The sequence below is a fragment of the Streptomyces sp. NPDC030021 genome (assembly GCF_055574035.1).
On record NZ_JBVIAH010000030.1, the window covers coordinates 1 to 91,642 of the forward strand.

The 91,642-nt window shown below is 71.7% G+C and carries 95 protein-coding genes, 1 tRNA gene and 2 pseudogenes; 43 read left to right on the forward strand and 55 right to left on the reverse strand.

The features are described 5' to 3' along the window. The first annotated feature begins 150 nt into the window (after positions 1 to 150). The 4 genes from ACZ4YL_RS37500 to ACZ4YL_RS37515 all read left to right on the forward strand — a co-directional run bounded on the left by ACZ4YL_RS37500 (position 151) and on the right by ACZ4YL_RS37515 (position 2,914). Entirely contained in the window at positions 151 to 528 is a 378-nt protein-coding gene (locus ACZ4YL_RS37500) for a hypothetical protein (protein WP_468122688.1), read from the forward strand. Positions 529 to 1,052: 524 nt separating this feature from the next. Then, a complete protein-coding gene (locus ACZ4YL_RS37505) occupies positions 1,053 to 1,805 on the forward strand; it encodes a DUF6879 family protein (protein ID WP_468122690.1) in 753 nt (250 codons plus the stop codon). Further along, a complete protein-coding gene (locus ACZ4YL_RS37510) occupies positions 1,802 to 2,644 on the forward strand; it encodes a helix-turn-helix domain-containing protein (protein WP_468122692.1) in 843 nt (280 codons plus the stop codon). The genes ACZ4YL_RS37505 and ACZ4YL_RS37510 overlap by 4 nt, the downstream gene beginning before the upstream one ends. 87 nt (positions 2,645 to 2,731) lie before the next feature. Continuing rightward, a complete protein-coding gene (locus tag ACZ4YL_RS37515) occupies positions 2,732 to 2,914 on the forward strand; it encodes a hypothetical protein (RefSeq protein WP_468122694.1) in 183 nt (60 codons plus the stop codon). A gap of 286 nt (positions 2,915 to 3,200) precedes the next feature. On the opposite strand, the gene ACZ4YL_RS37520 is transcribed toward ACZ4YL_RS37515, so the two are convergent. Both ACZ4YL_RS37520 and ACZ4YL_RS37525 read right to left on the reverse strand, forming a co-directional pair. Further along, positions 3,201 to 3,677 carry a GNAT family N-acetyltransferase gene (locus tag ACZ4YL_RS37520; RefSeq protein WP_468122696.1) on the reverse strand — a complete coding sequence of 159 codons (477 nt, stop codon included), beginning with the start codon at positions 3,675 to 3,677 and terminating at the stop codon, positions 3,201 to 3,203. Positions 3,678 to 3,695: 18 nt separating this feature from the next. Next, a complete protein-coding gene (locus tag ACZ4YL_RS37525; RefSeq protein ID WP_468122697.1) occupies positions 3,696 to 4,586 on the reverse strand; it encodes an aminoglycoside phosphotransferase family protein in 891 nt (296 codons plus the stop codon). A 655-nt stretch (positions 4,587 to 5,241) separates the two neighbouring features. Here ACZ4YL_RS37525 and ACZ4YL_RS37530 point away from each other — a divergent pair. Then, entirely contained in the window at positions 5,242 to 6,627 is a 1,386-nt protein-coding gene (locus tag ACZ4YL_RS37530) for an NAD(P)/FAD-dependent oxidoreductase (RefSeq protein ID WP_468122698.1), read from the forward strand. On the opposite strand, the gene ACZ4YL_RS37535 is transcribed toward ACZ4YL_RS37530, so the two are convergent. From ACZ4YL_RS37535 to ACZ4YL_RS37545, 3 genes are all read right to left on the reverse strand, one after another. Further along, positions 6,628 to 7,044, reverse strand: coding sequence for a hypothetical protein (locus ACZ4YL_RS37535; protein WP_468122700.1), 417 nt, complete (start codon positions 7,042 to 7,044; stop codon positions 6,628 to 6,630). Beyond that, positions 7,041 to 8,750: a right-handed parallel beta-helix repeat-containing protein gene (locus tag ACZ4YL_RS37540; protein WP_468122701.1), complete on the reverse strand. Its 1,710-nt coding sequence runs from the start codon at positions 8,748 to 8,750 to the stop codon at positions 7,041 to 7,043. Before ACZ4YL_RS37540 ends, ACZ4YL_RS37535 begins: the two co-directional genes overlap by 4 nt. An 86-nt stretch (positions 8,751 to 8,836) precedes the next feature. After that, positions 8,837 to 8,910 (reverse strand) — tRNA-Thr (locus tag ACZ4YL_RS37545). Between the two features lie 184 nt (positions 8,911 to 9,094). Between ACZ4YL_RS37545 and ACZ4YL_RS37550 the strand changes: the two genes are divergently transcribed. From ACZ4YL_RS37550 to ACZ4YL_RS37560, 3 genes are all read left to right on the forward strand, one after another. Next, entirely contained in the window at positions 9,095 to 10,183 is a 1,089-nt protein-coding gene (locus ACZ4YL_RS37550; RefSeq protein ID WP_468122702.1) for an ABC transporter ATP-binding protein, read from the forward strand. Between the two features lie 210 nt (positions 10,184 to 10,393). Continuing rightward, positions 10,394 to 10,807 carry a hypothetical protein gene (locus tag ACZ4YL_RS37555; protein WP_468122703.1) on the forward strand — a complete coding sequence of 138 codons (414 nt, stop codon included), beginning with the start codon at positions 10,394 to 10,396 and terminating at the stop codon, positions 10,805 to 10,807. 26 nt (positions 10,808 to 10,833) lie between these two features. Next, positions 10,834 to 11,601, forward strand: coding sequence for a nucleotidyltransferase family protein (locus tag ACZ4YL_RS37560; protein WP_468122705.1), 768 nt, complete (start codon positions 10,834 to 10,836; stop codon positions 11,599 to 11,601). Between the two features lie 109 nt (positions 11,602 to 11,710). Here the strand turns inward: ACZ4YL_RS37560 and ACZ4YL_RS37565 are convergent, their stop codons facing one another. The 6 genes from ACZ4YL_RS37565 to ACZ4YL_RS37590 all read right to left on the reverse strand — a co-directional run bounded on the left by ACZ4YL_RS37565 (position 11,711) and on the right by ACZ4YL_RS37590 (position 17,991). Further along, complete coding sequence (locus tag ACZ4YL_RS37565; RefSeq protein ID WP_468122706.1) at positions 11,711 to 13,243, reverse strand: DoxX family protein; 1,533 nt, start codon at positions 13,241 to 13,243, stop codon at positions 11,711 to 11,713. Positions 13,244 to 13,422: 179 nt separating this feature from the next. Further along, positions 13,423 to 14,394, reverse strand: coding sequence for a 23S rRNA (guanosine(2251)-2'-O)-methyltransferase RlmB (gene rlmB, locus ACZ4YL_RS37570; protein WP_468122708.1), 972 nt, complete (start codon positions 14,392 to 14,394; stop codon positions 13,423 to 13,425). Between the two features lie 94 nt (positions 14,395 to 14,488). Continuing rightward, positions 14,489 to 15,895 (reverse strand): cysteine--tRNA ligase, encoded by a 1,407-nt coding sequence (gene cysS, locus ACZ4YL_RS37575; RefSeq protein ID WP_468122710.1) that lies wholly within the window; start codon positions 15,893 to 15,895, stop codon positions 14,489 to 14,491. Between the two features lie 94 nt (positions 15,896 to 15,989). Next, positions 15,990 to 16,502, reverse strand: coding sequence for a 2-C-methyl-D-erythritol 2,4-cyclodiphosphate synthase (ispF, locus tag ACZ4YL_RS37580; protein WP_390801274.1), 513 nt, complete (start codon positions 16,500 to 16,502; stop codon positions 15,990 to 15,992). Next, entirely contained in the window at positions 16,492 to 17,238 is a 747-nt protein-coding gene (gene ispD / locus ACZ4YL_RS37585; protein ID WP_468122712.1) for a 2-C-methyl-D-erythritol 4-phosphate cytidylyltransferase, read from the reverse strand. Before ispD ends, ispF begins: the two co-directional genes overlap by 11 nt. 270 nt (positions 17,239 to 17,508) lie before the next feature. Further along, positions 17,509 to 17,991, reverse strand: a complete 483-nt coding sequence (locus ACZ4YL_RS37590) for a CarD family transcriptional regulator (protein WP_003953493.1) — start codon at positions 17,989 to 17,991, stop codon at positions 17,509 to 17,511. A gap of 589 nt (positions 17,992 to 18,580) precedes the next feature. Between ACZ4YL_RS37590 and ACZ4YL_RS37595 the strand changes: the two genes are divergently transcribed. Continuing rightward, on the forward strand, positions 18,581 to 19,273 hold the full coding sequence (locus ACZ4YL_RS37595) for a DUF461 domain-containing protein (RefSeq protein WP_468122713.1): 693 nt from the start codon (positions 18,581 to 18,583) through the stop codon (positions 19,271 to 19,273). A 90-nt stretch (positions 19,274 to 19,363) separates the two neighbouring features. Here the strand turns inward: ACZ4YL_RS37595 and phoP are convergent, their stop codons facing one another. Further along, a complete protein-coding gene (gene phoP / locus ACZ4YL_RS37600) occupies positions 19,364 to 20,035 on the reverse strand; it encodes a two-component system response regulator PhoP (RefSeq protein ID WP_465270536.1) in 672 nt (223 codons plus the stop codon). Positions 20,036 to 20,085: 50 nt separating this feature from the next. Then, positions 20,086 to 21,285 (reverse strand): two-component system sensor histidine kinase PhoR, encoded by a 1,200-nt coding sequence (gene phoR / locus ACZ4YL_RS37605; RefSeq protein WP_314254193.1) that lies wholly within the window; start codon positions 21,283 to 21,285, stop codon positions 20,086 to 20,088. 217 nt (positions 21,286 to 21,502) lie between these two features. Here phoR and phoU point away from each other — a divergent pair, with 217 nt between their 5' ends. The 3 genes from phoU (at position 21,503) to ACZ4YL_RS37620 (ending at position 23,121) form a co-directional block, all read left to right on the forward strand. After that, on the forward strand, positions 21,503 to 22,180 hold the full coding sequence (phoU, locus tag ACZ4YL_RS37610; protein WP_030009600.1) for a phosphate signaling complex protein PhoU: 678 nt from the start codon (positions 21,503 to 21,505) through the stop codon (positions 22,178 to 22,180). Between the two features lie 170 nt (positions 22,181 to 22,350). Continuing rightward, positions 22,351 to 22,500, forward strand: coding sequence for a hypothetical protein (locus tag ACZ4YL_RS37615; protein ID WP_468122716.1), 150 nt, complete (start codon positions 22,351 to 22,353; stop codon positions 22,498 to 22,500). A 117-nt stretch (positions 22,501 to 22,617) separates the two neighbouring features. Further along, the gene (locus ACZ4YL_RS37620) at positions 22,618 to 23,121 is read left to right on the forward strand and encodes a hypothetical protein (protein ID WP_468122718.1); all 504 of its coding nucleotides are present in this window, start codon (positions 22,618 to 22,620) and stop codon (positions 23,119 to 23,121) included. Between the two features lie 217 nt (positions 23,122 to 23,338). On the opposite strand, the gene ACZ4YL_RS37625 is transcribed toward ACZ4YL_RS37620, so the two are convergent. Further along, on the reverse strand, positions 23,339 to 23,896 hold the full coding sequence (locus ACZ4YL_RS37625; protein ID WP_468122719.1) for a TetR/AcrR family transcriptional regulator: 558 nt from the start codon (positions 23,894 to 23,896) through the stop codon (positions 23,339 to 23,341). A 97-nt stretch (positions 23,897 to 23,993) separates the two neighbouring features. Here ACZ4YL_RS37625 and ACZ4YL_RS37630 point away from each other — a divergent pair, with 97 nt between their 5' ends. The 3 genes and pseudogenes from ACZ4YL_RS37630 to ACZ4YL_RS37640 form a co-directional block, all read left to right on the forward strand. Then, positions 23,994 to 24,584, forward strand: coding sequence for a DUF2867 domain-containing protein (locus ACZ4YL_RS37630; protein ID WP_468122721.1), 591 nt, complete (start codon positions 23,994 to 23,996; stop codon positions 24,582 to 24,584). Positions 24,585 to 24,896: 312 nt separating this feature from the next. Further along, positions 24,897 to 25,187: a hypothetical protein gene (locus ACZ4YL_RS37635; protein ID WP_468122722.1), complete on the forward strand. Its 291-nt coding sequence runs from the start codon at positions 24,897 to 24,899 to the stop codon at positions 25,185 to 25,187. Positions 25,188 to 25,370: 183 nt separating this feature from the next. Further along, positions 25,371 to 25,511: pseudogene (locus ACZ4YL_RS37640) on the forward strand (site-specific integrase); the annotation flags it as partial. A gap of 78 nt (positions 25,512 to 25,589) precedes the next feature. Here ACZ4YL_RS37640 and ACZ4YL_RS37645 read toward each other — a convergent pair. After that, positions 25,590 to 26,351, reverse strand: coding sequence for a phosphoglyceromutase (locus ACZ4YL_RS37645; protein WP_030728436.1), 762 nt, complete (start codon positions 26,349 to 26,351; stop codon positions 25,590 to 25,592). A gap of 153 nt (positions 26,352 to 26,504) precedes the next feature. Here ACZ4YL_RS37645 and ACZ4YL_RS37650 point away from each other — a divergent pair, with 153 nt between their 5' ends. Further along, positions 26,505 to 27,803, forward strand: a complete 1,299-nt coding sequence (locus ACZ4YL_RS37650; RefSeq protein ID WP_468122725.1) for an MDR family MFS transporter — start codon at positions 26,505 to 26,507, stop codon at positions 27,801 to 27,803. A 69-nt stretch (positions 27,804 to 27,872) separates the two neighbouring features. Here the strand turns inward: ACZ4YL_RS37650 and ACZ4YL_RS37655 are convergent, their stop codons facing one another. Together ACZ4YL_RS37655 and mshA are read right to left on the reverse strand one after the other, a co-directional pair. Next, positions 27,873 to 28,358: a type III secretion system chaperone family protein gene (locus ACZ4YL_RS37655; protein WP_468122727.1), complete on the reverse strand. Its 486-nt coding sequence runs from the start codon at positions 28,356 to 28,358 to the stop codon at positions 27,873 to 27,875. Next, the gene (mshA, locus tag ACZ4YL_RS37660; protein ID WP_468122729.1) at positions 28,351 to 29,721 is read right to left on the reverse strand and encodes a D-inositol-3-phosphate glycosyltransferase; all 1,371 of its coding nucleotides are present in this window, start codon (positions 29,719 to 29,721) and stop codon (positions 28,351 to 28,353) included. Before mshA ends, ACZ4YL_RS37655 begins: the two co-directional genes overlap by 8 nt. A gap of 230 nt (positions 29,722 to 29,951) precedes the next feature. Here mshA and ACZ4YL_RS37665 point away from each other — a divergent pair, with 230 nt between their 5' ends. The 3 genes from ACZ4YL_RS37665 to ACZ4YL_RS37675 all read left to right on the forward strand — a co-directional run bounded on the left by ACZ4YL_RS37665 (position 29,952) and on the right by ACZ4YL_RS37675 (position 33,926). Next, positions 29,952 to 30,773, forward strand: coding sequence for a class I SAM-dependent methyltransferase (locus tag ACZ4YL_RS37665; protein ID WP_468122731.1), 822 nt, complete (start codon positions 29,952 to 29,954; stop codon positions 30,771 to 30,773). Positions 30,774 to 31,035: 262 nt separating this feature from the next. Then, on the forward strand, positions 31,036 to 32,076 hold the full coding sequence (locus ACZ4YL_RS37670) for a C40 family peptidase (RefSeq protein ID WP_468122733.1): 1,041 nt from the start codon (positions 31,036 to 31,038) through the stop codon (positions 32,074 to 32,076). A 461-nt stretch (positions 32,077 to 32,537) separates the two neighbouring features. After that, the gene (locus tag ACZ4YL_RS37675) at positions 32,538 to 33,926 is read left to right on the forward strand and encodes a PP2C family protein-serine/threonine phosphatase (RefSeq protein ID WP_468122735.1); all 1,389 of its coding nucleotides are present in this window, start codon (positions 32,538 to 32,540) and stop codon (positions 33,924 to 33,926) included. A gap of 35 nt (positions 33,927 to 33,961) precedes the next feature. Here ACZ4YL_RS37675 and ACZ4YL_RS37680 read toward each other — a convergent pair whose 3' ends face one another. The 4 genes and pseudogenes from ACZ4YL_RS37680 to ACZ4YL_RS37695 form a co-directional block, all read right to left on the reverse strand. After that, positions 33,962 to 34,300, reverse strand: coding sequence for a DUF2516 family protein (locus ACZ4YL_RS37680; protein ID WP_468122737.1), 339 nt, complete (start codon positions 34,298 to 34,300; stop codon positions 33,962 to 33,964). A 141-nt stretch (positions 34,301 to 34,441) separates the two neighbouring features. Then, positions 34,442 to 34,984: a hypothetical protein gene (locus ACZ4YL_RS37685; RefSeq protein ID WP_468122739.1), complete on the reverse strand. Its 543-nt coding sequence runs from the start codon at positions 34,982 to 34,984 to the stop codon at positions 34,442 to 34,444. A gap of 23 nt (positions 34,985 to 35,007) precedes the next feature. Continuing rightward, a complete protein-coding gene (locus ACZ4YL_RS37690) occupies positions 35,008 to 35,391 on the reverse strand; it encodes a helix-turn-helix domain-containing protein (RefSeq protein ID WP_468122741.1) in 384 nt (127 codons plus the stop codon). Between the two features lie 62 nt (positions 35,392 to 35,453). Further along, a pseudogene (locus tag ACZ4YL_RS37695) lies at positions 35,454 to 35,795 on the reverse strand (hypothetical protein); the annotation flags it as partial. A gap of 116 nt (positions 35,796 to 35,911) precedes the next feature. Here ACZ4YL_RS37695 and ACZ4YL_RS37700 point away from each other — a divergent pair. Continuing rightward, positions 35,912 to 36,472 (forward strand): hypothetical protein, encoded by a 561-nt coding sequence (locus tag ACZ4YL_RS37700; RefSeq protein ID WP_468122743.1) that lies wholly within the window; start codon positions 35,912 to 35,914, stop codon positions 36,470 to 36,472. On the opposite strand, the gene ACZ4YL_RS37705 is transcribed toward ACZ4YL_RS37700, so the two are convergent. From ACZ4YL_RS37705 to ACZ4YL_RS37725, 5 genes are all read right to left on the reverse strand, one after another. Further along, complete coding sequence (locus ACZ4YL_RS37705) at positions 36,439 to 36,870, reverse strand: hypothetical protein (RefSeq protein WP_468122745.1); 432 nt, start codon at positions 36,868 to 36,870, stop codon at positions 36,439 to 36,441. The genes ACZ4YL_RS37700 and ACZ4YL_RS37705 overlap by 34 nt on opposite strands. A gap of 11 nt (positions 36,871 to 36,881) precedes the next feature. After that, positions 36,882 to 37,319: a HEAT repeat domain-containing protein gene (locus ACZ4YL_RS37710; protein ID WP_468122747.1), complete on the reverse strand. Its 438-nt coding sequence runs from the start codon at positions 37,317 to 37,319 to the stop codon at positions 36,882 to 36,884. A gap of 39 nt (positions 37,320 to 37,358) precedes the next feature. After that, entirely contained in the window at positions 37,359 to 38,120 is a 762-nt protein-coding gene (locus ACZ4YL_RS37715) for a putative protein N(5)-glutamine methyltransferase (protein ID WP_468122749.1), read from the reverse strand. 66 nt (positions 38,121 to 38,186) lie between these two features. Next, positions 38,187 to 39,431: a GNAT family N-acetyltransferase gene (locus ACZ4YL_RS37720; protein ID WP_468122751.1), complete on the reverse strand. Its 1,245-nt coding sequence runs from the start codon at positions 39,429 to 39,431 to the stop codon at positions 38,187 to 38,189. 72 nt (positions 39,432 to 39,503) lie between these two features. After that, a complete protein-coding gene (locus ACZ4YL_RS37725) occupies positions 39,504 to 40,079 on the reverse strand; it encodes an RsiG family protein (protein WP_468122753.1) in 576 nt (191 codons plus the stop codon). 136 nt (positions 40,080 to 40,215) lie between these two features. Between ACZ4YL_RS37725 and dtd the strand changes: the two genes are divergently transcribed. Further along, a complete protein-coding gene (gene dtd / locus ACZ4YL_RS37730; RefSeq protein ID WP_030011201.1) occupies positions 40,216 to 40,641 on the forward strand; it encodes a D-aminoacyl-tRNA deacylase in 426 nt (141 codons plus the stop codon). 27 nt (positions 40,642 to 40,668) lie between these two features. Here the strand turns inward: dtd and ygfZ are convergent, their stop codons facing one another. From ygfZ to ACZ4YL_RS37795, 13 genes are all read right to left on the reverse strand, one after another. Continuing rightward, positions 40,669 to 41,643, reverse strand: a complete 975-nt coding sequence (ygfZ, locus tag ACZ4YL_RS37735) for a CAF17-like 4Fe-4S cluster assembly/insertion protein YgfZ (RefSeq protein WP_468122756.1) — start codon at positions 41,641 to 41,643, stop codon at positions 40,669 to 40,671. Positions 41,644 to 41,664: 21 nt separating this feature from the next. Next, positions 41,665 to 42,120, reverse strand: a complete 456-nt coding sequence (locus ACZ4YL_RS37740) for a Fur family transcriptional regulator (protein ID WP_301369596.1) — start codon at positions 42,118 to 42,120, stop codon at positions 41,665 to 41,667. Between the two features lie 108 nt (positions 42,121 to 42,228). Then, complete coding sequence (locus ACZ4YL_RS37745; protein WP_468122758.1) at positions 42,229 to 42,801, reverse strand: heme-binding beta-barrel domain-containing protein; 573 nt, start codon at positions 42,799 to 42,801, stop codon at positions 42,229 to 42,231. 282 nt (positions 42,802 to 43,083) lie between these two features. Then, positions 43,084 to 44,049: a hypothetical protein gene (locus ACZ4YL_RS37750; RefSeq protein WP_468122760.1), complete on the reverse strand. Its 966-nt coding sequence runs from the start codon at positions 44,047 to 44,049 to the stop codon at positions 43,084 to 43,086. After that, positions 44,046 to 44,885 carry a hypothetical protein gene (locus tag ACZ4YL_RS37755; RefSeq protein ID WP_468122762.1) on the reverse strand — a complete coding sequence of 280 codons (840 nt, stop codon included), beginning with the start codon at positions 44,883 to 44,885 and terminating at the stop codon, positions 44,046 to 44,048. The genes ACZ4YL_RS37750 and ACZ4YL_RS37755 overlap by 4 nt, the downstream gene beginning before the upstream one ends. After that, positions 44,882 to 45,673, reverse strand: a complete 792-nt coding sequence (locus tag ACZ4YL_RS37760) for a hypothetical protein (protein WP_468122764.1) — start codon at positions 45,671 to 45,673, stop codon at positions 44,882 to 44,884. Before ACZ4YL_RS37760 ends, ACZ4YL_RS37755 begins: the two co-directional genes overlap by 4 nt. A gap of 113 nt (positions 45,674 to 45,786) precedes the next feature. Then, positions 45,787 to 46,050 carry a DUF3099 domain-containing protein gene (locus ACZ4YL_RS37765; RefSeq protein ID WP_052875676.1) on the reverse strand — a complete coding sequence of 88 codons (264 nt, stop codon included), beginning with the start codon at positions 46,048 to 46,050 and terminating at the stop codon, positions 45,787 to 45,789. Between the two features lie 175 nt (positions 46,051 to 46,225). Beyond that, a complete protein-coding gene (locus tag ACZ4YL_RS37770; protein ID WP_030011783.1) occupies positions 46,226 to 46,516 on the reverse strand; it encodes a DUF1416 domain-containing protein in 291 nt (96 codons plus the stop codon). Between the two features lie 64 nt (positions 46,517 to 46,580). After that, on the reverse strand, positions 46,581 to 47,426 hold the full coding sequence (locus tag ACZ4YL_RS37775) for a sulfurtransferase (RefSeq protein WP_030768131.1): 846 nt from the start codon (positions 47,424 to 47,426) through the stop codon (positions 46,581 to 46,583). A 176-nt stretch (positions 47,427 to 47,602) separates the two neighbouring features. After that, a complete protein-coding gene (locus ACZ4YL_RS37780) occupies positions 47,603 to 47,692 on the reverse strand; it encodes an Ms5788A family Cys-rich leader peptide (RefSeq protein ID WP_350875872.1) in 90 nt (29 codons plus the stop codon). Positions 47,693 to 47,847: 155 nt separating this feature from the next. Further along, complete coding sequence (locus ACZ4YL_RS37785) at positions 47,848 to 48,564, reverse strand: LmeA family phospholipid-binding protein (RefSeq protein WP_468122767.1); 717 nt, start codon at positions 48,562 to 48,564, stop codon at positions 47,848 to 47,850. Between the two features lie 63 nt (positions 48,565 to 48,627). Continuing rightward, on the reverse strand, positions 48,628 to 50,256 hold the full coding sequence (locus ACZ4YL_RS37790; protein WP_468122768.1) for a hypothetical protein: 1,629 nt from the start codon (positions 50,254 to 50,256) through the stop codon (positions 48,628 to 48,630). Between the two features lie 10 nt (positions 50,257 to 50,266). Beyond that, complete coding sequence (locus tag ACZ4YL_RS37795; protein ID WP_030387258.1) at positions 50,267 to 50,521, reverse strand: MoaD/ThiS family protein; 255 nt, start codon at positions 50,519 to 50,521, stop codon at positions 50,267 to 50,269. Between the two features lie 461 nt (positions 50,522 to 50,982). Between ACZ4YL_RS37795 and ACZ4YL_RS37800 the strand changes: the two genes are divergently transcribed. Together ACZ4YL_RS37800 and ACZ4YL_RS37805 are read left to right on the forward strand one after the other, a co-directional pair. Continuing rightward, positions 50,983 to 51,780: a response regulator transcription factor gene (locus ACZ4YL_RS37800; protein ID WP_468122769.1), complete on the forward strand. Its 798-nt coding sequence runs from the start codon at positions 50,983 to 50,985 to the stop codon at positions 51,778 to 51,780. 78 nt (positions 51,781 to 51,858) lie between these two features. Then, positions 51,859 to 52,881 (forward strand): LacI family DNA-binding transcriptional regulator, encoded by a 1,023-nt coding sequence (locus ACZ4YL_RS37805; protein ID WP_468122770.1) that lies wholly within the window; start codon positions 51,859 to 51,861, stop codon positions 52,879 to 52,881. Positions 52,882 to 52,888: 7 nt separating this feature from the next. Here ACZ4YL_RS37805 and ACZ4YL_RS37810 read toward each other — a convergent pair whose 3' ends face one another. Continuing rightward, on the reverse strand, positions 52,889 to 53,950 hold the full coding sequence (locus ACZ4YL_RS37810; RefSeq protein WP_468122771.1) for a DNA polymerase III subunit beta family protein: 1,062 nt from the start codon (positions 53,948 to 53,950) through the stop codon (positions 52,889 to 52,891). A 141-nt stretch (positions 53,951 to 54,091) separates the two neighbouring features. Here ACZ4YL_RS37810 and ACZ4YL_RS37815 point away from each other — a divergent pair, with 141 nt between their 5' ends. The 3 genes from ACZ4YL_RS37815 (at position 54,092) to ACZ4YL_RS37825 (ending at position 57,594) form a co-directional block, all read left to right on the forward strand. Further along, positions 54,092 to 55,345, forward strand: a complete 1,254-nt coding sequence (locus tag ACZ4YL_RS37815) for a S1C family serine protease (RefSeq protein ID WP_468122772.1) — start codon at positions 54,092 to 54,094, stop codon at positions 55,343 to 55,345. Between the two features lie 75 nt (positions 55,346 to 55,420). Continuing rightward, positions 55,421 to 56,152 (forward strand): response regulator transcription factor, encoded by a 732-nt coding sequence (locus ACZ4YL_RS37820; protein ID WP_468122774.1) that lies wholly within the window; start codon positions 55,421 to 55,423, stop codon positions 56,150 to 56,152. Continuing rightward, positions 56,149 to 57,594 (forward strand): HAMP domain-containing sensor histidine kinase, encoded by a 1,446-nt coding sequence (locus ACZ4YL_RS37825; RefSeq protein WP_468122775.1) that lies wholly within the window; start codon positions 56,149 to 56,151, stop codon positions 57,592 to 57,594. The genes ACZ4YL_RS37820 and ACZ4YL_RS37825 overlap by 4 nt, the downstream gene beginning before the upstream one ends. Here the strand turns inward: ACZ4YL_RS37825 and ACZ4YL_RS37830 are convergent. Together ACZ4YL_RS37830 and ACZ4YL_RS37835 are read right to left on the reverse strand one after the other, a co-directional pair. Continuing rightward, on the reverse strand, positions 57,574 to 58,488 hold the full coding sequence (locus ACZ4YL_RS37830) for a phosphatidylinositol-specific phospholipase C (protein WP_468122777.1): 915 nt from the start codon (positions 58,486 to 58,488) through the stop codon (positions 57,574 to 57,576). The two genes, ACZ4YL_RS37825 and ACZ4YL_RS37830, sit on opposite strands and share 21 nt — an antisense overlap. Before the next feature lie 75 nt (positions 58,489 to 58,563). Beyond that, positions 58,564 to 59,133 carry a TetR/AcrR family transcriptional regulator gene (locus ACZ4YL_RS37835; protein ID WP_468122779.1) on the reverse strand — a complete coding sequence of 190 codons (570 nt, stop codon included), beginning with the start codon at positions 59,131 to 59,133 and terminating at the stop codon, positions 58,564 to 58,566. Positions 59,134 to 59,250: 117 nt separating this feature from the next. Here ACZ4YL_RS37835 and ACZ4YL_RS37840 point away from each other — a divergent pair, with 117 nt between their 5' ends. Then, positions 59,251 to 60,039 carry an alpha/beta fold hydrolase gene (locus tag ACZ4YL_RS37840; RefSeq protein WP_468122780.1) on the forward strand — a complete coding sequence of 263 codons (789 nt, stop codon included), beginning with the start codon at positions 59,251 to 59,253 and terminating at the stop codon, positions 60,037 to 60,039. A gap of 95 nt (positions 60,040 to 60,134) precedes the next feature. Here the strand turns inward: ACZ4YL_RS37840 and ACZ4YL_RS37845 are convergent, their stop codons facing one another. Beyond that, the gene (locus ACZ4YL_RS37845; protein WP_468122782.1) at positions 60,135 to 61,952 is read right to left on the reverse strand and encodes a bifunctional metallophosphatase/5'-nucleotidase; all 1,818 of its coding nucleotides are present in this window, start codon (positions 61,950 to 61,952) and stop codon (positions 60,135 to 60,137) included. A gap of 169 nt (positions 61,953 to 62,121) precedes the next feature. Between ACZ4YL_RS37845 and mshD the strand changes: the two genes are divergently transcribed. The 7 genes from mshD (at position 62,122) to pstB (ending at position 71,058) form a co-directional block, all read left to right on the forward strand. Beyond that, positions 62,122 to 63,048 carry a mycothiol synthase gene (gene mshD, locus ACZ4YL_RS37850; protein ID WP_468122783.1) on the forward strand — a complete coding sequence of 309 codons (927 nt, stop codon included), beginning with the start codon at positions 62,122 to 62,124 and terminating at the stop codon, positions 63,046 to 63,048. 411 nt (positions 63,049 to 63,459) lie between these two features. Further along, entirely contained in the window at positions 63,460 to 65,727 is a 2,268-nt protein-coding gene (locus tag ACZ4YL_RS37855) for an RNA degradosome polyphosphate kinase (protein WP_328789826.1), read from the forward strand. Beyond that, on the forward strand, positions 65,708 to 66,667 hold the full coding sequence (locus ACZ4YL_RS37860; RefSeq protein ID WP_468122785.1) for a CHAD domain-containing protein: 960 nt from the start codon (positions 65,708 to 65,710) through the stop codon (positions 66,665 to 66,667). Before ACZ4YL_RS37855 ends, ACZ4YL_RS37860 begins: the two co-directional genes overlap by 20 nt. A 247-nt stretch (positions 66,668 to 66,914) precedes the next feature. After that, positions 66,915 to 68,051 (forward strand): phosphate ABC transporter substrate-binding protein PstS, encoded by a 1,137-nt coding sequence (gene pstS / locus ACZ4YL_RS37865; RefSeq protein WP_030768171.1) that lies wholly within the window; start codon positions 66,915 to 66,917, stop codon positions 68,049 to 68,051. Positions 68,052 to 68,180: 129 nt separating this feature from the next. Beyond that, on the forward strand, positions 68,181 to 69,170 hold the full coding sequence (gene pstC, locus ACZ4YL_RS37870; RefSeq protein WP_030009314.1) for a phosphate ABC transporter permease subunit PstC: 990 nt from the start codon (positions 68,181 to 68,183) through the stop codon (positions 69,168 to 69,170). Continuing rightward, complete coding sequence (gene pstA, locus ACZ4YL_RS37875; protein WP_468122787.1) at positions 69,170 to 70,252, forward strand: phosphate ABC transporter permease PstA; 1,083 nt, start codon at positions 69,170 to 69,172, stop codon at positions 70,250 to 70,252. Before pstC ends, pstA begins: the two co-directional genes overlap by 1 nt. A gap of 29 nt (positions 70,253 to 70,281) precedes the next feature. Further along, entirely contained in the window at positions 70,282 to 71,058 is a 777-nt protein-coding gene (gene pstB / locus ACZ4YL_RS37880) for a phosphate ABC transporter ATP-binding protein PstB (protein ID WP_468122789.1), read from the forward strand. A 127-nt stretch (positions 71,059 to 71,185) separates the two neighbouring features. On the opposite strand, the gene ACZ4YL_RS37885 is transcribed toward pstB, so the two are convergent. Together ACZ4YL_RS37885 and ACZ4YL_RS37890 are read right to left on the reverse strand one after the other, a co-directional pair. Then, positions 71,186 to 72,184 (reverse strand): inorganic phosphate transporter, encoded by a 999-nt coding sequence (locus tag ACZ4YL_RS37885; protein WP_468122791.1) that lies wholly within the window; start codon positions 72,182 to 72,184, stop codon positions 71,186 to 71,188. A 5-nt stretch (positions 72,185 to 72,189) separates the two neighbouring features. After that, on the reverse strand, positions 72,190 to 72,810 hold the full coding sequence (locus ACZ4YL_RS37890; protein ID WP_008742369.1) for a DUF47 domain-containing protein: 621 nt from the start codon (positions 72,808 to 72,810) through the stop codon (positions 72,190 to 72,192). Positions 72,811 to 72,982: 172 nt separating this feature from the next. Here ACZ4YL_RS37890 and ACZ4YL_RS37895 point away from each other — a divergent pair, with 172 nt between their 5' ends. Beyond that, a complete protein-coding gene (locus ACZ4YL_RS37895) occupies positions 72,983 to 73,330 on the forward strand; it encodes a metal-sensitive transcriptional regulator (protein ID WP_453125516.1) in 348 nt (115 codons plus the stop codon). 208 nt (positions 73,331 to 73,538) lie between these two features. Here ACZ4YL_RS37895 and ACZ4YL_RS37900 read toward each other — a convergent pair whose 3' ends face one another. After that, complete coding sequence (locus ACZ4YL_RS37900; protein WP_468122793.1) at positions 73,539 to 73,724, reverse strand: hypothetical protein; 186 nt, start codon at positions 73,722 to 73,724, stop codon at positions 73,539 to 73,541. Positions 73,725 to 73,862: 138 nt separating this feature from the next. Beyond that, the gene (locus ACZ4YL_RS37905) at positions 73,863 to 74,696 is read right to left on the reverse strand and encodes an SCO4651 family lipoprotein (protein WP_468122795.1); all 834 of its coding nucleotides are present in this window, start codon (positions 74,694 to 74,696) and stop codon (positions 73,863 to 73,865) included. Positions 74,697 to 75,110: 414 nt separating this feature from the next. On the opposite strand from ACZ4YL_RS37905, the gene ACZ4YL_RS37910 reads away from it, so the two are divergent. Then, positions 75,111 to 75,323 carry a hypothetical protein gene (locus ACZ4YL_RS37910; RefSeq protein WP_468122796.1) on the forward strand — a complete coding sequence of 71 codons (213 nt, stop codon included), beginning with the start codon at positions 75,111 to 75,113 and terminating at the stop codon, positions 75,321 to 75,323. A gap of 190 nt (positions 75,324 to 75,513) precedes the next feature. Here the strand turns inward: ACZ4YL_RS37910 and ACZ4YL_RS37915 are convergent, their stop codons facing one another. The 5 genes from ACZ4YL_RS37915 to ACZ4YL_RS37935 form a co-directional block, all read right to left on the reverse strand. Beyond that, positions 75,514 to 76,242 (reverse strand): phosphatase PAP2 family protein, encoded by a 729-nt coding sequence (locus ACZ4YL_RS37915; RefSeq protein WP_373045629.1) that lies wholly within the window; start codon positions 76,240 to 76,242, stop codon positions 75,514 to 75,516. A 205-nt stretch (positions 76,243 to 76,447) separates the two neighbouring features. Continuing rightward, on the reverse strand, positions 76,448 to 77,455 hold the full coding sequence (locus ACZ4YL_RS37920; RefSeq protein WP_468122812.1) for a C40 family peptidase: 1,008 nt from the start codon (positions 77,453 to 77,455) through the stop codon (positions 76,448 to 76,450). Between the two features lie 76 nt (positions 77,456 to 77,531). After that, positions 77,532 to 79,220 carry a serine/threonine-protein kinase gene (locus tag ACZ4YL_RS37925; RefSeq protein ID WP_468122797.1) on the reverse strand — a complete coding sequence of 563 codons (1,689 nt, stop codon included), beginning with the start codon at positions 79,218 to 79,220 and terminating at the stop codon, positions 77,532 to 77,534. Positions 79,221 to 79,281: 61 nt separating this feature from the next. Continuing rightward, on the reverse strand, positions 79,282 to 80,085 hold the full coding sequence (locus ACZ4YL_RS37930; RefSeq protein ID WP_468122799.1) for a thioesterase family protein: 804 nt from the start codon (positions 80,083 to 80,085) through the stop codon (positions 79,282 to 79,284). Between the two features lie 51 nt (positions 80,086 to 80,136). Next, a complete protein-coding gene (locus ACZ4YL_RS37935; RefSeq protein ID WP_189973185.1) occupies positions 80,137 to 80,745 on the reverse strand; it encodes a LysE family translocator in 609 nt (202 codons plus the stop codon). A 65-nt stretch (positions 80,746 to 80,810) separates the two neighbouring features. Between ACZ4YL_RS37935 and ACZ4YL_RS37940 the strand changes: the two genes are divergently transcribed. Beyond that, complete coding sequence (locus tag ACZ4YL_RS37940) at positions 80,811 to 81,653, forward strand: pentapeptide repeat-containing protein (protein WP_468122801.1); 843 nt, start codon at positions 80,811 to 80,813, stop codon at positions 81,651 to 81,653. Positions 81,654 to 81,901: 248 nt separating this feature from the next. Here the strand turns inward: ACZ4YL_RS37940 and ACZ4YL_RS37945 are convergent, their stop codons facing one another. Continuing rightward, complete coding sequence (locus ACZ4YL_RS37945) at positions 81,902 to 83,062, reverse strand: alpha/beta fold hydrolase (RefSeq protein WP_468122803.1); 1,161 nt, start codon at positions 83,060 to 83,062, stop codon at positions 81,902 to 81,904. A gap of 398 nt (positions 83,063 to 83,460) precedes the next feature. On the opposite strand from ACZ4YL_RS37945, the gene ACZ4YL_RS37950 reads away from it, so the two are divergent. From ACZ4YL_RS37950 to ACZ4YL_RS37975, 6 genes are all read left to right on the forward strand, one after another. Further along, positions 83,461 to 83,769 carry a hypothetical protein gene (locus tag ACZ4YL_RS37950; RefSeq protein WP_008742356.1) on the forward strand — a complete coding sequence of 103 codons (309 nt, stop codon included), beginning with the start codon at positions 83,461 to 83,463 and terminating at the stop codon, positions 83,767 to 83,769. A 102-nt stretch (positions 83,770 to 83,871) separates the two neighbouring features. Then, the gene (locus ACZ4YL_RS37955) at positions 83,872 to 84,705 is read left to right on the forward strand and encodes a DUF8175 domain-containg protein (RefSeq protein WP_468122804.1); all 834 of its coding nucleotides are present in this window, start codon (positions 83,872 to 83,874) and stop codon (positions 84,703 to 84,705) included. After that, the gene (locus ACZ4YL_RS37960) at positions 84,695 to 86,020 is read left to right on the forward strand and encodes a hypothetical protein (protein ID WP_468122805.1); all 1,326 of its coding nucleotides are present in this window, start codon (positions 84,695 to 84,697) and stop codon (positions 86,018 to 86,020) included. The genes ACZ4YL_RS37955 and ACZ4YL_RS37960 overlap by 11 nt, the downstream gene beginning before the upstream one ends. Beyond that, entirely contained in the window at positions 86,017 to 87,579 is a 1,563-nt protein-coding gene (locus ACZ4YL_RS37965) for an SCO6880 family protein (RefSeq protein ID WP_150258076.1), read from the forward strand. The genes ACZ4YL_RS37960 and ACZ4YL_RS37965 overlap by 4 nt, the downstream gene beginning before the upstream one ends. A 19-nt stretch (positions 87,580 to 87,598) precedes the next feature. Then, the gene (locus tag ACZ4YL_RS37970; RefSeq protein WP_468122807.1) at positions 87,599 to 89,014 is read left to right on the forward strand and encodes an ATP-binding protein; all 1,416 of its coding nucleotides are present in this window, start codon (positions 87,599 to 87,601) and stop codon (positions 89,012 to 89,014) included. Between the two features lie 2 nt (positions 89,015 to 89,016). Continuing rightward, positions 89,017 to 90,501 carry a P-loop NTPase family protein gene (locus ACZ4YL_RS37975; protein ID WP_468122808.1) on the forward strand — a complete coding sequence of 495 codons (1,485 nt, stop codon included), beginning with the start codon at positions 89,017 to 89,019 and terminating at the stop codon, positions 90,499 to 90,501. Here the strand turns inward: ACZ4YL_RS37975 and ACZ4YL_RS37980 are convergent. Together ACZ4YL_RS37980 and ACZ4YL_RS37985 are read right to left on the reverse strand one after the other, a co-directional pair. Next, positions 90,498 to 90,914 (reverse strand): hypothetical protein, encoded by a 417-nt coding sequence (locus ACZ4YL_RS37980; RefSeq protein ID WP_468122809.1) that lies wholly within the window; start codon positions 90,912 to 90,914, stop codon positions 90,498 to 90,500. The genes ACZ4YL_RS37975 and ACZ4YL_RS37980 overlap by 4 nt on opposite strands. After that, the gene (locus tag ACZ4YL_RS37985) at positions 90,911 to 91,483 is read right to left on the reverse strand and encodes a GNAT family N-acetyltransferase (protein WP_468122810.1); all 573 of its coding nucleotides are present in this window, start codon (positions 91,481 to 91,483) and stop codon (positions 90,911 to 90,913) included. The genes ACZ4YL_RS37980 and ACZ4YL_RS37985 overlap by 4 nt, the downstream gene beginning before the upstream one ends. Positions 91,484 to 91,642 lie beyond the last annotated feature (159 nt).

The window sequence follows — 91,642 nt, forward strand, 5'->3', positions numbered from 1 at the left end:
GGGACACGCAGGAGGGTCCCCGCAGGACGAGGCGCGACCGCGGCCGCCTGGCCGTGACAAGCCCGAACGCGCCGAGCCGAGGAGACCCTCGTGCGTGTCCCCGCCCCACACCACCCAGCCCCGCCGACGATTGAGGCGACCCACCTCGGCATGAGGAATCCACACCGCCGAGCCGACCGCAGGGCACCCCGCACGGGCACCGCCCAGGGCGTCCTCGGCCCCACCATGCTCCAGCGCGTCGGCGCCCCCGACCCGCTGCGCGTTCTGGAAACCCGCGCCCTCGCCGAGGGCGGAGGGTGGACGATTGCCGGCGCCATGGTCGAATCCGATCCGGAGCGCTACGGCGGGACATCGGACATGCGGGCCGCTCTGACGCTGGAACTGGTGCTCAGCGCGATCGTGCTGGGTGAGGGCGCTACCGAGCTACGAACTCGGCTGGTGAAACTGGCCACCCCCATGTCCTCCAGCAACGATGCACTTGCCGGAGTCGTACTGCACAGCGTCCTCGGCTTGCGCTCGGGAACCTGAACCGTTCGGATTCGCGGGGCCGCGGAATCACCTCGAAGCGACGCCTTCAACCACGTCGTCTGGACACGGCAGTGGCCGGTGTCCATCCGTCCACCGACCGGAACGTCCACACCCTTGAGACCTCTGATCTGCTGGCCGTTCGTCGCCGAATCGCGGTAACTCTGGGTGATCCGGACCTGGGGGGAGACCCCCAGATCAAGCCGAGACGGATCGAAGAGTGATAGCAGCTCGGTATCTGTACGGGTTCCAAGGTCTGCGCGACGACGCAATGCATAGCGGCTACGCCTCTGGCCTGCGGATACTCGCTCCCGCAGGGGTCGTAGCGCCTCTCCGAGCCAGCCTGAGCCGCCATTTCGGCTCACTGCTCGTCGTAGCCGGCCTGGCCCCCTACTCCCCGGCATGTCCCGGGGAGTAGGGGCCCTTTTCGCGTCGGTCCCGAGAATCATCGCGAATCACGCAGGCCAGGGAGGCTGCGCCCGTCCCATCCTGGTCGGGACTTGTCCGCTGGTGGGAGGGGAACGGCAATGGCACGGCGACTCAGGTTCATCGGTACCAACTCGGGCAACGACGGATGCCCGACCCTGTACGAGGACCTGGACACCGGGGAGGTCCTGGTCCAGGGCGACGCCGTGACCGACCCCCACGACGTGGCGCAGCTCCGGAACGTCAAGGATGGGGAGGGGTTCGTGGTCGTCCCGCGCGTACTCCTGGCCGACTTCGCGCCCAGGGACGCGGAAAGGACGCCCGTGCTGATCGACTTCGAGGAGTTCGCCGGGATGTTCCGGACCTTCGCGCACACGGCTTGGCGCCTGGAGAGCCGGCGTCGCTACCAGTCGGACGAGGAGACCGAGACGTACCAGCGGTTCGTTCGGGGCGAGGACGCCGGCTGGGACCTGGACGACCCCTGGTGCGTATCCCGGCGTGAACAGTCCGCCCTGGGCAAGCGCTTCGAGCGGGTACGGATCGCCGACAGCCCGCCCACCCCCGGTCAGTGCTATCTGCTCGACAACGCCCGCCGCAACAGCGCGGTCGGCGAGGACATCCGCAACCTGTGGCGCTCCGAGGCCGAAGCGCTGCAACTTCCCGACGAGGACTTCTGGCTCTTCGACTCCCGGGTCATCGCCCGGCTCCACTTCGATGACGACGACGTGATGACCGGCGTCGAACTCGTCACGGACCCCGTCGAGGTGGCCCGCGCGTGCCAGGTCCGGGACGCCGCGTGGCACCACGCCGTCCCGTACGAGACTTTCGCAGAACAGGTGCCGTCCGCCGAGTGAGCACCGACTTCCAACAAGCAAGAGTTGCCCTCGGTGCGCGGCTGCGCGAGCTGCGCACCGATCGGCGTCTCACCGGCCGCGAGTTGGCGGTCCTGCTCGGCTGGACCCAGTCCAAGATCAGCAAGTTGGAGACCGGCCGCCAGACCGCGACGGCGGACGACCTGCTGGCGTGGGCGGACGCCACCGGCCACCCGCAGGCGGCTGCGGAGCTGATCACCCGGCTCCGGAGCCTGGAGTCCCGGTCCCGCGCATGGCGCAGACAGCTCGCAGCGGGCCACAAGCCAGTACAGGACACGCTCACGGCCGAGTACGAACGCACGAGGACGTTCCACGTCTGGCAGGGCTCCACGGTCGTGGGCATGCTCCAGACCGCCGAGTACGCCCGCCACGTCTTCACCCGCTACGCCGACCTCCACCAGTCCGTCCGGGACACCGAGGAAGCCGTACGGGCCCGCGTGAAGCGCCAGGAGATGCTCTACGAGCCGGGGCGCACGTTCCACATCGTGATGTGGGAGGCCGCGCTCCGGGCGCTCGTGTGCCCCCCTCCCGTACTGGCCGCCCAGCTTGACCGCCTGACGGGCGTCCTCGGGCTGGACACCGTCTCCCTGGGCATCGTCCCGTTCGGCGCCTCCCTGAAGATCCCGCCGGCCAACGGCTTCTGGCTGTACGACGACCGCCTGGTGATCGCGGAGGACTGGCACGCGGAACTCTGGCTGGACGACGCGGACAGCGTGGGCGTGTACCGGAAGGTCTGGCAGGCACTCTCCGATTCCGCGGTCTACGGGGCGGACGCCCACCGCGTGATCGCCCGCGCCCGGCGGGCTCTCGACACCGCCTGAGAATCCACCGGAAGATCGCGGCCCAGCCCGAGAATCCCGGCGAATCAGCCCCGACAGGACCGGGCACCCGGCCCTAGCGTCCCCCTCATGGACAGCTCGCACGAACTGGAGACAGTGACCCTGAGCACGGTCGTGGAGTCGCTGCGCGAATCGCTGGTGGCCGCCGGAATCGTTCTCCCCTCGCTGGGCATCGACCCCGCACCGCCCGGCCCGGGGCTGGTGAGACTGGGCAGTGTCCGACGGCCTGGGCCCCGCGGACGCGTGCCGTGACGCCGCGCGTGACTTCGAAACTCCAGCAAGACGGAGGCCCGGAGTCACGCGCGCAAGCGTTCCGCCTCCGCGCGGGCGGCCACCGCCTCGGCACGTGCCATGGCCCGGTCCGCAGGCTGCTCCAGGTGCTCCGCCAGGTTGTCCAGAGCCTCGGCAATGTCATCCCGCCATGCCGCGTATGCGGCATCGGTGCAGGGCGCTCCGGGACGCTGGCCACGCACACTCCGCAGGTGGCGGAGGGCTGCCTTGAGCGCGGTAGCGATCGGTGGCAAGGGCTCCGGTGCGCTCACTCAGCCCCGCCCAGCTTGCGAAGCGCGTCATCCGTCAGACGGTTCACCGTCCACTCGTCCATTGACACGGCCCCAACTGATCGATAGAAGTCGATGGCAGACAAATTCCAGTCGAGGACCGACCACTCCAGCCGCTCGTAGCCGCGCTCGACGCACGTACGCGCCAACTCCGCCAGCAGTGCCTTGCCGTGGCCGCCACCGCGCACGCCCGGCCGCACGTACAGGTCCTCCAGGTAGATGCCGTGCGCCCCACGCCACGTCGAGAAGGAGAGGAACCACACCGAGAAGCCGACCGCCTCCCCCTCGTCCGTCTCCGCGATGTGCGCGAACACCGCCGGACGCTCCCCGAACAGCACCTCCCGCAACTGCTCTTCGGTGGCCCGCGCCTCGTGCGGCACCTTCTCGTACTCCGCGAGCTCGCGGATCATCGCGTGGATGACGGGGACATCGGTGACTTCGGCGTTACGGATCATGCCCGCAGCCTAGGGCGGTCACCGCCCCAGCAGCACCTCGGCGACCGTCAACTGGTCCTCGTCCAGCCGCACTTCCCCGTCCTCCACGTCCCACAGACAGTTCTGCAGCACCCGCCCCAGCGTCCAGGCCCGCGCCCGCTCCCGCTCCAGACCCGCCACCCGGGTCAGCAGGTCGAACCGCCACCGCACGTCCCCGGCCCGGAAGTTGTTGATGACGGCCGGCATGAGATCGAAACCCGGATCACCCGCCAAGGGCTTCGGGTCGATCGCCAGCCACGGCTCCCGGCCGCCCGCCAGCACGTTCTCGTAGTGCAGATCCCAGTGCAGCAGCCGGTCCCCCGGCTCCCCCACGACCTCCGCCACCGCCGCCGCGCAGTCCTTCAGCAACCGCCGGTCCCGCGCCTCCACCAGCCGCGCCAGCGCCCGCGGCACCTCCTCCAGCATCCCGGCGGCCATCTCACCGAGCCCGCGCAACCCCGCCGGAGCCGGCACCGCCGTCAGCCGCGCCACCAACTCCCCGACCACCACCACCGCCTGCCGCGCGTCCTCCCGCGCGAGCGCCGCCAGATCCCGCCCCTCGTCCAACCGCTCCAGTAGCAGGGTCCCGGTGTCCACATCGTGCTCCAGCAGCCGTACGCAGCCCTGCCCGTCCCACGCGCGCAGCGCGACCGGCTCCCCCACGCTCTCCTCGTCCACCGCCACCAGCTTCAGCACGGCCCCCCTCCCGTCGGCCCGCTCCACCGGCAACACCAACGCCGTCACCCCGTGCATCACCGGCCCGTTCCGCCGCAGCTCCCACCGCTCCAGGAAATGCGCCGCCCGCCCGGGCAGCGCGGCGATGAACTCCCGCCCCGCGTCCCCGTTGAACCCGACCTGCGCCTCGACCAGCCCGTCCGGAATCTCGACCATCCCCGGACGTTACCCCTGCGGTGCTCCTGCGGAGTTGCTCGGCGGTGTGGGGTGCGGGTCGGGCTGCCGGGCCCCTGCGGGGTGCTCGGCGGTGTGCTCGGCGGTGTGCGGTGCTGGTCGGGCTGCGCCCGGGGCGGCGCCTCAAACGCCGGCGGGGCTGGGTGGTGCGGGGCGGGGCCCCGCACGAGGGTCTCCTCGGCTCGGCGCGTGCGGGGATGTCCCGGCAAGGCGGCCCGGGTCGCGCCTCGTCCTGCGGGGACCCTCCTGCGTGTCCCCGCCCCACGGCAGGACTTCGACAGCGACGGCGTGAGGGGCGGGGGGACGTGGCGGGGTGTCCCCGCAGGACGAGCGCGCAACCCCGCCCGACAACCGAGACATGCCCGTAAGGCGCGAGCCGAGGAGACACCCCGCCACGGCCCCCCGCCCCGACCCCCTACCGACAAACCCGCCTCCTCCGACCCCGCCGCCCACCGATGCACGGGCCCGCACTTCCAGCCCCGCCGGCGATTGAGGCGCGGGCCCGGGCAGCGCCCGGGATACGCCGCACACCGCCGAGCACCCCCGCAGGGACACCGCACGCCGTCCAACCAACACCCCCGAACCACGACACACCGTCCCTGGACACCCCTGCGAAACGGGGTGTACCAAATCCCCCATGACGATCAACGGCGGCATTTCCTTCTGGTACGCGTCCGAGCGAAGCGGCACCCCGGCCACCCCACCCCGCGCACCCCTCACCACCGACACCACGGCCGACGTCGTCATCGTCGGCGGCGGCTACACCGGCCTGTGGACCGCCTACTACCTCAAGCGCGCCGCCCCCGACCTCCGCATCACCGTCCTGGAACAGAAGTTCTGCGGCTACGGCGCCTCCGGCCGCAACGGCGGCTGGCTCTACAACGGCATCGCCGGCCGCGACCGGTACGCCGCCCTCCACGGCCTGCCGGCCGCCCGCCGCCTCCAGCAGGCCATGAACGAGACCGTCACCGAGGTCATCGACGTCACCACCAAGGAAGGCATCGACGCCGACATCCACCGCGGCGGCGTCCTCGAAGTCGCCCGCACCCCCGCCCAGCTCGGCCGCCTGAAGGCCTTCCACGCCCGCGAGGCCGCCTTCGGCGAGACGGACCGCGAACTCCTCGACGCCCCCGCCACCCGCACCCGCATCGACATCGCCGACGCCGTCGGCTCCAGCTGGAGCCCCCACGGCGCCCGCATCCACCCCCTGAAGCTGGTCCGGGGCCTGGCCGCCGCCGTCGAAGCCCTCGGGGTGGTCATCCACGAGTCCACCCCCGTCACCGAGATCGCCCCGCGCCGGGCCGTCACCCCGTACGGCACCGTCCGCGCCCCCCACGTACTGCGCTGCACCGAGGGCTTCACCGCCGCCCTCAAGGGCCAGAAGCGCTCATGGCTCCCCATGAACTCCTCGATGATCGTGACGGCCCCGCTCCCCGCCGAGACCTGGTCCCGGCTGGGCTGGTCGGACAGCACGCTCCTCGGCGACATGGCCCACGCGTACATGTACGCCCAGCGCACCGCCGACGACCGCATCGCGATCGGCGGCCGCGGGGTCCCGTACCGCTTCGGCTCCCGCACCGACCACGACGGCCGCACCCAGCCGGCCACCGTATCCGCCCTGACCACCCTCCTGACCTCCTTCTTCCCGCAGCTCGCGGGTACGGAGATCACCCACGCCTGGTCGGGTGTGCTCGGCGTGCCCCGCGACTGGTGCGCCACCGTCACCCTGGACCGCGCCTCGGGCCTGGGCTGGGCGGGCGGCTACGTGGGCTCGGGCGTCGCCACCGCCAACCTCGCGGCCCGCACCCTGCGCGATCTGGTCCTCGGCGAATCCACCGAACTGACCACCCTGCCCTGGGTCGGTCACCGCGTCCGCCGCTGGGAGCCGGAACCCTTCCGCTGGCTCGGCGTCCAGGCCCTCTACGCCGCCTACCGCGAGGCGGACCGCCACGAGAGCACCACCCACCGCCCGACGACCACCCCCCTGGCCCGCCTGGCCGACCGCATCTCGGGCCGCCACTGATCAGACGGCCGAGGTCAGGCCCTCGATCGCCGTCCGGGCCCATTCCTGCGCCCCCACCGCCGACCCGGCCACCACCCCGGTCGCCACCGGGGCCAGGGCTCCCTTGAGCGCGGCCAGGGCGCGGCGCAGCCGCCCCTGATCGGGCTCGTCCGTCCCGGCGACCTCCGCGAGGACGTCCTGGGCGGCGGCCTCGGCGTCCTCGCGGTCCCGGTCGGGCAGACCCGCCCCGGGGAGCTGCTGCAGCAGGTCGGCGACGAGGGCGGCGAGGGCGGCGACGGCCTCGGAGCCGGGCGCGGGCGCGGTGTTGTTCTGCTGGTTCTGGGTGACGCTGTCGTTGCCCCAGGCGAACTGGGCTCCGGAGACTGCGCCGTGGAAGACCGGACCGGACCGGTCGGCGTTCTGCTGCTGATCGCTCATGTGCGGTTACCGTCCTCGTTCGTCGTCTGGTTCAGGACGGCGTGGACGTTGTTCCACGCCAGCTGGACATCGCGGACCGGGCCGTTGAAGACCGGTCCCTCGTAGTGGTTGTGGACGACCGTCGGGTCCGGTTCGGTCCGGACGGCCTTTTCGAGCACCGGCAGCGACGTGCGCAGTCCGGCCAGGTCGACGAGCCCGTTGTGCAGGACGCCCAGCTGTCCCGTACCCGTCACGGAACAGCCCTCAAGCCGGCCTCCGGCGCGGTCGACGAAACTCACGCCGCTCACCGCGCAGTCGGCGAGGGTGGCGTCGACGACCTCCAGCCGGGCGGAGTCCCTCGCGAAGACGCCCAGTCCGTCGCTGCCGGTCACGGTGAGGTTCCGCGCGACGACCCGTGCGCTGCCGAAGGCGGACGCCCCGCCGGTGGTCACCGCCTCGGCCCGGCAGTCGTGCAGGAGCAACTGGGCCTCCTCCCCGGCGCCGAAGGCCAGCGCCGCCCGCTCCACCGACACCCGGCGCAGCGTCACCCAGGACTGCCCGAGAGCGGTCACCGCGGCCATGTCGACGTCCCTCATCACCCCGTCGGTGACCTCGGCCTGCGTGCCGCCGTTGCCCCGGGTCTCCAGCCCGGACGGGCAGCGTTCCACCGTGACGTGCTCGAAGACGGCGGTGGCCTCGTCGTGGACCCGCAGGGCGGCACTGGTCAGGTCCCGGACCTCGATCCGGGTGAACCGGCCCCGGCCGCCGTCGGTGACGGCGACTCCGACCTTGCCGTCCGCGACACGGCAGCCGTGGACCTCCGGGGCGCCGCCCCGGGTCACGTGCACCGCGACGTTGCCCGCCCCGGAGATCTCGCAGTTCTCGAACCGGCCGCGGCCACCGTTGTTGACGTCGAGGCCGGTGTCACGGCAGCCGGTGAGCACGCAGTCGCGCACCACCGGGTCGGCGCCGCTCGCCACCGCGATCCCGAACTGCGCGTCGACGACACGGGTGCGCTCCACACGGCCCCGGGACTGCTCGATGTACGCGACGCCCTCCGCCTCCACGGACTCGACGAGGCAGTCGGTCACGGTCAGTTCCGCCCGCGCGCCCGCGAAGACCGCGGCCATCCCGGTGCGGGTCAGCACGCACCCCTCGATCCGGGCCTGCCCGCCGCTGACGCGGACCCCGTGGATCCGGCTGCCCTCGATCCGGCTGCCGACGAGCGAGAGCCGGCCGCCGTCGATCACGGCGAGCGCGTTGTCCGCGGCGTCGGTGAACCGGCACCGCTCGACGAGCCCGGCGGCCCCCGCGAGCAGGACCCGGCCGTGCAGGACCGTACTGTCCCGCAGCGTCACCAAGGTGCCCGGCCGGGCGTGCAGCGCGACACCGTCGTACGCCCGGATCTCGGTCCGCTCCAGCGTCAGCGTCCCCGCGTGGCAGCCCACCACGTCGGCGTCCCGGCCGACCAGTACGAGGCCCTGGACGACCGCCGGCGCGAAGGAGTTCAGGACGGCGCCCCGGGGCCGTGCCACGACGACCGAGCCGGGCCCCCCGACCGCGACCAGGCGGACCTCGCCGCGGACGGTGAGCGTCTCCTCGTAGTGGCCGGGCTCGATCTCGATCAGCGCCGCCCGCCCGCGCCGGGCCGCCTCGGTGAGGGCGGAGGTGATGTCCCGGTGGGCGCGCCGGCCCCCGTGCGGTGAGACGACGTACCGCGCGACCATTCCCGCCTCCCCTGTCGGACAGCCCCCGAACGGTCAGAGGCCCTGCCGTCCGCTCGGACGACAGGGCCTCTGGTGTACTTCCTCGGAGCCCCCTGTCGGATTCGAACCGACGACCTACGCTTTACAAGAGCGTTGCTCTGGCCAGCTGAGCTAAGGAGGCGCAACCGCCCTCACTCTACACAGCGGCCCACATCGCGTAATGCGAAATTCGACACCTTCCCGGTGCTGACAGGAGCCGTCCGGGCGGGTAGCGTCGAGCGGAAGTCCACCTAGTGGACTAGACCCATTCTTCCTTCCACTCGGATCGTCCGGCACGTTCCTGCCGGTAGAAGGGATTCATCACCATGGCTTCTGTCACTTTCGACAAGGCGACCCGGCTGTACCCCGGCGGCGACAAGCCCGCCGTCGACCAGCTCGAGCTGGAGATCCAGGACGGCGAGTTCCTCGTCCTCGTCGGCCCGTCCGGCTGCGGCAAGTCCACCTCGCTGCGCATGCTGGCCGGCCTGGAGGACGTCAACGGCGGCGCCATCCGCATCGGCGACCGCGACGTCACGCACCTGCCGCCCAAGGACCGGGACATCGCGATGGTGTTCCAGAACTACGCGCTCTACCCGCACATGTCCGTCGCCGACAACATGGGCTTCGCGCTCAAGATCGCCGGTGAGGACAAGGCCACCATCCGCAAGAAGGTGGAGGACGCGGCGAAGATGCTCGACCTCACCCAGTACCTCGACCGGAAGCCGAAGGCGCTCTCCGGCGGTCAGCGCCAGCGCGTCGCCATGGGCCGCGCCATCGTGCGCAAGCCGCAGGTCTTCCTCATGGACGAGCCGCTGTCGAACCTCGACGCCAAGCTCCGCGTCTCCACCCGTACGCAGATCGCGGCGCTCCAGCGCGACCTCGGCATCACCACCGTCTACGTCACCCACGACCAGGTCGAGGCCATGACGATGGGCGACCGCGTGGCGGTCCTGAAGGACGGGCTGCTCCAGCAGGTCGACACCCCGCGCAACATGTACGACCGCCCCGCGAACCTCTTCGTCGCCGGCTTCATCGGCTCGCCGGCCATGAACCTGGTCGAGGTCCCGATCACCGACGGCGGTGTGAAGTTCGGCGACAGCGTCGTCCCGGTGTCCCGCGAGGCGCTGTCCGCGGCGGCCGACGCGGGCGACCGCACCGTCACGGTCGGCGTCCGCCCGGAGCACTTCGACGTCGCCGAGACCGGCGGTCTGACCATCGTCGTGAACGTCGTCGAGGAACTCGGCGCCGACGGCTACGTCTACGGCTCCACGGCCTCCGCCGAGGGCTCGCAGGACCTCGTGGTCCGCGTGGGCGGCCGCCAGGTCCCGGAGAAGGGCTCCAGCCTCCACGTGGTGCCGCGCGCGGACGAGATCCACGTCTTCTCGACCTCCTCCGGCGAGCGGCTCTCGGCCTAGTTCCCGCAGGTTTCGCAGTCGTTGGAGGGGCGTCCCGTCAAGGGGCGCCCCTCCGGCGTCCGTTGACCGTCCGGGACCACGGCAGAATCCTGGCAGACCGGGCCATTCGGCCCCGACCGTCAACCCTTAATTCGAAAAACCACGTCGAACCATCCCCCGACAGGGTGACTAAATGTCGCCAAATCTTCACCGAGCGCTACTCTCGCCCTCGTGACCCACACTGCCCGCCGTATCGGCCGTTCCCTCGCCCTGGTCCTGCCCGTCGTCCTGGTCCTGTCCGGGACCCTCGCGGTCACCATGGTCCCCTGGGCGGACACTTCGTCCTCCCAGGTCCTGACCGCCTCCGCCGAGGACGTCTCCGTCCCCGCGAAGCCGCGTGCCGCGCACGAGGTGCTGCGCGATCAGCTCGTCGGTGAGCTGCAGCAGGGCGGCCGGCCGGACGACGTGCTCACCCACCTCCAGCAGGAGGTGAACCAGCGGCCGTCGCTCGCCGAGCACTGCGTGGGGATCGCGCGGGCGCTGGGGCGGGCCGCCGTGGACGCGTACGGCCCGACGAAGGCCCAGTCGTTCGCCCGGCCCGTCTGCGACACCTCGTACGCCTCCGGCGTCGCCTCCATGGACTGACGCGCCACCTCCCTACGCTGGCCGTCATGACCGACGACCACCGATCCGCTCCGCCCGCTCCCTCCGCAGCCGCGTTCCCCGCCGCCCCCACCCAGGCCGTCGTCCTGGCGGGCGGCCAGGGTTCGCGGCTGCGTCCGTACACGGACGACCGTCCGAAGCCGATGGTCGAGATCCCGGGGACGGGCGTGCCGATCATCGGGCACCAGCTGGCCTGGCTGGCCTCCGAGGGGGTCACGGACGCCGTGGTCTCCTGCGGGCACCTGGCCGGGGTGCTCCAGGAGTGGCTCGCCGGGGCCCGGTTGCCGCTGCGCGTGACCACGGTGGTCGAGGAGGAGCCGCTGGGCCGCGGCGGCGGTCTCAAGTACGCCGCCCGGCACCTCCCGCATCCCGACGGGCCCTGGTACGCGACCAACGGCGACATCTGGACCCGGTTCTCGCTCCGCGAGATGGCCGCCTTCCACGCGGAGCGTGACGCGGTGGCCACGCTCGCGCTGGCGCGGCCGCGGATCCCGTGGGGGGTCGTGGAGACCAACGAGTTCGGGCAGGTGCTGGACTTCATCGAGGCTCCGCCGTCGCCCTATCCGGTCAACGCCGGCGTGTACGTCTTCAGCCCCGAATTCGCCGCGCTGCTCCCGGACTTGGGGGACCACGAGCGCACGACGTTCCCGCGCCTGGCCCGTGAGCGGCGCCTCGCGGGCTTCCCGCTGCCGCAGGGGGCCTACTGGCGGGCGATCGACACGGCGAAGGACCTCACCGAGGCCGCACGGGAGTTGGCGGCGCAGAAGGGCGCCTGAGGCCCCGCACGGACCGGCCGGTGCCCGTACGTACGCGGCTTCGCGCGCCCGGCACACGCACGGGGGCCCGGCACGCGCGCGTGCCGGGCCCCGTTTCCCTGTGCCGGTGTCAGCCGATGAGCCCGCCGATCAGGCCCGGCTGCTTGGGGGCCGGAGCCCCGCCGCCCGTGCTGCTCCCCGCGGAGGAGGAAGGCTGCTTCGGCGAGGAGGACTGGCGGGGGGTGCTGCGCGGGGTCTGCTGCTGCTTGCCGGTGGTGCCGCGCGTCGCGGCGGGCGACTCGGAGCGTGTCCCCGAAGTCCCCTTGGAGGGGGTGCCGGACGCGGTCTTCCCGGACTTCGCGGCGGGCTCGGTCGCACTGGCCGAGGGCGAGGCGGCCTTGGTCGGCGGCTTCGTGGGCTGCTGCTGTCCGGGCTGCGGACCGGCCGGCGCCTGCTGCGGCAGCGGACGGCCGGGCAGGTAGTTGCTGGGGGCCTCGCCCGGCCCGGGGACGGTGACGACGGTGGAGGAACGGACGGCGCCGCCGAGGAGCGAGCCGATGAGCAGGGTGAGCCCGCACACGACGGTGGCCATGACGGCCCCGCGGCGCAGTACGCGCCGCCGCAGCCGCCAGATCTCGGAGCGCGGGCCGAGGGTGCGCCAGGCCTCGCCGGCGAGGCGTCCGTCGAGTGAGTAGACCGGGGCGCCGGCGATGATCAGCGGGCTCCAGGCGGCGAGGTAGATGATGTCGGGCGCGTCGTAGGCCGGGACGGTCTTCCAGCTCACCGTCATCAGCAGTGCGGCGGACAGCAGCGCCCCGAAGCAGGCGGCGAACCGCTGCCACAGGCCGAAGACCGTGAGCACGCCGACGATGACCTGGAGGAAGGCCACGCTCAGACCCGCGCCGACCGGGTGGGCGAGGGCGAAGTCGCGCAGCGGCTCGGCGAGTGCCCAGGGGTTCAGCGTGTGCAGCCAGGTGACCATGGAGCCGCGTTCGCCGCCGTCGAAGTAGACGGGGTCGCACAGCTTGCCCATGCCGGCGTAGATGGAGATGAAGCCGAGGAAGACGCGCAGCGGGAGCAGCACGACGCCGAGGTTCATCCGGCGGCCGGGGTAGTAGGAGGCCTGCCCGCGGGTGTCGGGTCCGGCCCGGCGGGAGTCGGCCCCGGGGCCGAAGCCGGGCGGCTCCTGCTGGTAGGGCAGGTCGCGTACGGCGGCCAGGGGACGGGTCTCGGCGGGGTCCCCGTAGCTGCGCTGGCCGATGACGGTCGGCGTGGCGAGGGTGTCCTCGGCGAGGTCGTGAGCCAGGTCGACGCGGGGGATGACCTGGGTGGTGCCGCCGTCGTACTCGTCGTGTCCGCGGCCGGCCTCACGGACGGCCTGGAGCAGTCCGCCCATGGCGGCGGCGTCGCCGGCGTCGGACTTGCCGCTCCAGACCACGGGGGCCCGGCGGCGGGTGGCCCCGGCGGCCGCCACCACGGCGCCACCCAGAACGGGTGCGCGGCCGGGGGCCTTCGCGGGCTTGGAACGCGCGCTCGGGCTCGGTGCGAGCCGCACGCGGAAGCTGGCGTGGTTGACGATGACCTGTGCGGGGTCGCACGGCACCTTGACCATGCTCAGCGCGGGCTGGTCGTCGAACCCTGACGTTCTGGTGTCCACACTCATCTAACCGAGTGATCAGTGTTTAGGACACTGCCTTGACGTCAGGGATGTGTCCGAGACCCGTCAAGATCAAGCCACCCCGCCCGAATCGGGCGGGGTGACACGCTCACGGGTCATATTCCGTGAGCCAAGTGGATCAGTCGCGCGAGGGATCCGCCGGGCGGGGATCCGTCGTGCGGGGATCAGACGCGGCCGCGGTCGGCACGGCGGCGGGCCGCCTCGTAGAGGACCACGCCGGCGGCGACACCGGCGTTGAGGGACTCGGCGCCACCCGGCATCGGGATGCGGACGAGGTAGTCGCAGTTCTCGCCGACGAGGCGGCCGAGGCCCTTGCCCTCGGAGCCGACGACGATGACGACCGGACCCGCCAGCTCGGCCAGGTCGTTGACCGTGTGCGTGCCCTCGGCCGCGAGGCCGACGATGGTGATGCCGGCCTTCTTGTAGTCCTGGAGGGCGCGGGTCAGGTTGGTGACGCGCGAGACCGGGGTGCGGGCGGCGGTGCCGGCCGAGGTCTTCCAGGCACCGGCGGTCATGCCGGCGGCGCGGCGCTCGGGGATGACCACGCCGTGGCCGCCGAAGGCGGAGACGGAACGGACGATCGCGCCGAGGTTGCGCGGGTCGGTGACCCCGTCGAGGGCGACGATCAGCGGGTCGTCACCGTTGTCGTACGCGGCGGCGGTGAGGTCCTCCGGGTGCGCGTACTCGTACGGCGGGACCTGGAGCACCATGCCCTGGTGGTTGAGCCCGTTGGTCATGCGGTCGAGCTCCGGGCGCGGGGCTTCCATCAGGTTGATGTTGCCGCGCTCGGCGGCGAGCTGGAGGGCCTCGCGGACGCGCTCGTCGTTGTCGATGAACTGCTGGACGTAGAGGGTGGTGGCCGGGACCCCGTCGCGCAGCGCCTCGAAGACCGGGTTGCGGCCGACGACCATCTCGCTGGTGCCCTTGGGGCCGCCGCGGCGCGGGGCGGGGCGGCGCTTGGCGGCCTGGCGGGCCATGGCGTTGCTGATGCGGTTCGCCTTGTGCTTCTTGCGGTCCTCGGCCTTGGGCGTGGGGCCCTTGCCTTCCAGGCCCTTGCGCCGCTGGCCACCGCTGCCGACCGTCGCGCCCTTCTTGTTGGACGTGCGGCGGTTCCTGCGCTGGCTGTTCCCGGCCATGACTTCTACCTGTTTCGTTGGTGCTGCGGTATGTACGTATGAAGAGTGTGCCGCCCGGAGCTCCGGGCAGCACACCAAGCTCAGCTGCCTGGGCTCAGCGGGGGCCGAGCGTCCAGCGCGGACCCGTGGGGCTGTCCTCGATGACCAGCCCGGACTGCTGGAGCTGGTCGCGGATCGCGTCGGCGGTCGCCCAGTCCTTACGGGCCCGGGCGGACTCGCGCTGCTCCAGGACGAGTCGCACGAGGGTGTCCACGGCGCCGTGGAGCTCCTCGCCGCGGTCGGAGCCGTTCCCGCCGTCCCAGTGGGGGTCGAGCGGGTCCAGGCCGAGGACGCCCAGCATGGCCCGCACCTCGGACAGGCGCGCGATGGCCGCGTCCTTGTCGTCGGCGGCGAGCGCGCTGTTCCCCTGGCGGACGGTGGTGTGGACGATCGCGAGCGCCTGCGGGACGCCCAGGTCGTCGTCCATGGCCTCGGCGAAGGCGGGCGGGACCTCGCCCGCCGGCTCGACGGGGCCGCCGGCCTTCTCGATGACGCGCTGGTAGAAGCCCTCGATCCGGGCGAAGGCCGACTCGGCCTCGCGCAGGGCCTCCTCGCTGTACTCGATCATCGACCGGTAGTGCGGGGTGCCGAGGTAGTAGCGCAGGACGATCGGGCGCCACTGCTTGACCATCTCGGAGACGAGGACGGAGTTGCCCAGCGACTTGGACATCTTCTCGCCGGACATGGTGACCCAGGCGTTGTGGACCCAGTACTTCGCGAACTCGTCGCCGAAGGCCTTGGCCTGGGCGATCTCGTTCTCGTGGTGCGGGAAGATCAGGTCGAGCCCGCCGCCGTGGATGTCGAAGGCCTCACCGAGGTACTTGTGCGCCATGGCGGAGCACTCCAGGTGCCAGCCGGGACGGCCGCGGCCCCAGGGGGTCTCCCAGGAGGGCTCGCCGGGCTTGACCGACTTCCACATGGCGAAGTCACGGGCGTCGCGCTTGCCCGTCTCGCCGGTGCTCTCCGGCTGGCGGATGTTGTCGAGCTCCTGGCGGGAAAGCGAGAGGTAGCCGGCGTACGACTTCACGTCGAAGTAGACGTTGCCCTCGGACTCGTAGGCGTGGCCGCGCTCGATGAGGCCGCGCATCATCTCGACCATCTCGGTGACGTGGCCGGTGGCGCGCGGCTCGTAGGTGGGTGGGAGGCAGCCGAGGGCGCTGTAGCCGTCGTTGAAGGCGCGCTCGTTCTCGTAGCCGATGGACCACCACGGGCGGCGCTGCTCGGCGGCCTTCGCGATGATCTTGTCGTCGATGTCCGTGACGTTGCGGATGAAGGTGACCTCGTAGCCCCGGTACTCGAACCAGCGGCGCATCATGTCGAAGTTGAGGCCCGACCGGATGTGCCCGATGTGCGGGGCGGCCTGCACCGTGGCGCCACACAGGTAGATCGAGACACAGCCCGCGGTGAGCGGGGTGAAGTCGCGGATCTGCCGGGCGCTGGTGTCGTACAGGCGAATAGTCACGGCATCCAGGGTAGTGGCCCTGTAGCAGTGCCCCGCGACCCTTTCGGGACCCGGGGCACCTTTGTTGCCGAAGATGTACGGCCGCTACGAGGGATCAGGCCCGGTTCGTCCGGTACACGAGGGCCGTGGCGATCGCCGCGAGCCCCTCGGCGCGGCCGGTGAGCCCCAGGCCGTCGGTGGTGGTGCCGGACACGGAGACGGGGGCGCCGGCGGCGGCCGCGAGCGCCTTCTGCGCTTCTTCGCGCCGCTTGCCGATCTTCGGGCGTACGCCGATCACCTGGATGGCGATGTTGCCGATCTCGAAGCCCTCGGCGCGGACGATACGGGCCGCCTCCGCCAGAAGGGTGACACCGGCGGCGCCGGACCACTCGGGGCGGGAGGTGCCGAAGTGCGCGCCGAGGTCACCGACACCGGCGGCGGAGAAGAGCGCGTCGCAGGCGGCGTGGGCGGCGACGTCCCCGTCGGAGTGCCCGGCGAGGCCGTCCTCGCCCTCCCAGAGCAGGCCGGCGCACCACAGCTCGCGGCCGGTCTCGAAGGCGTGCACGTCGGTGCCGATGCCGACGAGCGGGATCAGCGGGGCGGTGTGCGTGGTCGGCTCAGTAGCCATCGGTGGCCCTCCTGCGGGCGAGTACGGCCTCGGCGAGGACCAGGTCGAGCGGGCGGGTGACCTTGAAGGCCTCTTCGTGGCCCGGGATCACCATGACGGTGACACCGAGGCGTTCCACCATTCCGGCGTCGTCGGTGGCGCCCTCGCCGTCGACGGCGATCGCGGCGTGCGCCTGCCGGAGGGTGGCGAGGTCGAAGCCCTGCGGGGTCTGCACGGCGCGCAGCCGGGCCCGCTCGGGCGTGCCGAGGACGGGCTCGGGCTCGCCGGGCTTGCCGGGCTCGACCTCCTTGACGGTGTCGGCCAGGGGCAGCGCGGGCACCACGGCGGGCGCTCCGTCGCGTACGGCTTCGACGACCGAGTCCACGGTGTCCACGGGGACGAGCGGGCGGGCCGCGTCGTGGATGAGTACGGAGGTGATGTCCGGCGGCAGCGCGTCCAGGCCGGCGCGGACGGACTCCTGGCGGGTCTCCCCGCCGGGGACGACCAGCAGCTCGGTGCGCTCGGGCAGCGCGTGCTCGCCCAGCAGCAGGCGCACCTCGGCGGCCTCGGCGGGCGGGGCGACGACCACCACGAGGGAGACCGCGCGGGAGCGGGCCATCGCGCGTACGGCGTGGATGAGCATCGGGGTGCCGCCGAGGGCCCGCAGGGCCTTGGGGGCACCGGGACCGAGGCGTACCCCCCGGCCGGCGGCCGGGATCACCGCGGCGGTGCGGTGGGGACGCGTTACGTCAGACATCAGTAGCTCCGAGCCAGGTTTGTGACTTCGGCCGACATGGGTATGGCCTGAAGGGTGCCGGGTGCGACGCCCCTCGCCCCTTCCGTGACGACCGGTCGAGCAGGCTGCCCGGGCCCGGCACGCCATCGTGATGGTGGCAGTGAGGCAGTAAGGCACAAGGTACGGATACAGACATGCCGCAGCGCCCGGCAACAGGCCTCTCGTGGAGGAGAGACCTTGTCATCGGGCACCGCGGCAAGCTGCGCACCAAATGGTGCACGGGGACTCGCGTCAGGACGCGAGCACCTCGTCGAGGAGGGCCTCGGCCTTGTCCTCGTTCGTGTTCTCAGCGAGCGCGAGCTCGCTCACCAGGATCTGGCGTGCCTTCGCGAGCATGCGCTTCTCACCCGCGGAAAGCCCGCGCTCACGCTCACGACGCCACAGGTCACGCACCACTTCGGCGACCTTGATGACATCGCCAGAAGCGAGCTTCTCCAGATTTGCCTTGTAGCGCCGGGACCAGTTCGTCGGCTCTTCTGCATACGGTGCACGAAGCACCTCGAAGACCCGGTCCAGCCCGTCCTGGCCGACTACGTCGCGAACGCCGACGAACTCCGCATTGTCCGCAGGCACACGAACCGTCAGGTCGCCCTGGGCGACCTTGAGCACCAAGTAGGTCTTGTCCACGCCTTTGATCTGACGAGTCTCAATGGCCTCGATCAGCGCGGCCCCGTGATGGGGATAGACCACGGTGTCGCCAACCTTGAACGTCATGTGACAGGTACCCCTTCCGTGGCTATCCAGGGTAACACGAGAACTGACTGTTATGAATGGCGTTTTCGCAGGTCAGGGCACATCTCGGGGCTTGACAACAGCAACACGAACGTGCTGCGGAGAGCTTCCGGAAGGGGGTATTCGCAGGTCGGGGGCGCTGCGCGGACCAGGCGAAAGGGCCACGCTACACCTGCCCGGCACCCCCATCAGTGTGACGTACGTCCCGTTTTGCCGGGTTCGGAGTCGAGAAACCGAACTACTCCGTCCGACTGGCGGCCGCCCTCACCGGGCGGGTTCCGGCCCAATCCCGAATTGATCACGAAGTGCGTTCGAGGGAATCCGGAAATTGATCAACACGGGTGCGGCGCACGATATGCGAACGCCGCAAGATCGGCCCGGTGAACGGCACGGCGGAATGCAAGATCGCGGGACGCTCCCAGGGCGGCGGCTGCGCTGCGGAGGGTCGGGTGCGGGGGCGGGGCGGCGGCTCGGTAACCTAAGCGCGCTGACACACCCTTAGAGCGGCTTTACCTCGGCCGTTCCGAGCGTCCACCCGCCCCTTCCGTTCGTCCAAGGAGTTGCCGCCGCCGTGAGCCGCAGCCTTCGACGCGGCGCCCTCGCCGCCACTGCCGTCGTGTTCTCGATCGCCTCGCTGGCCGCATGCGGTGCGGGCCAGGAAGCGCAGACCCTCCAAATCAAGCCGGACAACGCCGCCGCCGCCAAGGGCGAGATCGAGGTCCAGAACGCACTGGTGATCACCCAGGGCCAGAAGGGCGAGAAGGGCCCCGCGGTCGTCTCCGCGACGGTCTTCAACAACGGCACCAAGGCGGAGACGCTTGACGGCATCACCCTCCCGGGTGGCAAGGGCAAGGTCGCGCTGAAGCCGGCCGAAGGCTCCGGCAAGGTCACCGTGCCGGCCCTCGGCTACGTCGTGATCGGCGGCAAGGGCAACGCCTCCGCCGTGATCGAGGACGGCGCGGCGACCGTCCGGGACGGCGAGGTCCAGAAGGTCCTCTTCCAGCTGAGCAGCACGGGCGGCATCGAGCTGGAGGCCTTCGTGGTCCCGGCCACCGGCGCGTTCGCACCGTTCGGCCCGACCGCGGCCCCGGCCGCGCCCGCCACTCCGTCCGGTTCCCCCTCGGGCACGCCGTCGGGCTCCCCGTCCGGCTCCCCCTCGGCCGGGGCCACCGGCGCGGCCGCGGGCGCCACCCCGTCCGGGTCCGCCTCGGGCAGCGCCACCGGTACGCCGTCGGGTTCCCCCTCGCACAGCGCCGGCCACTGACGCGGACCCCGCGTACGCATACGGGAAGGGCCCCCATCCGCATCAGCGGGTGGGGGCCCTTCCCGTACGGCCTTTCAGGGCCGGGTCGGCTTACGGCTCGAACTTGTAGCCGAGACCGCGCACCGTGACCAGGTAGCGCGGCGCGCCCGGGTCCGGCTCGATTTTCGCGCGCAGGCGCTTGACGTGGACGTCCAGCGTCTTGGTGTCACCGACGTAGTCGGCGCCCCAGACCCGGTCGATGAGCTGCATACGGGTCAGCACGCGGCCCGCGTTGCGCAGCAGCATCTCCAGCAGGTCGAACTCCTTCAGCGGGAGGTCCACCTTGCCGCCGGAGACGGTGACCACGTGGCGGTCGACGTCCATCCGTACGGGGCCGGCCTCCAGCGCCGCCGGGGTGACCTCCTCCGGTTCGCCGCGGCGGCGCAGGACCGCGCGGATGCGGGCGACCAGCTCGCGGGAGGAGAAGGGCTTGGTGACGTAGTCATCTGCTCCTATCTCCAGCCCGACGACCTTGTCGATCTCGCTGTCCTTGGCGGTCACCATGATCACGGGGACGTTGGAGCGGCCGCGCAGCTGCCGGCAGACCTCCGTGCCGGGCAGGCCGGGAAGCATCAGGTCGAGGAGGACGAGGTCGGCGCCGTTGCGCTCGAACTCGTCCAGCCCGTCGGGCCCGGTCGCGGCGATGGCGACCTCGAAGCCCTCCTTGCGGAGCATGTAGGACAGGGCGTCGCTGAAGGATTCCTCATCCTCGACGACGAGCACTCGGGTCACGGAAGGACCTCCGGGGCAGGAATGGCTGGAGCGGTTCTGGGTCAGGCAGGGGTCGGGTGGGTGCGGGGGGCCGCCGCCGGGGCCGGGGCGGCTGCTTCAGGGAGCCGCAGGGTGAACGTGGAACCCTGGCCCTCCGAGCTCCATACCGACACCTCCCCGCCGTGCGAGGCCGCCACGTGCTTCACGATCGCAAGGCCCAGGCCGGTTCCTCCCGTGGCTCGGGAGCGGGCCGGGTCCACGCGGTAGAAGCGCTCGAAGATGCGCTCGCGGTCCTTTTCCGGGATGCCGATGCCCTGGTCGGTCACGGCGATCTCGATCAAGTCTCCCCCAGGAGCCGTCACCCTGCGTCCGGCGATGCCGACGCGGGTGCGGGCGGGGCTGTAGTTGACGGCGTTCTCGACCAGATTTCCGAGGGCGGCCGCGAGCTGTCCGCGGTTGCCCCAGACACGCAGGTCGGCGGTGCCGCCCGCGGCCATGGTGATCTGTTTCGAGGACGCCGTGTGGCGGCAGCGGTCGATGGCCTCGGCGACCAGCGTGTCCACGCGTACGGGCTCGGCGTCCTCCAGCGGGTCGTCGTTCTGCACCCGGGAGAGGTCGATGAGCTCCTGCACGAGGTTGATCAGCCGGGTGGACTCGATCTGCATGCGGCCCGCGAAGCGGCTGACCGCCTCGGGGTCGTCCGCGGCGTCCATGACGGCCTCGGACAGCAGGGAGATCGCTCCGACCGGGGTCTTCAGCTCGTGGGACACGTTGGCCACGAAGTCGCGGCGTACGGCCTCGATGCGGCGGGCCTCGGTGAGGTCCTCGACCAGGAGGAGCACCAGCCGGGAGCCGAGCGGGGCGACGCGCGCCGAGACCGCGAGGGCCTCTCCCCGGCCGGTACCGCGCCGGGGCAGGTCCAGCTCGACCTGGCGTATCTCCCCGTCGCGGCGGGTGTCGCGGGCCATGTGGAGCATCGGCTCCACGGCGAGCTTGCCGCCGCGGACCAGGCCGAGTGCGTAGGCCGCCGAGCTGGCCTTGACCACCGCGTCGCCCTCGTCCAGTACGACCGCCGAGGAGCGCAGCACGGAGAGGACGGTGTCCACGCCGGGCGGCAGCACCGCGTTGAGGTCGGGGCGCATGGAGCTCCGGGTGGGGCGGGCCTGGTCGCGCTCGCTCCAGCGGAACGCCAGCATCGCGATCACACCGGTGCAAAGACCGGCGATCGCTGCAGCTGCGGCGACCGCCGCGTTCACGTCCATGGATCCAGGTTAAGCAGGCACGACGACACTTCCACAGCCGTTCGGGTGGCACCTCGAACAGTCGTCGCCCAGAGTTCACCCTGGCGACGGGGTTGATTCACTTGCGGTGCCGGAGTCGGACGCGTTTGCGGCTCACCGTGTCAACGTGGGGCCGCTGGCCGCCCCGGCCCGCCCACGGGCAGTACCGCAGTAGTAGGTCGAGAGAGGGACACGAGACATGCGCGACGCGTACCACGAGGAACTGGACTCGATCGGAGAAGGCCTGGTCGAGATGGCCCGGCTCGTCGGCTCCGCGATCGGGCGGGCCACGACGTCCATGCTCGACGCCGACCTGAAGCTCGCCGAGAGCGTCATCGCCGCCGACCAGAAGGTCGACGACCTCCAGCACGACCTGGAGGCCCGCGCCATCGCCCTCCTGGCCCGCCAGCAGCCGGTCGCCACCGACCTGCGCATCGTCGTGACCTCCCTGCGGATGAGCGCCGACCTGGAGCGCAGCGGTGACCTCGCCCAGCACGTGGCCAAGCTCGCCCGGCTGCGCTTCCCGGACCGTGCCGTGCCGCGGGACCTGCACGCCACCATCCTGGAGATGGGGCAGCTGGCGCAGCGCCTGATGGCGAAGGCCGCCGAGGTGATCATCACGAAGGACGTCGACCTCGCCCTCCAGCTGGAGCAGGACGACGACGAGATGGACCAGCTGCACCGCACGCTGTTCCAGCACCTGATGGACGACCGCTGGAAGCACGGCATCGAGACGGCCGTGGACGTGACCCTGCTGGGCCGCTACTACGAGCGCTTCGCGGACCACGCGGTGTCGGTGGCCAAGCGCGTGGTCTACCTGGTCACGGGTGAGCACGCGGACGACCTCCAGCAGCCGACCCAGGTCGAGGGCGTCTGACGCCGGCCTCGGAAGCGGGGGATCCGGAAGAAGGGCATCCGGGCCCGCGGGGCACGCCGAGCCCCAATGCGCCGTTGACGCGCCGGTACCGCTGGGCATGAATGAGGGCGAGGGCGGTCGTCGCACGAAGTCCCGTATGCCGCGGGGCACCGCCCCTGCGAGGAGGAACCATGCCCGATTCCCCCGTCCCCATCACCCCGGAGCAGGAGCAGACGCCGAGGCCGGAGCCGCTGCGGCTGCCGCTGCTCGCGGCCTGCGGGTGCGGCTCCGGCTGCGGCTGCGGCTGCCAGTCCGGCGCCCCCTGCCAGTGCGGCGGCTGACCGCCTCCCGCCGGCTGCACGCGCACGACGGGCCCCGTCCGAGTTCCCTCGGCCGGGGCCTTTCGCATGCGTGCGCGCGGAACCGTCACGCACACCTGCACGTCCTAGATCTTGAACATGTTCGAATCGATCTTGGGGGTTGGCGTGCCGTGGAAGACCAAATGGATGATCGCCCTGGCGGTCCTCTTCGTGGCCGTGGTGGAGGTGCCCGCACTGGTCTGGTTCTGCGGGCTCCTCTACGCGCTTGAGCACGCGGGCGAGACGGAGACGCGGGCCACGGGGTGCGGGAAGGCCATGACGGCGATCGGCTGGAAGCTGCCGCCCCGCGCGGAGCGCCAGGAATGCTCCGAGATCGACGACCCGGCCTGGCCCAGCCAGTGGTCGGGAACGTTCCGCATGCCCCGGTCGGACGTCCACGGCTGGCTCGGCACCCACCCGAAGCATTTCCCGGACGGGCGGCCCGGTGCGGGACCGGTCGAGGTCCCGAACGGGATGCACCTCGACCTCAGCTACCCGAAGTCGCCCAACTTCGGGCACGGCGGGATCGACATGGTGACCGTCGAGGTCGTCTGGGAGGGCGAGGACAGCGCCGCCGTCACGTTCAAGACCTTCGACGACTAGGCCGTCCCTTCCGGATCTTGTCGGATGAGCCCGGGTCGTCCGGTGCATGGGGTCTCCCCAGGCCCGCAGGGCCTAGGGGAAGCATCGCAAGGCGGAGGGGCGCTTGTGTACTGGACGTACTCAAGTGCCCCGACAACGCGGCGAGGTGCCGTGCCGGGCGGGCCGGGCCCGGCAAGATCCGGAAGAGGCGGGCCAGGCCGTCCCTCGCGTCCGGCGCCTATCTCAGGAGCCAGTTCCGGGTCAGCTCCATGACCTCCGCGTGCGTGCGGGCACCGTGGTCGACGTGGATGAAGTGCTCGCCGATCCGCAGCGAGTAGGCCAGCAGACAACGGACCTCGACGTCGTCCTCGTCGGTGCAGATGTCGCGGAACAGCGAACGCAGGTACTCCATGCGCCGGTTGTCGGTACGCCGCAGCCGCTGCGCGACGTCCTCGTCGCGCCTGGCCCAGTCGCGGATCGCGAGGTCGGCCGTGGTGCCCCTGACCGGCCCGTCGGCCGACGAGGCGATCGCGAACAGCCGCTCCAGCCTGGCCCGGGCGTCTCCCCCGCCGCTCTCGACCTGCTCGATCACGGCCTCGGCCACCGCGTGCTCCCAGGTGTCGAGCATCTCGGTGAGCAGCGCGCCCCGGCTGCCGAAGTACCCGTAGAAGCCGCCCTTGCTGACCCCGAGCGCCTGCGCCAGCGCCTCGACGCGGACGGCCTCGGGGCCGCCGGCGGCGAGCGCCCGCAGCCCTTCCTCGATCCACTTTCCGCGCGGTGTGCGGGTCGCGCCCATGCTGTGCTCCTCCTCACACGGCCCCCATCTATACGGTGCCGTATAGATAGGTGCTAGCCTCGATCTATACGGCATCGTATAGATAAGGGGCCGACCCATGAGACTCCCCAAGACCGCGCACACCTCCCGCCCCTGGCGGGTCCACGAGATCGCCGGCGACTTCCGGGTCGAGGACGTGTGGGCACTGCCGACCCCGGGCGGGCCCGACGACCTCGCACGCCTGGTACGCCAGTTCGCGGGCGGCACGGGAGATCCCGTCCCCTCCCCCGTGGCGCGCGTACTCTTCGCGGTCCGCTGGAAGCTCGGCAAGCTGTTCGGCTGGGACAAGACCGACGGCGGCATCGGCACCCGGGTCCCGACCCTGCGCGACCGCCTGCCGGCCGACCTCCGCGAGGGCGAGCGGGGCCCCGACCTCCGGTCGGCCCCGTTCACCTCGGTCTTCCAGACCCACGACGAGTGGGTGGCGGAGAGCGCCAACCGGACCATGCACGGACTGCTGCACATCGGCTGGGTCCCGGACGGCGAGGGCGGCCACCGCGGCCAGATGACCGTCCTGGTGAAGCCGAACGGCCGCCTCGGCGCCCTCTACATGCTGGGCATCAAGCCCTTCCGCTACCTCGGGGTCTACCCGGCCCTGCTGCGCTCGATCGGCCGCGAGTGGCAGGAGAACACCCCCACCGCCCCCTGAACCACCCCGCCACCCGCCCGTCCCACTCCGAAGGTGTACGCGCACCTGATGCCCGGCAGCCGGGACCGGGCCCGGAAGGCTCTCGGCGGGGCGCTCCGCCCGCAAGACCCGCCGGCCTGAGGGCCCAGAGCTGCCCCAGGGCAAGAAGTAGTCCACCGCCTCACCGGAGCCCCCGCCCGCCGTTCCCCGGCGAGCGGGGTGTGCGCGGCGGGAAGGGGGCGGATCCGGCCGGACGGGGGGTCGGGCGGGGCTGAACGGGGGACCGCTGGGTTCGGGCGGTAACCGGGGGGACGGGCGGGGCGTTCCCCGCGCATGAAGCTGAATCGAACCTCGCTCGTCGGCGCTCTCGCCGGCGCCGTCCTGCTCCTCGGCGGTGCGCCCGCCCAGGCCGCCGAGAACCCGCTGCTCTCGCTCCTCAACAACCTCAACGTCTCCGACATCTCGGAGGTCGTGCACGTGCCGATCGAGCGCGTCCTGAACCCCAACGTCGTCCTGTCCAACGGCAACGTGGCCGCGCTCCAGGACACGGCGGAGTCCCTCCTGGCCAAGCCCGCCGCACCGGCCGCCGCACCGGCCGCGCCCGCCGCGCCGGCCGCCCCCTGACCCCCCTCCACACGAGAGGGCCGTTACCCCGGCCAAGGCGGCCGTCACGCCGCCGAGTCAGCACAAGGGCCCTGCCTGGAGTCTCCGGACAGGGCCCTGCTCCGCGCACGGGCTCCGGTCAGCCGCCGCACTGGCACGGCGCGCCCGACTGGCAGCCGCAGCCGCAGCCGCAGGCTGAGAGGAGCTGAAGCCGAGTACCTCGGGCACTCCGACCCTGGGCCGACTCCGAAGGTGTACGCGCACCTGATGCCCGGCAACCGGGACCGGGACCGGGCCCGGAAGGCTCTCGGCGGGGCGCTCCGCCCGCAAGACCCGCCAGCCTGAGGGCCCAGAGCTGCCCCAGGGTCTGAAAATGCCCCCCACCGGCGCCGTATGCGCAGGTGGGGGGCATGATCACGAAACTTACTTCTTCTTGCCCTGGTTCTTGACGGCCTCGATGGCGGCCGCCGCGGCGTCCGGGTCGAGGTAGGTGCCGCCCGGGTTCAGGGGCTTGAAGTCGGCGTCCAGTTCGTAGACGAGCGGGATGCCGGTCGGGATGTTCAGGCCCGTGATGTCGGCGTCGGAGATGCCGTCCAGGTGCTTGACCAGACCGCGCAGGGAGTTGCCGTGCGCGGCGACCAGGACCGTGCGGCCGGCCAGCAGGTCCGGGACGATGCCGTCGTACCAGTACGGCAGCATGCGCTCGACGACGTCCTTGAGGCACTCCGTGCGCGGACGCAGCTCGTTCGGGATCGACGCGTAGCGCGGGTCCGCGGACTGCGAGAACTCCGTACCGTCTTCCAGGACCGGCGGCGGGGTGTCGTACGAGCGGCGCCACAGCATGAACTGCTCCTCGCCGAACTCCGCGAGGGTCTGCGCCTTGTCCTTGCCCTGGAGCGCACCGTAGTGGCGCTCGTTCAGGCGCCAGGAGCGGTGCACCGGGATCCAGTGGCGGTCTGCGGCCTCCAGCGCGAGCTGCGCCGTGCGGATGGCGCGCTTCTGGAGGGACGTGTGCAGCACGTCGGGCAGCAGGCCGGCGTCCTTGAGCAGCTCACCGCCCCGGACCGCCTCCTTCTCGCCCTTCTCGGTGAGGTTGACGTCCACCCAGCCGGTGAACAGGTTCTTCGCGTTCCAGTCGCTCTCGCCGTGGCGGAGGAGGATCAGCTTGTACGGTGCGTCGGCCATGCGTACGAGCCTAGTGGACGCCCGGGGGCGCTCGCGCGCGGTGCGGGGTCCCGCCGGATTGACGGTGCGCGTCAATCCAGTGGCGCCCGGAGGCCCCCCGCTCGTAATGTGCACGCCGTACGAGTGATGCTTACACCGCCGGGGGGATCCCTTATGTCCGCTGCCCGTTTCGGACAGGCCGCCCGGGAGAGCGTCTCCGGGCTGCCCCGGGCCTTCTGGTGGCTCTGGACGAGCACGCTGGTGAACCGCCTCGGCGCCTTCGTCGCCACCTTCATGACCCTCTACCTGACCCTGGACCGGGGTTACTCGGCCTCCTTCGCCGGGCTCGTCGTCGCCCTCCACGGGCTCGGCGGTGTCGTCTCCTCGCTCGTCGCGGGGGTGATGACCGACCGGCTCGGGCGGCGCCCCACCCTGCTCGCGGCCCAGACCTCGACCGCGTTCTCGGTGGCGCTGCTCGGCTTCATGGAGCACCCGGCGGCGATCGCGGCCGTGGCCCTGCTGGTCGGCGTGACCTCGAACGCCTCCCGGCCGGCGGTCGCGGCGATGATGGCGGACATCGTCCGCCCCGAGGACCGCGTACGGGCCTTCGCGCTCAACTACTGGGCCATCAACCTCGGCTTCGCCGTCAGCGCGACGGCGGCGGGCGTGATCGCGGAGTACAGCTACCTGGCCGGTTTCCTGGGCGAGGCCGCCCTGACGCTGGTCTGCGCGGTGCTGGTCTTCGTCAAGCTGCCCGAGTCCCGGCCGGAACGGCCCGGGGGCGCGTCGGCCGCCGTCGGCGAGGAGCCCGCGATCGGGCTCGGGACGGTGCTGCGGGACGGCCGGTTCATGGGCGTGGTCGGGCTGTCGTTCCTGATCTCGCTGATCTTCACGCAGGGCTCGGTCGGCCTGCCGGTCGCGATGGGCGCCGCCGGGTTCTCCCCCGGGGACTACGGGCTGGTCGTCGCCGTGAACGGGGTGCTGATCGTGCTGCTGCAGATCCCGGTCACGGCGTTCATAGAGCGGCGCGACCCGCAGAAGCTGCTGGTGATCTCGGCACTGCTGGCCGGGTACGGGTTCGCGCTGACGGCCTTCGCCGGACCGGTGTGGGCGTACGCGCTGACGGTGTGCGTGTGGACGCTGGCGGAGATCGTGAACTCGCCGACCCAGATGAGCCTGGTCGTACGGCTGTCGCCGGTGCACGGGCGCGGCCGCTACCAGGGGGTCTACAACCTGTCCTGGGCGGTGGCCTCGCTGGTGGCGCCGCTGATGGCGGGCCTGATGATCGACCGGTACGGGGCCGACTGGCTGTGGGGGGCCACGGGCGTGCTGGGCACGGTGGCGGCGGCCGGCTACTGGCTGCTGATGCGGAGGCTCTCCGAGGGCGATGCGGGTACGGCTACGGGCGCGGCCGTGGCCGGTGGTGCCGGCGCGGCGATGTCCAAGCCGGTTCCGGCCGACGCCGAGGCGTAGCGCGGCCTGCGCCGCCGTCTTTCAGCCCCGCCGGCGTTTGAGGCGCGGGGTTCGGGGGCGGCGCCCCCGTTACGACGGCTGCGTCAGGTGCTTGAACGCGTCGAGGTTGAAGGTCGGCTCGCCGCGCGAGACCCGCCACTCGTACTCGCGCCGGATCGCGCTCGCGAAACCCAGCTCCAGGAGCGTGTTGAAGGAGCCGTCCGCCGCCTCCAGCACCGTGCCGAGCAGCCGGTCCAGCTCCTCCGGGTCGACGACCGACAGCGGGAGCCGGGCCGTCAGGTAGATGTCGCCGAGGCGGTCCACCGCGTACGCCATGCCGTACAGCTTGAGGTTGCGCTCCAGCAGCCAGCGGTGGACGCCCGCCTCGTTCTCGTCGGGGTGCCGGATCACGAAGGCGTTGACCGACAGCGAGTGCCGGCCGACCTTGAGCGAGCAGGTGGTGCTCAGCTTGCGGGTGCCGGGGAGCTGGACGACGTAGGACCCCGGCTCGGGGCTCTCCCAGCTCAGCTCCGCGGCGGTGAGCGCGCTCTCGATGATCTCGGCGGTGTCAGCCATGGTGGGAGCGTACGCGACGGCGATGATCATGCATGGCCGCGGTGTAGACGTCGGCCGTGCCGCTCGCCGCGGTGTCCCAGCCGAAGAACTGCGCGTGCCGCGCCGCCTGGGCGCCCATCCGGTCCGCGAGCGCCGGCTCGTCCACGAACCGCCGCAGCTCCCGCGCGTAGTCCACCGGGTCGTGCCCGGGTACGAGGATCCCCGTGACCCCGTCGTTGACGGCGACGGGCAGCCCGCCGACCTCGGCGGCGAGCACCGGCGTACCGGCGGCCTGCGCCTCTATCGCGACGAGCCCGAAGGACTCGTTGTAGGAGGGCATGACCAGCACGGACGCCGCCCGGAACCAGTCCGCGAGGCCGTCCTGCGCGACCGGCGGGTGGAAGTGCACGAGGTCGGCGATGCCGAGCTTCGCGGCGAGCTTCTGCAGGCCTTCCGGCTTGGCGAGGCCGCTGCCGCTGGGCCCGCCGACGACGGGTACGAAGAGGCGGCGGCGCAGCGAGGGGTCCTGGTCGACCATGACGGCGACGGCGCGCAGCAGGATGTCGGGGGCCTTCAGCGGCTGGATCCGCCCGGCGAAGAGGGGGATGACGGCGTCCTGCGGGAGGCCGAGGCGGGCCCGGGCGGCGGCCCGGCCGTCTCCGACGGTGAACCGGTCGAGGTTCACTCCGGGGTGGACGACGGCCACCTTGGCGGGGTCGGCCTCGTAGTGCCGGACGAGCTCGTCGGCCTCCTCGGCGGTGTTCGCGATGAGCCGGTCGGCGGCGGCCACGATCTGCGTCTCGCCTATGACGCGGGCGGCGGGCTCGGGCGTGTCCCCCTCTGCCAGCGCCGCGTTCTTGACCTTCGCCATGGTGTGCATGGCGTGGACGAGCGGGACGCCCCAGCGTTCGGCGGCGAGCCAGCCCACGTGGCCGGAAAGCCAGTAGTGGGAGTGGACGAGGTCGTAGTAGCCGGGGCGGTGGCCGGCCCAGGCCTGCATGACGCCGTGGGTGAAGGCGCACAGCTGGGCGGGGAGCTCCTCCTTGGCGAGGCCTTCGTAGGGGCCCGCGTCCACGTGCCGTACGAGGACGCCGGGGGCCAGGTCGACCACGGGCGGCAGCCCGCCGGTGGTGGCCCGGGTGAAGATCTCGACCTCGATGTTGATCGCGGCGAGCCGCCTGGCCAGCTCGACGATGTAGACGTTCATGCCGCCGGCGTCGCCGGTGCCGGGCTGGTGCAGCGGTGAGGTGTGCACGCTGAGCATGGCCACGCGGCGCGGCTTGCGGTGGTGGCCGACGGCCGGAAGGCGCAGGCGGGGCGGCTCGTGGCGGGTGGCACGGGCGGCGGCGAGGCGGCCACTGAGGCGGGACACGTACTGGCTCAAGGGACCAGTCCTCTCGGCTCGGACGGCGCCCGCACGACGCTCGGACGGCATGACTGACCGCATGCCGGACGGCATGACGGCGAGGGCGCGGAGGACGCCCTGCAAGGAGTGCAACCCGGATGGCCGTCCCGCGCATTCCGGGGTGTCCGGTTTTCCTGGAGGTTTCCTCGTTTTCAGTGCTGCGTCGGGGGATTTTCATGGTGCGCGGGCACTCCGCTTACCCTCGGCTCATGGCCTCCCGCAGTACCCCGCCCTCCAGCCGCGCGCCCGGCCGCCCTGTGGGCTCGGTGACGCGCGGGACGACCAATCCGAACCGGTTGCGCCGGATGGACCGCTGGATCGCGGCCACCCACGGGGCCGCGCTGCGGCGCGCGGAGGCGCCCGTCGCGGTGGACCTGGGCTACGGGGCCGCGCCCTGGACGGCGGTCGAGCTGCTGGCGCGGCTGCGGGACGCGGCACCGCGGGTGCGGGTGGTCGGCATCGAGATCGAGCCGGCGCGGGTGGCGGGGGCGAAGCCGTACGAGCGGGAGGGGCTGAGCTTCCGGCACGGCGGTTTCGAGGTGCCGCTGGACGGCGGGGCCCGCCCGGCACTGATCCGCGCGGCGAATGTATTGCGCCAATACGACGAGGAGCAGGTCGCCGAGGTCTGGGCGCGGCTGTGCGGGCGGCTGGCCCCGGACGGGCTGCTGGTCGAGGGGACCTGCGACGAGATCGGGCGGCGGCACGTGTGGGTGGCGCTGGGCCCGGAGGGGGCGCGCACGGTGACGTTCGCGACCCGGCTGGGCTCCCTGGAGCGCCCCTCCGACCTGGCGGAACGGCTGCCGAAGGCGCTGATCCACCGGAACGTGCCGGGCGAGCCGGTGCACGCGTTCCTGCGCGACTTCGACCGGGCGTGGGCGGCGGCGGCTCCGTACGCCTCGTACGGGGCGCGGCAGCGCTGGATCCGGACGGCGCGGGCGCTGGCCGGCGACTGGCCGCTGGTGGACGGGCCGCGGCGGTGGCGGCAGGGGGAACTGACGTTGCCCTGGGAGGCGTTGCGCCCGATGGGGTGAACGCGGTCTGCGGGGGAACGGGGGATGGGGGTGGTCCGTTGAACCGTGCGGGGGTGGGAATGGCGTCCGTTGGGGCGGACAAGATCGGATCGCCATCCACAAGGGTGTTGGAATTCATCGACTCGTGGCACCATCCCGATGGCAGTGCGAAGTTACTGATGAATAGTCAGATCTGATACGGGGTCTGGCTCGGGTGCCTGGGGGGACCATGGGAGCCGCAAGGCAACGGCGAGGCGCAAGCTCTCTCGTGCTGGTGTGCACGATGGCGATACTGACGGTGCCGGGCCTCGCCGCGGGCGTGGCGTACGCGGCTCCGTCGGCGCCGACGACCCCGGCGGCGCCGGCCGCGCCCCTCCCCGAACCGGGCGGCAAGTCCCTGGAACAGGTCCGCAAGGAGATCGAGGAGCTGTACCGGCAGGCGGGCACCGCCACGGACGCCTACAACCTCGCCGAGGCCGAGACCAAGGCCCAGTCGGACAAGATCGTCGAGATCGCCAATCTCGTCGTCGCCGGCAAGGAGAAGATCACCGCCCTGAAGAACCGGGCGGGCGCCGCCGCCCGCGCCCAGTACCGCTCGGGCGGGATGCCGCCGGGCGCGCAGCTGGCACTGAGCGACGACCCGAACCACTACCTCGACGGGGCGGGCCGGCTGCGCCAGGGCGAGAAGGCCACCTCGGGCATGCTCTCCGAACTGGACCGGACCCAGGCCGACTTGCAGCGCTACGCCCAGGAGGCGAGCGAGCGCTGGGCCACCCTGGAGGCCAACCGGATCAAGTCGGAGGAGTCCAAGAAGCAGATCGAGGAGAAGATCAAGGCCGCCGAGGAGCTGGAGAGCAAGCTGGAGGCCGAGGAGAAGGCCCGGCTGATCCAGCTGGAGCAGGAAGCCCAGTACAAGGCGCAGACGGCGTGGCTGTCGACGGGCGCGATGAAGGACGTCAACGGCGCGGCCACGGATGCGGGCAAGCGGGCCGTGCAGTTCGCCACCGCCCAGATGGGCAAGCCGTACAAATGGGGCGCCGTGGGCCCGGCGTCCTTCGACTGCTCCGGGCTGACCTCCCAGGCCTGGCTGGCGGCGGGCCGGGGCATCCCGCGCACCTCGCAGGAGCAGCTGCGGCTGCTGCCGAAGGTCGCACTGAAGGACATGCGCCCGGGCGACCTGATCATCTACTTCGACGACGCCAGCCACGTCGGCATGTACGTCGGCGACGGCGCGATGGTGCACGCCCCGCGCCCCGGCCGGAACATCACGATGGCGGGCGCGGGCTCGATGCCGATCAAGGCAGTGGTCCGCCCCGACGCGTAGCCCCTGCGGGGTCGCTCGGCGATACGGGTGCGGCGGCGCCGGGGCTCGACCCCGGACCCGCTGCCGGGCGCGGCCCCTTGCCTTCGGCCTGTCCGGGGCGCGGGGCGGAGCCCGGGACCTTCGGCCCGTCCCGGGGCCCGGGTCCGGGGCCGGGGCCGGGGCCGGGGCCCGTGTTCGAGGACCGTGTTCGAGGACCGGGTCCGGGGCGGAGCGCCGGCCAGGTCCGTCCGTCCGGCGGATCGGGTGACGCAGGCAACCCGGAGGGGCTCGGACACGTCTCGCTTGACGGGACGGAACACGGCCCCGCCGTGACCTTTGTCATCCAGTGAGGCCGATTTTCCCCCGCGATAACCGCATATGCCGGAGGCCCTCGCCAAGGACGGCATTCCGTTCGCCGGGCCGGGACCGCTAGGGTCTGCCGGACGAGCGCACCCTCGGGGGGAGGGAAGGAACCGGAGACGATGCCCGTACCCGTACCGCGGCAGAGGGACACCTCGGCCACGGAGAGCGGTCAGGCCGTTCTGCACACCGCCGCCCCGGCCGTAGCCGCCACGGGCGTCGCGCAAGCGACCCCTCAAGCCGCCCCTCACACGAGCCCGCTGACCCTCCTGGTCATCGAGGACGACCCGGCAGGCGGCCTCACCGTCCCCGAGATCCTCGACGCGGACGGCCACCGCATCCGGATCCGCACCGCCCGCAATCTCACCGAGGCCGAGCGGCTGCTCACGCCCGACGTGCACTGCATCCTCCTCGACCTGTCCCTCCCGGACGCCAGCGCCCGCACGCCGGGAGCTGCGGCCAACGGCTCGGCCACCGCCCCGGCCAACGGAACCGGCGCCGCCAACGGGACCGGCACCGCCACTGCCACCGCCGTGGACCAGCTGGTCGCCCTCCACCAGGTGCTGCGCATCGCCCCGCGCCACGCCGTCCTCGTCCTCACCGGCGAGGACGACGCCGAGCGCGCCGCCGAGGCCGTCCGGGTCGGCGCCCAGGACTTCCTCTTCCGGGACGAGCTGGACGGCCGGCTGCTGAGCCGCGCCATCCGCTACGCCGTGGAGAGAAAACGGGCGGACATCGCCCAGTACAAGCTCGCAGAATCGAAACTGCGCGCCCAGGAAAACGCCCGGCTGGAACGCGGCCTGCTCCCCACGCCCCTCCTGGAGGGCTCCGACCTCCGCTTCGCCGCCCGCTACCGCCCCGGCCGCAGCCGGGCCCTGCTCGGCGGTGACTTCTACGACACCGTCCGCACCCCCGACGGCACCGTCCACGCCATGATCGGCGACGTCTGCGGCCACGGCCCCGACGAGGCCGCGCTCGGCGTCGAGCTCCGCATCGCCTGGCGCGCCCTGACCCTGGCCGGCCTCTGCGGCGACGACCTGCTGTCCACCCTCCAGGAGGTCCTGGAGGTGGAGCGGCCGTGCGAGGAGATATTCGCGACGCTGTGCACGGTCGACATCGCCCCGGACGGACGCCGTGCCGGTCTGTGCCTGGCCGGTCATCCGGCCCCGCTGATCTCCCGGCCGGGCCGCCGCGCGCGGCTGCTCCCGTACGAGAACAGCGGCCCGGCCCTCGGGCTGCTGCCCCGGGCCCGCTGGCCGCGCCGCCAGGTGGAGCTCGGCGGCACCTGGAGCCTGATGCTCTACACCGATGGCCTGATCGAGGGCCACATCGGCGAGGGCAAGGAACGTCTGGGCCAGGACGGCATGGTCGACATGATCAACCGCCATCTGGACCGCGGTCTGAGCGGTGAGGGCCTGCTGGAGGCCTCCGTCACCGAGGCCCGCCGGCTCAACGGCGGCGAGCTGACCGACGACGTGGCCGTGGTCCTGCTCTCCCGCGCCGAGGGCTGAGCCGCGCGCCGAAGCCGTCGGCGCTCCGGGTCCGCCTACCGTCCGCCGTTGTAGGGCCCGTACGGCCCGTCGCTGCTGCTGCCGCCGCGCCGGCCGCCACCGCCCGAGACCTGCTTGAGGGCCGGGCGTACGTCGACGAAGAACACGATGGTCGCGACGAGACCGGCGATCTGCAGGAACAGCATCCCCAGGAAGAAGTCCACGGCCACGGTGACGCCGAGGATGACCAGCCAGAAGGTCTTGCTCTGCTTGTCGGCCGCCCGGTACGCGTCCTCCCGCGCCACCAGGGCGAGCACGAAGGCCACGACGGCGAGCACCAGCATGACGAGCCCGAGGAACGGGATCACGCCTCGATCGAACCCTTCCATCAACATCGCTTCGACCGCCTTCTCAGCTTCTGCTTCGCACTTCCGATGCCGCCCGACTCCACGCTACCGGCACAGGCCCCTTCATGAACCACAACGGGCCGGGCACCTGAAGGGTGCCCGGCCCGCCGTCGCTCATGCGGCTGCGCTTCAGCTCGCGTCGTCCGCCGTGACCACGGCCTTCTTGGCCGTGGTCTTGCGCGCGGGGGCCTTCTTCGCGACGGGCTTCTCCGCTGCGGCGGCCTCGGCCGCCGGCTCCGACGCCGGCTCCGCCTCGGCCTCCGGCTCGACGGCCACGGCGATGTCGACGATCTCGGCGGAGACCTCGCCCCGCCAGTTCCGCACGGCCTGCTCGCCGTGCACGGCGACCTTGTCGTACGTCTCCTTGGCGCGCACCGCGTACTCGGCGGCCACGCCGACACCGCGAAGCGCCAGGTCCTGGGCGGTCTCCCCGAGCTTCTTCGGGTCGATCGCGCCGAGCACCTCGGCGAACTTGGCGGTGACCGCCTCCTGTACAGCCTTCGGGTCCGTGTTCTTCACGGCCTCGATGCGCGCGGGGGCCTCGGCGCGCAGCTGCTCGATCAGGTCGGGCACCTTCTTGGCCTGCTGCACGGCCAGGTCGGCGGTGCCTGCGGCGAAGTAGAGGGGAGTGGGGTCGGTGAGGGTCTTCTTCAGGTCATCGGCGATGGCCATGTGCTGGTCCTCCCGGATCAACTTCAGTTCGTCTTCGACGGCATCTCGTCGGCGGGCGCATCGAGCGCGTTCTCCTTGCGGAACGACTCGTAGATCTGGAGCAGCACCTGCTTCTGCCGCTCGTTGATCGACGGGTCGGCGAGTATGACGGCTCGCGTCTCCACTTCCTCCGGGTCCCGCTCATCCAGGATCCCGGCCTGCACGTACAGCGTCTCCGCGGAGATCCGCAGCGCCTTGGCCAGCTGCTGCAGGATGTCCGCGCTCGGCTTGCGCAGCCCGCGCTCGATCTGGCTCAGGTACGGATTCGACACCCCCGCCTGCTCGGCCAGCTGCCGCAGCGAAAGCTGAGCCTGCCGACGCTGCTCACGGAGGTACTCGCCGAGATTTCCGACGTTGAGCGATGCCATGCTCAGATCCTGCCCGACCTTGCTAACTATTGCAAGCGCCCCGCTTGCAACATCTCCCACCGGGTGAGGATGACGCGGTCGTGGGGCCACTCGGGGCTGACGACGTCTACGGTCCAGCCGTCCGCAGGTGAGCTCCGGCGACGCGTCCGGGGTGCTGGTGTCAGGGTCCGGATCCCGGTCGCGGGCGATCTTCTCGCCGGTGACCGCGTCGAAGAGTCCATGGCCGTCGCCGGACACGACCATGACGAGGTCGTGCCCGCTGTCGGGAGGACGACGAACCCGATGCCGAACAGACCCCCGACGGGAGTCCTGCGGTCCGGCACCGGCCGCCACGGCTCCGGGGCCGGCATGACGGCGGCGGCGATGTGGCGCTCGCGCAGCCTCTGCTGGTACTCCGTGACCAGCTCCTCTCCTCCGGGCTGTCCGTGCCGGGGGTCAGGACCGCGAACCGCCGCCGTCCCGCCCCCGCCGTGGCGATACTCGGTGGATCCGGTCGGGCGGGCCCCACAGGATGGGGCGTATGAGTCTCCCGCCCGTCCCGCCCGTCCCGAACCGGGTGGAGTTCCTGCGCGTCCCGCACCCCGGCTTCCCGCACCTCACCGCCTGGGGCGTCCGCATCGACGGCACCGACCTTCGCGTCCTCGTCGCGGAGGCGACGCGGGCGCTCTGGAGCCGGGAGCTCGACGCAGACGACGACACCCCGCAGGAGCGCGACGAGTTCCTGCTGCGCCAGCACGCCCCGCTGCACCTGGACGACGACGCCGACGGTGCCCGGGCCCGGGCCCACTTCCTGGGCGAGGCGCCACCGGAGCTCCGCGACGACAACACCGGCGCCCTGTGCCTCCTGAGCTGCCCCTGCGGGATCGACGCCTGCTGGCCCCTGCTCGCCATGGTCCGCGCCACGGAGAACGAGGTCACCTGGTCCGGCTTCCACCAGATCCACCGGCCGGAGTGGGGCGAACTGCTTCTGGGCCCGTACGTCTTCCCGCGCCCCGCCTACGACGAGGCCCTGGCCGCGCCGGTCCCGCTCGCCCAGGACCCGCTCAGCTACGGGACCGAGAGCCGTACCTCGGACAGGTAGCCGGTCGGGGATCCGGCCTGCGGCAGGCTCACCCCGGGGTGCTGGCCCGGTCCGAGGGCCTCCAGCACCTCGGCGGCCGGGTACCCGAACAGGTCGACGTCGTGGAGGACCACCGGGACGGCGGACGGGCCGGCCGGTCCCGGCCCGCACCGGCCGAGGTGGACGGCCGCCAGACCGTGCCGGTCGTGGCCGGCGCGGCCGAGGCGGTCCGGGCAGTCGCCGTAGGCGAGCAGCTCCAGGCCCTCGTAGCGGGCGGTGAAGGCCCAGCCCGTCCCGCAGACCCAGGTCTCCCGCACATCCGCCAAGGTCGCGACGGCCCACCGGGCCTCCCGCCCGGACATGCCGAACCTCAGGACGCCGGCACGATGCGGCAGAGCCAGACCCGTGCCGGGCAGCACGTCGAACACCTCTAGTCGTCTTCCGGGCCGAGCGCCGCCACTGCGGCCCGTCTCACCCCGGGGTCCGGATCGCGGGTGCCGGCCAGCGGGACGGCCCGGGCCCGCGGGGGGTTCCCGGCGCCGAAGATGCCGCCGAGCGTGCTCATCACGTCGGCGCGTACCCGGGGGTCCGGGTCGGACGCGGCACCGGCGACGAGATCGAAGTACCTGGCCCCGCCGAAATCGGTGACGCTCAGGCCCCAGGGGCCGGCCGGCCTCGTCCCGGGGTCGTCGGAAGCGACGCAGTCGGGCAGCAGTCGGTGCGCCGTCCCGGGCCAGGCGTCGAGGAGGCCGAGGAGGTCCGCCTGGAGGGTCCCCCCGCCATCGTTGCGATCGCCCGCGCTCGCCCTCGCCAGGGCGGGCAGAGCCGCCTCCGCGCACGCCTCCGCAGGCTTCTCACTCCCCGTCATGCCCCCACCCTACGAAGGCCCGGAGGCCGCCGGGCCGCGTCAGGCCGTGCCGATGACCACCGTCGCGTACAGCTCCTCCGAGGTCACCGCCCGGACCGCGAGGCCCGCCGAGGTCAGGGCCGAGGCCGTCGACGGGCACTGGCGGGCGCTCGTCTCAATCAGCAGGTGGCCGCCCGGGGCCAGCCAGGGCAGGGCCCCCGCCGCCACCCGGCGGTGGATGTCCAGGCCGTCGGCCCCGCCGTCCAGGGAGACCAGCGGCTCGTGGTCCCGCGCCTCCGACGGCATGAGGACGATCTCCTCCGTCGGCACGTACGGGGCGTTGACCACCAGCACGTCCACCCGGCCGCGCAGCGAGGACGGGAGCGCCGCGTACAGGTCGCCCTCCCACACCCGGCCGCCGTACGGGGCCACGTTGCGCCGCGCGTACACCAGCGCCGCCGGGTCGATGTCCGCCGCGTGCAGCTCCACGCCGCCCGGCAGTTGCGCGGCCACCGCCGCGCCCAGGGCGCCGACCCCGCAGCACAGGTCCAGTACCACCGCGCCGGGCCGGGCCAGTGCCACCGCCTCCCGCACCAGGAACTCGGTGCGCCGGCGCGGTACGAAGGCCCCCGCGCCGACCTCCATGCGCAGCCCGCAGAACTCCGCCCAGCCGACGACGTGTTCCAGCGGTTCGCCGCCCACCCGGCGGGCCAGCAGCTGCGCCAGGTGGTCCGCGTCGGTGGCGGCCCCGGTCAGGAGCTCCGCCTCCTCCTCCGCGAAGACGCAGCCCGCCGCGCGCAGGGATTCCACAAGTGATGTCACAGAGTTCGGTCCTCGATCATCGGCAAAATCGGCAATCGGCAATCGGCACGCAGTTGTCCGGAGCCGTCAGAAGATGTCGGGGCACCACGGGCGGCGCGCGGTACGGAACACCGTGTCCGCCAGCACGGCCGCCCCCGGACGTTCCTCCGTGACCCGTCCCAGCGCGGCCAGCCGCACCGCGGACGCGTCCCCCAGGTACAACGAGCCCAGCACGGCCACGTCCAGCCGCAGGTCCGCCGCCTCCTCGGTCCGCTCGCACACGCCGGTGCCCGCGTCCAGCCGGTAGCGGCTGGCCGCCGGCCCCGTCTCGTCCGTGACCTCCAGGACGAGCACCCCGGGCACCTCGTACGTCCGCGCGCCCAGCGCCCGTACGACGTCCAGCAGCCGCACCCACAGGAAGTCCGAGGAGGTGACGGTCCGGGCCGCACGCGGGTCGGGCAGCAGCTGCGGGGCGAGGTCGTCGGGGGCCCGGTAGCCGGTGCGGACCTTCAGCACCCAGTCGATCGAGCACAGGAACTGCCACAGTGCCCGCTCCGCCTGCGGGGTGACCGCCAGCAGGTCCCTGACCTGCACGGTGTTCTGCGGGAGCTTCGCGTCCGTCCAGTGGTCGTCGGCGCTGTAGACGGCGAGGCCGGCCACCTCCCCCTCCGCCGTCCGGTACACGGCATGGAACTTGTCCTGGTACGGGCGGTACGACCACTGCTCCAAGCCGGTCGCCACGCTCCACCAGCGCTCGTCCCGGTCCACCGCCCCGGGCGTGCGCGCCCGCAGCCGCTCGTGCAGCTCGGGCCCCACCCGCCGCAGCTCCTCGATGTCCACCAGCTCGATCCGCCCGCCGTCCACGGGCGCCGACAGCCGCCGGTCGAGCCCGGTGCGCGCCACGTCGATCTCCCACTCCACGAGGGAGGTGGCGGGCCCGAACCCGTACCGCCCGTAGATCGGGTACTCGGCGGCGATCAGCGTGGCGAGCGCGTCGCCGCGCGCCTCGGCCGCGGCGAACTCGGCGGCCATCATCCGGGTCAGCAGGCCCTGGCGGCGGTGGGTGGGCAGCACGCCCACGCTGGAGATCGCGGTGGTGCGGACGGCCGCCCCGCCGGGCACGGTCAGCTCCTGCGGGAAGGAGCGCAGGGCGGCCACGCAGCGACCGCCGTCAGGGTCGAACGCCCCCTGTATCCGGGAGAAGTCGCTGTACTTGGCGCGCAGGGCTATGTCGGCCTCGGTCACCCGGGAGGTGGTCAGGAAACCGGTGTGCACGGTGCGCACCCAGTCGGGGAGTTCGGATTCGGCGATCGGCCGGACGTCAGCACTCATAGCCGCCCACGCTAATCTCCCGGCCGCCGGCGGTCGCCCGAATTTTCTCCGCCGGTTCTCCACGCCGGTTCTCTACACCAGCAGGTCGTCCACCTGGGCCTCGCCCTCCCGGTACCGCCGGGTGATCTCCGCAGTGCAGTCGTCCACCGTGCGCTGGAGCTGCTGGCGGCGCCGCGAGACCTGCTGCTCGTAGCGCACCAGCCGCCCCATCCCGTCGTGCAGTTCGCCGTCCGTGCGGGCGCCCAGGTCCGAGAGCTCCACGTCGGACAGCATCTCCGCGGCCAGCAGCCGGTACTCCTCGCTGTGCGGGGTGCCGAGCGTGACGTGCCGGGCGGAGGCGCTGCGGCTGGAGGGGGCGTCGGCGAGGATCACCGAGAGCCGGTCCACCACCGGCGCCTCGGGGTCCGTCCGCCGGGCCAGCTCCGCCCGCAGGATGTCGATGCGGCCCTGGAGCAGTCTGCGCACGTAGCTCAGATCGGCCTCGTCGCGCTGCGCGTCGCGGCGCAGCCCGCGCAGTTCCGGCAGCCCGAGTGCGGTGGTCGGGCTCGGCGGCCCCTGAGTCTCGGCCGTGCGCTGCGCGGGCGGTCGAACCGCGGCAGCTGCGACGGAAGCGGGTGATGCAGGTACGGAGGTACCAGAAGTATTCATACGAACGAGTCCGTCCCCTCGACCGGTGCGGCGCACCCGCACCGCCTGCGTGCATCGTGCCACTCCCCGTGGGCCTGACGCAGTCCCACTCCACCCGATCGGCCCCGGACGGGTGCAAGCCTGGTACACAGGTGGTATGCGAGCAGTGGTGCAGAGGGTGGACGGCGCGAGCGTCGTCGTGGGCGGCGAGACCGTGGGCGAGATCGTCGGCGAGGGGTTGTGCGTGCTGGTGGGGGTGACCCACGACGACACCCCGGAGAAGGCGGAGCTGCTGGCCCGCAAACTGTGGTCCGTACGGATCCTGGAGGGCGAGAAGTCCTGCAGCGACAACGGCGCACCGCTGCTGGTGATCTCCCAGTTCACGCTCTACGGAGATGCCCGCAAGGGCCGCCGCCCCACCTGGAACGCGGCGGCTCCCGGTCCGGTGGCCGAGCCGCTGGTCGACGAGGTCGTGGCGCAGCTGCGCGCGCTGGGTGCGACGGTGGAGACGGGCCGGTTCGGCGCGGACATGCGGGTCTCGCTGACCAATCACGGCCCGTTCACCATCGTCATCGACATCTGAGACGTCCGAGACGTCCGACCGCAGTGGTCAGGGCGCTACGACGACCTCCTGCGCGGCGGCCGTCTTCCCGGCCAGCAGCGGCGCGTCGACCGGCACGTTCCGCTTGACCAGCGCGAGCGCGATCGGGCCCAGCTCGTGGTGGCGGACGGCCGTGGTCACGAAGCCCAGCTGACGGCCCTCCTCCCCGTCCGAGGCGAGCCGCACCGGCGTGCCGTGCGCCGGCAGCAGCACCTCCGAGCCGTCCAGGTGCAGGAAGACCAGACGGCGCGGGGGCTTCCCCAGGTTGTGGACGCGGGCGACCGTCTCCTGGCCGCGGTAGCAGCCCTTCTGCAGGTGCACGGCGGTGCCGATCCAGCCCAGCTCGTGCGGGATGGTGCGGTGGTCGGTCTCCTGGCCGAGCCGCGGCCGGTGCGCCTCGACGCGCAGGGCCTCGTACGCGAGCAGGCCCGCGGCCGGGCCGTGCGCGGCGGCGAAGGACTCCAGCTCGGCGCGGGGCAGGAGGACGTCCCGGCCGTACGCGGTCTCCCGGACGATGTGCTCCTTGTCCTGGGTGACCTCGGCGATGGAGCCGGCCGGCAGGTACACGACCGCGAACTCCTCGGTGCGGTCGGCGACTTCGACGCGGTAGAAGAACTTCATGGACTCCAGGTAGGCGATCAGCTCGCCCTGGGTACCCGGCTCCACGTGCGCCCACGTGGTCTCGCCGTCGTCGACGAGGTAGAGCGCGTGCTCGATGTGCCCGTTGGCGGAGAGGATCAGCGCCTCGGTGGCCTGTCCGGCGGGCAGCTCGGTGAGGTGCTGGGTGAGCAGCAGGTGCAGCCAGCTCAGGCGTTCCGGCCCGCTGACGGTGACGACTCCGCGGTGCGAGAGGTCGACGAAGCCGCGCCCCTCCGCGAGGGCACGCTGTTCGCCGTACAGCTCGCCGTAGTGGGCGGCGACGCCCTCGTCACGGCCTTCGGCCGGTACGGCGCCGGGGAGATGGAGCAAGGGGCTGCTGGTCATGGGACCAAGCGTACGACCCTGCTACGCCTGAGCGGCACGCTGCTTGGCAGCGCACTTGCGGCACAGACCGAAGATCGCGAAGTGCTTCATGTCGGTCTCGAAGCCGAAGGTGGTACGGAGCTTCGCGGTGAACTCGGCGGCGATGTCCACGTCCGCCTCGATGACCTCGGCGCAGTCGCGGCAGACCAGGTGGATGTGGTGGTGCCGGTCGGCGAGGTGGTAGGTGGGGGCCCCGTGCCCGAGGTGGGCGTGCGAGACGAGCTTGAGCTCCTCCAGGAGCTCCAGGGTGCGGTAGACGGTGGAGATGTTGACCCCGGAGGCGGTCTTGCGCACCTCGGCGAGGATCTCGTCCGGGGTGGCGTGCTCCAGGGCGTCGACCGCTTCCAGCACGAGCTGGCGCTGCGGTGTCAGCCGGTATCCGCGCTGCCGCAGGTCGCTCTTCCAGTCAGAGCTTTCGGTGTCCACGCTGCTCCCCACCCGGCCAGTGTATGCGCGCGAAGGGGACCGCGGGCGATCCTGCGGTCCCCTTTCGCACAGCCTTGCGTACAGCCCTGCGTACAGCCTGTGGGCTTCAGGCCTGTGGACTCAGCGGAAGAAGGCGATGCCGTCGTCCGGCATGTCCGGGAGGTTGCGCGCCATCTCGGCGACCTCCTCGGGCGTGACGACCTTCTTCAGCTGGGCCGACATGTACGGACGCAGCTCGACGTCCGGGGTGGCCTTCTCGCCGACCCACATGAGGTCGCCCTTCACGTAGCCGTAGAGCCGCTTGCCGCCGCTGTACGGGCCGGAGGCCGCGGTACGGGCGACCGCGTCGGTGACCAGCTCGATCTGGGGCTTCTGGTCGGCGAGCTCGCCGTACCAGACCTCGACGACGCCCTGGTCACGGACCATGACGATCTCGACATTGCGGTCCTTGTCGATGCGCCAGTAGCCCGACTCGGACTCCAGCGGGCGCACCTTGTTGCCCTCGGCGTCGAGGACCCAGGTGTGGGAGGTGTACTCCAGGAAGTCCCGGCCGTCGTGGCTGAAGACGACCTCCTGGCCGAAGTTGCACTTCTCCTCGCCGGGGAAGTCGAAGACTCCCGCACCCTCCCAGTTGCCGAGGAGGAAGGCGAGGGGGACGAGGCCCGGGTTCAGGTCGGACGGGATCTGGATCATGAATGGCTGCTCAGGCGATCTGTGGGAGGGGTTCCGGGGCGGTCTGCTGGGCGGATGCTCAGCGCTGACCCTGGTACAGCTTCTTGACGGCCAGGCCGGTGAAGGCCATGACGCCGACGCAGACCAGGACCAGCAGGGAGGTGAAGACTGCCTCAAGCACGGGGTGCTCCTCGGAATTCGTTCGGGGGGTACGGGCCGGTTCCCAAGCCTACTGGCCCGGGGCCGGGCGCACTGTGTGAGGTGGCCCGTACCCCGGCAGCCTGCCCGGCTCCGGCGCGGCGGTCAGCTCAGCAGCTGGCTCTGCAGGATCACCGACTGGTGGAAGGTGACGGGGGCCACCTCGCCCTTGCGGGTCTGGATGACCATGCCCAGGACGTCACCCGACTGGAGGCACCCGACCTTGGTCTGCTCGTCCCCGAGGACGGGCTTCATCTCCTGGTACACGCTGACCTCGCTCTCGCCGGCCATGCCCGAACCCGGGAAACGCAAGGGGACGATGGCGCTCTGCGTGCCCTTGACCCCGGTCCAGACGTCGTCCAGCTCCAGGGCCGAGACGCCGTTCAGCCGTGCGTTGGTGTCACAGCCCTTGAAGGCGTCCACGAAACCCGACGCGTGGAAGCGCAACAGGTAGACGTGCGTACGGGTGCCGTCCGGCATCGTCCAGCCCCGGCCGGTGATCTGGCGCAGCCCGTCCCATTCGAGGGACTGCTTCAGCTTCTCGCGCACGTCGGGCGCGTACTCCTCCAGGAAGACGTCGGCCGACACCGCCCCGTCCTTGTCCGCCTTGACCGCGTCGTCGGCCTTGGCGCCCTCGGGAGCGGGCAGGAGCAGGCCGGTGAGCTGCGCGTAGTGCGTCTCTTCCTTGTTGTCCGGGCCCTGGGCCAGGGGGGCGCCCGCGGGCAGCGCCGGTTGCGACAGCGCCGGGAACGTCCAGCGGCCGTCGTCCTCGGTGGACAGGCCCGGGATGTCGGTGCGCTCGGGCTGGGTGATCCCGTACGCGACCCCCGTGCCGACGGCGGCGAAGACGGCGACGGCGGCGGTCCAGCGCAATGCGGCGAACAGGCGTCGCCGGTCCTTGGGCACGACCGGCGCGGCCTCCGGGGCGGGGGCGTCCGAGGCCGCGGCGGCCGCCGCCTCGGGGCTCTCCGGCGTCTGCGGGGCCGGCCCGGCAGTGGGCCCGGGCATGAGCCCGGCCTCGGGCCCGTGCTCACGGCCGGGCTCGGTGCCGGTGGTGGTCTGCTCGCTCACACGGACTCCCCGGGGGACTTGAGGTGGTTCAGCTGCTCCTTGAACAGGGCCGCGGCATCGCTCGCCGAGAACCCCGGGGACCACCCGTAGGTCCGGTAGGTCACCAGCACGTCTCCCTCGACGGCCACACAGTCGAGGGCGGCGATCTCCTGCTTCTTGCCGTCGACGACGGAGTCGAGCGCGCACTTGGCCCCGGGGAAACCGTCCACCTTGGGCGCCTGACCGTCGGCCGCGGTGAGTTCGAGGATCTTCTTGGCGAACTCGGCGAACTTCCCCAGTTCCTTGGGGTCCGCCTGCATGAGCTGGATCTCGGAGACCATCGCTCCGCTGCCGTTCCCCCGGGCGTAGCTGCGCCCGGCCAGGCCCTTGAGCTTCAGATCCGCCAGCGCCCTGTCCCGCGCCTCGCGGTCACCGGTGGACAGTCCCGAGTGGTCGTCCTTGAAGGCCTGCACCGCCCGCTCGCCCGAGACGAAGTAGTCGTTGCCCTCGGCGTCGATGTCGGGGCCGGGCCAGTAGCCCGTGGCCAGCGGCAGCAGCTTGGCCTTGAGCTCGGCCGCCGGCACGGGCGGGACCGGGGCGGGCGAGCCGGTGGGCACGCCCTCCGCCATCCAGTACCGCGTCGGCGCGGTCCGCTCGGCATCGTCGAGCGCGGCGGAGCACCACAGGCCCCCGCCCACGAGGACGACGACGCCCACGGCCGCGGCCACCAGCCTGACCGCCCCGGTCTTCACCCTGCGCGTGGGCCCGATGGCGTCCTGGGCGGCCCCGGCGGCATCCCCGACGACGTCCGGCACGGCGTCCGCGACGGCTCCGGTCTCGTTCTCCCGCTCGCTCACAGCCGCTCCATCTGCCGCTTGGCCAGGTCGGCCACGACCTTCTCGTCGATCTCACCGCGGTTGTTCACGTAGGTGATGTGCATGACGATGTCGCCGCGGCGGACCACCGCGGTGCCCCGCCGGACCGGGAGGAAACCGGGCTTCTCACTCGCCTCGGAATTGATCCACAGGTGGCCGAAGTCCGCAGGAACACCGGGAACCTCACTGCCCGAGTTGCCCGCGTGCTTCGTGGTCGGCATGTAGGCCTCCACTCCCGACTGGAACCCCTCGGCCCCGTCCCGGTCCTGGAACTGGAGCAGCCGGATCTCGACGAAGTTCGTGAGGTCCTCGGACCACCGCACGGTGGCGATCCTGCGGACGCTGTACCGGACGAGGGAGCCGATCCCCGCGGGAGGGTTCGCGTAGAAGTCCGCGGCGAACTCGTCCGGGGACTGCGCGCCCGAGAAAGCGACCGTCGCGCCCGCGGGGGCCTCCAGCAGCTTCGCCACGAGGTCCTCGTCCGCCTTGTGCCAGCGGTTGGCGTTGATCGAGCGCAGGCTCGTCGCGTCGTTCCCCGCCAGCGGCTTCGGGGCGGCGATGTCCTGCTGGGCCAGCGGCGGCAGCGGGGTGGGCTCGCGGTGGTACTGGACCGCGTAGCCGGTGATCGTCCCGGCGAGGACGCCGAGTACGGCCGCGCCCGCGATCAGGAGGGTGGTGCGACCCGTCCGGCGGCGCGGGGCCGAAGTGTCCGGATCCGGTGCGCTCTCCTCCCCTTTCCGCTGCTCAGGAATGGTCTGTTCGTGTTCCAAAGGAGTCCCCCACAAGACCGGCGGCGCGGGCTGGATACCCGCGCGTACCCCATGACCCGCACCGGAGGGGAGCAGTTGTACGAACGAAGATCACATTCTCGTCTCGTGAGGTTTCAATCCTCGTGGCGCCGCTTTCCGTCCAGTTCGTCCCACCACTCGTCGGACTTCGGATCGCCCGAGGGGTCGTCCCACCAGCGGTCGTCCGGGCCGCGCCGGTTGGCGATCATCGCGGCGACCGGCGGGATGACCATGGCGACCACGCACATCGCCACCGCCGCCTCGACCGACCACAGGCGCACGACGGCCCAGGCGGAGACGAAGAGGACCAGGCATCCGCCCATGAGCAGGAAGTAGGCGCGCCGGCGCCGGGCGTACATGCCTCCAGCGTAGGTCCGGTGCCCCCGCGCGCAAGGGCGCGGACGGAATGGGACGGACGCGGACGGACGCGGACGAACGCGGACGGCACGAAGGGCCGCACCCCGTTCCAGTGGCGTCCAACCCCCGGGGGTGCGGCCCTTCGGCCGTTCGATCAGGCGATCACACGTGCGGTGCTCAGACCGCGATCGCCACGTCCGTCACGCCGCCGGCCTCGGCGACGACCACGGCACGGTCCGCCTGGGCACCCGGGACGAGCGCCCGCAGCGTCCAGGAGCCGGTGGCGGCGTAGAAGCGGAACTGGCCGGTCGCCGAGGTCGGGACCTCCGCGGTGAACTCGCCGGTCGAGTCCAGCAGGCGGACGTAGCCGGACACCGGCTCGCCGTCCTTGGTGATCTGCCCCTGGATAGCGGTCTCACCGGGCTTCAGCGTCGCGAGGTCGGGCCCGCCGATCTGTGCTCCACACATGTTCTCTGTCCTGTCCTAGAGAGGTCGTACTACGAGGGCGTCGCGTGCCCGGTCGTCGGTCTGGTTACTTGTTGGGGCCGAGCTCGATCGGCACGCCGACCAGCGAGCCGTACTCGGTCCACGAACCGTCGTAGTTCTTGACGTTCTCCTGGCCCAGGAGCTCGTGAAGCACGAACCACGTGAGCGCGGAGCGCTCACCGATGCGGCAGTAGGCGATGGTGTCCTTCGCCAGATCGACCTGCTCCGCCTGGTAGAGGGCGGTCAGCTCGTCGTCCGACTTGAAGGTGCCGTCGTCGTTGGCGTTCTTCGACCACGGGATGTTGCGGGCGCTCGGCACGTGGCCGGGACGCTGCGACTGCTCCTGCGGGAGGTGCGCCGGGGCGAGCAGCTTGCCGGAGAACTCGTCGGGCGAACGGACGTCGACCAGGTTCAGGGAGCCGATCGCGGCCACGACGTCGTCGCGGAAGGCGCGGATGGAGGTGTCCTGGGCCTTGGCCTTGTACGCGGTGGCCGGGCGGTTCGGGACGTCCTTGCCGTCGACCAGGTCGCGGGAGTCGAGCTCCCACTTCTTGCGGCCGCCGTCGAGGAGCTTCACGTCCTGGTGGCCGTAGAGCTTGAAGTACCAGTAGGCGTAGGACGCGAACCAGTTGTTGTTGCCGCCGTAGAGGACGACGGTGTCGTCGTTGGAGATGCCCTTGGCGGAGAGGAGCTTCTCGAAGCCCTCCTGGTCCACGAAGTCGCGGCGGACCGGGTCCTGGAGGTCGGTCTTCCAGTCGATCCGGACGGCGTTGGTGATGTGGTTCTTGTCGTACGCGGACGTGTCCTCGTCCACCTCGACGATGACGACATTGGCGTCGTTCAGGTGGGCCTCGACCCAGTCGGCGTCTACGAGGACGTCGCTGCGGCTCATGGTGTTCTCCTCCGGGGCAGTGTGCGGCGGGGCTGTGCTGGTAACGCGTGCTGCGTGCCTGCGGGTGCGCTCAAGATCCTGCGCGGGGAGGCGTCAGGGGTTCAGGAGGCTGGTGCGGTCACGCGGGAAGGGCCGTGGGGCCGTCGTCCGGTCGATGGAGCGGATGCGCTCACAGTTCACATGGATCGACAGAGCATGGCGGCGACGCGACACAGGTCTACTGCCCGTCGCTTCGTGAGGTCCGCCTGCTGATGCTTCATAGCCATGGATCGTAGGGACGAATCGGCCGCCCTGTCACCGGCGTGTCATATAGCGAGACAGGATCGTCCGAATATTGGGATAAGAAGGTCCCGGGCGGCCTCCGCACCGCCCCCGGGACCTGCCGTGCGGCCCGTCCTTCTGCGGATCGGACCGCGCCGTCTCACGATCCGGCCACCACCACGTTCGTGCCGCCCAGCGTGAGGTGCACACCGGCCTCGTCCGAGGTCAGGGACGAGAGCTGGAGTCCGGCCGGCATGCCGCTGCCGAGATCGCGGTCGAAGTCGGTCCTCTTGCGGATCTCCTTCTCGACCACCGGAACACCCCCGCCGGGCACCTCGTCGGCGCGCACCCGGACGATCTTGCGGCCCTTTCCGCCCGGCGCGTCCTCAAGGGTGACGGTCGACACCACGCTGTGCGTCAGGGTCTTGCCGAAGACGTTTACGGTCGCGGTGACCTTCACCTTGCCCGGCGCCCCGCCGTAGGAGAGGGTCGCGCCGGTCTGCGAGGCCGCCGTCAGGTCGGCGTACGTGATGAGCGCGCTGCCCTCGGCCCGCTCGGCGGTGCCGCCGCTGTAATCACCGTTCAGCTTCACGCCCCGGAAGCTCGCGTCCAGCTCCGACAGCCGCGTCTTGCGGTCCTCGGCGGTGACCTCGACACCCCGCAGCTTCAGGTCGACCCGGTCGAGGTCGCGGCTGAGCACCTGGGTCAGGAAGGGGAAGCCGTGGACCTCCACCTCCGAGGAACCGGCCAGGCCCTGCCGCGCCTGTATTCGGTCGGCCAGCCGGTTCTCGACGTAACTCGCAGCCCAGCGGTCCACGCCCACGAACAGGGCCCCCAGAACCACTCCGATGATCACAACGACGCGCAGGAAACGCACGTTCCCTCCCCCTACTAATCGGTACGTGCGTTCTAGTTGACCATGCGGGTCGTCAGGCGGGGATCAGCCCACCACCCGGCCGATCAGGTACACGGCGGGGGCGGCAGCCGCGAGCGGCAGGGCCACACCGGCCGTCATGTGCACGAACTTCGACGGGTAGTCGTACGCCGCCACGCGCAGCCCGACCAGCGCGCACACCCCGGCGACGAGGCCGATCAGCGCCCCGCCCGTACCGGCCGAGGTCAGCCCGCCGACCGCGATGCCCGCGCCGGCGGCCGCGGCCAGCGAGACGCCGACCGAGGGGGCGGTGGGCAGCGGCAGCGCACGGGCGAAGACGGCGACCGCGACGGCCGCGGCACCGACCGTGGCGGCGGCGGAATCGGCCGCGAGATATCCGGCACAGATGATGGCGAGGGCGGCCGAGGCCACCGAGGCCATCAGCCCGTACATCCGCTCGTCGGGATCGGCGTGGCTGCGCAGCTGCAGGACGAGCGTGAGCAGCACCCAGGCGCCGAGGGTCCCGACGATCGCGCCGGGTCCGTACGTGGGGTCGACGGCCAGCACGGCCACGTCGGCGACGACGGCTCCGGCGAAGGCGAGGGCGATGCCCTGGCGGGCGGGCCACATGCCGTTGAGGCGGAACCAGCCGGCCGCTGTGAGGCCCTGCAGGGCGATCAGCGGCAGGAGCAGGGCGTACTGCCCGAGGGCGGCGGCCACGGCGAGCAGCAGCCCGAGGACGGCGGTCAGTATGGCGGACTGCGGACCGGGGTCGATGATCGGCGACCGGCCCTCGGCGCGTGCCTGGGCGGGGTCGACGGCGCGCAGGGTGTTGCCGGCGAGGGTGGGCGGGGACCAGGAGGTGATCTCCTGCGGCTCGCCGGGGGCCCCGGCCGGGTCCTCGCCCGGGGTGGCCGCCGCCTGGGGCGGCACTCCCCCAGCTACCGCTGGGAGGTACCCCCGGGCGGTCTGCTCGGCGGCGGGCGCGTCCACCACCGGCGGCAGGTAGGCAGTCTCCTCGACCGGCGGCGACTGCTGGAGCTGCTGGTGGTGCTGCTGCTGGTGCTGCTGGTGCTGGTGCTGCTGCTGGTGCTGCTGGTGCTGGTGCTGCTGGTGCTGCTGCTGGTCGTGCTCGGGGCCCGGGTAGGGCGGCAGATAGGCCGTCTCGGCGCCCTGCGGCCAGTCCTGGACCGGAGCCGCGGCCGCCGCCGGAGCCTGGGCCTCGTCCCGGAACCAGCCCTCCGGAGGCACCGGCTGCTGGTGCTGGTGCTCCTGCTGGGGCTGGTACTGCTGGTCGGGCCCGGGACCCGGGTACGGCGGCAGATAGGCCGTCCCGGCGCCCTGCGGCCAGTCCTGGACCGGAGCCGCGGCCGAGGCCTGGGCCTCGGCCCGGAACCAGCCATCCGGAGCCACCGGCTGCTGGTACGGCTCGGGGGCCGGGGCGTAGCCGCCGGCGGCGGGGGCGGAGCCGTCCGGCCAGGGTCCCGGGGCCGCCGGGGCGGCCTGGGCCTCTTCGCGGAACCAGCCCTCGGGCGCCACCGGCTGCCCGGGCACCGCGCCCAGCGGCGGATGCACCGGCTGGTGGCTGGTGTCCCAGGTGTCGGACTGCCAGGTCTGGGTCCCGTACGGGTCCTCCTGCTGCTGGTGCTGCTGCTGCGCGTACTGCCGGCGCTGCTGTTCCTCAGGGGTACTCATCGGCTCCCGCTCACCCGCCCGCGAACGGCGGGAGCACCTCGACGGTGCCCCCTTCGGTCAGCGGGACGGAATCATGCGGGCGCTTGCCCACAGGCTCGTCGTTCACGAGGAAGGAGCAGCGCAGCAGGACCCGGGTCAGCTCCCCGGGGTGGCGCTCCCGCACGGCGTCGAGCGCCTCGGCCAGTGTGCCCGCCGAGTACGGCTCCTCCGCCGTCTTGGCCGCGGCCTTGGCCGCCGCCCAGTAGCGGATGGTTCCGGTTGCCACTGCAGCTCCTATCGTCGGCTCTCTACCGTCGGCCTCCATGATGGCCCCTCCCACCGCCGACCCCGGTGTGCCCCGACGCGCCGGGTGTGCGCCCGGGTGGCCCCGAGGTACCGGTCGGCGGGCCCCCGATCCGGTGAAACCTGGGCATACGCAGGGCGGGAGCGTGGCATGAACCACAGAAGTGGAAGCGGAAGAAGCCTCGGCCACGCATCGGCGGGTGGGCTATTCTGCTTGGCGAGAGGATCCGGGCAACGTTGCCCCCGGGTCCTTTTGTGCTTTCAGCACGTTGAACGGACCGAGAACAGTGGTATCCATGCGGACCCCAGGGCGCGGGGACCGCGGGGACACCGGGCAAGACGTACGAAGCAGTACCACGCATGTCCTCGACGGGACCGAGGAGGAACCGACGTGATGGACCAGCGAACCGTGCACCACCGTCCGACCCGGGCAGGTGGTCGGTCGTGAGCTCACTCCTGCTGCTCACCAACGCCCTGCAGCCGTCCACCGAGGTGCTGCCCGCCCTCGGCCTGCTGCTGCACAACGTCCGGGTCGCCCCGGCCGAGGGCCCCGCCCTGGTGGACACCCCGGGAGCCGATGTCATCCTCGTGGACGGCCGCCGCGACCTGCCGCAGGTGCGGTCGCTGTGCCAGCTGCTCCGCTCCACCGGACCCGGCTGTCCGCTGATCCTGGTCGTCACCGAGGGCGGCCTGGCGGCCGTCACCGCCGACTGGGGCATCGACGACGTCCTCCTGGACACCGCGGGGCCGGCCGAGGTCGAGGCACGGCTGCGACTGGCCACCGGCCGTCAGCAGCTGGGCTCGGACGACTCCCCGATGGAGATCCGCAACGGCGACCTGTCGGTGGACGAGGCCACGTACTCCGCCAAGCTCAAGGGGCGGGTGCTGGACCTCACCTTCAAGGAGTTCGAGCTGCTCAAGTACCTCGCCCAGCACCCGGGCCGGGTCTTCACCCGCGCCCAGCTGCTGCAGGAGGTGTGGGGCTACGACTACTTCGGCGGCACCCGGACCGTCGACGTGCACGTACGGCGGCTGCGCGCGAAGCTCGGCCCCGAGCACGAGTCCCTGATCGGCACGGTCCGCAACGTCGGCTACCGCTTCGTCACGCCGGAGAAGGTCGAGCGGGCTGCGGCGGAAGCCGCGGCCCAGGCGGCGGCCAAGGCCGCGGCCCAGGCGACCGAGCGGACGGCACCGCAGACGGCCGCGCAGACCACCGCGCAGCAGGCCTCGTCCGTCACCTGATCGGCCGAACGCGTTGTGAGCATCCACTCGGCAGGACGCCCTGCCCAGAGGTAGGTCACCCCGCGTAGACTGCCGCGCGTGGCCAAGGTGACGCGGGACGACGTGGCGCGACTTGCGGGTACCTCTACCGCCGTCGTGAGCTACGTCATCAACAACGGACCCCGGCCGGTTGCCCCGGCCACGCGCGAGCGTGTCCTCGCCGCGATCAAGGAGCTGGGCTACCGCCCGGACCGGGTCGCCCAGGCGATGGCCTCGCGGCGCACCGACCTCATAGGCATGATCGTCCCGGATGCCCGCCAGCCGTTCTTCGCGGAGATGGCGCACGCGGTCGAACAGGCCGCCGCCGAACGCGGGAAAATGGTGCTGGTGGGCAACTCCGACTACCGCACCGAGCGCGAGGTCCACTACCTGCGGGCTTTCCTCGGCATGCGGGTGTCGGGCCTGATCCTGGTCAGCCAGGGCATGAGCGAGCAGGCCGCCAGCGAGATCGAGGCCTGGGACGCGCGGGTCGTGCTGCTGCACGAGCGGCCGGAGGCGATCGACGACGTCGCCGTCGTCACGGACGACATCGGCGGCGCCCAGCTCGCCACCCGCCACCTGCTGGAGCACGGCCACGAGTACGTGGCTTGCATCGGCGGCGTCGAGAACACCCCGTCCGTCGGCGACCCCGTCGCCGACCACGTCGAGGGCTGGCGCCGGGCCATGCAGGAGTCCGGCCGCTCGATCGAGGGCCGGCTCATCGAGGCACCGTACAACCGCTACGACGCGTACCGGGTCGCCCTGGAGGTCCTGGCGCGGCCCGACCGGCCGACGGCCATCTTCTGCGCCACGGACGACCAGGCGATCGGTGTGCTGCGCGCCGCGCGCGAGCTGCGCATCGACGTGCCCGGGGAACTGGCCGTCGCGGGCTTCGACGACGTCAAGGAAGCCGCCCTCACCGACCCGCCGCTGACCACGATCGCCTCGGACCGCCCGGCGATGGCCCGCGCGGCCGTGGACCTGGTCCTGGACGACGGCCTGCGCGTGGCCGGCTCCCGACGGGAACGGCTGAAGCAGTTCCCGTCGGCGCTGGTGATCCGCCGCTCCTGCGGCTGCCGCTGAACGCGGGTCACGCGTCCAGCGTGCACGGCATCAGCAGGGAGAAGGCGTCCTGGGTGCCGGAGCGCAGCAGCACCAGCGGGGCCTTGGGGCCGACGTACTCCAGCAGCATGTCGTCCCCGACGGCGAGTGCGTCGAGGAGGAAGGCGGGGTTGACCCCCACCCGGTCCGCGTCGCCGCCGGAACCGTAGCCCGGCTCGAAGCCGGACTCGGAGGCCTCGTCGGCGACGGCCACCGTGTCCGTCAGGACGAGGGCGCACCTTTCGCCGCCCTGCCCGGCCAGGCCCTGCCGGAGCGCCGGCACGTCCAGCGGGATGCGGCGGCCCTCGGGGAGCCGCGTCAGGCGGCGGTAGTCGGGGAACTCCTCGCCCAGGCCCTGCCCGGCGACCCGGCGGCCCTGCGTCTCCAGCTCGATCCCGTCCCCGTCCACGGTGAGCAGGGCCGGGGAGTCGCCGGTCAGCAGGGCCCGCATGGCGTCCACGAGCGGGGCGGGCACGGTCAGCTGGACCCGCTCACCGCCGTGGCCGGTGGTGGACGCGCGGGCCACGGCCATCCGGTAGCGATCGGTGGCCACGACGTGCAGGTCCTCCCCCTCCACGTCGAAGAGGATCCCGCCGAGCACCGGCAGCTCGGGGTCGGTCCCGACGGCGAAGCGTACGGAGTCCAGCGCGGCCGCGAACTCCGTGGCGGGCACGGTCAGCCGGGCGGTGCGGGTGGTGGTGGTCATGGTGCTCTCCTTGTGTCCGAGTCGGGCGCGTACCGCGGAGAGCGCGCCGCGCGCGTCGGCGAGCTCGCGTTCGAGCCGCCGCAGGTGCCCGTCCAGCAGCCGGGGCACCAGGCCGGTGTCCCCGCCGGACCAGGCCGCCAGGACCAGCCGGACGTCCGCGAGCGGCATCCCCGCCTGCCGGAGCCGGGCCAGCAGCCGGGCCTCGTCGAGCTGTTCGGGCGCGTACCAGCGGTATCCGGTCGCCGGATCCACCCGGGCGGGCGGCAGGACGCCCACCCGGTCGTAGAAGCGCAGCGCGCTCACGCCCAGCCCGCTGTCGCGGCCCATCTCGCCAATGCTGTGCATCTCGCTCTCCACACCCGTGACTCTGGGACCTCCACCAGGTCGAGGGTCAAGGCCGGTTCTCATGTCGGTCGCAGGCGGTTCTGTCGGGCTTCTCAGGCCTGACTCAGGAAGCTCTCATGATCTCCGGCCAGAGTCGTTGTCATGACCGACAGCTTCCGCCGCGAAGGCGAGTACCCGCAGGAGAACAGCCCGGCCCAGCACGCGCCGTTCGGCGAGGACTGGCAGCGCGGGCGGAACAGGCCGGCACAGGAGGCCGGAGCCGGAGCCGGAGCCGAGGCGGGGGCCTACCCGCCGCCGCCCTCGTACCCGCCGGCCGCGCCCGGCTGGCACGAGGCGCACCGGCCGCCGGTCATCCTGGGCGAGACGGTCCCGGCGGCCGGGGGCGCCGGCGGTGAGGGGAGCGGCGGTGAGGGCGGCGGCCCTGGCCGGCCCGCCCACGCCGCGGCCCCCGCACCCCGTGCCAAGCGGCCCGTCGCACTGCTGGCCGCCGTCGCGCTCGCCGCGGCCCTGGTCGGCGGCGGCACCGCGGCCGCCGTCCAGCAGCTGATGGACCGGCAGGTCGGCAGCACCGGCGGGATCGACGGCACCACCGTCTCGCAGTCCAGCTCCGGCACCGTCGCCGGCGTCGCCGAGCAGGTCAGCCCCTCGGTCGTCCGCATCGACGTCCGCACCGGCTCCGGCCAGGGCACCGGCTCCGGCATCGTCCTCAGCGCCGACGGCGAGATCGTCACCAACAACCACGTGGTGAGCGGCGCCGCCGAGATCCAGGTGACGATGAGCGACGGCAAGAAGTACCCCGCCAAGATCGTGGGCACCGACCCCGACAAGGACCTGGCCCTGATCAAGCTCCAGGGCGCCTCCGGGCTGAAGCCCGCCACGCTCGGCGACTCCGGCGGCGTCAAGGTCGGTGACCAGGTCGTCGCCATCGGCTCGCCCGACGGCCTCACCGGCACCGTCACCAGCGGCATCGTCTCCGCGCTGAACCGCGAGGTGAAGGTGCCGAAGTCGGAGCAGCAGTCCCCGCAGAGCCGGCAGCAGGGCGAGGACAGCTGGCCGTTCTCCTTCGGCGGCCGCCAGTTCAACGGGGACACCGGCTCGGACACCACCTCGTACAAGGCCCTCCAGACGGACGCCTCCCTCAACCCCGGCAACTCCGGCGGCGCCCTCGTCGACATGAACGGCCGGATCGTGGGCATGCCGTCGGCGATCTACTCCCCCGCCTCCGGCAACTCCGCGGCCGGCAGCGTCGGCCTCGGCTTCGCCATCCCGGTCGACACGATCAAGGCCGACCTGGACTCCCTGCGCAAGGGCGGCCCCGGCGGCGCGGGCTCCTCCGGTACCGGCGGCGGATCCGGCGCCGGCTCCGCCGCGGGCGGCTTCGGCACCAGCTTCTGACCCACCCGTGCGAGGCTGGAGCCGCCGTCACGTGCCGCATTCCACGGCCGACCACCACCCCTGGGAGACCCATCCATGAATCCCGCCGAAGGCGAAGCGCGGATCCTCGTCGTCGACGACGAACCGGCCGTACGCGAGGCCCTGCGCCGCAGTCTCGCCTTCGAGGGGTACGCCGTGCAGACCGCCGACGACGGGCTCGACGCCCTCGACCGGGCGGCCTCGTACGCCCCCGACCTGATCGTCCTGGACATCCAGATGCCCCGGATGGACGGGCTGACGGCCGCCCGCCGGCTGCGGGCCTCCGGCAGCGTCACACCCATCCTGATGCTCACCGCCCGCGACACCGTCGGCGACCGCGTCACCGGCCTCGACGCGGGCGCCGACGACTACCTCGTCAAGCCGTTCGAACTCGACGAGCTCTTCGCCCGCGTCCGCGCCCTGCTGCGCCGCAGCTCCTACGCCGCCTCGCAGGCCGCCGGCGAGAGCCACGAGGACACCCTGACCTTCGGCGACCTGCGCATGGACCTCGCGACCCGCGAGGTCACCCGCGCCGGTCGGCCGGTCGAGCTGACCCGGACCGAATTCACGCTGCTGGAGATGTTCCTCGCGCACCCGCGCCAGGTCCTGACCCGCGAGCAGATCCTCAAGACCGTCTGGGGCTTCGACTTCGAGCCCAGCTCCAACTCCCTGGACGTGTACGTGATGTACCTGCGCCGCAAGACCGAGGCGGCCGGCGAGCCGCGCCTCGTCCACACCGTGCGCGGGGTCGGCTACGCCCTGCGCGCCGGCGAGAGCGGGCCGGAGTGAGCCCGGCGGCCAGATTCCGCGCGCTGCCGCTGCGCTCCCGCCTCGCCCTGCTGGTCACGGTGGCGGTGGCGCTCGCGGTCGCGGCCGTGGCGGCGGTGTCCTGGGTGATGGTCCGCACCCAGCTGCGCGAGCAGCTCGACCGCTCCCTGATGGCGACGAACGTCGGCGCCGAGCTGAGCCGGACCCTGATGCAGAACGACTGTCTCCCGCCGCCGCAGCAGCCCCGTCAGCAGATCGCCGGGAACCTGAGCGCGACCGTCCAGATCGTCCTGCCCGACGGCAGCCACTGCTGGGTCGCCGGGCCGACCGCCCTGCCGGTGACCGAGGCCGACAAGGAGATCGCGGCGGGCAAGCGGGGCAAGACCCTGCAGACCGTGACGACCCCCGAGGGCGTCGAGATGCGCGTCTACACGATCCCGGTGGTGGTCCCCAACACCGGCGAGGTCTTCGGCGGCGTCTCCATCGCCAAACCGCTCGCCGACATCGACAAGCCGCTGTCCACCCTGGCCTGGGTGCTGCTCCTGGTCTGCGGCGTCGGAGCGGTCGGCGCGGGCGCGGCCGGCCTGTGGGTGGCCCGTGCGGGACTGCGGCCCGTCGACGAACTGACCGACGCGGTCGAGCACATCGCCCGGACCGAGGACCTGACGGTACGGATCCCCGACGAGGGCGACGACGAGATCGCCCGCCTGTCGCGCTCCTTCAACTCGATGACGGCGGCCCTCGCCTCCTCCCAGGAGCGGCAGGCCCAGCTGATCGCGGACGCCGGGCACGAGCTGCGCACCCCGCTGACCTCGCTGCGCACCAACATCGAGCTGCTCGCCCGCAGCGAGGAGACCGGCCGGGCCATTCCGCCCGACGACCGGCGGGAGCTGCTGGCCTCGGTCAAGGCGCAGATGACGGAGCTGGCCTCGCTGATCGGCGACCTGCAGGAGCTGTCGCGGCCGGACGCCGGAGCCGGGAGCCCGCTCCAGGTGGTCGCCCTGCACGAGATCGCCCGGGCCGCGCTCTCCCGGGTCCGGCTGCGCGGTCCGGAGCTCCGCTTCGACTCGGACCTGCGGCCCTGGTACGTACGGGGCGAGGCCGCGGCGCTGGAGCGGGCGGTGGTCAACGTCCTGGACAACGCGGTGAAGTTCAGCCCGCCCGGCGGCACGGTCGCGGTGACGCTGCGGGCGGGCGAGCTGACCGTACGGGACCACGGTCCGGGCATCCCGGCCGAGGACCTGCCGCACGTCTTCGAGCGGTTCTGGCGGTCCGAGTCGGCCCGCGCCCTGCCCGGCAGCGGGCTGGGCCTGTCGATCGTGGCCCGTACGGCGGCGCGCGCGGGCGGCAGCGCCGAGCTGCGGGCGGCGGCCGACGGCGGCCCGGGCACGGAGGCGGTGCTCCGCATCCCGGGGGCGCCGACGCCGCCGCCGTCCGATCCGTCAGTTGTGCCGGATCAGTGAGGCGACCAGGCCGGAGCGGGTGTTCGGGAAGTCCATCGGGACGATGCCGAGCCCGGTCCGGCCGGCCAGTTCTCCGCCGTCGACGAAGCCGTGGACCTGCGGGTTCAGCCGGTCGGAGTTCCAGCGGGGCGGCATGTAAGCCGCCGTGCTGACGTAGTTCACGAAGAGCTTGCCGGGCTGCTGGACGGCCTTGCGGAAGTGGTTCTCGATCCGGCCGCGCTTGGCGAAGGGCTCGGTGTTGTAGTCGTCCTGGATGTCGAAGACGTTGCCGTCGCCGTAGCGCAGGCCCGGCAGGCCGCCGTTGTCGGCGAGCAGGACCACCTTGCCGCGGGCCTGTCCGAGGGTGGGCAGGGAGTCGGAGATCCGGAACAGGGGCCGCCAGCCGCGCTGGTCCAGGTAGTCGTCGAAGACGGCGCGGAAGGTGGCGTCGCTCTCCCCGGAGTACTCCTGCTTGACGCGCATCAGGACGGTCTCGGAGGGGTGCGCGGCGAGGAAGTTCCCGCAGGCGACGAGGACGTCCCCGAACATCAGGTCCTGGAAGAAGGCCGCGTGGTGGATGGCGAGGGAGCCGCCCGTGACGCGGCAGCGGATGTCGAGGAAGCGGATTCCGGAGTCGAGCTGCTGGGCGATCGAGGTGTTCTGGCAGGCGACGTAGAGGCCGCCCTTGGTGGCGCCGGAGTCATGGGTGCCGGGAATGGTCATGCGCTGCAGGGCGGTGGAGTCCCCGAGGCCGGCCATCCAGTCCTGGGTGCCGAGCGTCGCGGCCGCGGCGGGTACGGCTCCCAGTCCGACGGCCGCGCCCGCGGCCAGCACTCCGGCCAGGAACGCCCGCCGGTCCATGCCCGTGACCGTGCCTGCGCCCGCGCTCGTGACCGTGCCCATGCCGATGCCCATGCCCGCCCCTTTGCCGACCCGGTGATGGCCGGATTATGGCGTGCACACGTCAGCTTTACTACCTGTCGGTAGTGGTCAGCTTTCGAGCAGCTCGACCATGGACCGCAGCCCCTGGAGGAGCTCCCGGCCGTCGGGCGCCTGCTCCGGATCGGTCAGGGTCTGCACCATCACCCCGCTGAGCAGCGCGATGTGCATCGAGCCGAGGGCCCGTACGTCCGCCTCGGAGACCTCCTCCTGCGGCACCCCGCGCAGCGCCGCGGCCACCATCCGCCGGTTGCGGCGCTGCCCCTCGGCGAGGATCGCGAGCAGCTCGGGCGAGGACTGCGCGTGGACGAAGGCCTCGACGGAAGCCAGCCATAGCCAGCGCATCTCGCCGAAGTCGCGGATCTTGCGGTCCCAGGTGTCGGCGTAGCGCGCCCCCGCGGTCTCGCCCTCACCGGTGAGACGGCCGGATCCCGCGGCCCACTCCTCCATGGCGGCGAACAGGGCCTGGTTGAGGAGGGTCTCCCGGGATCCGAAGTGGTAGCCGATCGCGGCCATGCTCACCCCCGAGGCCGTGGCGATGTCGCGCACGGTCGTGCGCAGGTAGCCCTTCTCCTCCAGGCAGCGCCGGGCTCCGGCCAGCAGGTCCTCGCGATTTCCCATGCGGGGATCGTAGCCGCCACCCTTTTGGGCAAGCGCCCTACACGTGTGTATTGCGCGTACGCCCAAATCCTGGCAGGCTTCAGGCATCGGAAGACCGGCGAAACGGGGAGAACCGCCATGCAGCGCAACGAGATGAAGATCGACGACCGCACCCTGTCCTACGTGGACTCCGGCGGCTCGGGCCGCCCGCTGCTGGCCCTGCACGGCGGCCTGTCCGAGGGCCTCGCCTTCGCCGGACTCGCCGCGCACCTCGGCGACGCCTGGCGGGTCATCGCGCCCGACCAGCGCGGCCACGGCAGCTCCGACCGGGCCCCGCACTACCGCCGCGAGGGCTACGTCTCCGACGCCGTCGCCCTCCTCGACCACCTCGGCCTGGACGCCCCCGTGGCCCTCCTCGGCTACTCCCTCGGCGGCCTCAACGCCTACCACCTCGCCGCCGCCCACCCCGACCGGATCTCCGCACTCATCGACGTCGACGCCACCGTCGAGATCCGGCCCACCACCGAGGGCCCCCTCTTCGACTTCCTGCACGGCATGCGGTACACCGCCCCCACCCGCGAGGAACTCCTCGAAGCCGCCGGGCCGGTGGGCGCCCGGTTCGTCGAGCAGGCCCTGCGCCCGCTCCCCTCCGGCGAGGGCTGGCGGCTGCCGTTCCACCCCCAGGACATGCTCGACTCCATCGAGGCCTGCCGGGGCGACCACTGGGGCGCCTGGCTCGCGAGCACCTGCCCGGCCGTACTGATCCACGGGATCCACAGCCAGGCCCTGCGCCAGGACACCGCCGACGCGATGGTCGCGCGCCGCCCCAAGACCTCGTACACCCCCCTGAACGGCGACCACTTCGTGCCCTTCACCGACCCCCAGGGCGTCGACGACGCCGTCGGGACGTTCCTCACGGCCCTGTGAGGCGGCCGCCCCGCCACGGGGGTGCGGGGCGAACGCCGGAGGGGGCGGCGGGCCGGTCGGCCCACCGCCCCCTCCGGGCGTGCTGTACGCGCGTGCTACTTGACGACGGTGATCCGGTTCGCCGCCGGCGGGGCGATCGGGGCCGCCGCCGAGGAGTTCTTCGTCAGGTAGGTGTTGAAGCAGTCCAGGTCGGACGCGCCCACCAGCTTGTTCTTGTGCTCCTTCAGGACGGTGAAGCCGTCACCGCCGCCCGCGAGGAACTCGTTCATCGCGACCCGGTAGGTCTTGGCGGGGTCGAGCGGCGCACCGTTGAGCTTCACCGAGTCCACGACGATGCGGTCCGCACCCGCCTTCGTCATGTCCAGGGTGTACGTGAAGCCCTTCGACACCTGCAGGATCTTCGGGTTCGGTCCGTTGACCGGCCCGCTGACCTGCTGCTGGAGCGCGGTGATCAGCTGCGCGCCGGTCAGGTCCACGATGTTCATCATGTTGGTGAACGGCTGGACCGTGAAGGACTCGCCGTACGTCACCACACCGTCGCCCTCGTCACCCGAGGCCTTGTAGGCGAGGTCCGAGCGGATGCCGCCCGGGTTCATGACGGCCAGCTGCGCGCCGCCCTTGTCCGCCGGGGCGAGCGCTTCGAGCTGCGCGTCGGCGATCAGGTCGCCGAGCGGCTTCTCGGGCGCCTCGGAACCGCGGCCGGGGATGTCGGCCGAGATGAAGCCCTGCGGACGGTTGGCGATCGGGGCCGCCAGCTCCTTCCAGCGGTCGATCAGCTCGGTCATGTCCGGGGCCTTCGGCTGGTCCCGGCCCACGATCTTGTTCACCGGCTTCGGCGCGGTGACCGGCGTACGGACGATGTCCTTGGTCTGCCGGTCGTAGGTGAGGGTGGTGTCGGTGAACAGGCGGCCGATGGAGGCGGCCGAGGTCACCGTACGCGGGTTGCCCGCCGGGTCCGGGATGTTGCAGGCGTAGGCCTGGTGCGTGTGGCCGGTGACCAGCGCGTCGACCTTGGAGTCCACGTTCTTGGCGATGTCCACGATCGCGCCCGAGATGCCGGCGCCGGCACCCGGGACGTTGCAGTCGTAGTTGTACGCGCCGTTGGCGGGCAGGCCGCCCTCGTGGATCAGCGCGACGATCGACTTCACGCCCTGCTTGTTCAGCTCGGCGGCGTACTTGTTGATCGTCTCGATCTCGTCGCCGAACTTGAGGCCCTTGACGCCCTCGGCGGTCACGACGTCCGGAGTGCCCTCCAGGGTGACGCCGATGAAGCCGATCTTCACGTCACCCTTCTTCCAGATGAAGGTGGGCGACATCAGCGGACGCTTGGTCTTCTCGTCCGTGACGTTGGCGGCGAGGTACTGGAATTCGGCGCCGGTGAACTCCTTGCCGTACTCGAAGCAGCCCTCGACCGGGTGGCAGCCGCCGTAACCCATGCGGCGCAGCTCGGTCTTGCCCTCGTCGAACTCGTGGTTGCCGACGCTGGATACGTCCAGGCCGATCTTGTTCAGCGCCTCGATGCTCGGCTCGTCGTGGAAGAGCCCGGACAGCATCGGGCTGCCGCCGATCATGTCACCGGCCGCGGCCGTGACGGAGTACTCGTGGCCCTTGCGGGCCTCGCGCAGGCTGGTCGCGAGGTACTCGACACCGCCCGCGGGTATGGCCTTGGTGGTGCCGTCGGCCTGACGCTCGGTCACGGTGCCGGAGGAACCCTGCGGGGGCTCCAGCGTGCCGTGGAAGTCGTTGAACGACAGCATCTGCACATCGACGGTCCGGCTCTTGGCCGCACCGCCACCACTCGCGGCACCGGCCGGAAGTGCGGCGGCGACCATGGCCCCGGCCCCGGCCGTGACGGCGAGGGCGGTGAGGGTCAACCGGCGGGTTCGGCGGTGCCGTTGTGGCGTCGCTGACATTTAGTCCCCTTATGTGACAGAGGTAAGACATGGGAGGTCCGCCGAAGCCTATGGTCAACGCGCGTAGCTCTACCAGGGGGTAGGGGTATCGCGTTGGTTACGCGCAGAAGAAGGACCGACCACGCGCCCGCACTCCGCCCCTCCCCCATGGCGGTCGTAGGCTCGTGCCATGACTGACGCAGCAGCGGCCCTGGAGCCGGGACGGCAGATTCAGACCCTCGACGAGCTGACGGAGGAACAGGCGATCGCCGTACTCGAACTCATCGAGGACGCGGCGCGTACGGACGGCACCACCGCCGTGTCCGAACAGGGACGGCTCCAGCTGCGCGGCGGACCGCGCGAGGGCATCCGGCACTTCCTGCTCACCGAGGGCGGCCGGCTCTCCGCTTACGGACAACTGGAGGACACCGACCCGGTGGAGGCCCCGGCCGCCGAACTCGTCGTGCACCCGGCCCTGCGCGGCCGCGGACACGGGCGGGCCATGGGCACGGCCCTGCTGGCCGCCTCCGGCAAGCGGCTGCGGGTATGGGCGCACGGCGGCAAGTCGGCCGCCCGGCACCTCGCGCAGGTGCTCGGCCTGACCCTCTTCCGCGAGCTGCGCCAGCTGCGCCGGCCGCTGGCCGGCGGGGACCCGCTGCCGGAGCCGGTGCTCCCGCCCGGGGTGACCGTACGGACCTTCGTGCCCGGCGCCGACGACAAGGCCTGGCTCACGGCGAACGCGGCCGCCTTCGCCCATCACCCCGAGCAGGGTTCGCTGACCCAGCGCGACCTGGACGACCGGATCGCGCAGCCGTGGTTCGATCCCAAGGGCTTCTTCCTCGCGGAGCGCGACGGCGAGCTCGTCGGCTTCCACTGGACCAAGGTCCACGCGGCGGAGCAGCTGGGCGAGGTCTACGTGGTCGGCGTCCGCCCGGGCGCCCAGGGCGGCGGCCTCGGCAAGGCCCTCACCGCGATCGGCCTGCGCCACCTGGCGGCCCAGGGCCTGCCGACGGCCATGCTCTACGTGGACGCCGACAACCCGGCGGCCCTGGCCGTGTACGAGGGCCTCGGCTTCACCACCCACGAGGTCGACCTGATGTACCGCACCGAAAGCTGACCGGGCCAAATCCAGCCCCGCCGGCGTTTGAGGCGCGGGGCCGGGGGCGGAGCCCCGGTCTTTCAGCCTCGCCGGGCCAAATCCAGCCCCGCCGGCGTTTGAGGCGCGGGGTCCGGGGCGGAGCCCCGATCTTTGGGCCCCGCCGGCGACCGAGGCGCGGGTCCGGGCAGCGCCCGGACCCGGGGAGCCCAAGGCCGAGCCCCCCGCAGGGGCCGCGCACGCCCGGGGCGCACAGGCCCCCGCCACCCCCGCCGGGAGGCGACTCGTGCGCCATCCGGACCCGGGAAGCCACACGCCATTAACCAGGCATTCAGACGCGCTTGCGACTCTCCCCCAATGCAGCCCCGACTCCGACTGACGGCCGACACTTCCGACGTGCCTGTCCTCCCGCGTGCGCGGAAGAATGGAGTCATGAGCCACCAGCCCAGCGCAGGCCCCACCGAGGTCCCCGCCCAGCACCCGTCTCACACCCCCGCCGCCGCCCCCGGCCGGTCCGTCACCGGAGCCCACGCCCGCATAGGCTCCATCTCGGCGCACCGCCCGCACGTCGACCTGGAGCCCGATCTCGACGCGGATCTGGACGCCTACGACGACGACAAGGACGGCGACGAGCTCCCGCCGGGCCGCTTCCTCGACCGGGAGCGCAGCTGGCTCGCCTTCAACGAGCGGGTGCTGGAGCTCGCCGAGGATCCGACGACGCCCCTGCTGGAGCGCGCCAACTTCCTGGCGATCTTCGCGAGCAACCTCGACGAGTTCTTCATGGTCCGCGTGGCCGGCCTCAAACGGCGTATCGCGACGGGTGTCGCCACCCGTTCGGCCTCCGGCCTGCAGCCCCGCGAGGTGCTGGACCTCATCTGGACGCGCTCGCGCGAGCTCATGGCCCGGCACGCCGCCTGCTTCCAGCAGGACATCTCCCCGGCACTCGCCGAGGAGGGCGTCCACCTCATCCGCTGGCCCGATCTGACCGAGAAGGAGCAGGCGCGCCTCTTCACCCTGTTCCGCAACCAGATCTTCCCGGTGCTGACCCCGCTGGCCGTGGACCCCGCGCACCCCTTCCCGTACATCTCCGGCCTCTCCCTGAACCTGGCCGTGGTCGTACGCAACCCCGTCAGCGGCCACCGCCACTTCGCCCGGGTCAAGGTCCCGCCGCTCCTCTCCCGCTTCCTGGAGGCCTCCCCGCAGCGCTACGTCCCGCTGGAGGACGTCATCGCCGCGCACCTGGAGGAGCTGTTCCCCGGCATGGAGGTGCTCGCGCACCACATGTTCCGCGTGACCCGCAACGAGGATCTGGAGGTGGAGGAGGACGACGCCGAGAACCTGCTCCAGGCCCTGGAGAAGGAGCTCATGCGGCGACGCTTCGGCCCGCCCGTGCGCCTGGAGGTCGAGGAGTCCATCGACCCGGGCGTCCTGGACCTGCTGGTGCAGGAGCTGAAGGTCAACGCCTCCGAGGTCTACCCGCTGCCCGGCCCGCTGGACCTGACCGCCCTCTTCGGGATCGCCTCGCTGGACATCCCGGAGCTCAAGTACCCGAAGTTCGTCGCCGGCACCCACCGCGACCTCGCCGAGGTCGAGTCCGCGTCCGCGCCCGACATCTTCGCCGCCCTGCGCGAGCGGGACGTCCTGCTGCACCACCCGTACGACTCCTTCTCCACCTCGGTGCAGGCCTTCCTGGAGCAGGCCGCCGCCGACCCGGACGTCCTCGCCATCAAGCAGACGCTCTACCGCACCTCCGGCGACTCCCCGATCGTGGACGCCCTGATCGACGCCGCCGACTCCGGCAAGCAGGTCCTCGTACTCGTCGAGATCAAGGCCCGCTTCGACGAGCAGGCCAACATCAAGTGGGCGCGCAAGCTGGAGGAGTCCGGCTGCCACGTCGTCTACGGGCTCGTCGGCCTCAAGACCCACTGCAAGCTGTCGCTCGTCGTCCGCCAGGAGGGCGAGACGCTGCGCCGCTACTCGCACGTGGGCACCGGCAACTACCACCCCAAGACCGCCCGGCTCTACGAGGACCTCGGCCTGCTCACCGCCGACCCGCAGGTCGGCGCGGACCTCTCCGACCTCTTCAACCGGCTGTCCGGCTACTCGCGCCGCGAGACCTACCGCCGGCTGATGGTGGCGCCCCGCTCGCTGCGGGACGGACTGATAGCGCGGATCGACAAGGAGGCCGCCCACCACAAGGCCGGCCGCCCCGCCTACGTCCGGCTCAAGATGAACTCGATCGTCGACGAGGCCCTCATCGACTCGCTCTACCGGGCCTCCCAGGCGGGAGTGCCCGTCGACATCTGGGTGCGCGGCATCTGCGCCGTGCGCCCCGGGGTCCCCGGGCTCTCGGACAACATCCGGGTCCGCTCGATCCTCGGCCGCTTCCTGGAACACTCCCGGGTCTTCGCCTTCGGCAACGGCGGCGAACCCGAGGTGTGGATCGGCAGCGCCGACATGATGCACCGCAACCTCGACCGCCGTATCGAGGCACTGGTCAGGGTCGCCGACCCGGCCCACCGCGCGGCACTGGACCGGATGCTGGAAACCGGGATGTCCGACGCCACCTCCTCCTGGCACCTGGGCCCGGACGGCGAGTGGACCCGGCACAGCACGGACGCGGACGGCCAGCCGCTGCGGCACGTACAGGAGACGCTCATAGACGCCCGGAGGCGCCGGCGTGGCTCAGCCAAACCATGACCCGATTACGGCGACGGCGGACGCAGGTGCCGTGCTCGGCGCGTACCTGCGCGCCCAGGCCACCGCTTTCCTGCGCGCGCTGCGCCTACACGACGAAGGCACAGCGAGCGGGGCCGCCGAAGGAAGCGACGCGGCGCGCAGCCTGCGGGGGGCTGCGCGCCGCATCAGCGGTTCCCTGGCCACCTTCCGGGTGGTGACCGAGTCCTCCTGGGCCGACGGGCTGCGCACCGAGCTGGTGTGGCTGTCCTCGACCCTGGCCGACGAGCACGCGTACGCGGCCCGGCTGACCCGGCTGATGGACGCCCTGCACCGGCTGTCGGGGGCCCCGGAACTGCCGGCGCCGCGCGGCTCGGCCGGCGCGCTGACGGTGGGCTCGGCGCGGGCCGGCGCCCTGCTGGAGCGCCAGCTCACCCTGGCCCGTACGCGCGCCCACTCGGCCACCCTCCAGGCGCTCGGCTCCTCCCGCTTCCACGCGGTGGCGGACGCGGTCGCGGTGCTCGCCTCGGAGGTGCCGCTGGACGCGGTCGCGGCCCGGGGGCGGGTGGCGGAGGTACTCGTCCCGCTGGCCGCCGTGGCCGAAACCCGCCTGTCGGCGGCGGTCGCGGCGCTCCCCCCGGTCGACGGCGCACATCCGTACAACGCGGACCACGACGGGCTCTGGCACGAGGTGCGCCGCCTGCTGCGGGTCCACCGGTACGCGCGCGAGGCGCTCGGCGAGGACGTGACCCGGCCGGCGGCCGCGGGCGACGCCCTGGACCGCCACCGTGACGCGGCCGAGGCGGCGACGGCCTCGGCGACGGCGGCCCGCACCCCGCGCATCGCCCCGGCCACGGCCTACGCCCTGGGCGTCCTGCACGCCGACCAGCGCCACGAGGTCGAGGCGGCCCGCCTCGAATTCCAGCATCTCTGGCTTCCCGAGCCCGCGGTCACGCCGCGATAACGTGCGGATAACGGATGATGACGGCTGCGTGCGACCGGCCCGGGACACACCGGGCCGTCCGCCACGGTTCACCATCCGTTCACTCGGGCCGGTCGGCCGCTTCACCTGTTCTGCCTAATTTCGGTGATGCACGGAGCGAGTCGCCCGGAAGTCGAGCAGCTCAGCCGCGCACAACCGACGTAGTCCTCTTCGCACGCCGCCCCGATTCAGAAAGCGGCCGGCGGCTTCTGGAAGGAACACCCGAAAAGTGAAGCTTCAGCGCAAGAACATGCTTCGTGCCTCCGCCCTCGGCGCGCTTGTCGTGTCCGGCGCCCTGGTCCTCACGGCGTGCGGCTCGGACGACAACACCAAGACCGCCGACGGTTCGGCGAAGCCCTCCGCGGCCGCCGCGGGCGACATCAAGTGCGACGACGCCAAGGGCAAGCTCCTGGCCTCCGGCTCCTCCGCGCAGAAGAACGCGATCGAGCTGTGGATCAAGAACTACATGGCCGCCTGCTCCGGCGTCGAGGTGAACTACAAGTCCTCCTCCTCCGGTGAGGGCATCGTCGCCTTCAACCAGGGCACGGTCGGTTTCGCCGGCTCCGACTCGGCGCTGAAGCCGGAGCAGGTCGAGGAGTCGAAGAAGATCTGCACCGGTGGCCAGGGCATCGACCTCCCGATGGTCGGCGGCCCCATCGCCCTCGGCTTCAACGTCGCCGGCGTGGACAAGCTGAACCTCGACGCCGCCACGGTCGCCAACATCTTCAACGACAAGATCAAGAAGTGGGACGACGAGGCGATCAAGAAGCTGAACCCCGGCGTCACGCTTCCCTCCACCGCCATCCAGGCCTTCCACCGCTCCGACGACTCGGGCACCACCGAGAACCTCACCAAGTACCTCAAGGCCACCGCGGGCGACGCCTGGCCGTACGAGGCCGCGAAGAAGTGGGCCGCCCCGGGCGGTCAGTCGGCCTCCGGCTCTTCCAGCGTCGCCGCCCAGGTCAAGCAGGTCGACGGTGCGATCGGCTACTTCGAGCTCTCCTTCGCCAGCTCGCAGAGCATCAAGACCGTCGACCTGAACACGGGTGCCGCAGCCCCGGTCAAGGCCAGCGGTGAGAACGCCTCCAAGGCCATCGCCGCCGCCAAGATCGCCGGCACCGGCTCCGACCTGGCCCTCAAGCTCGACTACACCACCAAGGCCGAGGGCGCCTACCCGCTCGTCCTGGTGACCTACGAGGTCGTCTGCGACAAGGGCAACAAGGCCGAGACGCTCCCGACCGTGAAGTCCTTCCTGAACTACGCCGCCTCGGACGCGGGCCAGAAGGTCCTCCTCGAGAACGGCTACGCGCCGATCCCGGCCGAGATCAACACCAAGGTCCGCGAGGTCATCAACACCCTCGGCTAAATCCTGACCTCCGAGGTGTCGGCCGCCCCCGTCCGGGCAACCGACACCTCGGGGGCCCTTCCCCTCCACCCGGGGGAATCCGGTGCACCGCCGCCAGGGGGCCTGCCCCCCACACAGACCGGAAAGACCATGGCTTCCACCACACCCACCCAGATAGACACGGCTCCGCCTGTCACCCGTAGCGGAGGATCCACCGGTCGCGCCGGTGACAAGATCTTCGCCGGGCTCTCCAAGGGCTCCGGCATCCTGCTCCTGGTGATCATGGCGTCGATCGCCGCCTTCCTCACCTACCGCGCCTCGATCGCCCTGTCGAAGAACGAGGGGAACTTCCTCACCACCTTCGACTGGAACGCGTCGGCCAACCCGCCCGTCTTCGGCATCGCCGTCCTGCTCTTCGGCACCGTCGTCAGCTCGATCGTCGCGATGGCCATCGCCGTCCCGATCGCTGTCGGCATCGCCCTGTTCATCTCGCACTACGCGCCGCGCAAGCTGGCCGCGCCCCTCGCCTACGTGGTCGACCTGCTGGCCGCCGTGCCGTCGATCATCTACGGCATCTGGGGCGCCCTCTTCCTCGTCCCGCAGCTCAACGGCCTGAACCTCTGGCTGGACGAGTACCTCGGCTGGACGTACGTGTTCGAGAAGACCCAGGTCGGCGTCGCCCGCTCGCTCTTCACCGTCGGCATCCTGCTCGCGATCATGATCCTGCCGATCGTGACCAGCGTCAGCCGTGAGGTCTTCCTCCAGGTCCCGCGCATGAACGAAGAGGCCGCCCTGGCCCTCGGCGCGACCCGCTGGGAGGTCATCCGCATGTCGGTGCTGCCCTTCGGCCGCTCCGGCGTCATCTCCGCCTCGATGCTCGGCCTCGGCCGCGCGCTCGGCGAGACCATGGCCGTCGCGACCGTCCTCTCCCCGAGCTTCCTGATCTCCGGCCACATCCTGAACCCCGGCGGCGGTACCTTCGCGCAGAACATCGCCGCGAAGTTCGACGAGGCCAACGAGTTCGGCCGCGACGCGCTGATCGCCTCCGGTCTCGTCCTCTTCCTGCTCACCCTGCTGGTCAACGGTGCAGCTCGCCTGATCATCGCTCGCCGCAAGGACTTCTCGGGGGCGAACGCCTGATGAGCCACGCAATCCAGGACCAGCGGCCCACCCGGGCCCGCAAGTCCGCCGCCCCCGCCGGCCTCACCCGCGGCGGCCTGCCCCGCTGGGCCCCGACCGGCATCGCGGCCCTCTCGATCGCCCTCGGCTGCGGCATCGGCCTCGCCTTCGGCCTCCAGAGCAAGATCCAGTGGGGTCTGCTCGCGGCACTGCTCTTCATCGCCATCACGTACACCGCCAGCGCGGTGATCGAGAACCGCCGGCAGGCCAAGGACCGCGTCGCGACCTCCCTCGTGTGGGTCTGCTTCGTCCTCGCGGTCATCCCGCTGCTCTCGCTGATGTGGACCACGATCAGCCGCGGCCTGAAGCTCCTGAGCGGCACCTTCCTCAGCCACTCCATGAACGGCGTGACCAGCTTCGACGAGGGCGGCGGCGTCTACCACGCCCTGCTCGGCACCATCGAGCAGGTCGCACTCGCCACGCTGATCGCGGCCCCCATCGGCCTGCTGACCGCCGTCTACCTGGTCGAGTACGGCAACGGCCGCCTCGCCAGGTCCGTCACCTTCTTCGTCGACGTCATGACCGGCATCCCCTCCATCGTCGCGGGCCTGTTCATCCTGACGACCTGGAACCTGATGCTCGGCTTCGGCCCGTCCGGCTTCGCCGGCGCCATGGCCCTGTCGATCCTGATGATGCCGGTCGTGGTCCGCTCCACCGAGGAGATGCTCAAGCTCGTCCCGAACGAGCTGCGCGAGGCCGCCCTCGCCCTCGGTGTGCCGAAGTGGCGCGTGATCCTCAAGGTCGTGCTCCCGACCGCCATCGGCGGTATCTCCACCGGTCTGATGCTGGCCGTCGCCCGCATCGCCGGCGAGACCGCCCCGATCATGCTGCTGGTCTTCGGCTCCCAGCTGATCAACGGCAACCCCTTCGAAGGCGCCCAGTCCTCGCTCCCTCTCTACATTTGGGAGCAGTACAAGGTCGGCAGTGAAGCCTCCTACGACCGGGCATGGGCCGGAGCGCTCGTCCTGATCGCCTTCGTCATGATCCTCAATCTGGTGGCCCGCGGCATCGCCCGCTGGAAGGCCCCGAAGACCGGTCGCTGACGCGACTTATGAAAGCGAAGTGACCCCTCATGGCGAAGCGAATCGACGTCTCCGGACTGTCCGCCTTCTACGGCACCCACAAGGCCATCGATGACATCTCGATGACCGTGGAGCCCCGCTCCGTGACGGCCTTCATCGGCCCGTCCGGCTGCGGCAAGTCCACCTTCCTGCGCACCCTCAACCGCATGCACGAGGTCACCCCCGGCGGCCGCGTCGAGGGCAAGGTCCTGCTGGACGACGAGAACCTGTACGGCACCGGCGTGGACCCCGTCGCGGTCCGCCGCACGGTCGGCATGGTCTTCCAGCGCCCGAACCCCTTCCCCACCATGTCGATCTTCGACAACGTGGCGGCGGGCCTGCGGCTCAACGGCAACTTCAAGAAGTCCGAGCTCACGGACGTAGTCGAGAAGTCGCTCCAGGGCGCCAACCTCTGGAACGAGGTCAAGGACCGCCTGAACAAGCCCGGCTCCGGCCTCTCCGGCGGCCAGCAGCAGCGTCTGTGCATCGCCCGCGCCATCGCGGTCGAGCCCCAGGTCCTGCTGATGGACGAGCCCTGCTCGGCCCTGGACCCGATCTCCACCCTGGCGATCGAGGACCTGATCGGCGAGCTCAAGGAGCGCTTCACGATCGTCATCGTGACGCACAACATGCAGCAGGCGGCCCGCGTCTCGGACCGCACCGCCTTCTTCAACCTCTCGGCCGTCGGCCAGCCCGGCAAGCTCATCGAGCTCGACGACACGGACCGGATCTTCTCGAACCCGTCCGTCCAGGCGACCGAGGACTACATCTCGGGTCGCTTCGGCTAAACCGGGACTAGACGTCCTGCGGTGCTGCATGGCGGTGCCACCGCAAGGCGAAAGAAAGAAAAGGGCCGGCTCCCCCTGGGTGGGGGGAGCCGGCCCGCTTTCGTCCGGGGACCCGGGGACCCGGGGACTACACCAACGCCAGGTCCACGATCCAGAAGCTCAGCGCCGCGACCAAGGCCGCGGCCGGCATCGTGATGAACCAGCCCAGGATGATGTTCTTGGCGACGCCCCAGCGGACCGCGTTCACACGCTTGGTCGCGCCCACACCCATGATCGCCGAGGTGATCACGTGGGTGGTGGAGATCGGCGCGTGGAAGAGGTACGACGAACCGAACATGATCGAGGCACCCGTGGTCTCCGCGGCGAACCCCTGCGGCGGGTCCAGCTCGATGATCTTGCGGCCGAGCGTACGCATGATGCGCCAGCCGCCCGCGTACGTACCCAGCGACAGCATCACGGCACACACGACCTTGACCCAGACCGGGATCGGCGCGTCGGCGCTCTGCACATCGGCGATGACCAGGGCCATCACGACGATGCCCATCGTCTTCTGCGCGTCCTGCAGACCGTGTCCGAGCGCCATCGCGGCCGCCGAGACCGTCTGCGCGATACGGAAGCCGTGCTTCGCCTTGTGCGGGTTGGACCGGCGGAACATCCACAGGATGGCCACCATCACCAGGTAACCGACGATCAGGCCGACGACAGGCGAGACGAACATCGGGATGACGACCTTGTCGAGGACCCCCGACCAGATCACCTCCGTACCGCCGGCCAGCGCCGCGCCCACCATGCCGCCGAACAGCGCGTGCGAGGAGGACGAGGGCAGCCCGAAGTACCAGGTGATCAGGTTCCAGACGATCGCGCCGACCAGCGCCGCGAAGAGGATCCACATGCCCGTGGCGCCCGTGGGCGTCTCGATCAGGCCCTGGCTGACCGTCTTGGCCACGCCGCTGCCCAGGAAGGCGCCGGCGAGGTTCATCACGGCCGCCATCGCCAGCGCCGCGCGCGGGGTCAGCGCCCGCGTCGAGACGGACGTCGCGATCGCGTTCGCCGAGTCGTGGAAACCGTTCGTATACGTGAAGCCGAGCGCGACACCGATGGTCACGACCAGAGCAAAGGTGTCCACGAGGTTCAGGACTCCTTGACCGCGATGGTCTCCACCGTGTTCGCAACGTGCTCGAACGCGTCGGCCGCCTCTTCGAGCACGTCGACGATCTGCTTGAGCTTCAGCACCTCGATGGCGTCGTACTTGCCGTTGAAGAGCTGGGCGAGCAGCTTGCGGTGGATCTGGTCGGCCTGGTTCTCGAGGCGGTTGACCTCGATCCAGTACTCGGTCAGGTTGTCCATCGTCCGCAGGTGCGGCATGGCCTCGGCGGTCAGTTCCGCCGCACGCGCCAGCACCTCGATCTGCTGCTCGACACCCTTGGGGAGCTCCTCCACGTTGTAGAGGACGACGAGGTCGACGGCCTCCTCCATGAAGTCCATGATGTCGTCGAGCGACGAGGCCAGGTTGTAGATGTCCTCGCGGTCGAACGGCGTGATGAAGGAGGAGTTCAGCTGGTGGAAGATCGCGTGAGTGGCGTCGTCCCCCGCGTGCTCCGCTGCCCGCATCCGCTCCGCGATCTCGGCCCGGGCGGAGGAGTCCGCTCCGAGCAGTTCCATCAGGAGCTTGGAGCCCGTGACGATGTTGTCCGCGGATGCGGCGAACATGTCGTAGAAGCTCGTCTCCCTGGGGGTCAGACGAAATCGCACGTGAGGTCCTCGGGGTGCATTGGATTCGGTCAGGCTGATGCTAGGCGCATCCCCCGGCCACGGCTAACCGGCCGTTCCACAGTGTCCTCCATCGGGCAGAGTGGGGACCACGGACCCCTGCCCAGGACGGCGGGGCCCAGTACCCTATACCCATGAGGGGTATGCATTCGGCATGCACCCCTCGTTCCGGACCACGGGAGGACGTATGACGACCATCGAGGCGGAGGGCTCCGGAGCCGTCCACGGCTATCACCACCAGAAGGACGAGCACCTCAAGCGGCTGCGCCGGATCGAGGGCCAGATCCGCGGCCTCCAGCGGCTCGTCGACGAGGACGTCTACTGCATCGACATACTCACCCAGGTCTCGGCGAGCACGAAGGCGCTGCAGTCCTTCGCGCTCCAGCTGCTGGAGGAACACCTGCGGCACTGCGTCGCCGACGCCGCGGTCAAGGGCGGCACCGAGATCGACGCGAAGGTCGAGGAGGCCACCAAGGCCATCGCCCGCCTCCTGCGCACCTGACCGCCGCCCCCTCCCAAGCCCGGCAATGCCCAGCCCGCGCAAACCCGGCCCCGCACATCCCAGCCCCGCCGGCGTTTGAGGCGCGGGGCCTGGGGCGGAGCCCCGCTCTTTCAGCCCCGCCGGCGTTTGAGGCGCGGGGTCTGGGGCGGAGCCCCAGCAGCGGCGCGGCACACGCACCGTCCACTGACCCCCGCCGGGAGGCGACCGGCTACTGCCCGAGCAGGACCTCGTCGATGCGGTCCAGACTGAGCCGCTCCTCCGCGGCCGCCGACGCGGCGATGATCAGCTCACCACACAGCTCGATCTCGGCGAGAGCAACGTGGTCCTGCACCGTCGTACCGCCTGCGGGAGTCACGCGTGTCACCTCAATCTGCCGCCGGCCAGCGGCCGTCATCGGTCATACCGCACCGCACCACGCGCCGGCGCCCGGCTTCTCAGCGTAGGGAGGCCGTACCGTCCCCCGCATGACACGGATGGACCATTTCCGGATACCGGGCCATGGCCCGATCGCGCCGCCCGCCCCTCGTCCGCCTCACTGGTCGGAGATCTTCCCGGCGTAAATGTCCCCATTTGCTGGCAATACGACGGTCACCGGCGTCCCGAACCCGTACAGCAGCGTGGTCGACGACACATCGATCACGCCATTGTTGACGTACGTGAACCGGTGCCTGACCTTCCGCAGGCGCCCCTCCTCGTCCAGATAGGCGTCGAACGGCACCGTGTCCGTGCTGAACCCTTTCGCCGCCGCCCGCAGCGCCCCCCGCAGCTCCGGTGACGCGCTCCCCGCGGCCCGCCCGATGTCGGTGGTCCCCCGGTAGTGCCGCACCTTGGTGCCCGCCACCTCGGTCTCCCCCACGTACGTCACCTCCTGCGCGCCCCGCAGCAGCTCGGCCGCGACCAGCGGATCGGTGGCCCCGCCCGTGACCAGGTTCCCGTCGTTCAGGGCCGTCGTGTCGACCCGGACCCACTTGTCGTCCGGGACGCCCGCGCCGCGGTTCTTCATGTAGAGCGCGCCCGGCACGAGCAGCTCGGTGATGGGCCGGTGCTCGGCCTTGCCCTTCACATCGGCCGGGAGCATCACGATGAGCTGGCCCATCCGCTTCTTGAAGTCCACCCCGCCCTCGCCGCGGATCGTGACCCGGGTGCCGCCCGTGGCCATCTCCATGGCCGTACGGGCCCGGGCACTGCCGGTCCTCGCGAGTGCGTCGGCGGCCCCGCGGACCACCGCCGCCGGGTCCGGCGGAGGCCGGCCGTCGCTCGCGTCGCCCGCGCACCCGGTCATCGTCGTGACCGCCAGGGTGACGCCGGCGGCGAGCACCGCCTCACCCGCACGCCCGCGCGGCCGCCTGTGCTGGTGATCCACCATCGCCTGCCAACCCCCAACGCATGACCGCTGCTTGCCCGAGGCCCCCACCCGCTCCGTTTAACGAGGTCCGGGGTTTCCCGTCACGGGGGCGCACCCTCCCCGCGCGCCGCCCGCCCCGGTACCGTGGACCTGTGGAACCGCACACCGAAGCGAGACTGGTCCCTCCGCTTGACTCCCTGCCGCTCCCGCGGCCCCACGCGCAGCCGGAGCCGCCCGCCGGCCACACCACATCCACCGCCGACCGCGGATCGTTCTGCCTGGCCGTCTGCACGTGCGGCTGGAGCGGTCCCGCCCGCCGCTCCCGCGACCTGGCCCGCAGAGACGCGGCCCGCCACACGCAGGCGTAGCCGGGCGGGGTAGGCCGTTCGGACCGCCCGGCTGGCCGGGGCGGGCCGCAGCGGATGCCCTTGATCCATGCCAGGTTCCGCAGCCCGCGTCGCGACCCTTCTCTGGGCCCTGCTCATCGTGTCCGCCCCGGCCGCCGCGGCCTGGGCCGGCCCTGTGGGCTCGGCGGACAGCCCGGCCGACGTGGCCCTGGCCATCGGGCTCACCTCGGCCGCGGCCGCGGCGACCGGCTGGTGGCTGCGCTCCCGGTACCGCCGCGACACCGACGGCGGTGCTCCCTGATGCCCCGGTCCCGGTCCCGGTCCCGGACCCGGTCCCGGACCCGGACCCGGACCCGGTCCCGTACCCGGTCCCGGCCGAAGGCGGTGCGGATGTGCTTCGGGGCGGCGCTGCTGTGCTTGCTGGCGGCCGTGCTGCTCGCCGTATGGAATGCGTACGCGCAGGGCTGATCCCGGCCGCACCGCCACCGGTGTCAGGCGGCGAGGTCGCTCTCGTGCGTACGCTGCCCCGCGGGCGGGGTCTGTGCCTGCGGGAGGCCGACCGGCCGGGGCAGCGCGGCGTTCTTGGCCCGTACGAGCCGGCCACCGCGCCGGGAGCGGGCCACCGCCCGCACCACCGGGGTCAGCGCCGCCATGGCGAGCGGCGCGAGCACGAGCACCACCGCGGTGCCGAGGGCGAGGCCGCCGATGACGTCGGTCGGGTAGTGGATGCCCATGTAGACCCGGCACAGGCCCTCGGCGAAGGCCAGCCCGATCCCCAGGAGGCCGAACTTCCGGTTCGCCACGAACAGGCCTACGCCCAGGGCCATCGCGAGGGTGGTGTGGCCGCTGACGAAGGAGAACTCGGTGCGCCCGAGCCCCCAGCCGAAGGCGGGGTCGAGCACTTGCAGGCCCTCGTGCTGGCGGAACGGCCGCGGCCGCCCCACGAATTCACGCAGCGGCACATTCACGAGCAGCGCCAGCCCGGCGGCCAGCGGGGCCCAGACGAGCGCGGCGACGGACTCGACGGCGGCGGCCTCGTCCTGTCGGCGGGCACCGCGCCAGCACCACAGGACCAGGAGCACCAGGGCCAGCAGGATCCCGTACTCCCCGGCCAGGCTCACGACCCGGTCCAGCCACGCCGGAGCGTGCCGGGCGGCTCCGTTGATCTCGTACAGCAGGCTGACATCCACGTTCGGCCCACCTGTTGTGAGTCCAGCCATGGTGATGCGGCCCCTTGCCCTTGCCGTGGTTCCCCTGCGGGACGCACCCCTGTGTGCGCCCCTCCGACCCCCACTTGATCAACCCCCGCGCCCATGGAACGCCCGTTCTGGCTCCTACGTTCCATTCTCCACGCAATGATCACTCCAACGTTATCGAAGAGTGACCCATCGTCGCAGCTCAGGGCCTTTGCATTACGGAGAGTTGCTATGCCGGGCGACCGGCGCCGGAACGCTCCGGAAGGGCCTCCGCGCCGTCCCTGGTCACGCGCGTCGCACCGAAGTAGTCCGGGGTGTCGATCTTGTCGAAACGGATCACGGCACCGGTGTAAGGGGCGTTGATCATGTACCCGCCGCCCACGTAGAGCCCGACGTGCCGGATGTCCCGGGAGTTCGTCAGATCATCGGAGAAGAAGACGAGGTCACCGGGCAGGAGTTGATCGCGCGAAGGGTGCGCCCCGGCGTTGTACTGGTCGTTCGCCACGCGCGGCAACTCGATCCCCACGGTCTCGTACGCGGCCTTGGTCAGCCCGGAACAGTCGAACCGCCCGTCCTGATCGGGCGTCCCGTTGCCACCCCACAGATACGGCGTCCCGAGCTGCTTCTGCGCGAAGTAGATGGCCCCGGCGGCCTGTTGCGAAGGCGCCACCCGCCCGACGGGCCGCTCGAAACTCTTGGCCAGCGTGGTGATGGCCTTCACGTACCCCTGGGTCTCCTTGTACGGGGGCACTCCGCCGTACTTGATGACCGCGTACGCCCCCGCGTTGTAGGCCGCGAGCATGTTCGACGCATCGTCCCCGGGCACGCTCGCCACGTCCTTGGCCAGCTCGCAGTCGTACGAGGCCGCCGACGGGATCGCGTCGTTCGGATCCCAGATGTCCCGGTCCCCGTCCCCGTCCCCGTCGATACCGTGGCCCGCCCACGTGCCCGGAATGAACTGCGCGATACCGCGCGCGTCCGCCGGACTCACGGCGCTCGGGTTCCAGCCGCTCTCGGAGTACAGCTGGGCGGCGAGCAGGGCCGGGTTGACGGCCGGGCAGAGATTGCCCCACTTCTCCACCAATGCCTGGTACTTGGCGGGTACGGCTCCCTTCGCCAGCCCCACCGTGCGGCCGGCCGCACCGGACCCCACGAGGCCCGCCGCCGCCGAGTACGTCCCCACGACGAGGAGCGCCACGAACGTCAGACACAGCCCAATCCCGATCCCGCCGGCCATCCAGAATCTGCGCACCCGTCAACCCTCCCCCATCACCGTCACTTCAACGTGTGATTCGGCCGTGTCGCATGTCCTACTACCCCACTCGGAAGCCCGAACAGGCGATGCTCGCGTACTTCGTAGGATCATCCTCGACGTGGTAGAAGACCACCGTCCAGTCCCCAGGGTCGGCGGACAGGGGCACAGCGGGCCACGTCTTGCCCGCGGCGTGCATCGTGAAGTCGTCCGGGTAGGTGAGTGTCACGTCGCCACCCGACTTCCAATGCGTGTAGATGTCGACGGGCTTGCTCGTGTAGCCGACGGCCCGGTTGTCCATGGGGAAGGGCTTGCCCGTGGACGGCTCGATGTCGTGGGGGGACTTGACCGCCACGGACACGTAGTACGGATCCGGCGCGGACTGGGCCATCTCCGCGTATTTGATCCGCATCTTCACGGACGCGGTCCTGCCCGGCTTCCCGTTGACGCTGGTGGTCGACACCGCCGACTGGAAGCCCGCGCCCGGAGACTTCTCCTCGGCCGGCTGGTTGCACTGGCCGACCCCCTGAACGGCCAGGTCCAGGTCGGGGGAGCCGCTCCACACGTAGCGCGAGATCTGGTTGTTGTCGATGTACTCGGCCGGGGGCTTGGCCGCACCCTTGGAACCGGTGGCCGCGGGCGGCTGCCCGCCCTGCGCCGCCGGCGGCGTGGCCGCGGCACCGCCGTTGACCTTGCCCTTGCCACTGCCACTGCCACTGCCGTCGAACGGGATCAGCTTCCAGGCCGTCAGGGAGAGCGCCACGACCACGGCCACCCCCGCGCCGGCCATGGCACCGCGCCGCAGCCCCGCACCCCGCGCGGCCCGCGGCACCTGCTCGACCGCCGTCGGGACGTACGGGCGACCCGGCCCCTGCGTCCGTATCTCGTGCACCGGTACGGCCTCACCCAGCGCACCGAGCCCGAGGTACACCGGATCGTCGATCAGCGCGTCCCGGACCCCGCACCGGGCGATGACCTCGCGCAGGCCCGGCCGCACCGCCGGATCCTTCGCCACGCACGCCTCGATCAGCCCCGCCAGCCCCGGCTCCACCCCGGCCACGTCGACCGGCTCGTGCACCGCCCGGTAGCTCACCGTCGTCGCCACGCCCGTACCGAACGGCGGCCGCCCCGTCGCCGCGTACGCGAGGGTCGCGCCCAGCGCGAAGACATCCGCCGCGGCCCCGGCCTCCGCACCCAGCAGCACCTCCGGCGCCGTGTACCCCGGCGTCCCCGGGGCCTGCCCGTCCTGGGTGAGAGCCGTCTCGCCCACGCCCCGCGCGATGCCGAAGTCGATGAGCTGCGGCCCCTGCGCGCCCAGGATGACGTTCTGCGGCTTGAGGTCCCGGTGCGTCACCCCGTACGCGTGCACGCTCGCCAGCCCCTCCGCGAGGGCCGCGAACAGCCGCCGGCAGGTGTCCGAGGGCAAGCCACCGCGCTCCGCCACCGCATGACCGAGCGTCGGGCCCGCCACGTACTCGGTCGCCAGCCAGTACGGCGCCGCCGCCAGCGAGGCGTCGATCAGGTTCGCCGTGTACGCCGACCGCACCGCACGCACGGTCTCGGCCTCGCGCCGGAACCGGGCCAGCGCCTCCGGATGCCCGGTGATCTCGTCCCGGATCACCTTCACGGCGACCAGGCGCCCACCGGGCGACCGCCCGAGGTACACCTGCCCCATCCCCCCGGCACCGAGCCGGGCCACCAGCGCATGCGCCCCGATCTGCGCGGGGTCGACGTCTCTCAGGGCCTCCACCGGCACGAGCCTGCCACACCGACTTCCGCGCCACGGACCCGGGTTGACGCGAAGAGACGGTCTAGGAGCGGGGCGCCACGAAAAGGCTCTGCGCGCTCCGCCCGATGGGCCCCTTCTCGTCGTGCAGCCGCGCGTCCGCGAGCCCGATCCCGGCCGCGTCCACACTCGTACGGGCCTCCACGCACGCCCACTCGCCCACCGGATGGCGGTGCAGATGGACCGTCAGGTCACCGTTGATGAAGACGTACCGCCCGAAGTCCATCACCGAGCTGATCCCGTTCCCCGAGTCGGCGGCGATCAGCACCCGGTCCAGCGGCCTGGTCTCCTCCCCGGCGACGAGCGGCACCTTCATCCGCATCCAGCAGGTGCCGGGGCCCAGTTCGACGAAGGCGCCCTCGGTGAACCGGGTCTCCATGGCCGAGTGGTAGCCGGTCTCCCACGGCACCGGGAAGAACGGCGTCACCTCCACCTCCCCGGGCGGCGGCAGCTGCGGCCCCGGGACCACGGCCGGCACGGCCTCCTGCGCGACCCGGATCCGCAGGGCCCGCGCCAGCATCACGGGCGCGCCGCCCGCCGGCGCGAGGGCCGCCTCGACCACCTCGGTCCCGCGACCGGCCCGCAGCACACTGGTGGTGATCTCCAGCTCGCCGATCGGCACCGGGCGCAGGATCTCGTACGTGATCCGGGCAATCCGCATGTCCGTACGCGCACCCGGCCGCTCCTCGACGGCCCGCCCGAGCAGCGCGGCCGGCGGCCCGGCGTGCTGCGAGCCCGGGTCCCACGGCCCCCGCGTGTACTCGGTGGCCAGGAACCGCCCGGCGTCGACCCTCTCGAAGAATCCCTCGTACCCCTCGGCAGCACCCATGCCGACCACGCTACCGACAGGTAACCCCGGCCACCAGCCCCTGCGATCGCCTCAGCGGGCGAACCCCAGCCCCACCCCCAGCCCCACCAGCACCGACCCAATGGCCCGGTTCAGCGCCTTCTGCGCCTTCAGCATCCGGTCACGCAGCCGCGAGACGGAGAAGAACAGCGCGACCGCCCCGAACCAGCCCAGGTGCGCCGCCGACATGAACAGCCCGTAGCCCGCCTGCTGCCACACCGGGGTCTCCGGGTTCACCACCTGCGTGAACGTCGACACCACGAACAGCGTCGTCTTCGGATTGAGCACATTGGTCAGGAAGCCCGACCGCATCGCCCCCAGCCGGGTCAGCTGCGGCTTCGACTCCAGGTCCACGGTCACCTCGGCCCGCGCCCGGAAGGTGCGTATCCCGATCCACACCAGATAGGCCGCACCCGCCAGCTTGATCGCGGTGAACAGCGCGGTGGACGAGGCGATCAGCAGACCGACCCCGAGCATCGTGTAGGAGACGTGGACCAGCACGCCGGCCGCGACCCCGGCGGCGGCGAACAGCCCGGTGGGGCGCCCGTAGAGATAGCTGTTGCGGACCACCATGGCGAAGTCGGCACCGGGACTGATCACGGCGAGGAGAGTAATAACGGCGACTGCGATCACTTCTGTCATACCGGGATGCTCACCGCCACCGCCCCGTGGATCAAGACCCCGAGCACCCGGCGCGACGGAGGACAATGGACGGCGTGCCGAACCACCCCGCCGCCTCCGACCTCCCCGCGCTCCCCGTCCTGCAGGCCGACTGCGCGAACTGCTTCGCGCTCTGCTGCGTGGCGCTGCCCTTCGCCAAGTCCAACGACTTCGCCATGAACAAGCCCGCCGGAACTCCCTGCAAGAACCTCCAGCAGGACTTCCGCTGCGGCATCCACACCCGGCTGCGCGACAAGGGATTCCAGGGCTGCACCGTCTTCGACTGCTTCGGCGCGGGGCAGCAGGTCTCCCAGGTCACCTTCGGCGGCCGCGACTGGCGCACCCACCCCGGCACGTCCCGCCAGATGTTCGAGGTCTTCCCGGTACTGCGGCAGCTCCACGAACTGCTCTTCTACGTGAGCCAGGCCCTGACCCTCCCGACCGCCGCCCCGGTCCACGCGGACCTGCGCCGGGCCCTGGCGGAGACCGAGGAATGGACCCGCGCCGACGCGCAGGCCCTTGCCGACCTGGACGTCGGCCCCCTCCGCCAACAGATCAACACCCTGCTCCTGAAGACGAGCGAACTCGTACGGGCGAAGGTGCCGGGCCGCAAGAAGAACCACCGCGGCGCCGACCTCATGGGCGCCCGCCTCTCCGGAGCCGACCTGCGCGGCGCGAACCTCCGCGGCGCCTACCTGATCGCCGCCGACCTCACCCGCGCCGACCTCCGCACGGCGGACCTGATCGGCGCGGACCTCCGCGACACCAACCTCCGCGGAGCGGACCTCCGCGACGCCATCTTCCTCACCCAGCCCCAACTGAACGCAGCCCAGGGCGACCCCACCACCCACATCCCCCCTTCCCTCACCCACCCCACCCACTGGACCTGACCCCGCCCTTTCAGCCCCGCCGGCGTTTGAGGCGCGGGGCCTGGGGCGGAGCCCCGCTCTTTCAACTCCGCCGACGCTTGAGGCGCGGGGCCTGGGGCGGAGCCCCGCCCTTTCAACTCCGCCGACGCTTGAGGCGCGGGGCCTGGGCGGAGCCCCGCCCTTTCAGCCCCGCCGGCGCTTGAGGCGCGGGGCCTGGGGCGGAGCCCCAGCAACGGCGCCGCACCCGCCCCGCCCCGCGGCCCCGCACCTCACACCCGCGCCAAAAACCCCCGCACGGCAGCGAAGAACCCCTCCGGGTCCCCGACCCGCACCGCATGCCCCGTCGGCAACTCCACCAACCGCACCCCCGCCCTCCGCACCGTCATCTCCCGCGCATGCTCCGCCGACAGCACCCCGCTCCGATCCCCCCGCACCAGCAGCGTCGGCTTCTGCACCCCCAGCCAGTCCCCCCAGTGGTCCCCGTTCAGCCCCCGCTGGGACTCCACCATGTCCTCCACCTCGAACGCGGTCCCCCACCCGTCCGGATACTCCTGCAGGGACCCCTCCAAGTGCGGCGCCGCACTCCCCACCCCCGCCAGGAACCCGGCCCGGGTCGCAGCCCGTCTCGGCCACTCCCGCGCGAACGTCAGGTCGCCGTCGACCACCGCCCCGATGTCCTCGACCACCACCGCCCGCACCAGATCCGGCCGCCGCGCCGCGAGCTGGTACGCGTTGACCCCGCCCAGCGAATGCCCCAGCACCACCGCCGGCCCCAGCCCCAGCTGCTCCAGCAGGGCCGCCGCATCCGCCACGTACCCGTCCCGCGTGTACTCCGCCGCCCGGTCGGACCTCCCGTGCCCCCGCTGGTCCAGGGCGATCACCCGCCACGCCGGACCCAGCTCCCGGGCCAGGCGCTCGAAGGCCCCCGCCCCCGCCCCCTCCCCGAAGTGCCCGTGCAGCGCCAGCAGCGGCGCCCCCGGCCCCCCGAAGTCCGTATAGGCGAGCCGCCGCCCGTCCTGCGTCACCATCGCCCCCGGCAACGGCCCCAGCTTGTCGATGACCCGCTGCCGCAGCAGCTGGTACTCCTCCCACCGCCTGCGCAACCGCCCGCCCGGCCGCTTCACGACCCGCCCCGGCGTGACCGTCTCCCCCCGCCGGAACTGCTCCCGCGTCAGATCGATCCGGATACCCCCGGGCAGCAGGTTCCACCAGTGGTAGCCCTCCTGCCGGCCGTCGTGGAACACCTCGCCCAGCATCAGGTCCCCGCCCACCAGGTCCTGCACCACGAGGGCGGTGATGTCACAGTGCCCCCAGCCCGGATTCTCCGGAGTCCAGGGGATCTTCGTGATGTCGGAGGGCTCACAGGTCTCGGCCGACCATCCCGCCCGGATGGCCGCCTCGAGGTCCGCGAGAGTCCATGGAGTCGTCATGCTCCCCAGCCTGCCGCACCCCACTGACAACCCCACCGCCACGCCCCCGCGCACCGATGAAACGACGGGAAGAGGATCGGACGCATGTCGGCGGGCCGGCCCAACGACACGCCACGCCACTGCTCCGAACGGCGGCCCCTCACCCCACCCCCCGTACGTCGAGACGACAATCATTGCCCGGCATCACCCCCCGTGATACACAGAGTGACCGCATGTTCTCGCGCGTACACACCGCCCCTGCCCAGGTCAGAGCGCGGAAGCGGAGCGCGGGCCGCGAGATCGGGTAAAGAGAGCCGTCAAGTCGACGACGGCGGCGGTTTCATCAGCGAAGATAGTGCGTAACCCCTGCCGTCGGGCAAGGGGCTTCCGGAACTACCCATACAGGGGCGGTGAGTTACATGATCCTGGCAGCCGAAAAGGGCGACATCACCACCATCATCGGCGGAATCGCCCCGAACTGGGGGCCTTTCGGCAGTCTCGGCAACGAAGCGAAGGTCATGATCGAGGTGGTCATGGCCGTCGCGATCCTGCTCTGCCTGGGCATCGCCATCTGGGGGGCGGCCAAACAGCGCATCGGAGCGACCGCCCTGCGCGACACGTTCAGCGCGGAACAGGGCAAGGGCCTGATCGTGGCCGGGCTGACCGGAGTCTTCATCATCGGCTCCCTCGGGACGCTGTTCACGATCGTCTACGGGATGGCCGTCTAGCCGGGTCACGCGCCGGGCCCCGTAGCTGATGACGCATCACCACACCACATCCACGCGGGAACCAGCGCTACCGTCGTACGACGCGGAGGGGGCGGACAGGCAATGAGCAACGACGACCAGTACGGCGGCGCCGGCGGCTACGGCGAGGTCGGCGGCACCGGCCAGACCCGCACCCGCCTCCCGGACGCCCCGGCCGACCCCTACGGCCCCGCCCGCCGCACCCCGCGCACCTCCCGCAGCCTGATCACCGTGGTCGGCGTGGTGGTCCTCCTGATCGCGGCCATCGCCTTCGCCAACTCGGCCCCGGACACCAAGCCGGACCCCGCCTCGGACAAACCCCCGACGGACTCCTCCACTGCGGCCACGGGCACGGACCCGGTGACGGGCAAATCGGCAGGCATCCCCAAGGGCTTCGCCCACGACGAACAGGGAGCCCAGTCGGCCGCCGCCAACTTCGCGGTCGCACTCGGTTCTGACGGCATGTTCAAGAAGAACACCCGGCACACCTTGGTGGACGGGATCTACGCACCCGACGTGGCATCCCGCCTGAAGGGCCCGCAGGACGAGGCCTACTCGGCCGACTTCCTCGCGAAGCTGGGGCTCGACGCCAACGGCAACGCGCCGCAGGGCAGCACCTTCGTCACCCGTACCGTCCCGATCGGCACCCGCGTGGAGAGCTACACGCCGACCACGGCCAAGATCGCCGTCTGGTACAGCGGTCTGATCGGCATGTCCGGCCCCAAGTCCACCGACCCGGTGCGGACTCTCTGGAAGACCTGGACCTTCGAACTGAGCTGGATCGGCGAGGGCTGGAGAGTCATCGACGACACCCAGCAGGACGGGCCCGCCCCGGTTCCCGGCGATGTCCCTGTCTCGACGTCGGACGACATGAGCAAGGCCATCAAGGAATTCGGGGGATTCACCTATGCCCGCTAGCCTCCGGCTCCCCGCCCGGCTGGGCCTGATCGCCTCCGCCCACCTCGCCGTGCTGGCCCTGGCCACCCGCGCCCACGCCGCTCCCGTACCGGGGCCGACACCGACCGCCACACCCCAGGCGACCGCTGACCCCTGCGCATTGCTCGACGGCCCCTCCAAGCAGTACTGCCAAAGCGGAACGGGCACATCCGGCGGCACCCCTGGGACGGGACTGGCACCCAGCGACGGCGGAGACGCCCTCAACCCCCTCGCCTCCCTCGCCCGCGGCTGCGCCGACGCCGCCGCCTGGATCGTCACCAAGCTCAGCGAAGCGGTGAAGGGCTCGGCCGAGGTCGACTTCACCAACCCCGCCTTCCTCAAGCAGTACTCCGTCGTCTTCGCCGCCTCCACCATCCTCACCCTCGTCCTCTGGCTCTTCGCCGTCGCCAAGCGCGCCGTCCGCGGCGTCCCCCTCACCACCGCCATGTCCGAAGCCATCGGCTTCCTCTGGCTCACCGTCCTCGCCTCCGCCTTCACCCCCCTCATCCTCTACACCGTCGTCTCCGCCACCGACGGCGTCACCGAGGTCATCGCCTCCGCCACCGGCGGCCAGACCGACGTCTTCTTCGGCTCCTTCTCCGAAGCCCTCAAGAAGGGCGACGACATCGGCGGCGGCCCGATCATGCTGATCGTCGTCGCACTCGTCACCGTCCTCGCCGCCGGCGTGCTCTACCTGGAGCTGTTCATCCGGGCCGCCCTCCTCTACGTCGGCGCCCTCCTCGGCGTCGTCGTCTACTCCGGGCTCGTCGACCGCAACCTCTGGGGCCACGTCCGCCGCTGGGCCGGCATCATGATCGCCGTCATCCTCGTGAAGCCGGTCATCGTCATCGTCCTCGGCCTCGCCGGCGCCCTGACCGGCGAGAAGGGCCCCAACGCCTTCTCCGCCGTCGTCACCGGCCTCGCCATCATCCTCCTGGCGATCTTCGCCTCCGCGATGATCTACCGCTTCGTCCCCGGCTTCGGCGACGAGATCGCCTCCGCCCGCTCCAACCGCAGCAAGGCCACCGACGGCGCCCAGGCGGCCGCCGTCATCAGCTCCCCGGCCTCCCTCGTCTCGCAGGGCATCAAGACCCACAGCAGCCGCGGCGCCCACCGCGGCGGCGACGGCGGCGGCAACAACGCGCCCCGCCCCGCCAACCCCATCTCCGGAGGCGTGGCCGCCCACAGCAGCCGACCCACCTCCGGCGGCGGAGCCGGCGGCGGATCTGTCCCCTCCGCCGCACCCCCGCCCCGCACGAGTTCGAGCACGAGGAACACAGGAGGTGACGGGCGTTGACGACCCAGTCCCACCAGCTGCACCCGGTCGCGCCCCGCCGCACGTATCTCATCGGCCGGGCCCGGCCGAACGCGATCGTCGGCAAGAACCGCGAGACCGGCGAGATCGCCCTGATCATCGCCGGGGCGTTCTTCGGCATGATGAGCGGACTGCTCGTCCCCGACCTCACCCTGCGCATCGTCAGCCTCGCCGGCTTCCCCATGATCGCGCTCGCCGCCGTGTACGTCCCGTACAAGGGCCGCACCTTCTACCGCTGGTTCGAGATCAGCCGCAGCTACAAGCGGACCCTGCGCCGCGGTACGACCTACCGCTCCGGCGCCATGGAAGCCGGCATCCGCGGCTCCGACGGCCGCGAGGTCGAGGTCGGCCCGCCCCCCGGCATCGGCCGCATCAACTGGCTCGCCGCCCCCTTCGGCCCCGACGAGATCGCCGTCCTCCTGCACGCGGACCGCCGCACCGTCACCGCAGCCATCGAGATCGAGGGCCCCGGCGTCGGCCTGCGCGACAGCGAGGACCAAGAAGCCCTCGTCGACCGCTTCGGCACCCTCCTCAAGCACGTGGCCAACGGCGACGGCTTCGTCACCCGCCTCCAGATGCTCGCCCGCACCCTCCCCGCCGACCCCGACGCGCACGCCAAGGACGTGGCCCAGCGCGGCGACACCCAGGCCCCCGGCTGGCTCCGTGACTCCTACGACCAGCTCCAGTCGATGGTGTCCACCTCCTCCGAGCAGCACCGCGCGTACCTCGTCGCCTGCATGCACTACACGCGCGAACTCGCCGCCGAGGCCAACGCCATCGCCCGCGCCGGCACCCCCCACAAGGGCCGCAAGCTCGACCGCGACGCCGGCCTCGCCATCGTCATGGCCCGCGAGCTCACCGACATCTGCGCCCGCCTCGCCGAGGCCGACATCCGCGTCCGCCAGCCGCTCGGCCAGGGCCGCCTCTCCTCCCTCGTGCACTCCATGTACGACCCGGACCACCCCATCGACCACATCCAGGCCATGACCAAGCGCAACGCCTGGCCGGCCGAGCTGGACGCGGTGGAGCCCACCTTCCTCCAGGCCAAGACCCGCGAGTCCTCCACCCGCGCCCCCTGGTGCCACGCCACCGCCTGGGTCAAGGAGTGGCCGATGACGCCCGTCGGCGTCAACTTCCTCGCCCCACTGCTCGTCCACACCCCCGACGTGATCCGTACGGTCGCCGTCACCATGGACCTGGAGCCCACCGAGGTCGCCATCGAGCGCATGCTCACCGAGAAGACCAACGACGAGGCCGACGCCTCCCGCGCCGCCAAGATGAACCGGACCGTCGACCCCCGCGACATCGCCGCGCACGGCCGACTCGACCAAAGAGGTGAAGATCTCGCCAGCGGTGCGGCCGGAGTCAACCTCGTCGGGTACATCACGGTGTCCTCGCGTTCGCCGGAGGCCCTCGCCCGCGACAAGCGGACGATCCGCGCCTCCGCCGGCAAGTCCTACCTGAAGCTGGAATGGTGCGACCGCGAGCACCACCGCGCCTTCGTCAACACCTTGCCGTTCGCCACCGGCATCCGACGCTAGCTGGAGGGAAGTGCCGCCCATGCGAGATCCCATGTCCGCCCTGACGGACGCCTTCACCAGCTTCCTCTTCGGCAAAGTCGAAACCACGCGCCTGCCCGTCCGCACCTCCACCGGGCAGGCGCAAGCCGTCTACCTGCCCACCGCCGCCCCCGGACTCGGCGACTCCGGCGTCATCATCGGCCGCGAGGTCTACAGCGGCAAGGGCTACATCTACGACCCCTTCCAGCTCTACGGGCAGCAGCTCCCGGCCCCCCACTGGCTGGTCCTCGGCGAATCCGGAAACGGAAAGTCAGCCCTGGAGAAGACCTACGTCCTGCGCCAGCTCCGCTTCAAGGACCGCCAGGTCGTCGTCCTCGACGCCCAGGGCGAGGACGGCGTCGGCGAGTGGAACCTGATCGCCCAGCAGCTGGGAATAACCCCCATCCGCCTGGACCCCATCGCCGCCAACGACGACGGGATCCGCCTCAACCCCCTCGACCCGGCCATCACCGCGACCGGACAGCTCGCCCTGCTCCGGACCATCATCGAGGTGGCCATGGGCCACGGCCTCGACGAGCGCGCCGGCTTCGCCCTGAAGGTCGCGCACGCCTACGCCGTCGACACCATCCGCGACCGCCAGCCCGTCCTCACCGACATCGTCGAGCAACTGCGCCACCCCGAGGCCGAATCCGCCCTCGCCATGAACGTCGACATAGACGATGTCCGGGCCTGGGGCCTCGACGTCGCGCTCGTCATCGACCGCCTCGTCGACGGCGACCTGCGCGGCATGTTCGACGGCCCCACCACCGTCGGCATCGACCTCGACGCCCCGCTGATCGTCTTCGACCTCTCCCACATCGACCGCAACTCCATCGCGATGCCGATCCTCATGGCGATCGTCGGCGTCTGGCTGGAGCACACCTGGATCCGCCCCGACCGGAAGAAGCGCATCTTCCTGGTCGAGGAGGCCTGGCACATCATCAACAGCCCCTTCGTGGCCCAGCTGTTCCAGCGCCTGCTGAAGTTCGGCCGCCGCCTCGGCCTGTCCTTCGTCGCCGTCGTCCACCACCTCTCCGACGTCGTCGACGGCGCCGCCGCACGCGAAGCCGCGGCCATCCTCAAGATGGCCTCGACCAGAACCATCTACGCCCAGAAGGCGGACGAGGCCCGAGCCACGGGCCGCGTACTCGGCCTGCCCCGCTGGGCGGTGGAAATCATCCCGACCCTCACCCCCGGCATCGCGGTCTGGGACGTCAACGGCAATGTCCAGGTGGTCAAACACCTGATCACCGAAGCCGAACGCCCGCTCGTCTTCACCGACCGCGCCATGACCGAGTCCTCCACCCCCACCCGCCTCCCCGCCGACATGCTCGCCGCCGAACTAGAGGCGGAGGAAAGGGCCCTGTCCATCGAACGCCGCCGCGGCGGCCCCGGATCCGCGACCACGGTGGCCTGACCATGCACGAGGCACGACGTACGGAGCCCCCCGCACGCGGCGGCGGCATCCCGGACGGCCTGCTGGTCGGCCTCCTGGCCTTCCTCCTGGGCCTCGCCGTCCTCGTCTGGTCGGCCACCGGCCTCGCGGCCGTCCTCGCGCACGGCACCTGGCCCGAAACCGTCACCTTCACCCGGACCCCGGGGGCCGTCCGCGCCCTGATAGCGCAACCGCACGACATCCCCGCCGCCTGGCCGGACACCGACCCGGCGGCCCTGTCGGGCTGGGGCCTCTTCTGGGGCCTGTTCGTCAGCCAGCTCCTGGTGATGTTCGTACTCACCGTCTTCGCCATCGGCGTGATCGCCCGCACCAAGTCCCGCCGCGCCCTGGCCAGACAGCCCACTCCAGCCTCGCCGGCGTTTGAGGCGCGGGGACCCGAGGGCAGCCCGCCCATTCCAGCCCCGCCGGCGTTCGAGACGCGGGGGCCTGGGGGCAGCGCCCCCAGCAGCTCCCCCGCACCGTCCGACGAGGCCTACCGCTACGGCTTCGGCTACGCCCCCCAGCCGGCGGCAGCCACGGCAGCCACCACCACACCCGCGAACGGCTTCACGTACGCCGCCCCCGACGACCGCCTCCGCGCCGCCATCCACCGCATCGGCGAAGCCACCGGCGCAGCCCTCGTCGTGACCTCCTCCCCCACCCTCTGGGCCGAGACCAAAGACGCCCGCGCCAAACTCGGCCCGGTGCTCCTCTACGACCCCTCCCACCTGTGCGACACCCCGGCCCGCATGCACTGGAACCCGGCCGAGGGCTGCGCCGACCGCGACACCGCCGCCGCCCGCGCCATCGCCCTGCTGGCCCCCGTACGCCCCCAGGCCCGCATGGACGCGGCGGTGGCCGACACCGCGGAAACCCTCCTCCGCAGCTGGCTCCAGGCCGCCGCCCTGGACGACCGCCCGTTCAAGCTGCTCCACCGCTGGGCCCAGGGCAACAGCGCCCAGGACCCGGTCCGCGTCCTGCGCACCCACCCCCGGGCCGCCCCCGGCGCGGCCGGCGAACTGGAGAGCGCCCTCACCGCCCACCCCGAACGCCGGGAACTCGCCCAGAGCCTGACGGCCCGTGCCCTGTCCTGCCTGACCTCGATCCACATCCGCGAGGCCTGCAACCCGAACCGAGCCGATGCCCTCGCCCTGGCATCATTCGTCGCCGAAGGGGGCACCCTCTACCTGGTGGGTGAAGCTCTGGAGGATCCCCGCACCCACCCGGGTGCGATGCCCTTGCTCACCGCACTCGCCTCTCACGTGGTCGAGCACGGCCGCCGCATGGCCGCACGGTCATCCCACGGTCGGCTCGACCCACCACTCTCCCTGGTACTGGACGACGTGGCCGCCGTGGCCCCGATCCCCCAGCTCCCGGAACTCCTGACCGACGGAACGCTCCCCCTGCTCGCCCTGTGCCGCAGCCGCGAACAGGCCCGCTCCCGCTGGCCGGAAGCCGCCCTCCCCTAGAGGGCCGCTCCCCACGTGTCCGTGTCCGAGACGTACACGGACGCACGATGGTCGAACCAGAGCCCTCCGTAGGGCAGATCCCTGACCATCGCAGGGATTCCGGGCTCGAACCGCAGCACGGTCAGCGTCTTCCACCCGTGGGGGATGTGGTCCCAGACGTGCCCGTACTGCTGGGTGACCGCGACCACGGTGGTGGTCACCCGCTCGGCGTCCTTCGCGTCGGCACGCCGGAAGCAGCACGCGTACCGCCTTCCCACCGGGACGTCCGCGTAGTTGTACCCGAGGAACACGGCTGCCTCGTTCGCCGCCAGCGGCGGAAGCCCCGGGCCGAAGGCCGCCAGAGCCGTCCCGTCGGCATGGCACTCGACCGACAGGAAACGCTCCTCGACCGGAGCGTCCTCTTCCTTCCTCACACGCCCGCGCCGGGCCCGGCCGGCCGCGCGTAGACGTACTCCCGCTCCTTGGCACCGGTTTCCAGCGGTACCAGCAGACCGCTCGCCTCGAACCCGCACCGCCGGTAGAAGCTCTCCGCCCTCGCGTTGTCCTCGTGCACGAACAGCCGCACCCGCTCGGTCACCGGCGCCTCCAGCGACCAGGCCCAGTCGAGCCCGGCGTCGAACAGCCTCTCCACAAGCCCGCTCCCCCGCTGCTCGGGCCGTACGAACACCCCGACCACGTGGCCCTGCTGCTGCTCGATGGGCTCACCGAAGTAGTCAGTGCCACCCTGCTCCTCGATGAGCACGGTCACGGTCCCGACCCACCGCCCGTCGCCGGCCTCGGCGATGAACTGCCGGGCACCCCGACCCTCGGCAGCCCCCGCGGCACGCTGCTGCCAGAACTCGTCGCCCTGGGCGAGTGCCCCCTCCTCGGTCTCCAGGAAGGCCACGGCCGCAGCGGGATCCCGGAGCGCCACCAACCGCAGCTCCTTGACCTTCTCCCACTCATCGCCCCGTACGGCCCTGATCACATAGTCATCGCTCATTCCGGGATCTTAACGACGGGACCACCGCCGACTCACCTGCATTTCCCGGCTCCGTATTCCGGCCCGTGAACGCAGAAAAGCCCCGCACCGAACCCTGAACGGGTTGGTGCGGGGCTTCCGCAATGATTGTTCGGCGGCGTCCTACTCTCCCACAGGGTC

What these genes read in the sequence shown, in the direction of transcription:
- ACZ4YL_RS37500 (WP_468122688.1), top strand. Translation starts at nt 151, where the DNA reads ATGAGGAATCCACACCGCCGAGCCGACCGCAGGGCACCCCGCACGGGC.
- ACZ4YL_RS37505 (WP_468122690.1), top strand. Translation starts at nt 1,053, where the DNA reads ATGGCACGGCGACTCAGGTTCATCGGTACCAACTCGGGCAACGACGGA.
- ACZ4YL_RS37515 (WP_468122694.1), top strand. Translation starts at nt 2,732, where the DNA reads ATGGACAGCTCGCACGAACTGGAGACAGTGACCCTGAGCACGGTCGTG.
- ACZ4YL_RS37520 (WP_468122696.1), bottom strand. Translation starts at nt 3,677, where the DNA reads ATGATCCGTAACGCCGAAGTCACCGATGTCCCCGTCATCCACGCGATG.
- ACZ4YL_RS37525 (WP_468122697.1), bottom strand. Translation starts at nt 4,586, where the DNA reads ATGGTCGAGATTCCGGACGGGCTGGTCGAGGCGCAGGTCGGGTTCAAC.
- ACZ4YL_RS37530 (WP_468122698.1), top strand. Translation starts at nt 5,242, where the DNA reads ATGACGATCAACGGCGGCATTTCCTTCTGGTACGCGTCCGAGCGAAGC.
- ACZ4YL_RS37535 (WP_468122700.1), bottom strand. Translation starts at nt 7,044, where the DNA reads ATGAGCGATCAGCAGCAGAACGCCGACCGGTCCGGTCCGGTCTTCCAC.
- ACZ4YL_RS37540 (WP_468122701.1), bottom strand. Translation starts at nt 8,750, where the DNA reads ATGGTCGCGCGGTACGTCGTCTCACCGCACGGGGGCCGGCGCGCCCAC.
- ACZ4YL_RS37550 (WP_468122702.1), top strand. Translation starts at nt 9,095, where the DNA reads ATGGCTTCTGTCACTTTCGACAAGGCGACCCGGCTGTACCCCGGCGGC.
- ACZ4YL_RS37560 (WP_468122705.1), top strand. Translation starts at nt 10,834, where the DNA reads ATGACCGACGACCACCGATCCGCTCCGCCCGCTCCCTCCGCAGCCGCG.
- ACZ4YL_RS37565 (WP_468122706.1), bottom strand. Translation starts at nt 13,243, where the DNA reads ATGAGTGTGGACACCAGAACGTCAGGGTTCGACGACCAGCCCGCGCTG.
- rlmB (WP_468122708.1), bottom strand. Translation starts at nt 14,394, where the DNA reads ATGGCCGGGAACAGCCAGCGCAGGAACCGCCGCACGTCCAACAAGAAG.
- ispF (WP_390801274.1), bottom strand. Translation starts at nt 16,502, where the DNA reads ATGGCTACTGAGCCGACCACGCACACCGCCCCGCTGATCCCGCTCGTC.
- ispD (WP_468122712.1), bottom strand. Translation starts at nt 17,238, where the DNA reads ATGTCTGACGTAACGCGTCCCCACCGCACCGCCGCGGTGATCCCGGCC.
- ACZ4YL_RS37590 (WP_003953493.1), bottom strand. Translation starts at nt 17,991, where the DNA reads ATGACGTTCAAGGTTGGCGACACCGTGGTCTATCCCCATCACGGGGCC.
- phoR (WP_314254193.1), bottom strand. Translation starts at nt 21,285, where the DNA reads ATGGACGTGAACGCGGCGGTCGCCGCAGCTGCAGCGATCGCCGGTCTT.
- phoU (WP_030009600.1), top strand. Translation starts at nt 21,503, where the DNA reads ATGCGCGACGCGTACCACGAGGAACTGGACTCGATCGGAGAAGGCCTG.
- ACZ4YL_RS37615 (WP_468122716.1), top strand. Translation starts at nt 22,351, where the DNA reads ATGCCCGATTCCCCCGTCCCCATCACCCCGGAGCAGGAGCAGACGCCG.
- ACZ4YL_RS37620 (WP_468122718.1), top strand. Translation starts at nt 22,618, where the DNA reads ATGTTCGAATCGATCTTGGGGGTTGGCGTGCCGTGGAAGACCAAATGG.
- ACZ4YL_RS37625 (WP_468122719.1), bottom strand. Translation starts at nt 23,896, where the DNA reads ATGGGCGCGACCCGCACACCGCGCGGAAAGTGGATCGAGGAAGGGCTG.
- ACZ4YL_RS37630 (WP_468122721.1), top strand. Translation starts at nt 23,994, where the DNA reads ATGAGACTCCCCAAGACCGCGCACACCTCCCGCCCCTGGCGGGTCCAC.
- ACZ4YL_RS37635 (WP_468122722.1), top strand. Translation starts at nt 24,897, where the DNA reads ATGAAGCTGAATCGAACCTCGCTCGTCGGCGCTCTCGCCGGCGCCGTC.
- ACZ4YL_RS37645 (WP_030728436.1), bottom strand. Translation starts at nt 26,351, where the DNA reads ATGGCCGACGCACCGTACAAGCTGATCCTCCTCCGCCACGGCGAGAGC.
- ACZ4YL_RS37650 (WP_468122725.1), top strand. Translation starts at nt 26,505, where the DNA reads ATGTCCGCTGCCCGTTTCGGACAGGCCGCCCGGGAGAGCGTCTCCGGG.
- ACZ4YL_RS37655 (WP_468122727.1), bottom strand. Translation starts at nt 28,358, where the DNA reads ATGGCTGACACCGCCGAGATCATCGAGAGCGCGCTCACCGCCGCGGAG.
- ACZ4YL_RS37665 (WP_468122731.1), top strand. Translation starts at nt 29,952, where the DNA reads ATGGCCTCCCGCAGTACCCCGCCCTCCAGCCGCGCGCCCGGCCGCCCT.
- ACZ4YL_RS37670 (WP_468122733.1), top strand. Translation starts at nt 31,036, where the DNA reads ATGGCGATACTGACGGTGCCGGGCCTCGCCGCGGGCGTGGCGTACGCG.
- ACZ4YL_RS37675 (WP_468122735.1), top strand. Translation starts at nt 32,538, where the DNA reads ATGCCCGTACCCGTACCGCGGCAGAGGGACACCTCGGCCACGGAGAGC.
- ACZ4YL_RS37680 (WP_468122737.1), bottom strand. Translation starts at nt 34,300, where the DNA reads ATGTTGATGGAAGGGTTCGATCGAGGCGTGATCCCGTTCCTCGGGCTC.
- ACZ4YL_RS37685 (WP_468122739.1), bottom strand. Translation starts at nt 34,984, where the DNA reads ATGGCCATCGCCGATGACCTGAAGAAGACCCTCACCGACCCCACTCCC.
- ACZ4YL_RS37690 (WP_468122741.1), bottom strand. Translation starts at nt 35,391, where the DNA reads ATGGCATCGCTCAACGTCGGAAATCTCGGCGAGTACCTCCGTGAGCAG.
- ACZ4YL_RS37700 (WP_468122743.1), top strand. Translation starts at nt 35,912, where the DNA reads ATGAGTCTCCCGCCCGTCCCGCCCGTCCCGAACCGGGTGGAGTTCCTG.
- ACZ4YL_RS37710 (WP_468122747.1), bottom strand. Translation starts at nt 37,319, where the DNA reads ATGACGGGGAGTGAGAAGCCTGCGGAGGCGTGCGCGGAGGCGGCTCTG.
- ACZ4YL_RS37720 (WP_468122751.1), bottom strand. Translation starts at nt 39,431, where the DNA reads ATGAGTGCTGACGTCCGGCCGATCGCCGAATCCGAACTCCCCGACTGG.
- ACZ4YL_RS37725 (WP_468122753.1), bottom strand. Translation starts at nt 40,079, where the DNA reads ATGAATACTTCTGGTACCTCCGTACCTGCATCACCCGCTTCCGTCGCA.
- dtd (WP_030011201.1), top strand. Translation starts at nt 40,216, where the DNA reads ATGCGAGCAGTGGTGCAGAGGGTGGACGGCGCGAGCGTCGTCGTGGGC.
- ygfZ (WP_468122756.1), bottom strand. Translation starts at nt 41,643, where the DNA reads ATGACCAGCAGCCCCTTGCTCCATCTCCCCGGCGCCGTACCGGCCGAA.
- ACZ4YL_RS37745 (WP_468122758.1), bottom strand. Translation starts at nt 42,801, where the DNA reads ATGATCCAGATCCCGTCCGACCTGAACCCGGGCCTCGTCCCCCTCGCC.
- ACZ4YL_RS37765 (WP_052875676.1), bottom strand. Translation starts at nt 46,050, where the DNA reads ATGTACGCCCGGCGCCGGCGCGCCTACTTCCTGCTCATGGGCGGATGC.
- ACZ4YL_RS37770 (WP_030011783.1), bottom strand. Translation starts at nt 46,516, where the DNA reads ATGTGTGGAGCACAGATCGGCGGGCCCGACCTCGCGACGCTGAAGCCC.
- ACZ4YL_RS37775 (WP_030768131.1), bottom strand. Translation starts at nt 47,426, where the DNA reads ATGAGCCGCAGCGACGTCCTCGTAGACGCCGACTGGGTCGAGGCCCAC.
- ACZ4YL_RS37780 (WP_350875872.1), bottom strand. Translation starts at nt 47,692, where the DNA reads ATGGCTATGAAGCATCAGCAGGCGGACCTCACGAAGCGACGGGCAGTA.
- ACZ4YL_RS37790 (WP_468122768.1), bottom strand. Translation starts at nt 50,256, where the DNA reads ATGAGTACCCCTGAGGAACAGCAGCGCCGGCAGTACGCGCAGCAGCAG.
- ACZ4YL_RS37810 (WP_468122771.1), bottom strand. Translation starts at nt 53,950, where the DNA reads ATGCACAGCATTGGCGAGATGGGCCGCGACAGCGGGCTGGGCGTGAGC.
- ACZ4YL_RS37815 (WP_468122772.1), top strand. Translation starts at nt 54,092, where the DNA reads ATGACCGACAGCTTCCGCCGCGAAGGCGAGTACCCGCAGGAGAACAGC.
- ACZ4YL_RS37820 (WP_468122774.1), top strand. Translation starts at nt 55,421, where the DNA reads ATGAATCCCGCCGAAGGCGAAGCGCGGATCCTCGTCGTCGACGACGAA.
- ACZ4YL_RS37830 (WP_468122777.1), bottom strand. Translation starts at nt 58,488, where the DNA reads ATGGGCATCGGCATGGGCACGGTCACGAGCGCGGGCGCAGGCACGGTC.
- ACZ4YL_RS37835 (WP_468122779.1), bottom strand. Translation starts at nt 59,133, where the DNA reads ATGGGAAATCGCGAGGACCTGCTGGCCGGAGCCCGGCGCTGCCTGGAG.
- ACZ4YL_RS37840 (WP_468122780.1), top strand. Translation starts at nt 59,251, where the DNA reads ATGCAGCGCAACGAGATGAAGATCGACGACCGCACCCTGTCCTACGTG.
- ACZ4YL_RS37845 (WP_468122782.1), bottom strand. Translation starts at nt 61,952, where the DNA reads ATGTCAGCGACGCCACAACGGCACCGCCGAACCCGCCGGTTGACCCTC.
- mshD (WP_468122783.1), top strand. Translation starts at nt 62,122, where the DNA reads ATGACTGACGCAGCAGCGGCCCTGGAGCCGGGACGGCAGATTCAGACC.
- ACZ4YL_RS37855 (WP_328789826.1), top strand. Translation starts at nt 63,460, where the DNA reads ATGAGCCACCAGCCCAGCGCAGGCCCCACCGAGGTCCCCGCCCAGCAC.
- pstC (WP_030009314.1), top strand. Translation starts at nt 68,181, where the DNA reads ATGGCTTCCACCACACCCACCCAGATAGACACGGCTCCGCCTGTCACC.
- pstA (WP_468122787.1), top strand. Translation starts at nt 69,170, where the DNA reads ATGAGCCACGCAATCCAGGACCAGCGGCCCACCCGGGCCCGCAAGTCC.
- pstB (WP_468122789.1), top strand. Translation starts at nt 70,282, where the DNA reads ATGGCGAAGCGAATCGACGTCTCCGGACTGTCCGCCTTCTACGGCACC.
- ACZ4YL_RS37895 (WP_453125516.1), top strand. Translation starts at nt 72,983, where the DNA reads ATGCACCCCTCGTTCCGGACCACGGGAGGACGTATGACGACCATCGAG.
- ACZ4YL_RS37900 (WP_468122793.1), bottom strand. Translation starts at nt 73,724, where the DNA reads ATGACGGCCGCTGGCCGGCGGCAGATTGAGGTGACACGCGTGACTCCC.
- ACZ4YL_RS37905 (WP_468122795.1), bottom strand. Translation starts at nt 74,696, where the DNA reads ATGGTGGATCACCAGCACAGGCGGCCGCGCGGGCGTGCGGGTGAGGCG.
- ACZ4YL_RS37910 (WP_468122796.1), top strand. Translation starts at nt 75,111, where the DNA reads ATGCCAGGTTCCGCAGCCCGCGTCGCGACCCTTCTCTGGGCCCTGCTC.
- ACZ4YL_RS37915 (WP_373045629.1), bottom strand. Translation starts at nt 76,242, where the DNA reads ATGGCTGGACTCACAACAGGTGGGCCGAACGTGGATGTCAGCCTGCTG.
- ACZ4YL_RS37920 (WP_468122812.1), bottom strand. Translation starts at nt 77,455, where the DNA reads ATGGCCGGCGGGATCGGGATTGGGCTGTGTCTGACGTTCGTGGCGCTC.
- ACZ4YL_RS37930 (WP_468122799.1), bottom strand. Translation starts at nt 80,085, where the DNA reads ATGGGTGCTGCCGAGGGGTACGAGGGATTCTTCGAGAGGGTCGACGCC.
- ACZ4YL_RS37935 (WP_189973185.1), bottom strand. Translation starts at nt 80,745, where the DNA reads ATGACAGAAGTGATCGCAGTCGCCGTTATTACTCTCCTCGCCGTGATC.
- ACZ4YL_RS37940 (WP_468122801.1), top strand. Translation starts at nt 80,811, where the DNA reads ATGGACGGCGTGCCGAACCACCCCGCCGCCTCCGACCTCCCCGCGCTC.
- ACZ4YL_RS37945 (WP_468122803.1), bottom strand. Translation starts at nt 83,062, where the DNA reads ATGACGACTCCATGGACTCTCGCGGACCTCGAGGCGGCCATCCGGGCG.
- ACZ4YL_RS37950 (WP_008742356.1), top strand. Translation starts at nt 83,461, where the DNA reads ATGATCCTGGCAGCCGAAAAGGGCGACATCACCACCATCATCGGCGGA.
- ACZ4YL_RS37955 (WP_468122804.1), top strand. Translation starts at nt 83,872, where the DNA reads ATGAGCAACGACGACCAGTACGGCGGCGCCGGCGGCTACGGCGAGGTC.
- ACZ4YL_RS37960 (WP_468122805.1), top strand. Translation starts at nt 84,695, where the DNA reads ATGCCCGCTAGCCTCCGGCTCCCCGCCCGGCTGGGCCTGATCGCCTCC.
- ACZ4YL_RS37970 (WP_468122807.1), top strand. Translation starts at nt 87,599, where the DNA reads ATGCGAGATCCCATGTCCGCCCTGACGGACGCCTTCACCAGCTTCCTC.
- ACZ4YL_RS37975 (WP_468122808.1), top strand. Translation starts at nt 89,017, where the DNA reads ATGCACGAGGCACGACGTACGGAGCCCCCCGCACGCGGCGGCGGCATC.
- ACZ4YL_RS37985 (WP_468122810.1), bottom strand. Translation starts at nt 91,483, where the DNA reads ATGAGCGATGACTATGTGATCAGGGCCGTACGGGGCGATGAGTGGGAG.